This is a genomic window from Burkholderia sp. JPY481, from assembly GCF_038900515.1.
Lineage (GTDB): Bacteria > Pseudomonadota > Gammaproteobacteria > Burkholderiales > Burkholderiaceae > Paraburkholderia > Paraburkholderia youngii.
In genome coordinates this window covers 345,089-460,431 of sequence record NZ_JAYMRT010000005.1, presented here as the reverse complement: position 1 = coordinate 460,431, position 115,343 = coordinate 345,089, and the positions used below count along the sequence as shown (strand labels likewise).

Here is a 115,343-nt window from a genome sequence, read left to right as displayed (position 1 = left end):
GTCCCACCCCTTCCCATCCCGAACAGGACCGTGAAACGACTCCACGCCGATGATAGTGCGGATTGCCCGTGTGAAAGTAGGTAATCGTCAGGCTCCCCCACAAGCCAGAAACCCCACCCCCAGCGGTGGGGTTTTTGCGTTTACGCGGCCGAAATCGTCAGAGATGAGGTCTCCGTGAAATTCGACCTGCTATTGGGCTCCTGCTTCGCTGTCCGTGCGCAAGCACGCGAGCTCAAACGGGAGTCGCCGTTCCCCGCCGTGGAAACGCGGCTAGCACCTGCCGGATCGCGGTATCGAAAGGTGTGCGTTGGCCGACTCCAAGTGCCTCCAGACGGCTCGATGCCAAATGGCAGTTGTGAGGGCGCGGCGTCGCATCGGTGGGCGTGTGCTGCGGCGTCAATTGCGCGCGGAGTTGCAATGCTTCTGCCAGGCGCATGGCGATCTCATATTTGTTCATGGGCTCGTCGCCCGACCATTGCACGATGCCGGAAATCGTTTCGCCGCGCGCGTGTCGCTCGAGCATCTGTCGGATCACGACCGCGACATCAGGCGTGAACGTAGGATAGCGGATCGCCCAAGCGTCCATCTTTGCAGCTTGGCTGTCCGGCGCTGCCGACGCCACGATCGCCGGCACAAGGCTGGTCACGGCCGACTCCGACCACTTCACAATCGGCCCATACAGAAGCGGCAGACGCAGCACGCATCCGTGCTCGGCCGTTTCGATTAGCGCTCGTTCACCTTCGAGCTTGCTATGTCCATACGCGTTCAGTGGCGCAGGTGTGCTGTCGTGACAATAGGGTGGTTGCTTGCCGTCGAAGACGTAGTCGGTTGAGATCGACAGCGTCCACGCGCCGCGTCGATTCGCCGCTCGGGCGATCGTGCGCACGGCATCAACGTTCAATGCATGAGCATGTACCGGATCGCGCTCGCATACGTCCGGTCGGCGCTCCGCAGCTGCGATCACGACGGCATCCGGCGCCACGTGGTCGATGAAACGCCCGACCGCAAGGCTATCGCGAACGTCCAACTCGACCATTTGCGGAGACGGCCGGCTAAATGCAGTGGAGACGATGTGCCAATCAGCCTGGCCAGCGAGTTCGTCGTTGAGCGCGCGCCCGAGCAGCCCGGAACCACCGATTACGGCAACCTTGAACATGCCCGGCACCCTCAGCGCGGAGACGTGACCGTGTATCCGGCTTCGTCAATCGCGGCCTTCAGCTCCTCGATCGGTTGTGCCGACTCCACGACCACGCGGCCGCTTGCGAGATCCACCTGAACCTGCGCAGCGGCGTCGTGCTCGCGAATCGCGTTCGTGACGGCGGCGACACAGTGCTGGCAGCTCATGCCTTCTACATGGAGTTCGATTGTCATTGCAAAGACCTCGGCGGAATCGGATCGCGAATAGCAGGATTATGCCTGCCGTTTCGTGTTTGGCTAGCTGACCTTCCCACGACGGGAAGGTGTAGGATCGATTCGAGTTCAGTCGCAACTTGGGAACAGTCATGAACATCGGCGAAGCGGCCCGCGCCTCGGGCGTTACGGCAAAGATGATCCGCTACTACGAAAGCGTCGGCCTATTGACCGCGAAGGCGCGCACCAGCGCCGGCTATCGCGTCTATGGCCCGCAGGAAGTACATTCTCTCCGTTTTATCCGCCAGGCGCGCCGGCTCGGATTTCTGGTCGAAGATATCCGGCGACTGCTTGCTCTATGGCACGACCGCTCGCGTGCAAGCGCCGAAGTAAAACGGATCGCGCTCGAACATGTCGCAGAACTCGATCGCCGAATCGCCGAGCTGACGGACATGCGCGACACCCTCGCGCATCTGGCCGATCATTGCAACGGCGATGAGCGGCCAGATTGTCCGATTATTGAGCGACTAGCGGACACCGACCTTGTTTCGGGACAAGGTTGCCACCCGCTTTAGCCGGTGGATCGAGGAGAGAGAGTTGCAACCCAGTCTGCGGATTTGACTTAGCCGCGAATTGCGCACCGAAAGTGTGCGTTGTAAATCGGGGCAATGATGTTCGCGCCGAGCGTACCGATCAATCTCAATAAAATCAGCGCTCTCAGAGCACCCGATCGGTGCGTCATTCCAAATCGGAATGCACGTCATGCGAGCATTTCACTGGTCAGGTTGCACCTTAGGACTATAATGCGGGCTAACCCTTTTAGGGGTAATCCCTGATGTCAAATCACCGGGGATTCGATCTGATCCTTGGAGAACGTCATGTTTGCATTCATTCTTGAGAAGCTGAGCACCTGGTTCGAAACCGCGGAACGTAGCCGTCGTGAGGCATATCTCGCATCGTCGTCGGATATCGTCCAGCTCGAACAGCGCATCCGTTCGCTCGAAACCAAGGGCTATTCGCGCTGAGTTTCCGCTTCGAGTTTGACCCGGCGGCGCCTGCTTTTGCGCAGCCATTGCTGTACCAATGTCGAGCCCCGTCGAAGCGGGGCTTTGTCGCATCTGGACATCGAAAACGCGTGCCTTCGGCGTTTTTCGAGCGATCGTCGCGAGAAGGCTGCTCATGGCGAATATCGACTAGCTTCGTATCGCGGGCCGCGGTAATGTAGGACGTTTTTCGCGCAAGACGGTATTCATAACCAATCGGGCCGCCCATGTCCTCCGTCCGTTCGCTGCAAACTTTCCGATCCGTGATGGCCGCGGCCGCCACGGCGACGCTCGCCACCCTCTGCGCCGCGTCGGACGCATATGCGGTGTCCGATTACGAGCGTCCTCCCGTGATTCTCGATACGCTTGGCGGCATCAATAATGGCCAGAGCGGTACCGTACTGTTGAACTCCCCGCCTGCGCCCGAGCCGATCGTCTCCGCGCCGCCGATCGCGGCACCGGTCGAGCTGCCTGTAGAATCGCCGCCGCCGTTCGTCGTCGCGCCGTATATCCAGTTGCCGGCGGGTGGTGGCGTGCCGCCGCGGCCGATGCCTCGCCCGGTGCCGTTTCCGCAATAGGCAGCGAGGGCGCGACAGATCGTCGGCGACGCTGCTAACGCGTCTCGCTTCTCCCCAATACGCCAGCTTCCTTCGCCCCCGAAAATCCCATTCGGGTTTGGGCGCATGGCGTCCATGAAACCGTCCGACGACAATCGTTGCGCGCCTCGTCGCCGTGAGCTTGGATCCCGGCTGCGCCCCGCGTCACCGCTTCGAACGGAAAACTCAAGGAGACGTCACCATGCCTAATCACTGGATGCAGCGTGCGACGCGCGCCTGCCTGATGCTGCTCGCGCTGGCTACGCTGCCGGGTGCCGGATTCGCGAAGGACGCGCCGGAAATGCCGGCACTGACGATGGCCGTCGGCGGCTTACCCGGCCTCTACTATCTACCGGTCCTCGCCGCGCAGCAGCTCGGCTACTTCAAGGACGAAGGCCTGAACGTCACGCTCGAAGATTTCGCGGGCGGCTCCAAGGCGCTCGAAGCGGTGGTGGGCGGCAGCGCCGAAGTCGGCGCGGGCGCGTTCGAGCACACGCTGTTCATGCAGGCGAAGGGGCAGCACTATCGCGCGTTCGTGTTGATGGGTCGAGCCCCGCAGATCGTGATCGGCGTGGTGAAGTCGAAGGCCGATCAGATCAAGTCGCTCGCGGACTTCAAAGGCGCGAAGGTCGGCGTGAGCGCACCGGGTTCGTCGACGGATCTCGTGCTCACCGTTGCGTTGCGCAAGGCCGGCGTGCAGCGCAGCGACATTTCGGCGATCGGCGTCGGCAGCGGCGCGACGGTGCTGGCCGCGGTGGGCAGTGGGCAGATCGACGCACTATCCAATGTCGATCCAATGATGACCAAGCTCACGCGTAGCGGCGCAATTAAGGTGCTGGTGGATACGCGTACGGTCAAAGGCACGCAGGAGGTATTCGGCGGTACGATGCCTGCGGCAACGCTTTACGCGCCCGAAAGCTTCATCCAGAAAAATCCGAAGACGACGCAGGCGCTGACCAATGCGATCGTGCGCGCCAATCATTGGCTGCAGACCGCGAGCGATGCCGATCTGTTGAAGATGGTGCCGCAAGCCTATCTGTTGGGCGACCCGACGCTTTATCTCGACGCCTTTCACAATGTGCGCGATGCGTATTCGCCGGACGGACTGATGCCCGCGGATGGGCCGGCGACGGCGCTGCGCGCGTTGTCGTCGTTCGACACCCGGCTCGATCCGAAGAAGATCGAACTGAGTGCGACCTATACGAACCAGTTCGCGAGCAAGGCAGCCGCGCAGTTGAAGTGAACCTGAGCGCAGATCGGGTTGCGCGGGCAGGCAACTGCAGACCGCACGCGCAATCCGCTCAAGCGCCGCTCGTCGCGTTCAATTGCCGCGATATTCGATCTTGAACGTCGCAGCCTTGTCCTCGCCGAGCGTCTTGACGAGCCATGGCATCTGATCCTTCAGCATCTTCGCAAGCGTATACGGCGGGTTCAGGATGAACATGCCGCTACCGAACAGCCCATAGCCGTCTTCCGGCGGATTGCTGACGGTCAGGCTGACGTGCAGCCAGTTGTCCTTCTGCAACTGCTTGAGCTGATCGGGGAAGCGCTGCGACTCGGGGCGCTTGACCTGTGGATACCAGACCGCATACGTGCCGGTCGGAAACCGCTTCAGACTTTCCTCGACGCAGCGCAGCGTGCGTCCATAATCGCGCTTGTCTTCATACGACGGGTCGAGCAGGATCAGCGCGCGACGCGGCGCCGGCGGCAACAGCGCGAGAATGCCGTCGAAGCCGTCGCCCGCGTACAGCATCGCGCGGCGACCCGCGTCGCGAAAGTTGTGGCGCAGCACATCGATTTCGGTGCTGTGCAATTCGAATAGCCGCATACGATCCTGCGCGCGCAACTGTCGCCACGCCAGATACGGCGAGCCCGGATAGAAATGCAACTGGCCATCCGCATTGAGCGCGCTGACTTCGTCGACATAGTCGGCGAACAGCGGCGGCAGATCGTTGCGGCCCCACAGTTTTGCGATACCCGTCTCGAACTCGCCGGTTTTCGTCGCGTAGCCTTCCTTCAGCGAGTAGACGCCGGCGCCCGCGTGCGTGTCGATATACCAGTAGGCCTTGTCCTTCTGGCCAAGGTAGCGCAGGAGCTGCAACACGACGGCGTGTTTCAGAACGTCGGCGTGATTGCCGGCATGAAAGGCGTGGCGGTAGCTGAGCATGATGAGAGGACGCTAAGAGAGCGCAGGCTGGCCCGAAGGAGCCGGCGACGCGCGGTCGCGTATTGTACGCGACCGCGCGTGCCCGGTTGGCCACTCAGTGCGTGGCGCTGCGCGCGCGATTACTCGTGCGCCTCGCCGATGATCTCCTCGATCCGCTGTTTGATCTCAGGCGTAATACGCTCGGCCACCTCGGCGGACTGCATGTTTTCGCCGATCTGTTCGACCCGCGAGGCGCCCGTGATCACCGTGCTGACATTCGGATTCGTCAGAATCCACGCGATCGCGAGCTGACCGACCGTGCAGCCGAGCTCGTCGGCGACCGCGCCGAGCTGGCCGACCACGTTGTTGCGCGTCGGGTCGGTGAGCTGCTGACGCAGCCAGTCATAGCCCTGCAACTGCGCGCGACTGTCGGCAGGTACGCCGTCACGGTATTTGCCGGTGAGCAGGCCCGATGCCAGGGGACTCCACGTGGTCAGGCCGAGGCCGATGTCCTCGTAAAGCCGCTTGTATTCGTGCTCGACACGTTTGCGGTGGAACAGGTTGTATTGCGGCTGCTCCATGACAGGCTTGTGCAGATGGTGCCGCTCGGCGATTTCATATGCGGCGCGAATCTCGTCGGCGCTCCATTCCGAGGTGCCCCAGTACAGCGCCTTGCCGCGCGCGATCATGTCGCTCATTGCCCAGACCGTTTCCTCGACCGGCGTGTTCGGGTCGGGACGATGACAGAACACGAGATCGACGTAATCGAGTTGCAGGCGCTTCAACGACCCGTCGATCGCGTTCATCAGGTACTTGCGGTTCAGCGTGTGGTACTGATTAGGCGCTTCGTTGAGTCCCCAGAAAAATTTCGTCGACACCACGTAGCTCACGCGCGGCCACGCGAGCTCTTTCAACGCATGGCCCATGATTTCCTCGGATTTGCCGCCCGCATAGACTTCGGCGTTGTCGAAGAAATTGACGCCCGCGTCGCGCGCCGCGGCAAGCGATTCGCGCGCGGCGCGGTGATCCACCTGGTTGCCGTACGTGACCCATGAGCCGATCGACAACTCGCTCACTTTCAGGCCAGAGCGGCCCAGACGTCGATAATTCATGCATGTCTCCTGGTTTGGTGATGCCACGGGAATGGAGCCCGGATTCAGCCGGAAAGCGTTCAGTTTAAATAGATCCGGTTCGGCGTGCGTTTTAGTGCGTTTTACCTATGTCGTTCACAGGGTTCATGCACAATAGCAAAGTCGGCCGCCGCGCTGCATCCGCCGAACGGTCTATACCGTTTGGCCGACTTCTCGCCGCGCGCGGCTTCGTGGTCTCATTGCTCAACAACTGCATGGAGGTTCTGGATGTCGTCTCTGAACTCGAATCTGAACGGCAAGGTCGCCGTCGTCACTGGCGCCGCGAGTGGTATCGGCAAGCAGATCGCGTTGACTCTGTCGGCCGCGGGTGCGGCGGTCGCGATCGCCGACCTGAACCAGGACGGCGCGAACGCCGTGGCTGAAGAAATCAGAAAGGGCGGCGGTAAGGCAATCGGCGTGGCAATGGACGTGACGAGCGAAGACGCCGTCAACCAGGGTATCGACAAGGTCGCCGAGGAATTCGGCTCGATCGACATTCTCGTTTCCAACGCCGGCATCCAGATCGTCAATCCGATCGAAAACTATTCGTTCTCGGACTGGAAGAAGATGCAGGCCATTCACGTGGACGGCGCGTTCCTGACCACCAAGGCCGCGCTCAAGCATATGTACAAGGACAATCGCGGCGGCGTCGTGATCTACATGGGTTCGGTCCACTCGCATCTCGCCTCGCCGCTGAAGTCGGCGTACGTGACCGCGAAGCACGCTCTGCTGGGTCTGTCGCGCGTGCTCGCCAAGGAGGGCGCTGCGCATAACGTGCGTTCGCACGTCGTGTGTCCGGGCTTCGTGCGCACGCCGCTGGTGGACAAGCAGATTCCCGAGCAGGCGAAGGAATTCGGCATCAGCGAAGAAGAAGTGATCAAGCGCGTGATGCTGGGCGGTACCGTCGACGGTATCTTCACGACGGTCGAAGACGTCGCTCAGACCGTGCTGTTCCTGTCGACCTTCCCGACTGCGGCGCTGACGGGCCAGTCGTTCGTCGTGAGCCACGGCTGGTATATGCACTAAGGGGCGGCCTGTGGCGCAACGCAATCTGAAGCGGGCGCGCGTGGGCGTGTCCGGCGACGGGGAGGGTGCGGGTCCGACGATTGCCGCCCGCTCGCGCCGGCACTCCCGATTGCCCAACTACGAAACCGTCGCGCTGATGCTGCAAGGCGGTGGCGCGCTCGGCGCCTACCAGGCAGGCGTCTTTCAGGGACTTTACGAAGCCGGCGTCGAACCGAACTGGATCGCGGGGATTTCGATCGGCGCGTTGAATACGGCGATCATTGCAGGTAATCCGCCGGAACGACGCGTCGAGCGTCTGCTGCAATTCTGGGAGACGATCTGCCAGCCGGCGTTCGGGCCGCCGTTGCCGGCTCCGGTCGAACACGTGCTGTTCAATTCGAGCGAAGCGGTGCGCAAGGCATTTACTGCAGCGCAGGCAATGAGCGCGATCGTCGAAGGTCAAAAGGGCTTTTTCGTGCCGCGTTTCCCGCCGCCGTTGCCCACGGTGTCCGGTCCGCCGCAATTGGCGAGCTACTACGACACCACGCCGCTGAAGGCCACGCTCGAGTCACTGTGCGATTTCGACCGGATCAATTCCGGGGAAATACGCGTGTCGGTGGGCGCGGTGAATTGCGGCACGGGCAACTTCGCGTACTTCGACAATACACACACCACGCTCAGGCCCGAGCATTTCATAGCGTCGGGCGCGTTGCCGCCGGGCTTCGCAGCCGTCGAGATAGCCGGTCAGTTCTACTGGGACGGCGGCCTGATGTCGAATACGCCGCTCTACGAGGTGCTCCAGACCACGCCGCGTCGCGATACGCTCGCGTTTCAGGTCGATTTATGGAGCGCGATCGGGCCGGTGCCGGACAACATCACCGACGTGCAGGGGCGCATGAAAGACATCCAGTATTCGAGCCGTACGCGTCTCGTGACCGACATGCTGCAGCGTTCGCAGCGTTTCCGTCACGTACTGCGCGAGGTGCTGGACCGTGTGCCTGAAGAGCAACGCGACGATCCGTGGTGCAAGCTGGCCGAAGATCTGTCGTGCTCGAAGCGCTACAACGTGATTCACCTGATCTACCGGCACAAGGAATACGAAGGACACTACAAGGACTTTCAATTCGGTCTGTCGACGATGCGCGAGCATTGGCGAAGCGGTCTCGAAGACATTGTCCGTTCGCTCGAACAGCCCAACTGGCTCGAGATGCCGGAGAACGATGCCGGTTTCGTCACGCACGACATTCATCGGGACTCGCGCTGATTCCTCGCAAAGCAACCCGACGCTGCGCCGGCAAGGCCGAACGAACAGTCAGGCAGGCATAAAAAACGGCGCCCTTTTCTGAAAAAGGGCGCCGTTTCTACAGACAGTTGCAGCGGCAAACCTGCTGCAATAGCGCGGCAAACCTCCGCGCCGTGAATTGCCCTACTTCAGCACGTGAGCAATCGCGTTGGCGACGACGTCGAGGTTGCGCGTATTGAGCGCAGCCACGCAGATACGGCCGGTGCTGACCGCATAGATGCCGAACTCTTCGCGCAGACGATCCACTTGCGGAGCCGTCAGACCCGAGTACGAGAACATCCCGCGCTGTGCGTTCACGAAGCTGAAGTCGCGATCGACGCCGCTTGCCTTCAGGCGCTCGACGAGACCATTACGCATTGCGCGGATACGGTCGCGCATTTCGCCCAGTTCGCTTTCCCACGTCGCGCGCAGTTCCGGCGACGCGAGCACGGCTGCGACCACCGAGCCGCCGTGCGTCGGCGGGTTCGAGTAGTTGGTGCGGATCACGCGCTTCAGTTGCGACAGCACGCGCGCCGCTTCTTCCTTGCTCGAGGTGATGATCGACAGCGCGCCGACACGCTCGCCGTACAGCGAGAACGACTTCGAGAACGACGACGACACGAACACGTTCAGTTCCTGCGCCGCGAACAGACGCACGGCTGCCGCGTCCGCTTCGATGTTGTCACCGAAGCCCTGGTAGGCGATATCGAGGAACGGCACCAGATTGCGCGCCTTCACGACCTCGACGACCTGCTTCCACTGTTCGACGCTCAGGTCGACGCCGGTCGGGTTGTGGCAGCACGCGTGCAGCACGACGATCGTGCCCGCTGCATAGCTGTTCAGCGCGCTCAGCATGCCGTCGAAGTTCACGCCATGCGTCTGCGCGTCATAGTACGGATACGATTCGACGACGAAACCGGCGCCTTCGAACAGCGCGCGATGGTTTTCCCAACTCGGGTCGCTGATCGCGACCTTGCTGTTGGGGTTCACGCGCTTCAGGAAGTCCGCGCCGATCTTCAGCGCGCCCGTGCCGCCCAGCGCCTGCGCCGTGACGACGCGGCCGGCCGCGATCAGCGGCGAGTCGTTGCCGAGCAGCAGCTTTTGGACGGCGGCATCGTAAGCGGCGATACCTTCGATCGGCAGATAGCCGCGCGGCAGCGCGGCATCGACGCGGGCCTTTTCCGCCTCGCGCACGGCGCGCAGCAGCGGAATCTTGCCTTCTTCATTGAAGTACACACCAACGCCGAGGTTGACCTTGGTGGCGCGCGTGTCGGCGTTGAAAGCTTCGTTCAGGCCCAGAATCGGGTCGCGGGGAGCTAGTTCGACGGCGGAGAACAGAGACATGATGGGTGGGCAGCAGTAGTGAAAAGAGGGCGGCTTCGCGCGCGGGCGGCCTCGTCTGGCGCGTCGGCGGCGTTTCGGGTGTGCGGCGTGAGATCGACGAAACGCGGAAATCGGGGACGGCCTATGGACAGCGGCGAGCGAGCGCAACTTCGCATTGTAACGAATCCGGGCGCTTTTTTCGGACGACCGGATGGCCAAACGTCAATTATTTGCTTGAAAAACAGGCATTGGGGGCCATGTGGCAATAAGCAGTTCGAGCGAACGGGGCGATTCCGACCGCGCGACCCGGCCAAGGTGCGCTGTCCTTCGCCGCGCAGAAGTCCGCAAAGGGCCATAACACGCCGCCGCCCGCACGCCCACCGCCTCCCCTACGTAACCCCGCTCGATCTTCGCTTTCCGCAACCCGTTAGAATGATTCTTTGCCCAAGGCCCGGTGCCGCCCCTCATGTCCGAACACCATCTGACTGAAGCCGACGATACGCTCGACGAATCCAAATTCATCACGTTCGACGGTTCGCCGTTCAAGCTCTACCAGCCGTATCCGCCCGCCGGCGACCAGCCCACGGCCATCGAGACGCTCGTCGAAGGCGTCGGCGATGGTCTCGCGTTCCAGACGCTGCTCGGCGTGACCGGCTCCGGCAAGACCTTCACGATGGCCAACACGATCGCGCGGCTCGGCCGGCCGGCAATCGTGTTCGCGCCGAACAAGACGCTCGCCGCGCAGCTGTACTCGGAATTCCGCGAGTTCTTTCCGCGCAACGCGGTCGAGTACTTCGTCTCGTACTACGACTACTACCAGCCGGAAGCGTATGTGCCGCAGCGCGATCTGTTCATCGAGAAAGACTCGTCGATCAACGAGCATATCGAGCAGATGCGTCTGTCGGCGACCAAGAGCCTGATGGAGCGGCGCGACGTGGTGATCGTCGCGACGGTCTCGGCGATTTACGGTATCGGCAATCCGTCCGAATACCACCAGATGATCCTCACGCTGCGCACCGGCGACCGGCTCGGCCAGCGCGATGTCATCGCGCGGCTGATCGCGATGCAGTACAGCCGCAACGAAGCCGACTTCCAGCGCGGCTCGTTCCGCGTGCGCGGCGACACGATTGATATCTTCCCGGCCGAGCACGCCGAGATGGCGGTGCGCGTCGAGCTGTTCGACGACGAAGTTGAAACGCTGCAGCTGTTCGATCCGCTCACCGGTCGCGTGCGGCAGAAGATTCCGCGCTTTACCGTGTATCCGTCGTCGCACTACGTGACACCGCGCGACACCGTGCTGCGCGCGGTCGAAACGATCAAGGCCGAACTGCGTGAGCGGCTCGAGTTCTTCTATAGCGAAGGCAAGCTCGTCGAGGCGCAGCGGCTCGAGCAGCGCACCCGCTTCGACCTCGAAATGCTGCAGGAGCTCGGATTCTGCAAGGGCATCGAGAACTATTCGCGGCACTTCTCGGGTGCGGCGCCGGGCGAGCCGCCGCCGACGCTCGTCGATTACCTGCCGCCCGACGCGATCATGATGCTCGACGAATCGCACGTGCTGATCGGCCAGCTGAACGGCATGTACAACGGCGACCGCGCGCGCAAGGAAAACCTCGTCGACTACGGCTTCCGGCTGCCGTCGGCGCTCGACAACCGGCCGCTGAAGTTCAACGAGTTCGAGCGCAAGATGCGCCAGGTCGTGTTCGTGTCGGCGACGCCCGCCGATTACGAGAAGAAGACGTCGGGGCAGGTCGCCGAACAGCTGGTGCGCCCGACCGGCCTCGTCGACCCCGAAATCGAGGTGCGGCCGGCACGCAGTCAGGTCGACGATGTGCTCGGCGAGATCAACGAGCGCATCAAGGCCGGCGACCGCGTGCTGGTCACGACGCTGACCAAGCGGATGGCCGAGCAACTCACCGAGTTTCTGGCCGACCATGGCATCAAGGTGCGCTACCTGCACAGCGACATCGACACGGTCGAGCGCGTCGAGATCATCCGCGATCTGCGTCTCGGCGCGTTCGACGTGCTGGTCGGCATCAACCTGCTGCGCGAGGGGCTCGATATTCCCGAGGTGTCGCTGGTCGCGATTCTCGACGCGGACAAGGAAGGCTTCCTGCGCGCGGAGCGTTCGCTGATCCAGACCATCGGCCGGGCGGCGCGTAACGTGAACGGCAAGGCGATCCTGTACGCGGACAACATTACCGACTCGATGCGCCGCGCGATCGATGAAACCGAGCGGCGGCGGGCCAAGCAGATCGCGTTCAATGCCGCGCACGGCATTACGCCGCGTGGGGTCGTGAAACGGATTCGCGACATCATCGACGGCGTGTACAACGTCGACGAAGCACGCGCCGAGTTGAAGGAGCAGCAGACCCGCGCGAAGTTCGAGGATATGTCCGAGAAGCAACTCGCGAAGGAAATCAAGCGCCTCGAAAAGCAGATGATGGAGCACGCGAAGAATCTCGAATTCGAGAAAGCTGCCCAGACCCGCGACCAATTGGCGCTGCTGCGTCAGCGCGTGTTCGGCGCGAACGTCGGCGATCACGTGTCCGGCGTCGACTAATTCACGTTTGCCTCCGCCGCTTTTGTCCACCGTGAAAGGGCGCGGCCGCTCGCCACGCCCTTTCTCATTGGCCAGTACTTAAGCTCCCGTTGGAGCCGTCCCAAGCGGTCACTTTGGCCGTGCCGAATTCCGTCCCACCTTCAGTGACACACAAAGATTTCCTTAAGCGAACCTTAAAACCATGCTGGCATGAGGCCGAGCGCACTAAGAGGTTTGTTCTCGTCAGCGATCGATGATAAACTCAACCAATATTGAGAATGGTTCGCATTTAAATTTACATCTGACTTGCGGCCGCTGTGTTTCAACGAAATCGATTCCAGTCTGATAAAAACGGAGCATCAATGCGGATTTCTTCCTTTGTGCGGGGTGGCGCGGCAGCGGTAGCCGCAGTCGCGGCGCTGTCGGCCTCGGCCGCCGAATATCCGATCGGCAAGCAGCAGATTCAGGGTGGCATGGAAATCGGCGTGGTCTATCTGCAGCCGATCACGATGGAGCCCGAAGGCATGATGCGCAAAGCGTCGGATTCGGACATCCATCTCGAGTCCGACATCCACGCGGTCAAAAACAATCCGACCGGATTCGCCGAAGGCGACTGGATGCCTTATCTGCAGGTGCGCTACGAACTGACGAAGGCCGGCTCGAACCAGCCGTTGAAGGGCGACCTGATGGCGATGGTCGCGAACGACGGTCCGCACTACGGCGACAACGTCAAGCTGCAAGGCCCGGGCAAGTATCACCTGAAGCTGATCGTCGAAGCGCCGATGCAGACGGGCCACATGGCGTTCGGCCGCCACGTCGACAAGGAAACCGGCGTGGGTCCGTGGTTCAAGCCCATCACGCTCGAATACGACTTCACGTTCGCTGGCATCGGCAAGAAGGGCGGTTATTGATCGGCGCGCGGCGCCAACGCGGTCGCTCAACGTATCAGTCAATGCAGCAGACGGCGCGCGGACAGTCGGTGTGATACCCGGCGTCGGGGCGTCGCGTTTTCCGGAAAGGGCAATGGGAATCAACCGAAAGATCACGATGCTTGCCGCCACGTTTTGCCTGGCGGCCACGGCTCACGCAGCCGACCTGCCGACCTTCAAGCTCGAAATGAACGACGGCAAGCTGAACCCGGCCCGTATCGAAGTGCCCGCGGGGCAGCGTATCAAGATCGAAGTGCGTAACACCGGCAAGGGCGCAGCCGAATTCGAAAGCGTGCAGTTGCGCAAAGAGAAGGTGCTGGCGCCGGGCGCCGATTCGTTCGTCGTGATCGCTCCGCTGGCGCCGGGCGAATACAAGTTTTTCGACGACTTTCACCAGCAGGCGCAGGGCGTGATCGTCGCGAAGTAAGCAGTGGTCTCGACCGGCGGCGAGCGCCGCGGCAAGCGGCCGCTGTCGTTCGCGCGAGACAACGGAAGCGGGCAGTAGAAGTATCGAAGGGAGAGCTTGAATGGGTCAGATTCTGTTCATCGTGTGGCGGGAAAGTGTCGAGGCGCTGCTGGTCGTCGGCATCCTGTACGCGTGGTTGAAAAATGGCGACGACGACGCGCGCCGCGGCCTGCCGTACCTGTGGGGCGGCCTGGCGGCCGGCGTAATCGCGGCGGTCGCGCTCGGCGCGGCGCTGGTCGGCTTCACCGAGGTGCTCTCCGGTGACGCGCAGGATTACTTCCAGACCGCGATGGTGCTCATCGCCTGCGTGCTGATCGTGCAGATGGTGCTGTGGATGAAGCAGCACGGCCGCACGCTGAAGCGCGACATGGAACAGTCGCTGCAAAAGAGCAAGCGCGATTCGAACTGGTGGGGTGTCGCGGTGCTGGTCGCACTGGCGATCGCGCGTGAGGGCAGCGAAACCGTGATCTTCCTGTACGGCCTCGGCTTCGGCCAGTCTGGTCATGTCGACGGCAGCCAGATGCTCGCCGTTGCGATCGGGCTTGCGCTCGCGTTCCTGACCTTCTACGTGTTGCAGCTCGGCGGCAAGATCATCTCGTGGCGGCTCTTTTTCCGCGTCACCGAAATCATGCTGCTGTTCCTCGGCGCGGGGCTGTTCCAGACCGGCATCGACAAACTGATCGACAAGGAAATCCTGCCCACGCTCGTCGACCAGCTGTGGAATTCTTCGGCGATCCTCGATGATTCGAGCACCTTCGGTTCGCTCGTCGCGACGCTGACCGGTTACCGTGCGCATCCGGCACTGATGAATCTGCTTGCCTATGCCGTGTACTGGGCGGTCGTTTATCTGCTGGTGCGCCGCGCCACTCGCAAGCCCGCGCAGCAAACAGCAGGGCGCGCGGCATGAGCGCCGTGATGGCTTCGCGGTCGGGCCGCCTCGCGGCGGTCGGCCAGTGGATGCAGCGCCATGGGGCGGTGATTCGTGGCATCCAATGGATCGTGGTCGCGGTATACGCGTTCCTGATCATCGTGCCCGCGCTGATGCCGCTGCCGGACGATACCGCGCACCTTTGGAGCAACCTGACGCTCGCCGCGCAGTTCGTGTTCTGGGGCATCTGGTGGCCGTTCGTGCTGCTGTCGATGGTGATGCTCGGCCGCGTCTGGTGCGGCGTGCTGTGCCCAGAGGGCGCACTTGCCGAATTCGCGAGCAAGTTCGGCCGCGGCCGCGCGATTCCGCACTGGATGCGCTGGGGCGGATGGCCCTTCGTTGCGTTCGGCATCACGACGATCTACGGTCAGATGGTGAGCGTCTACCAGTATCCGAAAGCGGTATTGCTGGTGCTCGGCGGCTCGACTTTCGCAGCCATCGTGATCGGTCTGCTGTACGGACGCGAGAAGCGCGTCTGGTGCAAATACCTGTGCCCCGTCAACGGGGTTTTTTCGCTTCTGGCGCGCCTCGCGCCATTTCACTACAAGGTCGACGAAGACGCGTGGCGCCGTTCATACACGAACGGCGAGCATGGGCACCGGGTGATTCCGATCAACTGCGCGCCGCTCGTGCCGTTGCGCAACATGAAGGGCGCGGCCGACTGCCATATGTGCGGCCGCTGCAGCGGACACCGTGATGCGATCGCGCTGACTTGGCGCAAGCCGTCGACGGAAGTCGTGCAGTTGGGCGACAAAAAGGCGAATCCATGGGACACCGCGTTGATCCTCTACGGCCTGCTCGGCATCGCGATCGGTGCGTTCCACTGGACCGCGTCGCGCTGGTTCATCGACCTGAAGATGTTCGCGGCGACCTGGCTCGTCGACCACGACATCACGTGGCCGCTTGAAACCAACGCCCCGTGGTTCCTGTTCACGCATTACCCCGATCAGAACGACGTGTTCTCGTGGCTCGATGGCTCGCTGCTGATCGGCTACATCCTCGCGACGGCGCTCGTCTATGGCACCGCGCTGCTGCTGTTGCTGGCGGGCGCCACGCGCATGCTCGGGCGCTTCAACACAACGCGGCTGCATCACTTGACGCAGGGGCTGATTCCGATCGCGGGCGCGGGCGTGTTCCTCGGTTTGTCGGCGACGACGCTGTCATTGCTGCGCGCCGAGCACGTGTCGCTGTGGTGGGCATCGGATCTGCGCATCGCGATTCTGGTGATTGCCAGCGCGTGGAGCGCATGGCTCGCGTGGCTCGTCACGCGTCGCTATAGCGAGCGCTTCGTGCAGCGGGCGCTGGCGATGCTGTGGTTCGTCGCGGCGCTGGCGGTCGTCAATAGCGCGTGGTGGCTGATGTTCTGGGGCTGGGCGTCGAAGTAAGTATCTGGCCTGCGTTCGGTGCGAACGCAGGCGCACGCGCAAAGAAAAAGCCGTGGGATGGCAACATCCCACGGCTTTTTCATTTTCATCTCCAGCGATGTGCGCCAGTGCGCGCATCCGCTTTCGAGTGAGAGCCAAAAAAAGGCCTGGCTGGCTGCGACGGCTGGCTTGGTGTCTGCACGAAGGGGTCTAGTTCTCGCGTGCAAGCCGTCGTGGCTGGCTAATGCCTAACACCTCTCGCGGAGGTGGTCCCCACAATACCCAGTACTTACTTCGTTCGCGTTGCGTTGCTACTTCGTCAGGATCAGCTTACCGAGGCGCGTCGCACGTAACCGGTACGTCTCGCCGTTGTGCACGATGCTGATGTGACTATGGCCTTGCAGCAGCGCGTCGCTGCGCACGACCCGTTCCGCCGTCTCGCCCTGGCCGGTGGTGCGTTCCGCGGTGGGCTTCGCCGCGGGCGCGGTCGTCGTCGACGGCTTCGGGCGACTGGTCAGCGCGGCCGCTGAGCGGCGCAGGCTGAGCGTGGTGGAGCGAGTCATATCGGTCATTCGTTTCAGCTTGTTCGTTGATTCGATGGGAGGATTTTAAATGATAACTATTCCTATTTACAAGCTCGTGAAATTGATCGGATTGAACTTTTGATAGCTGAATGAAATGTGCGCCTAAACGACGACCGTGGGGGGCCATCGTGGACATGGCCCCGCGACGGCGCGGGCAGGACGCCCGCGCGGTTTCTCAGTGCAACGGTCCCGGTTCCTGTTTGGTCGCGACGAACTGGCGGATCAGCCGCACCGTATCGATATCGTTCTCGCGATACGCGGACTTGACGATCTCCTGTGTCCGCACGGCGTCCTGATCGGTGGTCGAGACGGGCAGCGTGGTCGCGTACTCGAAGCGCAGGAACAGCTGTAGTTCGTCGGGTTGCTCGATCGTCATCGTCAGTGAGCCGCCGACGTGCTCGGCGGTCGGCAGGATGTCGTAGCGCACGCTGTCGCTTTCCCGCAGCGTGACGCGATCGCGCACGGTGGCCTGGCCGTAGTGCAACTCACGCTCGAGCACATTGCCGTCGCGCGACAGGATCGTGCAGCTGTCGAGACCCATCACGAACAGTTGCGGCTGCTCGGCGCGCAACACGAGACCTTCCCACAACTGCTCGCGGGTCATCGATTCGACGAGGGGATTCAACGGATCGTTGATCTGAATGAGGTGTTCGAAATTCAAGTCGACTGCGTCCTATGAAAATATTGCAATGCCCGTGGCCCGAACGGGCGACGTCCGACCGTCCTATGCATCGTCTGGTGCGCCTGTTAAGCGACGGCGAGCGCGGAGCGGATCGAGATCGTGTGCGTGAGGATCTTGTGCACCGGGCATGCATTGGCAATTTGCAAAAGCCGTTCCCGCTGCTCGTCGGACAGGTCGCCATCGAGCATGATCTGACGGTCGATCGTCGAACCCGCGTCGCCGGTTTCCATCGACAGTTTGACCCGTACGCCCGCGAGCGGCCAGCCTTTGCGCTGCGCATACATCTTCAGCGTGATCGACGTGCACGCGCCGAGGCTCGACAGCAGCAGCGAGACCGGCGTCGGGCCGCGGTCGCCGCCGCCTACCGATTCGGGCTCGTCGGCAATCCATGTGTGCTTGCCGTCGTCGAACACGACCTGAAAATTCGTCGAACCGATGTGGGCGGTGACGGTGGGCTCTGCCATGCGCGCTCCTGTGATAGGAATCATATTGGGTCGCGCGCCGCGGACTGTTGCAATCAACGCGGCCCGCGCGACATGAGCCGATATTGTGACCGAATTTACCGGTGTTCGCGCCCCGAGAGGGACGATCTGGCGGCGCGCGTTAGCCTGTCAATGCGTGATCGCGCCCATCCGCCCGGCCTGATAGTCGACCACCGCCTGACGGATCTCGTCCTCGGTATTCATCACGAACGGGCCATAGCGCACGACCGGCTCCTTCAGCGGCACGCCGCCGAGCAGCAGCACTTCGAGCGGTTCGTCGCCGGCCGTGATCGTCACCGCGTCGCCGTCGTTGGCGAACACGACCATCGTGCGCGCGTCGATGCCGGCGCGCGCCTCGCCTTCGCCATACACGCCCTTGCCGGACAGCCCATACGCGAACACGCGATAGTCGGCCGGCACCGGCTGACGGATCGTCGCGCCGGGCTGCAGCGAGAAATGCTGATACAGGATCGGCGTACGCGTTTCGATCGCGGCCTTGACGCCGAGCGCTTCGCCCGCGATGACCTTGACGCGCACCTGGCCGTCTTCCGACGTCGCGACAGGGATACGTGCCGACGGGATCTCCTGGTAGCGCGGCGCGATCATCTTGTCGCGACGCGGTAGGTTCACCCACAACTGCAAGCCGTGCACGCGGCCGCCGGTGCGCGTGAATTCCGGGTCGGGCATTTCGCTATGCACGACGCCCGCGCCCGCTGTCATCCACTGGACGTCGCCGGCGTGCAGCGTGCCCGAATGGCTCGCCGAGTCCTTGTGGCCGAACTGGCCCTCGAGCACATAGGTGACCGTCTCGAAGCCGCGATGCGGATGATCGGGCGCGCCGATGGCCTCGCCCGGCGCATAGTCGACCGGCCCCATTTCGTCGAGCAGCAGGAACGGATCGAAGTCCATCAGGAGACGCGTCGGAAACGGCCGATGAACGACGAATCCGCCGCCTTCCACCGTGCGAACCGACGGAAACGTGCGTTCGATCGTGCGTGACGTAGTCATCAATATCACCTCGAAAAATGGGGAATAGCATTATTTCTGAAACATGGAGCTATTATAGGGACCGTTTTTCGCGGTGCCAGCCACCCCTCAGCAATGGATTGTTCTGTTCATGGAACGATGAGATGAAGATCGATTCACACAACCTGAACGACCTGATGTACTTTTCGCAGGTCGTCGAACATGGCGGATTTTCGGCCGCCGAGCGGGTGTTGGGCATCTCGAAGTCGCGCCTGTCGCGCCGGCTCACGGAGCTGGAAGCGTCGCTCGGCGTTCGGCTGTTGCAGCGTTCCACTCGCAAGCTCGCGCTGACCGAAGCGGGGCAGCTGTTCTACCAGCACTGTCAGGCGATGCTCAGCGAAGCGCAGGCGGCGGTCAATGTCGTGCAGCAGCTGCGCTCGTCGCCGCGCGGCACGGTGCGCGTCAGCGTGCCGGTCACGATCTCGCAGACGATTCTGTCGACGATCCTGCCGGAATTCATGCACCGCTATCCGGAGGTGCGCGTCGTGATGCGCGTGACCAATCGCGTGGTCGATCTGTTCGAGGATTCGATCGACGTCGCGTTGCGCGTGCGTTCAGATCCGCCGGAGAACGCGAACATCGTCGTGCGGCCGCTGTGGCGCACCGAGCAGATGCTGGTCGGCGCGCCTAGCCTGCTGCAGCAGAATGCGCCGCCGCTGACGCCGGCCGACCTGAACCGCTTCGAAACACTGGACGTACCGACGAGCGACGGCCGCCACGTGTACAACCTGATCTCGCCCGACGGTACGCGCCATGCTCACGAACACGAGCCGCGCCTCGTGACCGCCGACCTGATGACGATTCGAGAGGCGGTGCTCGCCGGTGTCGGCATCGCCGCATTGCCCGAGATGATGTATGGCGCCGCGCTGAGGGCAGGGCTGTTGTCACCGGTGATGCCGGGCTGGAGTTTTCCGACGCCGCAACTTTACGCGGTGTTCGTATCGCGTCAGGGCATGGTGCCGGCGGTGCGCGCGTTCGTCGATTATCTGGTCGAGATGCTCGATCCGGATGAAGGTAAGCACATCATGGGCGAGTGTCCGGCGCACGGCAACAAAACGGTGGCGCAGGCATCGGTTGCGGCGGCGGCTCCGGTTGCGTCGACGGTGGCTTGATAAGAAGCTCGAGGAAACTCAAGAGTCGCACGGTACGCTGCGGGCGCTATCGCGCTTCGCAAATCGCTTTTAGCATTTAAGCGTGGCCTGTTATGGTTACTTTCAATGGCCGTTTGCTTGAATGCGCGCGCGCACAGGAATATAGTGAAATCCCTTTCGCTAAGGAGTCTCCTATGCGAAAACTCATGGCCGCTATCATAGCGGGCCTGATAGGGCTGACCGCGTTGTCCGTGTCGACCACGGCCCTCGCATGCGGTGATAAAAGCTATCAGTCTTCGGCCGATGGCAAATGATCCCGCCGCCCGAAGGCGCCGAGCGCGCACAAAAAAGGCCTTCATCCAACGATGAAGGCCTTTTACTTTTGGGCCGTGTTTCAACATGGTTTTCGCGTGGACGAGCGTTCTGCTTCGAGTGTCACGCTACCCGTTACTTCGCTTTGGGCTGCGTGACGAAACCGATCTTCGTCAGTCCTCCAGCCTGCGCGGCGGACATCACCTGAGCGACCTTCTCGTACGGCACCTTGCGGTCCGCATCGAGATGCAGCTCCGGCTGCGGGCTCGCCTGCGAGGCCGCGGCGATCTTCGCGGCGAGCGCCGCGTCGTCGACCTTAGTGTTGTCCCACAGCACGTTGCCGTCCGCGTCGATCGACACCGTCACCTGCGCGGGCTTCGTGTCTTCCTTCTGACTGCTCGCATGCGGCAGATCGATCTTGACCGCGTGGCGGATCACCGGAATCGTCACCATGAAGACGATCAGCAGAACCAGCATCACGTCGACGAGCGGCGTCATGTTGATTTCGTTCATCAGGCCGTCGTCATCGTCTCCGGCGAAAGGGCTCATTGCCATCGGAATGCCTCGTCGATCAGTTGGCGCGGGTCGCGAGACGCAGGCCGTCGCCGCGCTTGGTCGACGACAGACGGGCACCCGTTACGAAGAACGCATGCAGGCCGTGCGCGAAACGGCTCAGCTTCGCGACGACCGCCTTATTGGCGCGCGTCAGCGCGTTGTAGCCGAGCACCGCCGGAATCGCGACGAACAGACCGAACGCGGTCATGATCAGGGCTTCGCCGACCGGGCCGGCGACCCGGTCGATCGATGACTGGCCGCTCGCGCCGATCGCGAGCAGCGCGTGATAGATGCCCCACACGGTGCCGAACAGGCCGACGAACGGCGCGGTGCTGCCGATCGACGCGAGAATCGCGAGACCGCTCTGCATGCGCGCGACGCTTTCGTCCATCGTGTCTTTCAGGCAGCGCGTGATCCAGTCCGACACGTCCATGCGGTCATGCAGATGCGGCTGCGTCTGGTGATGATGGTCGGCCGCTTCCTGGCCCGACAGCGCGAGTGCGAGGAACGGGTTGTGATGCGGCGTCGAGGCACCGCCGCCGAGCTTCTTCACGCCGTCGGCGAGATCGTCCGAATGCCAGAATGCCTGCTCGGCGTTCTTCGTCAGGCGCTTCAGACGCACCACATTCCAGCCTTTGACGACGATCACGCTCCACGACATCACCGACATGATCAACAGTGCGAGCGCGATACCGCGCGTCACGAAATCCCCTTGCGCCCACACGTGCGCCAATCCGTAGTTTTGCATCGCAATTCCTTGTTTTTGAAAGCTTGCTTCAGTCGGTGAGATTGAAGTTGAAAGGCTGGGTGTACGCGGCCCTGACGGGCTCGCCATTCTCGAGATACGGTTTGCAGGCGCTCGCGCGCACGGCGGCGACGGCCGCGTCGTCGAGACGGCTAAAGCCGCTGCTCTTCTTCAACTCGATGCCTTCGAGCTTGCCGGTCAGGCCGACCACGAAATGGACGTACGCCGTGCCGGCCTCGCCGCGGCGCCGCGACAGCGCGGGGTAGTCCGGATGGGCGATGTTGCAATCGAGATGCGACACGTTCTTTGGCGCGCTGATGTCCATCGTCTGTTTGCCGATCGCGGGCGCTGCCGCGGCGGGCGGCGTCGCTGGTGCGGCAGGCGCGGGCGGTGTCGGATCGGGCGCCGCGACGGGCGTCGGCGACGGCGCAGCGGCCTCGGGCAACGGGGTCGGCGTCGGCTTCGGCGTGGGCGCTGGCTTCGGCTGGACTTTGGGCTTCGTATGGACGGGCGGTGTCGGCTGAGGCGGCGGCGGTGCGATCGATTGCAGCGCGACCGGCGCGGCGACTGGTGCGGGCGGCAGCAGTTCGGCGGTCATCACGCGCGATTCGAGCGCGACCTGCACAGGCTCGTGACGCAGCGTCATGATCACGGCGAGCAGCGCGACGTGAACCACGGCGACCAAGGCGGTGGCCGCCAGTGCGCGGGAATTCGGACGGGTAGACGACGCCAGCGGGGCGCCTGCGGTAACGGGGTGCGGAGCCTGCATGGTCAGTGTGGCAGCGCACCGTTCGGGCGGCGCGGCGGACAGGACATCGTCATGTTCGGAAAATCAGCAGCGAAATGAACAAAGTAGTCACGAAACCAATCAGCAATTCCATCTCGGACTCCTCTCGAAAGGGAGAGCGGGGTAGCTGGCTGGTACGAATCCTGGCTTGCTGACGGCAGTGGGATAACGCGGTACGGCGGACTGTACTGCGGTTGTGTTGCAGATATGCGGCACTCTCAATGTCGCATTAGGCGTTACATTAAACGTGCATGAAGTATAGGGGGCTTTAGGACACACCGACACGGCTTGCACCGCGCCCCGCTAGCTAACTCAAGCTGCCTTGCGCTCGTAGAACGTGACCTGCACAACCTCGGCGACGCTCTGCACCTGCTGATGACGCTCGACCACGCCGCAACGACTCGCGCACACGCCGCTTTGCAGCATCACGTCGCGCACGGATTCCTCGCACTTGCCGCAGCACGAGGCGACGCCAAGTTCAAACTGCAACTCGTCGAACGAGTCGATGCCGTCCGCAATCGAGGAGCGGATTGTGCGGTCGGAAACGGATTTGCAGACACAGACGATCATGGCAGGCGTCATAGCTAACGTTAATGCGAATTATTATCATTTTGTTTGATTCGTTTGGCAAGCGTCCCGTGCGATTTTTTGTAACAAAACCAGCCTCTTAGAATGGATTCCGTCGGAGGAACGGCAGCGGGCGCCCTGATCTAGCTCTACGCGGCGCGGGAATCCGATGCGGCCGTGCGGCGGGACGGTATCGATACCTGCTCGACCACGGCCTCGATCCGAAGCAGTGTGGCGGCCAGTTGCTGCTGATGGATGCCGTCGTCGGTGGAGTAGAAGCTTGGTGGCGGCGTGCTTGCGGCCGGCGGGGCGGCGCGCAGGCCGTGCTGCTCGAGCACGCGTTCGAGCTGGCGCGCGATCGCCACGCTCGTGTCGATCAGCGCGAGCCGCTCGCCGACGATGTCGCGGATCGCCGCGTCGAGAAACGGGTAATGGGTGCAGCCGAGCACCAGCGTATCGGCGCCGGCGTCGAGCATCGGTTGCAGGTAGCTGCGCAGCAGTGCGCGCAGCTCGGCCGAGCCGACGTCGCAGCGCTCGACCGCCTGGACGAGCCCGTGCCCGGGTTGGCACAGAAAGCGGCAATCGGCGGCGTAGCGTTCGAGCAGCCCCTGGAAGCGGGCGCTGCGCAACGTCGCCTGGGTCGCCAGCACGCCGGCGACGCGGCTTTTCGATTGCAGTGCCGCGGGCTTGACGCCCGGTTCGACGCCGATGAGAGGAATCGGCAGCTTTTCGCGCACCAGCGCGATCGACTGCGCGGTCGCCGTATTGCACGCGACCACGAGCGCCTTCGCGCCTCGTGCGGCGAGCCATTCGCCGATGGCTAGCGTGCGGTCGGTGATGAAGTCGTCGTCGCGCTCGCCATAGGGCGCGTACAGAGAATCGGCGACGTACAGCAGCGCCTCGTCAGGCAGTTGCGCGCGCACCGCACGCAGCACCGACAGTCCGCCGAGCCCCGAATCGAAAATACCGATCGGCGCCTGCGACGCGGCGCCAGCGGCAACACTGCGGACAGTCGGGGACGGCGCGGGGACGGGCATAGTGAAGAAAACGAGCGTGACGTGGCGGTCGAAGAAACGGGCGGAGCCAGCGGCGAAGCGCGAGCAGGCGCGCAAGTATATCGCCCACGCGGTACGGTCCGGCGCGAATGCCTGCTGGGCAGGCATTGGGCCGCTACCGCGCGGGATGCTTCAACGTGCCTCGCTCACGACTCGACCGAGCCCATCGCGCTTTGCTGGTAGTTCTGGATACCGACCTTGTCGATCAGATCGAGCTGGGTCTCGAGCCAGTCGATGTGCTCTTCGGTGTCGTCGAGAATCTTCGTGAAGATTTCACGCGAGATGAAATCGCGCACCGATTCGCAGTAGGCAATCGCCTCCTTGCAGGTGCTTTGCGAAACCTGTTCGAGCTTCAGATCGCATTCGAGGATCTCTTTGGTTTCCTCACCGATCAGCAGCTTGTGCAGGTCCTGTAGATTCGGCAGACCGTCGAGCATGAAGATCCGTTCGATCAGCATGTCGGCATGCTTCATTTCGCCGATCGACTCGTCGTACTCGTGCTTGCCGAGCTTGTCGAGGCCCCAGTGGCCGTACATCCGCGCATGCAGGAAGTACTGGTTGATCGCGGTCAGCTCGTTCTTCAGCTGCGCGTTCAGATATTCGATGACCTTCTTGTCGCCTTGCATGTTATTTCCTTTTTCGGGGACCTTGAATTTCCAACAACAATAAACGCCATGCCCAAAAAAGCCAAGAATCCGTCACAACTTTTGGCGCCGTTCGCGGCCTCGTACGTGCGGCGCCTTGCGCATGCATGATGCGGCAAAAAAAAGCCGGGACCGCAGCCCCGGCTTTTCGACTGATCCGAGTGGCGTTAATCGCGACTCATTAAGCCGTGGCGACCGGAATCTTGCCGATCTTGGCCTGCCATTCCTTCGGGCCGGTCTGGTGCACGGAGGTGCCGTTCGAATCGACGGCGACCGTGACCGGCATGTCTTGCACGTCGAACTCGTAGATCGCTTCCATGCCGAGGTCTTCGAACGCGAGCACCTTCGCGCTGCGGATCGCCTTCGACACGAGATACGCGGCGCCGCCGACAGCCATCAGATACGCGGCCTTGTGCTTCTTGATCGCCTCGATCGCGACCGGGCCGCGCTCGGCCTTGCCGATCATCGAAATCAGGCCCGTTTGCGCGAGCATCGTCTCGGTGAACTTGTCCATCCGCGTCGCGGTGGTGGGGCCTGCCGGGCCGACCGCTTCGTCGCGCACCGGATCGACCGGGCCGACGTAGTAGATCACGCGGTTGGTGAAATCGACCGGCAGCTTCTCGCCCTTCGCGAGCATGTCGGCAATGCGCTTGTGCGCGGCGTCGCGGCCCGTCAACATCTTGCCCGACAGCAGCAGCGTCTGGCCCGGCTTCCAGCCGGCCACTTCTTCCGGCGTCAGCGTGTTCAGATCGACGCGCTTGCTGGTTTCCGTGTTCGGTTCCCAGTGCACCTTCGGCCATGCGTCGAGCGACGGCGCTTCGAGCCTGGCGACGCCCGAACCGTCGAGCGTGAAGTGCGCGTGGCGGGTCGCCGCGCAGTTCGGGATGATCGCGATCGGCTTGGACGCGGCGTGCGTCGGCGCAGCCATGATCTTGACGTCGAGCACAGTGGAGAGGCCACCGAGACCCTGCGCGCCGATACCGAGCGCGTTGACCTTCTCGTGCAGTTCGACGCGCAGCTCTTCGATCCAGTCCTTCGGGCCGCGTGCGATCACGTCCTGGATGTCGATCGGGTCCATCAGCGATTCCTTCGCCATCACCATCGCTTTCTCAGCGGTGCCGCCGATGCCGATGCCCAGCATGCCCGGCGGGCACCAGCCGGCGCCCATCGTCGGCACGGTCTTCAGAATCCAGTCGACGATCGAGTCCGACGGGTTCAGCATCGCGAACTTCGACTTGTTCTCCGAGCCGCCGCCCTTGGCCGCCACCTGCACGTCGACGGTGTTGCCCGGCACGATCTCGTAGTGGATCACGGCCGGCGTGTTGTCCTTGGTGTTCTTGCGCGCGCCTTCGGGCGGGCTCACGATCGAGGCGCGCAGCACGTTGTCCGGGTTCAGGTAACCGCGGCGCACGCCTTCGTTGATCATGTCGGTGACGCTCATCGTGGCGCCGTCCCAGCGCACGTCCATGCCGACCTTCACGAACACCGTGACGATGCCGGTGTCCTGGCAGATCGGGCGCTTGCCTTCGGCGCACATGCGGCTGTTGGTCAGGATCTGCGCGATCGCGTCTTTCGCTGCCGGGCTCTGTTCGAGCTCGTATGCGCGGCCGAGCGCTTCGATGTAGTCGAGCGGATGGTAGTAGCTGATGTACTGCAGCGAATCAGCGATGCTCTGGATCAGATCTTCCTGTTTGATGACGGTCATGGCTAGCTCAGTGGGGAGGCGCTTGTTGTCGGATCGCAGCGCGTGCGGTCAGTCTTGCGCCTTCAGGGGAGTGGAAACCTTGATGCCGCCCACGGCGTGCAATGCCGCGGGCTCTTCGAAATGCTTGGGATGCGTGTGCGTGGTGAGGCGGTCGACGAGCGCCATCACGAGCGCGGAAACGAGGAACGTGACGTGGATTATCACCTGCCACATGATCGTGTGCGTCGTGTTCTGGTCGGGGCTGATGAAGGTCTTCAGCAGATGGATCGACGAGATGCTGATCAGCGCCATCGACAGCTTTACTTTCAGCACGCCGGCGTTCACGTGATCGAGCCATTCCGGTTCGTCCGGATGGCCGTCGAGGCCCAGGCGCGACACGAACGTTTCATACCCGCCGATGATCACCATGATCAGCAGGTTCGAGATCATCACCACGTCGATCAGGCCCAGCACGACGAGCATGATGCTGGTTTCGTCGAGCTTCATCGCGTCCGACACCAGATGCCAGACTTCCTTCAGGAACAGCACGACGTAGACTGCCTGCGCGACGATCAGCCCGAGATACAGCGGCACCTGCAGCCAACGGCTCATGAAAACGAGGTGGGGCAGCGCGCGCATAGGGCGGCGCGGACGGGCAGAGGCGGGTCGCGAAGCGGACATAGGCAACGGTCAGATGAAGCGGGGGTGATGTAACACGGGCTAGGCGCCGACGGCGGCGCGGGGCGCGGCCATCGAAGGATCGCGAGACTCGCGTCGGGCGCCGTATTGTACAGCGTCGGTCGAATCTGCTGCTCCGCGGCGGGCAGCGCGCCGGCCATACTGGAATTACGATGCGACCGGCGGCACGCTGCGCGCCTTCAGGCTCGCGAGAGCGATACCCGCGACCACGCAGGCAAGCGCGATGCCGTGCGCGAGCGTGGGCCGCTCGCCGAGGAACACGATGCCGTAGAGCGCCGCGGCGACCGGCAGCACCGCGCTGAACACGCCGGCGAGACTGCCTGGCACGTGGCGGATGCCTTTCATCCACAGCCAGAACGAGAAGATGCTCGCCGACAGCCCGTACCACAGCACTAGCATCCAGACGCTCGACGGCACCGCGCGATAGTCGAAATGCGCGAGCGCGCCGGCGCCGAGCGGCAGCATCAGCAACAGGCCGAACAGATGCGTGTACGCGCAGATGTCGATCGGCGCGAGCGTCTGCGTGAGGCGGCGCGACAGGATGACGTACAGCGATTCGCAGCACACGGCGCCGAGCACCATGAAGTTGCCCGCGAGCGAGCCGGTGCCGGCCGTCGCATACGCGCCCGCCTCGCCGTGCGCGACATTGATGACGACGACGCCGACGATCGCCAGCACGATCGATGCGATCGCGCGGCCATCCGGCCGCTCCTTCAGGATCAGCCACGACAGCAGTGCGACGACCGCCGGAATCGTGCTCGTGATCACGCCGGCCGCGACCGCGCTGGTGCGCGCGACGCCGTTGAGCATCAGCAGCGTGAAGCCGAAGGTGCCGAATAGCGCTTGCAAAAACAGGTTGATCCATTCGTCGCGTTTGACGCGGCGCAGTTTTGTCACGCGCAGGAGCGGCCATAGCACGGCCATCGCGATCACGAAACGCAGCAGCGCGAACAGCGGGACGGGAACGAAGGCGACGATCGATTTACCGATTCCGACATTGCTGCCGACCAGCAGCATCGAGGTAATGAGAAGCAGGGCGTAGCGATTCAAGCTGGAATCCGGACGGCTAGTTCAGTTAGCATTGTAAGAGGCCGTGCGACCGGGCGTAAGGGTGCGAAAGCGGGCGACCGGAGGGTGCATTTGGTTCGCATCAGCGGCATGCGATGTGCTGCGGATGAACGTAGAACGGGCGATCTTTTCCGCGCGCATCTCGTCTGATCAACGTGCAAGCACGTCGGTGGCTCGCCCGATCTAAGGGTTTTCGCTTGCAGATCAACACGATGCACGTAAGTGGCCGGTAAGTTGCGGCGCTTATGGTTGAGCCTGACGCGGGTGATGGATCGAGCAGGGCGCCCGCAAGCACGGATGTTGCGATGCCGCACGCACGCGCGTTTGACGGCATTGCGAGGTGGGAGGCAGCGCCGCTCGTGGCGGCTCGAACAGGATAAGGCGCGCGCGCGATGCGCGCCGGTACAGGTTTTTCCGTTTTTCATCTTCACCAAGGGGTTGTCGATGTCTGCGATTGAATCGGTTCTTCAGGAACGCCGCGTTTTTCCGCCCTCCGCTGACACGGCGAAGGGTGCCACGATCTCTGGCATGGACGCGTACCGGGCGCTCGCCGCCGAAGCGGAGCGCGACTACGAAGGCTTTTGGGGGCGTCTTGCGAAGGAGACGCTCAGTTGGCACAAGCCATTTACGAAGGTGCTCGACGAATCGAAGGCGCCGTTCTACACGTGGTTCGAGGACGGCCAGCTGAACGCGTCGTATAACAGCATCGACCGTCACGTCGAGGCGGGCAACGGCGGGCGCGTCGCGATCGTGTTCGAAGCCGACGACGGCACCGTCACCAACGTCACCTATCAGGATCTGCTGCAACGCGTATCGCGCTTCGCGAATGCGCTGAAAAAACGCGGCGTGAAGAAGGGCGATCCGGTCGTCATCTATATGCCGATGTCGATCGAGGCCGTCGTCGCGATGCAGGCATGCGCGCGTATCGGTGCGACGCACTCGGTCGTGTTCGGCGGCTTCTCGTCGAAGTCGCTCAACGAGCGGCTCGTCGACGTCGGCGCGGTCGCGCTGATCACGTCCGACGAACAGATGCGCGGCGGCAAGGCCTTGCCGCTGAAGAGCATCGCCGACGAAGCGCTCGCGCTCGGTGGCTGCGAGAAGGTCAAGAGCGTGATCGTGTACCAGCGCACCGGCGGCAAGGTCGCGTGGGACGCGGCGCGCGACCTGTGGATGCACGAACTCACGCAGGGCGAGTCGGACCAGTGCGCGCCCGAATGGGTCGACGCCGAGCATCCGCTCTTCATCCTCTATACGTCGGGCTCGACCGGCAAGCCGAAGGGCGTGCAGCACAGCACTGGCGGCTATCTGCTGTGGGCCGCGCAAACGCTGAAGTGGACCTTCGACTGGCGTCCCTCCGACGTGTTCTGGTGTACCGCCGACATCGGCTGGATCACCGGCCATAGCTACATCACGTACGGACCGCTGACGCTCGGCGGCACGCAGGTCATGTTCGAAGGCGTACCGACCTATCCGAACGCCGGACGCTTCTGGCAGATGATCGCGAAGCACAAGGTCACGCTGTTCTATACGGCGCCGACGGCGATCCGCTCGCTGATCAAGGCCTCCGAGGCCGACGCGAAAGTGCATCCGAAGAGCTACGACCTGTCGACGTTGCGCATCATCGGCACGGTCGGCGAGCCGATCAATCCGGAAGCGTGGGTGTGGTACTACGAGAACGTCGGCGGCGGCCGTTGTCCGGTCGTCGATACGTGGTGGCAGACCGAAACCGGCGGCCACATGATCGCGCCGATGCCCGGCGCGACGCCGCTCGTGCCGGGTTCGTGCACGCTGCCCCTGCCGGGCATCATGGCCGCGGTCGTCGACGAAACGGGCCAGGACGTGCCGAACGGGCAGGGCGGCATTCTGGTGGTCAAGCGTCCGTGGCCGGCGATGCTGCGCAACGTGTGGGGCGATCCGGACCGCTACAAGAAGAGCTACTTCCCCGAGGAACTCGGCGGCAAGCTCTACCTCGCCGGCGACGGCGCGGTGCGCGACAAGGAAACCGGCTACTTCACGATCATGGGCCGCATCGACGACGTGCTGAATGTGTCGGGCCATCGTCTCGGCACGATGGAGATCGAGTCGGCGCTGGTCGCCAATCCGCTCGTCGCGGAAGCTGCCGTGGTGGGCCGCCCCGATGCGACGACCGGTGAGGCGGTATGCGCGTTCGTCGTGCTCAAGCGTGCGCGTCCGCAAGGCGAAGAGGCCGTCAAGCTCGCGAACGAACTACGCAACTGGGTCGGCAAGGAGATCGGTCCGATCGCGAAACCGAAGGACATCCGCTTCGGCGAGAACCTGCCGAAGACGCGGTCGGGCAAGATCATGCGTCGTCTGTTGCGCTCGCTCGCGAAGGGCGAGGAGATTACGCAGGACGTGTCGACGCTGGAAAACCCGGCGATTCTCGACCAGCTCGGCGAGTCGATTTAAAGCGTTGTAAGCGGGTCCGCTGGACGGCGGCGGTGTGTCGATCGACACACCTGCCGGTGTATCGAGCAGACCCGTCGTTCGAGCGGACGGCCTGCACCATGTCATTGGGCGGACAATCCCAATTGCCTCGCCGTTGCCTTTTTGATACATAGGCGCATGGCCGCGCCGCACCTATCCTCCCATGCCACGTTGAACCCCCCGCCCGAACCGCCTCCGGTCTCGGCGGCGATGGCGCTCGCGCATCGCAAGTACTGGCGCTTCAACCTCGCGCTGATCGCGGTGCTGATGACGCTCGGTTTCTTCGTCTCCTTCGTCGTGCCGTTGCTGGCGCCCGCGCTCGCGCAGGTGCGCGTTGGCGGCTTCAGCCTGCCGTTCTACTTTGGCGCGCAGGGCGCGATCCTGATCTACCTCGCGTTGATCGTCGTCTATATCGTGCTGATGCAGCGCGCCGATCGTCAGTTGCAGCGCGCGTTCGAAGCGGATTCGCAGCGCGATGCCGCAAGCGCTCCCGCCGCGGATTCCACCCGCGGCGCGAACGATGAAGTCAACGTCGGCACGGATGCGCCGGCCGCGCGCGGACGCTGAACCGATGAAGCTCACGCATCGGCTGATCCGCTCGTACACGCTCTATACGCTCGGCTTTCTGCTGTTCGTCTATGTGATGTGGCGCATCGAGCGCAGCACCGGTCCCGGCGTGTGGATCGGCTATGTGTTCCTGTTCGTGCCGATCGCGGTGTATGCGGTGATCGGCGTGCTGTCGCGCACGTCCGATCTGGTCGAATACTACGTGGCCGGGCGGCGCGTGCCGTCGGCGTTCAATGGCATGGCGACCGCGGCCGACTGGCTGTCGGCCGCGTCGTTCATCGGTCTCGCGGGCTCGATCTACGCGACCGGCTACGATGGCCTCGCGTACCTGATGGGCTGGACCGGCGGCTATTGTCTCGTTGCGTTCCTGCTCGCGCCGTATGTGCGCAAGCTGGCGCGCTACACGATTCCCGACTTTCTCGGCACGCGCTATTCGAGCAACGCGGTGCGCGGCCTCGCGGCGCTCGCCGCGATCCTGTGCTCGTTCGTTTATCTGGTCGCCCAGATTCAGGGTGTCGGGCTGATCGCGACGCGCTTTATCGGCGTCGATTTCGCGGTCGGCATTTTCTGCGGGCTCGCGGGCATTCTGGTGTGCTCGTTTCTGGGCGGCATGCGCGCGGTGACGTGGACCCAGGTCGCGCAGTACATCATCCTGATCCTCGCGATGCTGATCCCGGTGTCGATGATCGCCCACAAGGACGGCCTCGGCTGGGTGCCGCAATTCAGCTATGGGCGCCTGATGGAGCGCATGGAAGGGCTCGAGAAACAGGTGCGCGACGCGCCGCTCGAGGAGCGCGTGCGCGACGACTATCGACGCCGTGCCGCGCTGATGCAGATGCGGCTCGATACGCTGCCGCAATCGTTCATCGACGAGAAGCAGCGGCTCACGCAGGAGGTCGGCGATCTGCGCCGCCATAACGGTCCGTTGCGCGAGATCAAGGAACGTGAGCGTGCGCTCGAACAGTTTCCGCGCGATGCCGCCGCTGCCCAGATCGTCTGGAGCCAGAAGCGCGACGACATGCTGATGCGGGCGACCGCCCCGGTGCCAATGCACGAACCGTTTCCTGCTGTCGCCGATGAAGACCGGAGCACGCATGCGCGTAACTTTTTGTCGCTGCTGCTGTGTCTGTCGCTTGGCACGGCGAGCCTGCCGCATATCCTGACGCGCTATAACACGACGACGTCGGTCGCGTCGGCGCGCCGCTCGGTGGGGTGGACGCTCTTTTTCGTCGCGCTGTTCTATCTGACCGTGCCGGTGCTGGCGGTGCTGATCAAGTACGAGATCCTGTCGAATCTGGTCGGCCATCATTTTGCCGATCTGCCGCAGTGGCTGATGCAATGGCGCAAGGTCGAACCGAGCCTGATCGGCCTTGCCGACACGAACGGCGACGGCATCGTGCGCTGGAGCGAGATCCAGATGCAGCCCGATATGGTCGTGCTCGCGGCGCCCGAGATCGCGGGGCTGCCGTATGTGATGTCGGGCTTGATCGCGGCGGGGGCGCTGGCGGCGGCGCTATCGACCGCGGATGGTCTGCTGCTGACGATCGCGAATGCGTTGTCGCACGACGTCTATTACCACATGGTCGATCCGAATGCGTCGAGCCAGCGGCGCGTGACGATCTCGAAGATTCTGCTGCTGGGTGTCGCGCTGTTCGCGTCGTATGTGGCGTCGCTGAATACGGGGAATATTCTGTTTCTGGTCGGCGCGGCGTTTTCGCTGGCGGCGTCGAGTCTGTTTCCGGCGCTGGTGCTCGGCGTGTTCTGGAAACGCACCACGCGCTTCGGCGCGGTGGCGGGGATGGTCGCGGGGCTCGTCGTGTGCATCTACTACATCGTGTCGACGTATCCGTTCTTCACGCAGATGACGGGCTTCACGGGCGCGCGCTGGTTCGGCATCGAGCCGATCAGCTCGGGCGTGTTCGGCGTGCCGGCGGGGTTTCTCGTGGCGATCGGGGTGAGTTTGATCGATCGCAAAGCGGACGCTTATACGATCGCGCTGGTCGACTATATCCGGCATCCGTAGGCGGTTTTCTCGCGGCGTTGGCGGGGGTGTGGCGCACGGCGCGAAGTTTGCTATAATTCGGCTCCCCGCCGGAGAGATGGATGAGCGGTTTAAGTCGCACGCCTGGAAAGCGTGTATAGGTTAATAGCCTATCGGGGGTTCGAATCCCCCTCTCTCCGCCAAACTGCCTTTTCTGGCAGCCCACCAGTCCAAGCCAGACACTCCGAAAGCCTTAGGGTTGGTCACAGCTTAGCCAGCCAGTGATTTCTTCCTGCAGCACGACCTCCAGCGCGTAACGATCAAGCAAAACGCCCATCGCGCTTGCGTGTTGATGCCTGCGTATCGATCATCGATTCCGGTCGGACAATCGCCCGACAAACTTCCATCCCTGATCCGCTACCCAAACATAAGTGAAGCCCGACGGACCGTCGATGAAAACGGTCATGGGCCGATCCGATCTTGCCGCCTCCTGTTGTCGCTCAGTCGACGCGGGAGTGATTCGCGCTTCGTCCTGTTTCAATGGCACGGCGCGCTCTTCAAGCCGCCAACCGTCTTCATTGACGTAAGTGAGCCGCGACGTTCCCCCTGACGGTGTTTGCAGCGTCAGTGTAAGCCGGCCTCCGTTGACGTCCGCTGGCTGGGCGCCATGGGAGTCCATGCTCGCCGTCACCGATGCATCCGCACCCGCGATGACGACACCCTCTACGGGCGTAGCAGCCAAAGCCATGCTGCACGCAGCTTCGAGGGTCATGAGTGCTGCGAAGGCGAACACCGCGCGTTTGATAAGTGGGTTTTTCATGTTAAGTACCTCCTTGCTGGCCGCGCTGTAGGGGTCGTCCATTCGTGCTGTTGAGGGTGTGTCAAACGGTACGTTCGGTCGAGGAGCGGCCGTCTCTCGATGAGCTTCACTATCGACCTAACCGTCTTCGAGCAAAACCCACACTCCGGGGGGACCGTCTCCCCCCAAGCGGAGCCGTTTCAATTGCAGGTAGGTCACGCAGAGATCGCTTGCACGCCCAATGAGTGCTCGGCCTTGGCCGTGCCCGACAGCCGCTTCCATATGAGGAAAACCAGGATCGCGGGCGATGGATGCGTCGGCATTTCCGCGCATTCCCGGCTATGTCCTCGTGTCGGCGATTTACATGATCAGTGAATAAGCCGCGGAATCGAGCGTCGAAAACGTACGCCGCCCAGCGGTCGCCGATGCGCCGATTGTTCGGGGGGAAGGCGCGACCTAGAATGATTGAGCTACCTTCATCAACGCGCCCGGCCAGCGCCGATCGCGACCAACGACGATGAACCTGTTCAGCTTGCCGCAGGCGTCTGCCTTGAAACGCCTGCAACAGCAGCCCGCGCTCGCGACATTCATCGCGCGGCTCGTCGAAACATTGTGCTGGCCCGCGCGTTTTACCGACCCCGAGGTCGAGCGCCAGTTCACCATCGAATATGGACGCGGTTTCGCCGATTTCCGCCGCGCGGCGATCATTCTCGGTACGTTGGTGTGGATGTGCTTCGGCTGGTGGGAGATCAGTCTTGCGCGTCATAGCGAGGCATTCCGGCCGTACTTCGCCGAGATCTTCTTTTTCCGCGTCGCGGGAACGCTCGCCGCAACGGCCGCAATCGTGCTGTCGTTCCGGCCGACGTTCGTGCGCGATGAGACTGCGCATCGGGTCATGCTGTCCGGGATGGCGGTCATGTTCGTCTGCCTGACCGTGCAGACTTTCCTCGCACCACGGCCCTTCAACTACACCCATTTCTTCGTCGGCTTCTACCTGATCCTGTTCTATCAATTCGGTTTTCTGCGTTTGCGTGCGAAGGCGACGTTACTGCTGACGCTCGGCGCAACCGGCGCGATCCTGCTGGCCCAGCTTGTGTCGCAAGGAATCGATCCGGACCTCTTCTGGGCGGGCATGTTCTACATCGCCAACGTCGTGGTGATCGGACATAGCGTGAACGTGAATGCGGAGCGGCATGTGCGCGATCGCTATCTCGCCGTGCAGGCGCTCGCGCACAGCAATGGCGCGTTGCAGGATGCCAATGTGGAACTCGCGCGCAAGCATCAGGATCTGGAGCAGGCGCGGCGCGAGCAGCAAACGCGCTCGGATGCGCTGATGGCGTTGCGCGAGCAGCAGAAAGAAGCCGCCGAGCAGGCGAGCCGCGCCAAATCGCGCTTTCTCGCCGCGGCGGCGCATGATCTGCGGCAGCCGATGCACGCGCTGAACATGTTCCTCGCGGCTGCCGACGAGGCGCTCGCGAAGCACGACATCGAGACTTCGACCGCACTGATCGGCGATGCACGCAAGGCGTCGGCGCTGAGCGCGCGGCTCTTCAATGCCGTGCTCGATCTGTCGAAGCTCGAGTCGGGCCACGTCAAACCGAGCTATTCGGGTGTCGATCTGGACCGCGTCGCGCAGGATGTCGTCGAGCAGCTGGCGCCGTTCGCGGCGAGTCTCGGCGTGAAGCTGCGCTACTCGCGCGGCGGCCGCAACTGCGCGATGGTCAGGACCGACGCCGACTGGATTCCGCGCGTGCTGAGCAACCTCGTTTCAAACGGCATCAAGTACGCCGATCGCGCGAAGGCCGGACGTTGCGCCGTCATCGTCGCGATCGTGCGCATGCGCAATTACGTGCGCGTCGATGTCGTCGACAACGGCATCGGTATCGCGTCGAAGCATTGGGACGCGATTTTCCAACCCTTCGTGCAGATCAGCAATCCCGAACGCGATCGGGAAAAAGGCTTGGGTCTCGGGCTATCGATCGTCAATGCCGCGGTGTCGCTGATGGAAGGTCACCGGATGGAGTTCAAGTCGATCGAGGGCAAAGGCTCGCGCTTTTCGATTCGTTTGCCGGTTGCGCAAGCCGGCACCGAAGTGGCTGTGCCGATGACGGACGTCGCGCCTTCGCGGGCTTCGTTGCGCGGCCTGTATATCCTGCTGGTCGAAGACGACAGGCTGGTGCGCGCGTCGACGGAGGCGTTGTTCGGGCAGTGGGGCGTGTTGTTCGATTCCGCGAATTCACTCGCCGAGCTGGAGACTTTGGTGCATACGATCGAACGCTTGCCCGATCTCGTGATTACCGACTATCGGCTGCCGCAGCGCCACACGGCGCACGACGTGGTCCATATGATTGCAGTGCAATTGCCGCGGCCGGTGCCATGTCTCGTCATCACCGGCGAGGCCGGCATCAATGCGCAGGGCGTTTTGCCGGAGCGTTGCATACTCAGCAAGCCGCTTTCCGCCGAAACGCTGGCGGCGCGCATGGTCGAACTGGCGAGCCGTCAACGCAGTGTCGTCTAGTACTTGCGCATGGCGTTTGCGTATAACCAGCGCCTCAGGTTGCCGATGCTTGCGCGGCGGTGGGAATCTCGATGCCACGGCGCGCCATCTCGACGATCAGGAACGTGCGCCGCGATACATTGAAACGGCTCAACAAATCGCTGATGTACTCTTTCGCCGTGTTCTCCGTAATGCACATTTTTCGCGCGATCGCCTTGTTCGATAGTCCATGCAGCACGTAGCGCAAGGTCTGCGCGAGTCGCGGCGGCAGATTCAGCGAGTCGATCGGAATGCCTTTGCTGGGCGCCGGCGCTTGTGGGGTGTGTCCGCCTTTGCCGAGCACGCTATTGGGCAGGTACACGCGTCCGTTCAGAATTGTTTGTAAGGCTTCGCGAAATACCGCGCCGCCTTCTTCGCTGGCTTTGGAAATGAAGCCACCCGCGCCATTCTTGATGCAGTCGAGCACTGTTTCGCGATCATCGCGCGCGGAGAGCATCACGACGTGTAACGACAGTTCCTGCTGCTGCACCCAATGCAACAACTCGAGCCCGGTGTGCTCGCGCCCTAGCTGATAGTCGAGAAAGATCAGGTCATAAGCGTCGCGCTGCAACCGTTCGACGGCCTCGTCATAGCTGCCGGCTTCATCGATATCGAGCGTCGGCTCCGAGCTGAGGATCAGGCTTTTCATCGCCGAGCGCGTTAGCCCCTCGTCTTCGACCAGCAAAACGCGGCGAAAAAACAGATTGTCCATGACACCTCCCCGGTCTTGACCATCGTAGCTCCATTGGGGGGATCTGGAATCCCTCCCTTTCGGGGGACGATCTGCTCATCGCACCTTTCTTCTCGCGTTTCGTTCCATCGATTTGATAGGCAAGTTACGCAGCATTCCGATAGACCTAGGACAGTCCCCTATACGACGTCCCACGCTTTGTAAGCGTCGGAGGTTTCCTCCTGCCAGCAATGGTCAGCCACAAACCCGAGCCCTTTGGCTTCAAACGAATTCCATTTGCAGTCGCGCTTTTCTGCAAGAACTACACAAAAGTCCTCTATTACCAAATGTATGGAAAAGCACCCAGAAAATGTACCTGGGTAGTGCAATTTGACGCGCTACTCTGCAACGCATGCATTAGGCACCGTTGAACGCGATCTACGCATGGTTATTCTGCGTCCTCCGCAAAATATAGCGTTTCGTTCAATTGCACGGCGCCGCAATGTTTGCTTTCGGCTCTTGCATTCGCACTTCTGCGATGAAACTGGCTCGGAGGCGGCTAAAAGGAGCGAGACACGCAAGTGACACCCTGAAAAGGTCAATACGTCACGCGCTTCGATTTTTTGAGCCTGCCAGTTGAGATGACAGAATGGCCCCAAACCTGACGTTCGCACCAGCAGACGTAGTCCCATCCCGGTCCAATCAACGCGGAAGACCTTTCCGCCGCAGCGAAATCAATCGCAGTCTCCGGGACCGATATTCTTTCGGTCCAGAATCTGTCGAAGATCTTCGGGCCGAAGCCAGAGCGCGCCGCTGAACTCGTGAAGCAAGGTCTCGGTCGGAACGAGATTTTCGAAAAGACCGGCAACATGGTTGCAGTCAATGACGTCAGTCTCACCGTCAAGGCGGGCGAGATTTTCGCGGTGGTGGGCCTGTCGGGTTCCGGTAAGTCGACGCCGGTTCGACTCCTCAATCGCCTGATTGAACCCACGTCCGGCCAGGTCGTTCTCCTGTCGTTCGCGCTTCTGCCGAATCGCACGGTACTCGACAACATCGCGTACGGACTCGAGGTCGCTGGTCTGAAGAAGGCCGCGCGGTACGATACCGCGCGTGCCGCGCTGACGCGAGTCGGTCTGGGCTCGTACGAAAAGCTGCTTCCCAGCGAATTGTCCGGCGGCATGCGGCAGCGCGTCGGCCTTGCACGCGCACTGGCCGTGAACCCTTCGGTGCTTCTGATGGACGAGGCGTTCCCGGCACTCGACCCGCTGATTCGGTTCGAAATGCAGAACGAGCTTTTGCCGCTACAGAAGGAAGAGCAGCGGACCATCGTGTTCATTTCGCACGACATCGAAGAAGCCATCAAGATCCGCGGGCGGATTGGCATCATGAAGGACGGGCGTGGAGTGCGGCTATGTATGCGACGGCGCAGGTCGATACCAGGGCTGCGTCACGCCAGCATCACTTCATAAGGCAGATACGCGTCCGGTACGTGACGCGCTGCTCCGCGATGTGAATGCGGTTTCACTCGATGCGGACTTGCACGAGCTTGCGTCCATCGCATTGAGCCAGGAACACGATGTACCCGTCACTGCGGAATTCAGGTTCCGCCGCGGACGACGTTCGGCGAGGCAAGGTCCTTCGATTACGTCGTGGTCGTCGGTGGAGTTCAGAAAGGAGTTTGCGTGACACGGAGCTTGCGCATCAACGTCAAGCGAAGCCCGACGCCCGGCACGCCTCACCCGTCATCGCTCTCGCGCGACTCCCCCGTATCCCCCCGTTTCGCACTCGCCCCCGTGGCAGGCGGCCGCCCCCGCGTCGCCTGCCACAGCGGCACCCCCTGCTGGGTCCCCGCCTTGGCCAGCATATGTGCACTGATCGGCGCGGTAAGAAACAGGAACGCAGGAATCAGTAACTCATGCAGGCTCGCGAAGTTGTTATGCGCGCTGAAATACACCACCGACGCGAGCACGATGCCGCCGACACCGAGCGTGGTCGACTTGGTCGGACCGTGCAGCCGCATGAAGAAGTCAGGCAGTCGCGCGAGCCCGACCGCCCCGATCAGCGTAAACAGACTGCCGGCGAGCAACAGCAAACAGACGATCGCTTCGACAAAGGTTTCCATCGGCATACTTCACGCTAGTTGAGTTCGATGATGTCGCCGCGCTGCAGGTACTTGGTGAGCGCGACCGTGCCCACGAAACCCATTACGGCAATCAGCAGCGCCACCTCGAAGAGAACCGTCGAGCGCAGGCTGATGCCGTACACGACGATCATCGCGATCGCATTGATGTTCAGCGTGTCGAGTGCGACGATGCGATCGGGCAGCGACGGACCGCGCACGAGGCGCCACAGCGTGAGCAGGAACGCGATGCCGAGGATCGCGAGCGAGATCGGAATCACGATGGCTAGCATGCGAAGATCTCCATCAACGGGGCTTCATAACGGGACTTGATCAGCGCGATGAGCGCCGCTTCGTCGTCGAGGTCGAGCACGTGCACGGTGAGGCGCGTGCGGTCGTCGCTGAGTTCGGCGCACAGCGTGCCGGGGCTCAGCGAGACCACGCTGATGAGCACCGTGAGCGCGATCTCGTGAGTGCTGTCGAGCGGCACTTCGATGAACGCCGGGCGCAGCCGCCTGGTCGGGCCGAGCACGAGCAGCGCGACCTCGACGTTGGCCACGATGATGTCGACCAACACATGCCAGGCAAGACGCACGAGCAGCCACGGCCGGCCGAAATGCATCGGCCGCAGCCACAAGCCTTCGGCGACGCGAAAAGAGATCACGCAGCCGAGCACGGCGCCGAGCAGTAGATTGCCCGGCGAGATGTCGTTCATCAGCAGCACCCAGCAGATGATCAGCAACGCGGTGAGCCATGGGTGGGGAAAGAGCCTTTTCAGCATCATCGGTTCCCCTGAATGTCGGCCGAGGGTGCGGCGGCCGCTGGTGGCGAAGATCGCGGCCCGGGCAGGATCGCGTGCACATACGCGGCGCGATCGAATAGCTGCGCGGCAGTATCGGCGAGATAGTGCCGTACCGCGCCCGCGCCGAGCGTGATCGCCACGACGCAGCCGAGCAGGACCGCGCAGGCGGCGAGCTTCGCGTTGCTGCCGCGCGGCGTGTGCTCCTCTTTGCCTTCGGCGGCGCGCGCGGCCGGCGCGGCCCATAACAGGCGCGTGCCCGTGCGGCTCAGCGCGACGATCGACAGCAGGCCTGATAACAGCACGGCCGGCCAAAGCACGACGGCCGCGCCGCTCGGCGTGGCGGCCAGCACCATCGCCTTGCCGAGGAAACCCGAGAGCGGCGGCAAGCCCGCGGCACCCACCGCGGCGATCAGATAGAGCAGCGCGGCAAGGTTCGACGGCCACGGTGCACGCGTGCGCGAGGTGGCGTCGACCGGAGCTTCGGCGTCGGCGCGAGCCGGTTCCGCGGCGAGCACGGCGAGCGCGCCGGCCGTCTCGACCTGCAGCGGCTGCATGCGCGCCCGCGTCGCCACCGCCTCGCCGTCGGGGTCGGGCGAGAAGACCGCCGCGGCCGCGTCGTCGAGCGCTTCGAGCGAGCCGGGCTCGACCGCATCGGCATCGGCATCGGCGGAAACGGCTGGATGGATCGCGTGTGCTGTCGATGCTTGTTCGGGTTCGAGCGTGTCGGCGAGCAGGAACAGCGCGCCTGTGCAGAGCGTCGTGCTGATCAGGTAGTAGAGCAGCGCGCTCCATGCAAGCGGCGTCTGTTGCGCGATCGCCGCGATCAGCAGCCCCACCGAAACCAGCACGAGATAGCCCGTCGTGGTCTTCAGACTCGACACCGCCAGCGCACCCAGCGCGCCGAACACGATCGTCGCGATCGCGAGCCACCATGCCCACTGATGCATGAACGCATGGAGCAAGCCGCCCGCCGCGCCGAACACGAGTGCATCGCAGCGCAGCATCGCGTAGATGCCGACCTTGGTCATGATCGCGAACAGCGCGGCCACCGGGCCGATGGCGCTGCGGTAGGCCTGCGGCAACCAGAACGACATCGGAAACACGGCGGCCTTGAGGCCGAACACCAGCATCAGCGTCGCACCCGCGAATTGCGCGAGCGGCAGCGTCTCGGGGCCGAGCCGAGCCAGACGTTCGCCCATGTCGACCATGTTCAGCGTGCCCGTGACGCCGTAGAGCACGCCGATCCCAACAAGGAAGAACGACGAACCGACGAGGTTCAGCAACAGATAGTGCAGTCCGTTGCGCACCCGTCGCGCGCCGCCACCATGCAGCAGCAGCGCGTACGACGCGATCACCAGCAGCTCGAAAAACACGAACAGATTGAAGAGACCGCCCGCGAGGAAGGCGCCGTTCAGGCCCATCAGCTCGAACTGGAACAGCGCGCGGAAATAGCGGCCGCGCCTCGCGTCCTCGCTCGACGTGCCGAGCAGGCAGCAGACCGCGAGCACGGCGGTGAGCACCAGCATCAGCGCGCCGAGCCGGTCGAGTTCGAGCACGATGCCGAACGGCGCGGGCCATGCGCCGAGCGCGTAGCTGACGATCTCGCCTTGCGCGGCGCGAGCCATCAGCAGGCACGCGACAGGCAGCAGCGCGATGATGGCGAGCGCGTTCAGCGCACGCTGCAGGCGCTTCGCGCGCAGCGGCAGCGCGACGATCACGCCCGCGCAAAAGAGCGGAATCAGGATCGGGAGCAGGAGGACGTGGTTCATTCGCCGCGCGTCTCCTCGTCATTGACGTGATCGTTGCCCGTGCTCGCGAACGAGCGCAGCGCGAGTACCACGGTGAAGGCCGTCATCGCGAAGCCGATCACGATGGCCGTCAGCACGAGCGCCTGCGGCACCGGATCGACGTATTGCGCCCCCGCCGTGATCACCGCGGGTTTGCCGATCGCGAGCCGGCCCATGCCGAGCAGGAACAGGTTGATCGCATAGGAGAACAGCGTGATGCCGAGAATCACCGGCAACACGCGCGCGCACAGCAGCAGGTAGATGCCGCACGCGCAAAGCACGCCGATCGCGACGGCAAAGGCGGCTTCCATCAGCTTTTCTCCACGGACTGCATGTCCTTGTCGCGCACGCCGAGGTGCGAGACGATCGTGAGCGTCGTGCCGACTACCGCGCCCATCACGCCGAGATCGAACAGCATCGCCGTGGACAGTTCGATTTCGCCGATCAGCGGCACGTGCAGATGCCCGAACGCGCTGGTCAAGAACGGCTGGCCGAACGCGAGGCTGCCGAGCCCCGTGGCCGCGGCGATCAGAATGCCGAGGCCCGCGAGCGCGCGGTAGTTGAGGTGGATGCGCGACTCGGTCCACAGCACCCCGCTTGCGACGTACTGCAGCAACAGCGCGATCGAGACGATCAGCGATGCGATGAAGCCGCCGCCGGGCAGGTTGTGGCCGCGCAGGAATACGAACACCGCGACGAGCACGGTGAGCGGCAGCATCAGCCGCGCGAGGATCGCCAGCATCAGCGGATGCGATTGCGACGACCACGGCCGGCCGTCCGGCCCCGCCTCGGGCGACTTCAGACGCAGCCCGCGCAGCAGCGCCTTGACGGCGAGCCCTGCGACCACCAGCACGCTGATTTCGACCATCGTGTCGAAGCCGCGGAAATCCACGAGGATCACGTTGACGACGTTATGGCCGCCGCTGCCGGGCAGCGCGTTGGCGAGGAAGTACGGTGCGATGCCAGGCAGCGGCGCGCTCGTCATGATCCGGTATGACACGGCGCCGAGCAGAGCGCCGCCCGCGAGCGCGAGCGCACCGTTGCGCAGCCGGACGGGGAGCGGCTCGACCGCGCGTTGCAGCGCGGGCAGGAAATAGACGGCCAGCACGAGCAGCAGGATCGTGACCACTTCGACGGAGATCTGCGTGAGCGCGAGATCCGGCGCGGAGAAGCGCACGAAAGCGAGCGACACGAGCAGACCGCAGGTGCTCAGCATCACGAGCGCGTAAAGCGTGCGCGCACGCACCAGCACCACGCCGATGGCGAGCAACGCCATCAGCACGAGCCCGCCAAGCGTGAACGGATCGGGCGGCAGGCGCGGGTGGCTGCCGCTCCATGTGTCGAGCGCGACGAGCGGCACGCCCGGCACGATCAGCACCGCCGCGATCAGCCATGCGAGGTAGGCCGGCAGCGAGCGCGTCTCGAACACGCGCACGATTACGCCGGCGCTCTGTTCCAGACGCTGCACGAAGCGGTCGAAGATCTCGCTCGCGTTCAACTCGGTGAGCGCCGTACGACGGTGACGGAACGTATTGCGGCGCAGGAAAAAGAGCGTCGCGCCCGCCGCGAACGACACCACGCTCATCACCAGCGGCGTGTTGACGCCGTGCCACAGGCTCAGGCTGTAGTCGGGCAGCTTGCCGCCGAGCGTGATCCACGCGGCCGACTCGAGCAGCCTGCCGATGCTTTGCTGCGGGAACAGGCCGATCAGCAGGCACAGCGCCACCAGAATCTCGACCGGCAGCCTCATGAAGCGCGGCGCCTCGTGCGGCGGATAGTGCGGCAGGTCGCGCGGCGTCTCGCCGTCGAAGAACACGCCCCAGACGAAACGCAGCGAGTACGCCACGGAGAGCGCCGCCGCGGCGATCGCGATGACCGGCACGGCGAGGTTCAGCGGCCCGAACATGTTTTGCGCGAGCGTTTCGCCGAAGAACATTTCCTTCGACAGAAAGCCATTGAGCAGCGGCACGCCGGCCATCGACAGCGACGCCACGCTCGCGAGTAAGGCCGTATGCGGCATGTACCTGCGCAGGCCGCGCAGACGGCCCAGATCGCGCGTGCCGGTTTCGTGATCGACGATGCCCGCCGCCATGAAGAGCGACGCCTTGAACACCGCGTGGTTGACCGTGTGGAACAGCGCGGCGACGGTGGACAGTTGCGTGTCGAGGCCGAACAGCAGCACGATCAGGCCGAGATGGCTGATGGTCGAATAAGCGAGCAGGCCCTTCAGATCGCGCTGGATCAACGCCATCCCCGCGCCGCCGACGAGCGTGACGAGCCCGGCCACCGTCGCCGTGTACGCCCACAGGTGGGTGCCTTCGAAGACCGGATAGAGACGCGCGAGCAGGAACACGCCGGCCTTCACCATCGTCGCCGAATGCAGATAGGCCGACACGGGCGTGGGCGCGGACATCGCGTGCGGTAGCCAGAAGTGGAAAGGAAACTGCGCGGATTTCGTGAACGCCGCGAATAGCGTGAGCAGCAGAATCGCCGGATAGAGCGGATCGTGCTGGACCTTGGCAAGCTGGGCGAGCACGTCGTTCAGCTCATAACTGCCGCATACATGGCCGAGCAGCAGCACCGCCGCAAGCAGCGCGAGTCCGCCCGCGCCGGTGATGGTGAGCGCCATGCGCGCGCCGCGCCTCGCGTCGGGCCGCGATGGCCAGAAGCCGATCAGCAGGAACGACACGAGGCTCGTCAGTTCCCAGAAGACGACGAGCAGCAGCAGGTTGTTCGACAGCACGATGCCGAGCATCGCGCCCATGAAGAGCAGAAGCTGCAGGTACAGACGCGGCAACGCATCGCTGCCGGCGAGGTAGTAGCGAGCGTAGATGAAGATCAGCAGGCCGATCGCGAGTACGAGCAACGCGAACATGAACGACAGGCCATCGAGGCGCAGCGACAGCGCGAGGCCGATGTCGGGCACCCACTGATGGCGCCATTGCAGCACGTCGTGGTCGGCCATGCCCACGCGTTCGCTCAGCAGCAGCGCGCAGCCGAACAGCGCCGTCGCGAACGCGATCCAGGTGCTGAGCGCGGCGGCTCGCTGCCTCGTGAGCGCGATGAGCGCCGCGGCCATGAATGGAAGTAGGACGAGCCACGCCAATACCATTCGATGCCCTCCGGGAGTTCGAGTGTTAGGCGGTGTCGCTGGCCGGTGGCGTAGGCGTGAATCGCACCTGACGGGCGGCTGCCCAACGCACACAATCATAGCCGCAACCGGGTCGGCTTCTCGCATCGATGCATGAGGCATCGATATATGCAGTCGAACGGGCCGAGAACCAACCGATCTCCGATCATGCCGCCAGATCATTGCGCTAAGTCTTACGACGTGAGTATAGAAACGGCCTCCCATCACGCCGCCCACGCCAGCCGCCTTCCTGCACGCCCCCAGATCTTGCTCTAAACTAGCGCCCGCCCAATCCACGCCGCGATGCACCCCGTCACGAGCAACGACCGATGCCCCCAGCCTCCACCGATCCCGCCGATTCGCCGCATTTCAGTCTGCCAAAACACCCGCCGTTCCAGCGTTTCTGGTGCACCCGCATCCTGTCGTCGCTGTCGTTCCAGATGCTCGCCGTCGCGATGGGCTGGCATGTCTACGCGCTCACGCATAGCGCGTTCGCACTTGGCCTCGTCGGTCTCGCGCAGTTTCTGCCGATGTTTCTGCTGACGCTCGTCGTCGGCCATGTCGCCGATCGTTACGATCGCCGCCGCATCGCCGCCGTCTGTCAGAGCCTCGAAAGCGTCGCTGCATTGCTGTTCGCGATCGGTGCCTTCAGCGGCTGGATCAGCGCGCCGGTGATCTACGTGCTGGCTGCCTGCGTGGGCGCATCGCGCGCGTTCGAATCGCCGGCCGTGTCGTCGCTGCTGCCGGCCGTCGTGCCGCGCGGCTATCTGCCGAAAGCGACCGCATGGTCCACGTCCGCCAATCAGACCGCGCAGATCGCCGGGCCCGCGCTCGGTGGCCTGCTGTACGGCATCGGTCCCGGTGCCGCGTATCTCGCGTGCACGCTGTCGTTCGCGGCCGCCGCCGCGTCGGTGTGGAGCATTCCGCTGCAAGTGAAGCCGGCGAGCCGCGCGCCCGTCACGCTCGAATCGATCTTTTCGGGGATCGCGTTCATTCGCCGCGAGCCGGTGATTCTCGGCGCGCTGTCGCTCGATCTGTTCGCGGTGCTGTTCGGCGGCGCGACCGCGCTGCTGCCGATCTTCGCGCGCGACGTGCTGCACGCGGGCCCGATCGGTCTCGGCCTGTTGCGCTCGGGCACGGCGATCGGCGCGCTCGCGGGCACGATCTGGCTCGCGCATTTTCCATTGCGCAACCGGCCCGGCGCTGCGATGTTCGGCGGCGTGATCGCGTTCGGCATCGCGACGATCGTGTTCGGGCTGTCGCATCAGTTCCTCCTGTCGCTGCTCGCACTGATAGTGCTCGGCGCGTCCGACACCATCAGCGTGGTGGTGCGGCTGTCGCTCGTGCAACTGCGCACGCCCGATGAAATGCTCGGCCGCGTCAGCGCGGTCAATTCGCTGTTCATCGGGACGTCGAATCAATTGGGCGAGTTCGAATCGGGCCTGACTGCCGGATGGTGGGGCGCGCAGCCGGCGGTGCTGGTCGGCGGCTGCGCGACGATCGCGATCGCGCTGTTGTGGATGCGATTCTTTCCCGAACTGCGGCACACGCGCACGCTGGAGCGAGAAGAAGAAGCGCTCGCGGCGAGCGCCTGATCGAATGCCGGGCCTTGGGCCCGATCCAATAAACGACGCGGAGACGATACCGATGAGCCAATCCGAACTGCATGCTGCCGCGCCGGTCGCGGCGACGATCTATCGCGGCGAGTCCGTCGAGAACACGCATCTGGCGCATGTCGCGGTCGTCGATGCGGACGGCCGTCTACTGTATTCGTTCGGCGACGCCGCGCGCGTGACGCTCGCGCGTTCCGCGGCGAAGCCGGCCCAGGCGCTCGCGGTGCTCGAAACCGGCGCGCTCGAACGTTGTGGTTTCGACGAAGCCGATCTCGCGCTGATGTGCGCATCGCACAGCAGCGAGCCGCGTCATATCGAACGCACGCGCGCGATGCTCGCGAAAGCGCAGGCGAGCGAGGCCGACCTGCGCTGCGGCGGTCATCCGCCGTTGTCGGATGCGGTGTACATCGACTGGATCCGGCGCGGCTTCACGCCCACCGGCGTGTGCAGCAACTGTTCGGGCAAGCATGCGGGCATGCTGGCCGGCGCGCGTTCGATCGGCGCGGCGCTGGCCGGCTATGAACTGCCCGGGCACCCGTTGCAGGTGCGCGTGAAGCAGACGGTCGCGAGCGTGTGCGATCTGCCGGACGACGGCGTGCAATGGGCGATCGACGGCTGCAATCTGCCGACCCCGGCGTTTCCGCTCGACCGGCTCGCGCGTCTGTTCGCGAAGCTCGCGGCGGCACAGGATCAGCAGGAAGCCGAAGCTGCCGCGACGCCGCCGCGCACGGCCGCGCTCGCGCGCATCTATCGCGCAATGACGTCGCACCCGGAACTGGTCGGCGGGGAAGGGCGCTTCTGCACGCTGCTGATGCAGGCTTTCGATGGCGCGCTGGTCGGCAAAGTCGGTGCGGACGGCAGCTATGCGATCGGCGTGCGCGGGTCGCGGCAAACCGCTCGCCTGGGTGCCAAGGGCGCGCTAGGCATCGCGCTGAAGATCGAGGACGGCAATGCCGCCGCGCTCTACGCGGTCACTGCGGAGTTGCTCGCGGTGCTCGACATCGGCACGCCTGAACAACGCGCGACGCTCGACGGCTTTCATGCACCGAAGCGGCTCAACACGATGGGCGTCGAGACCGGCCGGATGGATTTCTCGATCGAGCTTGCCGCGCATCGTTGAGCGCGGCGATTCGCTTCACCGCCCGGCTCGCGAGACTCAAGCCGCCGTCGCTTTCGCCGGCGCGCAGCCCAGCGCTTGACGGATCGCATCGGCGAGCTCGCTCGCCGCGAACTTCGCGACATAGCCGTTCGCGCCCGCGTTCTTCACATGCGCCTCGTTAGCCGCGCCCGTCAGCGACGAGTGGATGAGCACCGGAATATCGCGCGTGCTTGCATCGGCCTTGATCTGGCGCGTCAGCATGAAGCCGTCCATCTCCGGCATCTCCAGATCCGTCAATACCAGCGCGATGGTGTCTCTCGCGCGCATGCCTTTTTGCTGCGCTTCGCGTGCGATCTCCTGCAGCGTTTGCCACGCTTCTTCGCCGGTCTTCGTCATGATGTAGTCGGCGCCGATCGCGGTGAGCGCCTGCTCGATCAGCTTGCGCGCGAAGCCGGAGTCGTCGGCGGCGAGGATCTTCGCGCCGGGGCGGATGCCGAGCGCTTGACCGACCGAGGCCGGATCGACGCTCGGATGCTGCGACGGGAACACGTCGCGCAACACCTGCTCGACGTCGATCACCTGGGCGAGCCGCGAGTCGCCGGTATTGCCGTCGATGCGCGCGATGCTCGTGACGAGCTTGCCGCCCGCCGAGCCATCGGCCGACAGCACCTGGTTCCATTCGAGCCGCACGATCTCGTCGACTTCTTCGACCGCAAACGCCTGCGTCGAACGCGCGAATTCGGTGACCAGCAGAATGTTCAGGCCGCGTGTCGGCTCGCAGCCCATCAGCCGCGGCAGGTCGATCACGGGAATGATCTGCCCGCGAATGTCGACCGCGCCCATCACGTACGGCGACGATCCGGCGATCGGCGTGATGGTCGGCATCGTCGAGATTTCGCGCACCTTGAACACGTTGATCCCATACAGTTCGTGCGCGTCGCTGCCCGGCACGTGGCCAAGGCGGTATAGCAGCAGTTCGAACTTGTTGGAACTCGTCAGGTTGCTGCGTTCGGTGTGGCGCTCGTGATTGGCACGGTGGTCGTCTGCCATCGGAATCGTTCTCCAGAATTGCGGTGCTGAGCGGTGCTAAGCGGTGCCTGTCTCTGGTTATCGGCGCCGATGGCGAAAAATTCAGCACTGCGTCGCAGTGTCGAGCGGCGCGCGTGATTGGCGCGGATACGCAAACGTGTGCGCATTCATATGAGGGTTACCTAAGGTTACAGAAGCGACAGCAGCGTTTCACCTGCCCGATGGCATGGCTTCTAGAATCGGCAGCGATAAAAGCGTGGCGCCGCGCTGGGCTCGCAAGCAGTCCGCAGCGTTTTGCATCGCACGCTTCGTTCGCGGCGCACACGTGTCCTTCGTTTTGCTTTCAGATGCTTTCACCTCAAGGAGAACGTATGATCCGCCTGCCTTCCGTCCCTTCTGTCGCTATTGCCCGCATCGCCGCTGCTGCCTGCTTCGGCGGTCTTCTGACGGCCGCCTCGGTGGCCAGCGCGCAGAGCGCCGCGCCCGCGGACGCAGTCCGCCTGCATGCGGCCGATCAGACCTTCATCGCGGACGGCACCAAAGCCGTCGCGACGCAGCGCGATGCCGCGCGTATCGCCACCGCGCGCTCGGCCGATCGCGACGTGAAGGCGTTCGCCGAGCGCGTGTCGGATGACGACGCGAAGATCACCGACGCATTGCGCGCGGCGAGTCCGCGCGGTGTCGACGTGCCGAAGAACGATCCCGACGAGGCCGTGCTCGCCAGTATCAACAATCTGCGCGGCGCCGATTTCGACAAGAGGTATATCGAGCAGGTCGCGCTCGCGGGTGAGCAGAAAGCGTTGTCCGCGTTCCAGGCGGAAATCGCAGCGGGCCGCGACGAGAAGTTGAAGGCCGCGGCGAAGCAGGCGCTGCCCACGATCCAGCAGCACTACGCGATGGCGCAGGAACTCGCGAAGCGCAAGCATCTGTCCGTGGCCGCGCAATAAGCGGCGGCGCGACGCAACACGGCGGCGGTACTTCGAATCGAGGCTTTTCAGCGATAATCGTGCGCTTCATCCGACGATTCTTCGCGCCTTCGATTCCAGGTACCGCATGAGCAAGCAAGCCAGTCTGCCGCAACAGTTGGACCATCTGCTTCGACAAGCCGTCGCGCTTCAACAGAACGGCGCGCTCGTCGAAGCAGAGGAGATGTATCGCGAGATTCTCGAACTGAAGCCGAAGCACGGCGACGCGTTGCGCTGGCTCGGCGAACTCGCGCTGCAAACGGGCCGTTTGCAGGAAGGCGTCGATCTGCTGAAGAAGGCGCTCGCGGTGAACGCGAGACAGCCGGCCGTGCATTCGAATCTCGCCTATGCGCTGAACGCGTTGCAGCGTCATGACGAAGCGCTTGCGTGCGCCGAGCGGGCGCTTGTGATGCAGCCGAAATTCGCCGATGCATTGAACAATCGCGGCAACGCATTGGCGGCGCTGAACCGTCCGCTCGAAGCGCTCGCGAGCTACGAGCGCGCGGTGTCTATCGTGCCGGAGTTCGCGCCGGCCTGGAACAATCGCGCATGCGTGCTGCGCGATCTCGGCCGTTACGCCGATGCACTCGATAGCTGCGACCAGGCGCTCGCATTGCAGCCCGGCTATCCGGATGCGTGGAGTAATCGCGGCAACGTGCTCGGCGATCTGAACCAGCCGCACGAAGCAGAGCGCTGCTACCAGCGCGCGCTGGAACTCTCTCCTGGTTTCGTCGATGCATGGAACAACCTCGGTCTCGCGCAGATCGATCTGAATCAGCGCGAACAGGCGTTGTCGAGCTATCAGCGCGCGCTTGCGTTGAGTCCGGCGTCGGTTGAAACGCACTGGAACCAGGCGCTGTGCCTGCTGCAAATGGGCCGCTTCGAGAGCGGCTGGCGCGAATACGAATGGCGTTGGGAGCGTAGCCGCATCAAGGCCGGCCGGCGCGCGTTCGCGCAGCCGCTGTGGCTCGGCGATTTTCCGCTCGACGGCAAAACGATCCTGCTGCATGCGGAACAGGGCCTTGGCGACACGCTGCAATTCTGCCGCTATGCGACGCTCGTCGCGAAGCTCGGCGCGAAGGTCGTGCTCGAAGTTCCGGGTCCGTTGTTGCGGCTGCTGTCGACGCTCGATGGTGTCGATCAGTTGATCGAAGCGGGCCAGCCGTTGCCGCGGTTCGATTGTCATTGCCCGTTGTTGAGCTTGCCGCTTGCGTTCCGCACCGACGAAGCGAGCATTCCGGCAGCCACGCCGTATCTTTTCGCGCAGTCAGCGGCCGTCAGTGCATGGCGCGAACGTATCGAATCCGACGGCAACACCAATGCGGATCGCAACGCAATCAAACCGCTGAATGTCGGCCTCGTATGGGCCGGCGAGAACCGCGCGCATGTCGCGGAGCTGCGCAAGATCGATGCGCGTCGCTCGCTCGCGTTCGAGCAATTCGCGCCACTCCTCGACGTGCCGAACGTACGCTTCTTCAGCGTGCAGAAGGGCGCGGCCGCAGCGCAACTCGCGGAAAGCGCCTACCGTGAACGCGTCGCCGATTACACGGAGCTGCTGCACGATTTCGCCGATACCGCCGCGCTCGTCGCCAGTCTCGATCTGCTGATTTCGGTCGACACGTCCACCGCGCATCTGGCCGGCGCGGTAGACAAACCGGTCTGGATTCTGAACCGCTTCGACACCTGCTGGCGCTGGCTGCTCGAACGCAGCGACACGCCGTGGTACCCGTCCGCGCGTCTGTTCCGTCAACCGCAGCTCGGCGCCTGGGACAGCGTGATCGACGCCGTGCGTGATGCGTTGGCCGATCTGAGCGCGTCGCCTTCATGACGCGTTTGCGCCGACGCGCGTAGACTGAATCTCCGTTCATCGACGGCAATGCCACGGAGATTCTGCAATGGAATACAGACATCTGGGTGCATCGGGTTTCAAGGTGCCGGTGCTGAGTTTCGGTACTGGTACGTTCGGCGGCAAGGGTGAATTTTTCGAGGCGTGGGGCGCGACCGACGTCGCCGAAGCGCGGCGTCTGATCGACATCTGCTTCGACGCGGGCGTCACGATGTTCGACACCGCCGACATCTATTCGAAGGGCGCGTCCGAGTCGGTGCTCGGCGAGGCGCTGAAAGGCAAGCGCGACAAGGCGATCCTGTCGACCAAGGCGACCTTCCGTTTCGACGGCGATCCGAACGGCGTCGGCTCGTCACGCTTCCATCTGATCAACGCAGTCGATGCGGCGCTCAAGCGTCTGCAAACCGATTACATCGACCTGTTCCAGCTGCACGGCTTCGACGCGAAAACGCCGATCCCCGAAGTGCTGTCCACGCTCGACGACCTCGTGCGGGCGGGCAAGATCCGCTATATCGGCGTGTCGAATTTCTCGGGCTGGCATCTGATGAAGTCGCTCGATATCGCCGATCGCTACGGCTATCCGCGCTATGTCGCAAATCAGACCTACTACTCGCTGGTCGGACGCGACTACGAATGGGAGCTGATGCCGCTCGGCGTCGACCAGGGCGTGGGTGCGGTGATATGGAGTCCGCTCGGCTGGGGGCGTCTGACCGGCAAGCTCAAGCGCGGCCAGGCGCTGCCCGAGACGAGCCGTCTGCACAAGACCGCCGACATGGGGCCGCCGGTGCCGGAAGAGTATCTGTTCCGCGTGCTCGACGCGCTCGACGAAGTCGTCGCCGAAACCGGCAAGACCGTGCCGCAGATCGCGCTGAACTGGCTGCTGCAACGGCCGACCGTCGCGACGCTGCTGATCGGCGCGCGCAACGAGGAGCAACTGCGGCAGAACCTCGGCGCGGTCGGCTGGAATCTGACGGCCGAGCAGGTCGCGAAGCTCGACGCGGCAAGCGCGGTGCGCCCCGCGTATCCGTACTGGCATCAGGAAGGTTTCGCGGAACGCAATCCGAAGGCGGTTTGAGCGGCGGGTCGATCACGTTCCAGGCGCCGCAGCGGGCGCCATGCGGTGGTCCAGCGCGGCAGCACGCTGGACCACCGCATCCCATCAAGCCAGACCGCCATTGGCCCGCAACGTCTGCCCATTGACCCAGCTCGCATCCGGGCCGACCAGAAACGCGACCACGCCCGCCACGTCTTCCGGCTCGCCGAGGCGTTGCAGCGGCGGCATCTTCGCGAAGGTTTCGATCTGCTCGTCGGTCTTGCCTTCGAGGAACAGCGCGGTCGCGATCGGTCCCGGCGCGACCGCATTCACGGTGATGTTGCGCCCGCGCAGTTCCTTCGCGAACACACGCGTGAACGCTTCGACGGCCGCCTTGGTCGCCGTGTAGATGCCGTAGCCGGGCAGGTTCAGCGCAAGCACGCTGGTCGAAAAATTGACGATGCGTCCGCCGTCGTTCAGGCGCGCGGCCGCTTCGCGCAGCGTGTTGAAGGTGCCGCGCACATTGATCTCGAAGGTCTGGTCGTACAGCGCGTCGGACGTGTCGGCGAGCGGCGTGGGCTTCATCACGCCCGCATTGTTGACGAGCACGTCGACCTTGCCGAGTTCTCGTTCGGTGATCTCGAACATGCGACGCACGTCGTCGGGCTTCGACACGTCCGCTTGCACCGCGACCGCCTTGCCGCCGGCTTCGCGGATCGCGCCGACGAGCGCGTCGGCCTCGCCCGCGCTCGATGCGTAGTTGACGGCGACCGCGTAGCCGTCCTTTGCGAGCCGCTGTGCGATTGCCGTGCCGATGCCGCGCGATGCGCCGGTGACGATGGCGACTTTCGGTTGTTGGTTCGTGCTCATGATTCGTTTCCTCACAGAAGGTGGTGGATCGGTGAGGTGAATGATGAGCGCTTTCCGCGTCGTGATAATCCGGTTAGACTCGCCATCATCATTCCATTCGCTTTAATAATCCGCCGATATGGACCGTTTCGAGGAAATGCGGGTGTTCGTGCGGATCGCCGAGCGCCAGAGCTTTACGCGCGCCGCCGACGATCTGCAAATCCCGCGCGCGACCGTCACCAACCTGATGAAGCGTCTCGAGCAGCGGCTCGGCGCGCGGCTGCTCGAACGCACGACGCGCACGGTACGGCTCACGCCCGACGGCGAAGCGCACTACCAGCGCTGCGTGCGTCTGATCGCCGACATGGAGGAGGCCGAGGGGGCGTTCTCCAATGTTGCGCCGAAGGGGCTGTTACGCGTGAACGTGCAGGGCACGCTCGCGCGGCATTTCGTGGTGCCGGCGCTGCCCGCGTTTCTGGAACGCTTTCCCGACATCGAACTGATGATCGGCGAGGACGACCGGCTCGTCGACCTCGTGCGCGAGGGCATCGATTGCGTGCTGCGCGCGGGCGTGCTGCAGGATTCGTCGATGGTCGGGCGGCGCGTCGCGCAGCTGCAGCAGGTGACGGTCGCGAGTCCTTCGTATCTGGCCGCGTATGGCGAGCCGGCCGATCCTGGCGCGCTGTCGACGCATCGCGCGGTCAACTACGTGTCGAGTGCGACCGGCAAGCCGCTGCCGCTCGAATTCCGCGTCGACGGGCGGGATACCGCGCTCGTGTTGCCGTCGGCGGTGTCGGTCAGCGGCGCAGAACTGTACGCGGGCGCGGCGATTGCCGGGCTCGGCATCGTGCAGGTGCCGCGCTACCGTGTCGATGACGAACTCGCGGCGGGACGGTTGCGGATCATTCTGGCGGACTATCCGCCGCCGCCGATGCCGGTGTCGGTGCTGTATCCGCAGAACCGGCAGTTGTCGTCGCGGGTGCGGGTGTTCGCGCAGTGGCTGCGGGAGATTTTCGAGCCGGTGAGTTGAACCAGCGCAAACCCAAAGGTGCTTTGACGTGGTTAACCCCTGGACATCTGCGTCTCGCATAGTGTCATTCTCAAGCGCGCAGAAAGCCACCCGCGAGCGAGGGTGGACGCACAGAACGACCGGGGGATCTGACCATGAAGCGTTTTCGTTCGCTGGGTGTGGCGACTGGCGCGGCCCAGTTCGCCAGCGCCGACATCCTCGGCCGGCTGAGCACGGCGTCGCGCCGGCCAGGTGCCGCGCGCCCCTTCGATCTGATTCTCGAACCGCGCTCGTGGCCCGGGCTCGCCGCGCCCGATGCGACGGACGCGCGGTTCAAGATCCACGTGCTCGACACGATGCGCGCGTTCGAAAAGCGCGGTGTCGATGCGATCGTGCTGCCATGCTTTCTGAGCCACACCTTCATCGACGAACTCACGGCCAACGTCGCTGTGCCGGTCGCCAACATCATGACCGCGTTGTCCGAGCACGTGCGGCGCACCTATCCGTCGGCGCGGCGCGACGGCGCCCGGCGCATCGGCGTGCTGACGTCGGCGGCGATTCGCGCGAACGGCCTGTTCGAGCGTTACTTCGAAGCCGGCCAGTTCGACGTGTGCTATCCGCGCAACGACACTGGTTTCGACTGTGTGACGAGCGCCGTCTTCGGCGACGAGGGCATTCGCGCTGGCCGCCTGCACGGGCGGCCCGTCGAATTGCTATGCGCGGCGTGCGCGGACCTGGTCGCACAGGGCGTCGACGTGATCGTGCCGGGGCTCACGGAAATCGGCCTCGTGCTGGGCGCGCTCGGGTGCATCGAGGTGCCGCTCGTCGATTCGAACCAGGTGTACGCGCGCTATGTCGCGGCGGCGCAGTATCCGCAGCCGCAGCGGGCGTTTCGCCTCGGCGTGGTCGGCGGCATCGGGCCGGCCGCGACCGTCGATTTCATGGCCAAGGTCGTGCGCAACACGCCGGCCTCGCGCGATCAGGACCATATCCGGATCATGGTCGAGCAGAATCCGCAGATCCCGGACCGTACCGCGGCGCTGTTCGGTCGCGGCGACGATCCCACCCTCGCGCTGTACGCGGCCTGCAAGACGCTCGAGGAGGGCGGCGCGGATCTGATCGCGATTCCGTGCAATACCGCGCATGCGTTCGTCGAGCGGCTTCAGCCGGCGCTGCGCGTGCCGATCGTCAATATGCTCACCTGTACCGCCGATTATCTGCGCGAGACCTTTCCGGAGCTGCGCGAAGTGGGCGTGCTGGCCACTTCGGGCACGCTCGCGAGCCGCGTCTACGAACAGGCGCTCGACGCGCGCGGCCTCGTGCAGATCGCGCCGTCCGCGGCCGCGCAAGCGCGTCTGATGAACGCGATCTATGGGCCGCGCGGCGCGAAGGCGGGGCATACATCGGGCGAATGCTGCGACGACCTCGCGGCGGCCGTCGACGATCTGGTCGCGCGGGGCGTGCTGGTCATCGTGCTCGCTTGCACCGAGTTGCCGTTGCTGTTGCATGAGCAAGCGCTCGCGTGTGCGGGAGGGCGGGTGGTGCGGCTCGTCGATCCGACCGACGTGCTGGCGAGGCGTTGCGTCGAGTATGCGCTTGACGACAGTGCCACACGCGGGACGCGGGTGGGTAGTGCGGTGCTGGCGGTGGCAGGGTGCGCGTCGCCGAAGGAAAGCGCGGTCGGCTAACGAAGTATTGTCGTCGCCGCGCAGTGATTCGCCGCATTCCCGCAGATCGAGGCGCAAGGATACGGAATTGGTGAGGGGCTGTCGGACTCAGTACGGCCAACAGACGACCTTCGCGGGCAACGACGTTCGGACATTCAGACGTCCGTTGCGCCCTGGAGGCGGCCATTTAAATCGCGAGTACGGCCTGAGTGCCCTCTCAATGGATAGCTGGCGAGCAATGCAGCACATCGCTCCTGCAGGAAAGCATGCAACGCGTTGATCGCCGGCGACAGTTGCGCACGGTGAGCACAAATCAGGTGCAGCGGCGCAGGTTCGCAATACTCCGGGGGAAATAACTCCACCAGTCGACCTGCCTTCAGATCGTCGATGAGGTCCAGCCGCGACTTATAGACAAGTCCTTCCCCGGCTATCGCCCAGCGACGGACGACATCGGCATCGTCGCTGATGCGATTACCCGTGACTGCCACGGTGCGATCGCCACCAGGCGGGGTAAAGCACCAGCGTTCGTGTATCTGCTCGCTCCAGACATACCGAAGGCAGTTGTGTCGCCGCAGGTCCTCTACTTTGGCCGGTGCGCCATGCCGCTCGAGGTATGACGGCGCGGCACACAATGCACGTCGGTTGCTGTCGACCAGCCTCATGGCCAGAAGAGACGAATCAGCTAGCGCTCCGTAGCGCACGACGGCATCCAGAGGCTGGCGGATCAGGTCGGCCGCCCGGTCGCTCATTTTCAGGTGCAGCGACAATCCAGGATGCAGGTGCTGAAATTCATCGAGCCACGGCAATAGCAGGTTTCGACCAAAGTCAGACGGAGCGGACAGCCGCAGCGGCCCGGTCAGCGCCCCCCGGCTGTTTGCCAGGGCCTGCTCGCCTTGCTCCAGCGCACCAATCATGACCCGCGCATGCGGCAGATATCGCTCCCCGGCGTCCGACAGTTGCATGCTTCGCGTCGAACGGGTGAACAGGCGCGTGTCCAGCGCCTTTTCGAGTCGCTGCACTGACGCACTCGCATGGGCGGGCGCGATATTCAACTGGCGCGCCGCCTCCGAGAAGCTGCCGTAGTCCACCGTGTGCACGAAGATCTGGACGTCATCGAGTCGAATCATTTTCATTGAAATGCCGAAACTGTTTGAGCTTGGCGCGTATTTATCCGTATATCGACGAAAGATAACATGGTCTCATTGCCCCTTGGAGACCACGTGTATGAAAGCCATCGGCTTCTATCAGAACCATCCCATCAGCCACCCGCAGGCGCTGCAGGATATCGAGCTGCCGACACCGGAACTGCGCGACCACGATCTGCTGGTGGAGGTGAAAGCGGTATCGGTCAACCCGGTCGATACCAAGATCCGGCGCGGTGGAGATGTTCCGGAAGGCGGTGCGCGCATCGCCGGCTGGGACGCGGCGGGAATCGTCCGCGCGACCGGTCCGCTGGCCACCCGCTTCAAGCCAGGCGACCGTGTCTGGTACGCGGGGGACATCAAGCGGCCCGGCTGCAACAGCGAACTGCACGCCGTGGACGAACGCATCGTCGGACCCATGCCGACCTCACTGGATTTCGCAGAAGCCGCTTCGTTGCCGCTGACCGCGATCACCGCGTGGGAACTGCTGTTCGACCGTCTGCGTGTTCAGGCAGCGGATCCGACCGACAACAACGTGCTGCTCGTCATCGGAGCGGCGGGCGGCGTCGGCTCGATTCTGACCCAACTGGCACGTGAGCTGACTGGTATGACCGTCATCGGCACGGCCTCGCGGCCGGAAACCCGCGAGTGGGTGCTGGCCCATGGCGCACATTACGTCCTCGATCACCATCAGCCCTGGGCAGCTCAACTGGCCGCGCTCGGTATCGAGCACGTCACCCATGTTGCGGGGTTGAACAACAGCGCCGCCTACGTGCCTCAGATCGCCGCCGTGCTGCGCCCGGAAGGCCAGTTCGCCCTCATCGACGACCCGGTGGGTCTGGACATCGGCCCGTTCAAGGGAAAATCCATCTCGATTCACTGGGAGCTGATGTTCACCCGCGCGATGTTCACCACCGACACCCTCGCGCGGCAACAAGCGTTGCTGCGCCGCGCGGCGCAGCTGGTCGATCTGGGCCGCCTCAAGCACACGCTGACCCGCCGCATTGACGGCATCAACGCCGCAGGTCTGATCGAAGCGCATGCGCTGGTCGAGGCGGGCAACATGATCGGCAAGGTCGTCGTCGCCAACCACTGAACCCTTCTGAGAACGAGCATCAACATGACATCGCAAATCATCAGCACGACAACGATCAGCCTGGAAGCCGCGCAAGCACTGCTGGCCGAGGCGCGCCGCGCCTGCGCCGCGCGCGGATTCGCCGCGACAATCGCCATTACGGACGCGGGAGGTCACCTGCGCGCTTTCGAGCGCGCGGATACCGCCCCGTTCCTCACCGTTGGCGTCGCCATTGACAAGGCATGGACCGCCGCATCGTTCGGCATGGCCACGCACCAATGGAATCAGTACATGGCCGAGCCCGCCGTTGCCCCGCTGGCACACCATCCGCGGCTGACGCCGGTCGGCGGTGGCGTACCGATCTTCCACGAAGGGCATCTGGTTGGGGGCATCGGCATTTCTGGCGGCGCATCCGTTCAAGATCATGAGGCCGCTGAGGAAGCACTGCGTAACGCAGGGTTTCTGCAATAGACCGTGCGCTACCCATGAGGCGCCGGCGCGGATGACGGGATCACTTCGATAGCTGCCGCCGAAGCTGTGGTTGCTCAAGCGGCGGTTCAGGGTCGACTGCGGTAGTTCGCCCAGAGGTCATGTTGAACCATGCGGGCTGTTAGCAAACTGCCGGCGTCGGCCATGAAGCGTCATTCGCCCGCACCATTGCGCGGACGGTCAGATGTCGGATCCAACCAGCAAGCGGCCATTCAATTCGCGTGGACGAATCATGCTTAATCGCCATTGCGGTCATCCGCGTAAGCCTCAGTCCGGCATCCCGTTATGGTCGCCGAGTGGTCTAGCGGGCCAGTCCACCCAGCGGTCCTCGCGGGTAAGTTCGTACGCTTCGTTGAGCGGGTAACGAATACGGTTGTCGTCGCGCGGACGTTCGCCGATCACCATCAGCCTGACTTCGTCGTTCGTATTGTTGATGAAGGTGTGGCAGATTCCGGTGCCTGCCGGAAACGCGACGGAATCGCCTTCAGCAATGGGATGCAGCACGCCGTCGATCCAGACGTCGGGCTTGCCCTCGAGCACGTACACAAACTCCTGCTCGGTACTTTCGGCGTGCGGATATGACGTTCGCCGGCCGGGCAGAAGCCTCACATGATGAATGCCAATACGCGTAATGCCGAGTGCGGCGGAAAGCGGCGCGTCTAGCGCCATTGGCTCGGTATCGCCGCGATAGGAATGCGCATCCGGTTCTTCGAGTTCAGTCCAGTGTTTGATGAAATCTGGTCGGCTCATCGGTTGTTCTCCTTAAGGGCGAACATCGATGATAGCGGTTTAGAAACGGTTTCAAAAAGGCTTTGTAGGGGCTGTTAACCCATAGCACAACCTGTTAACCTCGATCGAGGAGTTGGGCAAACCAATCATCGACGACGAACTGTGGGTACTGATCGAGCCACTGCGACCACCAGCGAAGCCACGCCGCTTCAAGTATCCGTGCCGCAAGCCTGTCCGGATTGCGCTGCGCTGACCGGCATCCTGTTCGTGCTGAAGACCGGTATCCGGTGGCGAGATTTGCCGGCAGAGATGGGATGCGGCTCGGGCGTCAGTTGCTGGCGAAGGCTACGCGATTGGCAACAAGCCGACGTGTGGGATCGATTGCACGCAACGCTTCTGGCGAGGTTGCGAGCGATGGGTCGAACTCAGCCAAACGCAAGCGATCATACCTTTAACAGCCCGGCCCAAGGCGGGCCCCACGGTTTTCCTCAAGAATCCCAAAGCACTTGCCGATAGATGATCCTGGTTCATCCAGGAAAGGCCATGCATGTTGCAAGCATGACCATGGCCGAACACGCCCTTCGGAACACAACATGAAGAACATCGTTAGCCGGGCCGTTTTCACATTCGCTGCGTTGGGTCTGAGTGCGTGTGCGCACCCGCCCACACCGCCAGTTTCACCGCCGACCACCGGTAATGCCGCCGCAAAGGCTGCAGAGGCATGGTCCCGCTTGCCGCCCGACGTGCTGGCTGCCTGTCGTGGCGTTTTCATCTCGACGGGCGCGGGCAAATTCAACGAAGCGGTTGAACTGTCAAGACAGTGTCTTGCCTCGCAGAGCCTGACTGTCGAAATGCGGGCAACCATGCAGCAGCAACTCGCGGTGGTCGAAACGATTCTGAAGCAACCTGCCGCGGCATTGGACGCGCAAGAGGCAGGCGTCGCGTTGACGCCGGCGCCGACCGATTTGCAGCTGCTAATGCTCGCGCAACTGTATGTCGCCAATCTTCGCTACAAAGAGGCGCTCGACACGCTCGATCGTATCCAGGCGGCGCACGAGCCGAAACACAATCTGGACACAATACTCGGCACGCCGTACTACGTGGCGCTCGGTCGTGCGCTCGGGGGACTGGGGCGGCATCAGGAAGCGATCGATGCGGCCTCGAAGGGACTTGCGATCCAGTGCGCGTCCGCAGAGGCTTATCGGCTGCGCGCGGTGGAACGGGAGGCTATAGGAGATTCAGCGGGTGCGCGTGCAGATTATGTGGCGTTCGCGCGCTGGGCTATCGACCCGGCCATCGACGAGCCAACGCGGGCCAAACTGGCCGCGCTGAAGATCGATCCCGCGAGCGAGCGCCGGCATCCGTTTGGCACCGACAACCCGTTGCGCGAACTGTCAGCCCATGCGCTGAGCACGGCACAGCTGTCGCTGAAGACAGCGACAACGCAGCAGCAGAAGGCCACGGCCTATAGCGATATTTCAGCTTACCTCGACAATTCCAATCGGCATCAGGAGGCGCTCAAGGCTATCGACCAGGCTATCGCTCTGGCACCGGACGACATTGCGTTCCGGCAGTCGAGGATCACCACGCTTGTCGGGCTGAACCGGTTAGACGATGCTATCGATCAATCCGCTCCTCTGATCGCCAGGATGCGCGGCGAACTGGAGGGCGCGACGGATAAGAAGAGCGTCTACGGCAGGTATAGCGAGCTGACCATGTCGCTCGCCTGGGCGTACATCCTGAAGCATGACTGGGTCAACGGCATCGAGTTACTTGCGGACAACGCACAAGGTGCGGCGCCATTCGATCAGGACTATCTGGCCTCGACCTACCTGTATGTACGCGCGCGCAGCGGCGGCTCGGCGCCCGCGAATCCGTACTTCGATGAATACATCCGGCGCAATGCACAGCCAATACTGGGCAACTATCGTCGCTGGCTGCTGCTATATATGCAGGGACGCGCGACGATCGACATGGTGTATGCCCAAGCCGTCATGATTCCAGTGCCGGAGATGCTCGAAAACGCGCTCGCGGAGACCTGGTTCATGGCCGCCGCCTACGAACGCTTTGTGAAGCATGACGATGCTGCCGCGCGGGCCTACGTCGGCCGGATCAACGATCTTCAGCCGTATGGGACCAACGAGTGGGGAATGGCGACAAGGGGAGCCGTGTGACAGGAGCGGCTGCTAGACGATTGTTGTCGCTCGTGCTCGTCGTTGGCGCAAGCTGCCCTGCTGTTACGCAGGCGCTGCCATCGGCGCCATTGGGTTCGGCGAATCAGGTATCCGGCACGCCGGCCGCCATGTCGTTCAACGACGCGGCGTCGCCTTGCCTCTTGCTCATGACAGCGCGCAATGCGTTTTCGCTGGCACCGCTCGGCACGCCTGCACAGTTGCGCAAGACGTGCGCCGCCGAGTCGGCCCGGGGCAATCCTGCCGCACGCGTGATCTACGGTCAGATGGTCCTGTTTGGATATGCCGCGCCGCCCGACAAATCCGGGCTGGCGATTCTCACTCAAACGGCAGCCGAGGGCGATGCACGCGCCCAACGGCTTATCGGCTCCCTTTATCGCGAAGGCTACCGGGTGCCGAAGGATCCGCGCCTTGCGCGTCAGTGGCTTAGTCGCGCGGCGGAAGGCGGCGATGGAAGATCTGCCGAAACGCTCGGCCTGATGGACTACAACGGCGAAGGCGGCTCGGTCGACTTTCCCTCGGCGTATCGCCTGTTCGTCCGTGCCGCCGGATACGGCGACCCGCTTGGTGCGACCAATGCGGGGCGGATGCTGTTGGTCGGCCAACCCGGTGTGCCGCGCGACGAGGCGGGCAGTGTCGCGTGGTTCATCCAGGGTGCGCTGCAGGGTGACGCCGACGCGCAATTTCAGCTCGGCATGGCGCTGCTGCGCGGCAGCGCCGTCGTCGCGGATGCGCATGGTGCCGCTGGCTGGCTTGCCGCGGCGGCGGCGCGGAACCAGCGTGAGGCGAAGGCGATGCTGGCCGAACTGTATCTGTCGGGAAAGGGGGTTTCGCCGGATGCTCTGCGCGGCTTTTCGCTGATGACGGAAGCGGCACGCAGTGGCCTGGCCTACGCGCAACGCCGCACGGGCGATCTGTACGCGCAAGGCACAGGTGTCACACGCAACGATGTATTGGCACTTGAATGGCATCGCAAGGCCGCGCTCAACGGCGACACGAATGCCCAGTTCGCGCTGGCCGTGCAATACCGGCTGGGACAAGGTTGTCCTGTCGACTTCGACGCCGCGATTGGCTGGATGCGCGGTGCGGCGCAGGCGGGCCTCGCGGTTGCACAGAACGATCTCGGCACGATGCTGCAGGCCGGCGAAGGTACCCGCCGCGATATCGGAGAGGCACGGCTCTGGTACGAGCGGGCGTCGGAGCAGGGACTCGGCATTGCTTCGTATAACCTCGCGTCGCTGGCCCGCGCCGGGCTCGGCGAGCCGCGTGATCTCGCACGAGCTTACCGGCTCGCCCGACTTGGCGCACAGCGCGGCAACGCGCAGGCGCAAGTGATGCTGGGAGGGATGCTATTTGCGGGGGAGGGCGCGCCAGCGGATAAAGCGGCGGGATTCGCCTGGTATCGCAAGGCTGCCGATGGCGGTGATCGGGAAGCCGAACGCATTGTCGCCATGCTGTATATCAACGGCAATGGCGTGCCGCGCGATGAGAAGCTAGGTGAATCCTATCTGAAACGTGCGGCGATGCATGGTGACGCGCAGGCCCAAACGGCTTTGGCAATATTGTTGCTCAAACGGCCGTCACCGGACGAACAGTCCGCAGCACGGGAGTGGTTGATCAAGGCGGTCTCGCAGCGGTTCGGTCCGGCCTATGCTGCGATGGGCACCCTGTATGCGAAGGGCGAAGGCGCTGCGCCGGATCAGGCGACCGCGCTGCAATGGTTCACACGAGGCGCAGAGTCGAACGACGAGGTCTCGCAGCGCATTCTGTGCCTCGTCTATGCGAACGGTTCAGGTGTCGCCCCCGATGCGGTGAAGGCTCAGCGCTGGTGCACGGCGGCGGCCGGGGCAGGCGATACGCTCGCCATGCGGCAACTGGCAACCGGTTTCGCGACTGACCCGCCTCTGCCCTCGGCGACGCGCGCGTACTGGCAATGGCGGCTCGCGTCGACTGGCGACGCGGCATACGAATTGATGCTCGCAGACTCCTACGATCTGGGGCGCGGTGTCGCCGTAGATTTCGGCGCGGCACTGTACTGGTTTCGACGGGCTGCCGAGCACGGCAATGTGGACGCGCAGTCCGCCCTGGCTTCGCATCTGTTCAGTGGGCTCGGCGGGGAGTCCGACGATCTCGAGGCATTAGAGTGGGCGAGCCGCGCGGCGGCGGCCAGCGCAAGTGCGATGGACCTGACGGGCGAAGCCTACCTCTATGGAAGAGGCGTCGCAAGAAATCCGCAGATCGCCCGGCGTTGGCTGGAGAAGGCTGCGACCGCGGGCTCGGCAGACGCGGCAAATGAACTCGCCAATGTCTACCAGACTGGAAATGGCGTCGCATGCGACGACACGCTTGCCGCTCAGTGGTATCGGAAGGCAGCCGCGCTCGGGTCGCGTCAGGCGGCGATTGCAGTTGCACTGCATCAGCAGGATGACGACGGGGCGGTGGCGCTGACTGCGCGAGCCCGATACTGGCTCGCACTCGAAGGCGATCCATCGACGAAGGCTGGAGGACCAACTTCGACGCCACCTGCCGATGCGATGCAGGCAGGCGATCGTCTCGACTTCGACGCGTTGTCGGCATTGAACAAGGCACTCGCCGGAATGCCGTTCGCGCAGATCGAGATGGGTATTCTGTTCTGGCGAGGCGACGGCGTGATGCGGGACAGGGCGCTCGGCGACGCGTGGCTCAGGCGTGCGCAATCCGCCTTTGGGGCGCAACCGGGCTGGCGGTGTTTCGTGCAGCCTGCCCGGATCGTCGAGGCCCGAGTTCGTGCCGGGCTCACGGAAGCGGAGCGGGAACGCGCGGATCTTTTGACGGAAAACCTGCTGATGACCGTTCCTGCAATCAATGTCGCGACGGAGATGAAGTGAGGTCCGTCGGCATCCGGCGAGATTCATTGAGGCGTCGCTAAAGTAAATTCGTGCTCTACCGATAACCAAAGGGAACGTTTTTTATCGAAGCGAAAACCGATGAACCTGCGATTGAAATCGTGGCTGCTGGCCTTCGCATTGAGCGCCGCGTGTGCCGGTATCGTGGCCGGCCTGAATCTGACGCTCGTCGATCCGGGGCATCCTCAGCCGCCCTGGTTGACCCTTCTGCACGTAGCTTGTGCGTTCGCCGGCGCACTAGCCATTACCCGCTTTGTCCAGGGTGCACCAGCAGCACTGCAAGGCCCTACCTCCCGATCCACCATCGCACAAGGCGTCGTCGCCCACAACAGAACAGGTACCGTGAACTTCGTGGTCCCCGGAAAGAGCGCGTTTTTCTCGACGGGCCGCTGCGTCATGATCCTTTGCTTCGTGCTGTGCTTCATGGTGCAGTTCGTGACGGCCGGCAAGCCGGACGACGACACCAGCGGCTCGGACGCCGGCACCGGCCAGCATCTGCGCAAGCTGAGCACGTGAGGCCGATTGGTAGGCCGGGCCAGGAGTCGTCGGCGACAGCGCCGGTGGCAAGGCGAGACGTTCGTCGCCGATCCGCGCTTCAAACGCTCGCGGTCTCCTTGCTCGCGTTGGGCATCGTGGCGATCTGCGTCGGCCTCTATAGCTTGCTTCAAGCGTTCGACGTCTTCGATATTCCGATCGCGTTCAAGGTGTGGTTCTCGCGCGCCCTCGTCGCGCTGGTGATCGGCGTGATTGCGCTGCGTTTCGGCGGTAGGTGTGTCGAGGCGCTTTAGGGCCGAGCTAAACGCGATTCTTCCAGCCTCGAAAACCCGCGCGAGTCCCACGAATTCCGTCCCCAGGCACCACGCGCGCAGCGCAACTCCGCCCGTCATGGAAAACTGTATAAACATACAGTATAGTATCCCCCTACAGCCAGGCTTCCGGGCGCTTGTCGCGCCGTCCCGGCTGCACCGAACTTGCGCGGTCGCGAGAGCCGGCCGTGAGAGGTGAACCACTCCTTCAGACGGTCGGAAAAATTGTCCTCCAACGACGCAACCCCTGACACCCTCGCTGACACCCCCCAAGGCGGCAACCCGAGCAGCAACAAGACCCAGGGCACGATCCGCATTCGCGGCGCCCGCCAGCACAACCTGAAAAACGTCGACCTCGACGTGCGCACCGGCGAAATGACGGTCGTCACCGGGCCGTCGGGCTCGGGCAAGTCGAGCCTCGTGTTCGACACGCTGTATGCGGAAGGCCAGCGCCGCTACGTCGAAACCTTCAGTGCGTACGCACGCCAGTTTCTTGACCGGATGGATCGGCCGCAGGTCGACCGCGTCGACGGCGTACCGCCCGCCATCGCGATCGACCAGACCAACCCGGTGCGCAGCTCGCGCTCCACGGTCGGCACGATGACCGAGCTCAACGACCATCTGAAGCTGCTGTACGCGCGCGCGGCCGAGCTGTTCGACCGCCAGACCGCGCACCCGGTGCGGCACGACACGCCGGAGACGATCTACGCGGAACTGCTCGAACGCACCGCGCTGGAGGAGCCGCGGCTCGTCGTCACGTTCCCGGTCGAGCTGCCGGAGTCGGCGTCCGAGCAGGAGGTCGAGCAGTGGCTGTCGGCGAGCGGCTATACGCGCGTGCAGGCGCAACGGGAAGTCGATTCACCGACTGGCAAGCGCAAGCTGCTCGACGTCGTCGCCGACCGCTTCCGGCTGCGTTCGGTCGATAAAGCGCGCGCGATCGAGGCGATCGAGGCATCGCTGAAGCGCGGCGGCGGGCGCGTCAATATCTACGTGCTGCCGGCCACCTCGGACGAACCGCAAGCCGAAGCCGCCGAGCCGCGCATCTGGCGTTTCTCCACCGGTCTGCATAGCCCGGAAAGCGATCTGCGCTATGCCGATCCGCAGCCCGCGCTGTTCTCGTTCAACTCGGCCTATGGCGCTTGTGATGCCTGCCGCGGCTTCGGCCGCGTGATCGGCGTCGACCTCGGTCTGGTGATTCCAGATGCGCGCAAGACGCTGCGTGAAGGCGCGGTCAAGCCGATGCAGACGCCCGCGTGGAAGGAATGCCAGGACGATCTGATGCGCTACGCGGCGAAAGCCGACATCCGCCGCGACACGCCGTGGGGCGAGCTCAGCGAGCGCGAGCGCAACTGGGTCATCAACGGCTCGCCGGACTGGAACGGCAAGTGGCAGACGCATTGGTACGGCGTCAAACGCTTCTTCGATTATCTGGAATCGAAGGCGTACAAGATGCATATCCGCGTGCTGCTGTCGAAGTACCGCAGCTATACGCCATGCGAAACCTGCGGCGGCGCGCGCCTGAAAACCGAATCGCTGCTGTGGCGTCTCGGCAGCAAGGCGAACGCGAACGACGTGCTCGCGCCCGAGCAGCGCTTCATGCCGCGCGGCGTGCAGTGGTCGCGCACCCAGCTCGAAGCGTTGCCGGGTCTCACCGTGCACGATCTGATGCTGATGCCGATCGAGCGCATCCGCCGCTTCTTCGACGACATCACGCTGCCGAGCGCGTTGCTCGACGACGCGCTGAAGCTCTTGCTCGCCGAAGTGCGCACGCGCCTCAAGTATCTCTGCGACGTCGGTCTCGGCTATCTGACGCTCGATCGGCAAAGCCGCACGCTGTCGGGCGGCGAGGTGCAGCGAATCAACCTGACCACCGCGCTCGGCACGTCGCTGACCAAGACGCTGTTCGTGCTCGACGAGCCTAGCATCGGCCTGCATCCGCGCGACCTGAACCGCATCGTCGAGGCGATGCACCGGCTGCGCGACGCGGGCAATACGCTGGTCGTGGTCGAGCATGATCCATCGGTGATGCTCGCGGCGGACCGGCTCATCGATATGGGTCCGGGGCCTGGCGAGCGCGGCGGTTCGATCATTTTCGACGGCGCGCCCGACGCGATCCGCTCGACCGGCACGCTGACCGGTGAGTACCTCGGCGGCCGGCGCCATGTCGCGGATGCCGCGCACTGGTCGCGTCGCGCGGTCGACGCGAGCACGCCGCGCATCGTGCTCGAAGGCGCGAGCGAGCACAACCTGCGTGACGTCACGGTCGAAATTCCATTGCAGCGGCTCGTCTGCGTGACCGGCGTGTCCGGTTCCGGCAAATCGACGCTGCTGCAGGACGTGCTGTATCCGGCGATGGCGCGCCACTTCGGCCTCGCCACCGAAGCGCCGGGCGCGTTCAAGTCGCTTATGGGCGCGGACCAGGTCACCGACGTCGTGTTCGTCGACCAGTCGCCGATCGGCAAGACCGCGCGCTCGAATCCGGCCAGCTACGTCGGCGCGTTCGACGAAATCCGCAAGCTGTTCGCGAAGGCGCCGCTCGCGCAGCAGCGCGGCTACGGCCCAGGCATGTTCAGCTTCAACTCGGGCGACGGCCGCTGCCCGACTTGCGGCGGCTCGGGCTTCGAGCACATCGAAATGCAGTTCCTCTCCGACGTGTACCTGCGCTGCCCCGATTGCGACGGGCGTCGTTATCGCGCGGAGATTCTCGAAGTGAAGATCGAGCGAGGCGAGCCCGCGCGCGCATTGAGTATTGCCGACGTGCTCGAATTGACCGTCAGCGAGGCTGCCGCGTACTTCGCCAAGGACGCCGAAGTACTGCGCGTGCTGCAGCCGATCGTCGACGTCGGGCTCGAATACGTGAAGCTCGGCCAGCCGGTGCCGACGCTGTCGGGCGGCGAGGCGCAGCGGCTCAAGCTCGCGGGCTTTCTCGCGGAATCGGCGCAGGCGCGTAGTCCGCGTGGCGCGAAGCAGGCGGTCGCGAAGCGTCTGTTCATGTTCGACGAGCCGACCACGGGCCTGCATTTCGGCGACATCGCGAAGCTGATGCAGGCGTTCGGCAAGCTGCTCGCGAGCGGTCATTCGCTGATCGTGATTGAGCACAACCTCGACGTGATCCGCGCGGCCGACTGGATCATCGACCTCGGTCCCGAAGGCGGCGACGGCGGTGGCCGCGTGCTGTGTGCGGGCACGCCGGACGAAGTGAAAGCGTGTGCCGAGTCGCATACCGGCGAGGCGTTGCTGCGATACGACCGCGCGATGGGCCTCGCAGCCGAAGCGGAGCCGCAAGGCATCCCGCTGCAGAAGGCACTGAGCGCGGCCCGCGCGCGGCGCGCGATCGAAGGCGAGGACGTGGTGCGCATCGTCAACGCGCGCGAGCACAACCTGAAGGCGCTCGACGTGGACATCCCGCACGGCAAGTTCAACGTGATCACCGGCGTGTCGGGCTCGGGCAAATCCACGCTCGCGTTCGACATCCTGTTCCACGAAGGTCAGCGGCGCTACCTCGAATCGTTGAATGCGTACGCGCGCTCGATCGTACAGCCGGCCGGGCGACCCGAAGTGGACGCGGTGTACGGCATTCCGCCGACGGTCGCGATCGAGCAGCGGCTGTCGCGCGGCGGCCGCAAGAGTACCGTCGCGACCACCTCTGAGGTGTGGCACTTCCTGCGTCTGCTGTACGTGAAGCTTGGCTTGCAGCACTGCGTTCACGACGGCACGCCGGTCACGTCGCAAAGCGCCGAATCGATTGCGGCGCAGTTGCTGCGCGATCACAAGGGCCAGCATGTCGGCTTCCTCGCGCCACTGGTCGTGAACCGCAAGGGCGTCTATACCGACCTCGCGAAATGGGCGAAGGCGCGCGGCAATACGCATCTGCGGGTGGACGGCGAGTTCGTGCCGGTCGATCCGTGGCCGAAGCTCGACCGTTTCCGCGAGCACACGATCGAGCTGCCGGTCGCGGACCTCGTCATCTCGGCCGATCACGAAGCCGAGTTGCGCGAAGCGCTCGATCAAACGCTCGAGATCGGCAAAGGCATCATGCATCTGCTCGCGCCGCTCGACGGCCTGCACGACGCGCTCAACGGCGGCAAGTCCACCGCGAAGCTCGGCGACGTGAAGGTGCTGTCGACGAAGCGTGCGTGTCCGGTGTGCGGCACGAGCTACCCCGAGCTCGATCCGCGCATGTTCTCGTACAACAGCAAGCATGGCTGGTGCACGAGCTGCGTCGGCACAGGGTTGTCTCTGACGCGCGAGCAGCGCGCCGCGTACGACGACACGATCGTCGTCGATGACAATCGCGGCCGCGAACAGAGCTTGCCGTCGGAAGAGCAGGAACCGGAAGGGCTCGTCGACGAGCCGTGTCCGGATTGCGCGGGCACGCGTCTGAATCCGGTCGCGCGTGCCGTGACGTTCGACTCGCAGGCGATCGTCGATGTCGCGCAATGGACCGTGTCCGACACCCGCGCATGGATCGATACGCTGCAGATGACGGGCCGCGATGCCGAAATCGCGCGCGACGTGATCAGTGAAATCGGCAGCCGGCTGCAGTTCCTCGAAGAAGTCGGGCTCGGCTATCTGAGCCTCGATCGCGCGGCGCCGAGTTTGTCGGGCGGCGAAGCGCAGCGCATCCGGCTCGCCGCGCAGCTCGGCAGCAACCTGCAGGGCGTGTGCTACGTGCTCGACGAGCCGACCATCGGCCTGCATCCGCGCGACAACCAGATCCTGCTCAACGCGCTGCGCAAGCTCGGCGACAAGGGCAATACGCTCGTCGTCGTCGAGCATGACGAAGATACGATCCGGCGCGCCGATCACATCATCGATATCGGGCCGGGCGCGGGCAAGCGCGGCGGCACGCTGATCGCGCAGGGCAGCGTCGCTGACCTGTCCGCGCAGGCCGATTCGCTGACCGGGCGCTTCCTCGCGCAGCCGATCGTGCATCCGCTGCAGCCGCGTCGCGAGGTCGTCGCGCCGGGCAAGCGCGCAGCCGCGGTGCCGGAGAACTGGCTGACCGTGCATGGCGGCAAGTTGCACAACCTGCGTGACGTGACGGTCGGCATTCCGCTCGCGCGGCTCGTCGCGGTCACGGGCGTCAGCGGCTCGGGCAAGTCGACGCTCGCGCGCGACGTGCTGATGACCAATCTGCTCGATGCGGTCGGGCGCTCGGTGCTGTCGTCGCCGGCCACCCGCCGCGCGCGTGCGGCGGCCGAACAGAAACCTACCGCGAACCGGCGTTCGAGCGTGCTCGCGCGCTCGGCGCCGCGCGCGCCGCTGAACGTCACGCACACGTGGCAGGGCTGCGATTCGGTTACCGGCTGGGAAAGCATCGACCGCGTGCTCGAAGTCGATCAGACGCCGATCGGCAAGACACCGCGGTCGTGTCCCGCCACCTACATCGGCGTCTGGGATGCGATCCGAAAGCTGTTCGCGGGCACGCTGGAGGCGCGCGCGCGTGGCTATACCGCGTCGCGTTTCTCGTTCAATACCGGTGAGGGCCGCTGCCCCGCGTGCGAGGGCCAAGGCGTGCGCACGATCGGCATGAGCTTCCTGCCCGACGTGAAAGTGCCGTGCGATGTCTGTCACGGTCAACGCTTCAATCCGGAGACGCTCGCGGTCACGTGGCGTGGCAAGAACATCGGCGATGTGCTGACGATGGAAATCGACGAAGCGGTCGAGTTCTTCGCGTCGATTACGAACATCGGGCATCCGCTGCAACTGATGAAGGACGTCGGGCTCGGCTATCTGACGCTCGGCCAGCCGTCGCCTACGTTGTCGGGCGGCGAGGCGCAGCGCATCAAGCTCGTCACCGAACTGAGCAAGGTGCGCGACGACCTCACCCGGCGCGGCCAGAAGCCGCCGCATACGCTATACGTGCTCGACGAGCCGACGGTCGGCCTGCATATGGCGGACGTCGCGAAGCTGATTCGCGTGCTGCATCGGCTCGTGGATGGCGGGCATAGCGTGGTCGTCATCGAGCACGATCTCGATGTGATCGCCGAGGCGGACTGGATCATCGATCTCGGTCCGGAGGGCGGCGTGGGCGGCGGCACGATCGTCGCGGCAACCGATCCGGAAAGCCTGTCGCGCGTGGCCGCGAGTCACACCGGCGCGGCTTTGCGGCCGGTGCTTGCGCGCACGGCCGCTACGGCGACGCTGGCCGGAGAGGGGACCAATGGCTGAGGCAAGCTGACGAGCGGCGGCGCGGCCGTTGCGCGCCGCGCTTTGCGGTCCCCAACCGACTGTTTGTGCGCATTCCGGGCGCGCTCATCAGATGCGCCGTTGCAACTCGTCAGGTTGCAACGGCCCGCGCTTCGTCGCGTGTGCGCCACACGTGATTGCTGCACCGCATCCACTCACCAGAGGTGCGCCAAACGCGACGCATCCGCGCGATTAATTCATACGAAAGCGACCGGCGATGTTTCAAAATAGAAACGTTTTTAGAACCCCCGATAAATCAGCATTTGGATATTAATTTCGGACCCAGAACGAGTGCCGCACAAATACCTAATCGGCGCGTGGAATAACTTTACGCTTTGCGAATAAACTACCGAATTGCGCGGACATAATCGGGACCATAAGCAGTTCACGATTGAAACATTTTTGATCCGGCAAGAAACGTACTCGGTAAGGCGGGTTCACTGCGCTTCGCATTATCGGCAACTTTGCCCGAACGGGCGAGAGTGCCGTCCGCAAAGGCTTTGCGGTAAGATATCCCCACGCTGCGCGCTCAGCCTTGCATAGTTGCCGGCCCTGTAGGCCGCTCATATCAATCGCTCAATAACCGCTTTTCGTCAGACATGGGTAGTCGTGATGAAATCTCCTTTTCAAATTTACTATAGCGATCCATTCCGCTAACATCACGCTTAATCCTTTATGCGGCGTTAGTCCGTTTTCCCGCCGTAATAACGCATTCTCTCGTTCCGTCTGCTGACGGGGCAAATCGGGGTCCACAACGTATGCCCGTTTGGGGAAAGATCATGCCGCACATGCACCTTGATACAACGAGAATTACGTGGCTTCACACGCCTGCGTTGAACGTCCGTACTGCAGCGCGGCGAATCGGCATACTGCTGTTCGACGGCTTCTGGCTGCTCGGCCCCGGTACCGTCGTGGAAATGTTCCAGACCGCCAACGAGTTCGCGGGCACGCGTGCAGGCGAAGATCCGCCCTACGAAGTGCAGTTCCTGTCGATGGAAGGCGGCAATGTCGCCAGTTCGTCGTCGGCGCGCATCTGGACTGATCGCATCGACACGCGCTTTGGCGGCGGTTTCGACGTGCTGTTCATTGCGGGCGGCTACGGCGCCCACGTGGCCGCACGCGACGAACGCCTGCTGAACTGGCTGCGCGCCGTGCAATCGCGCACCCGCGCGATCGAAACGATCGGCGAGGGACGCCTCGTGCTCGAAGCGGCCGGCCCGACCGAGCATGATGGCCTGATGAGCCGCTACCCGGGCGCGAGCGCGAGCGAAGGCGCGTTCAGCGCGGCCAACGACCGTCATGACTGCGCGCGCAGCGCGCTGATGTTCATCAAGCGCGACCTGGGCGCGGAGCTCGCACGCAGCGTCGCCGATCGCGTGATGCCCGGCATGGCCTCGACGTGGGTGCCGCTGCCGGCCGAGGGCGGCACGCTGAGCGTCGCCGAAAAGATTCGCGCGGCCGCGCGCTGGATGGAGGCGAACTGCGACCGTCCGGTCTCGGTCGCCGATGCCGCGCAGGTCGCCGCAATGAGCGAGCGCAATTTCCTGCGCCGTTTCAAGCACGAGATGCAGGTGACGCCGTCGGACTACCTGCTGCAGGTGCGGCTGCGCATCGCGTGCAACTTCCTGACCGAGACCGAATTGCCGGTCGACAAGATCGCGCGTCGCAGCGGCACCGGCAACGGGGACCGTCTCGCGAAAATCTTCCGCAAGCGCATGGCTTTGTCTCCAACCGAGTATCGCGCCCGAAGCCGGGCGGCCACTGAGGCGTAGCATGTATCTATAGCGTGCGATATCGCGCCCGCGCCGCGGGCGCGCCTCGTCTGTTGGACGCGGTCGCGAAAGCGGCCGTATGTTCGCTGGCCAGCCTTTTTACGAGCACAGTGGCGATGGGCAACAGGGTCATGGCGACGGCATTGCCGGAGGTGAAACTCATCGAGCCGGAAGTGTTCATCGACGAATACGGCTTCTGCTTCGAGAGTTTCAGCGCGGACGAGTTTTCGGACGACGTCGCGCAGGGTTTCAACTTCGTGCAAGACCGCCATCTGCGCGCCGTGCATGGCGTGCTGCGCGGCTTGCACTATCAGGTGCAGCGGCCGCAGGGACGGCTGCTGCGCGTCGTGCGCGGCGAGATCTTCGACGTCGCGGTCGACGTGCGCCTGAACTCACCGAACTTCGGCAAATGGAGCGGCGAGTATCTGAGCGAAGAGAACCACCGGCAAATATGGGTGCCGCCCGGTTTCGCGCACGGCTTCGTCGTGCTGTCCGATGTCGCCGAGTGCGTGTGGAAGACCACCGAGTACTGGTTTCCCGAACTCGAACGCTGCCTGCTGTGGTCCGATCCCGACATCGGCATCGACTGGCCGATCGACTTTCAGCCCATTCTCGGCAGCAAGGATGCGGGGGGGCGCCGTCTGTACGAAGCCGAAAACATCTCGTGAACGACTTGTGATCGACCTGGGTTTTTACGACATTTTTTCTTGAGAGGCTCAAGGGCCGACCCTACACTTCGGGCATCCAGTCAGTACGAGGTGCTCAACGTGAAGCGTCGCGCAAGCCGTCCGCAATCCGTTCCGGTCCGCTATGCATGTGGTGGTGCCGGCCACGTCGAACTCAGGCGCTTCGACGCATCGTGCGATTCGTTCGTTGCGTTGACGGCTCTGCTGCATCGCGCGTTCGCGCCGCTCGGCGCGCAGGGGCTCAATTGCACGTGCGTGGATCAGACCATCGAGACAACCCGCGAACGTGTGCTGCGCGGCGATTGCCATGTCGCGGTATGTGACGGCCAGATCGTCGGCACGATGACGCTTTATGCTTCGGATGGCGAAGCATCATGCGAGCTCTACCGGCACGACGATGTCGCGAGCTTGCGCCAGTTCGCGGTCGATCCCGCGTGGCAGGGGCGAGGCATCGGCACGCTGCTGATCGCGTTCGCCGAGCACTGGGCCGCGACACGCGGCTATGCGCAACTCGCACTCGATACACCGCAACCGGCCACACAGCAGATCGCGTTCTATCGCGGGCAGGGGTTTCGCATCGTCGATTTCATGCGCTTCGCGGACAAGTGCTACGACAGCGCGATTCTGAGCAAGCCGCCGGTTGCGATGCGCACGCTCGCGAACTGGTCGCGGCGTTTGCATGCGACGCCGCGGATCGCGCATGCGGCCTGAAGCGTAGCCGCAGACGTCCGCGGCATACGGAGAAAAGCAGTGGAAAAGCAGCGCACGAGAAGCGGAAGAAAAAGCGGACTGGAAGCGCCCGATGCTTCGGCAACTATTGCAATATGCTGCGGCAAGTATTGCAACGGCGGCAACGGCGGCAACGGCGGCAACGGCGGCAGCGGCGACCGCAGCGGTGCAATCCTGAACGCGGCCCCAACGCAGCGTCGCCGGTTCGCATCGGGCGAGGGGTGAATTCACCGAACGCTGTATGCAGCCGTCAGCGTCGGATCACGCCCATCAGCAGGGTGACGAGGAAGATCACCAGGAAGATGAAGAACAACACCTTGGCGATTTCAGTTGCGCCCGCGGCAATGCCTCCAAAGCCGAACACTGCGGCGATGATGGCGATGATGAAGAAAATCACAGCGTATCGAAGCATGGTGCCTCCACCGGTGGATTGTTGAAATGACGTTTGAACGGCGCCCCGTTGCGTACGTCACGCGGCTTCACGGGTGAGATGCCGGCGAGCGGAATTCAGCAATACATGTGCCATCGTTTGATTGACGCCAACGTTTGCGTGACGAATCTTTCGCGGCGCGCGAAATTACCGTCGAGTCGGCGCTAACGTTTGCATTCCCTCCCGCCAGGCGCGCCAGGTGCCAACCATGCTGCGGACTACGTAAAGCCCGTCGCGGGTCATCCGCGCAGCCAGTGATACGCCAGCGGCCCGCACAACACGCCCCACGTCAGCACACACATCAGCAGTGCAATGGTTACGGCCGCGCTGCCGCAGTCCTTCGCGCGTTTCGACAACTCATGCCGCTCGAACGAGATCCGGTCGATGGCAGCCTCGATCGCCGAATTCAATAGCTCCACCAACAGCACGAGCAGCACTGAGCCGATCAGCAGCACGCGCGCGATGGCGTCGACCGGCATCAGGAACGCGGCCGGCACGAGGATCGCCGCGAGCGCGGCTTCCTGACGGAACGCGCTTTCCGCCCGCAATGTCGCGACGATGCCAGCGTACGAATGCCGCAACGCGAACAGCCCGCGCAGCAGACCGCTGCGCTTCGCGGGCGGCGCGATGGCGGGGTGAGCGGGGGAGTCGGCCGGATCAGACATGTTTCGGGATGATGGTTGATGTGCAGCAAATGACCGTCGATGTTACAAGATGTCGATCAGGTTGCAAATTGTGATATCTTTGCGCCGCCCAACAGCGGCAGGCACCTGGCACTTCTCGCCTGACCGACCGGCTTCGGAAAAAATGAAAGGAACGCGTAATCGGTTAGGGCTGCTGCCGATCACGCTCGAATCTCAAATGTTGGTCACTCCCGTTGCTCGTTCCGCTCAAGGTTTCGCCGGATTTTCCGTATACGAGGAATGGTGCGCCGCGTGTTTCTCCTGTGCGCGCCCGGCAGTCCGATTTCCCACTTCGCGCGTTCGCGCGGCAGACCGGATTCGCACCGTGAGCGGCTCACTCGGGCGCGCACGGTCGAGGTCCAACAAGCTGAGCTGTTCATGAAACCAGTTGTGTCGTTGTGCGTTTCGCTGACCGCCGTTGTCGGCGCGTTGTATGCCGTCGCGTCGGGCGCCGCGCCATCGGTGCCTGTCGTCGCCGCCGCGGCGAATCCGCCGGCCGCGCTCACTGTCGCGAGCGCGAGTGCCGCACAGGCCAGCCCCAGCGCCAACTACCTCGACAACGTTGCCAGCGTCCCGACACCCGCATCCGGCTCCAGCACATCGCGCGTTTCATTCGCGACCCTCGGCGCGTATCAGCCGCTGACGCTGCGCGGTGTCGAAGACGCGCGCACCGTCAATCTCGGCGTGCGGCTCGATCGCGTGGTCACGGCCGCGCGACTGCGCTTGCGCTACACGTATTCGCCATCGCTGGTGTTCGCGATGTCGCATCTGAAGGTGTCGGTCAACAGCGAAGTGATCGCGACCGTGCCATTCGATCGCGAGCACGCCGGCAAGCTCGTCACCCAGGACATCCTGCTCGATCCGCGCTTTCTGACCGACTACAACCAGATCGGTCTGCGCCTGATCGCGCATTACACGCTCGAGCATTGCGAAGACCCCGAAAACTCGGCGCTGTGGGCCGACGTGAGCCCGTCGAGCGAATTCATCGTCGATACCGCGCCGATCCATTTGCCCGACGATCTCGCGCTGCTGCCCGCGCCGTTCTTCGATCACCGTGACGCGAACCGGTTGCGTCTGCCGTTCGTGCTGCCGGCCGCCGCCGACAACGCGACGCTGCGCAGCGCGGGCGTACTCGCTTCGTGGTTCGGTGCGCAGGCCGATTACCGGCAGGCGCGCTTTCCGGCGCTGTCGACGTTGCCCACGGACTCGCACGCGGTCGTCGTCGCGCGCAGCGAGCAGTTGCCCGCCGGCCTCACGCTGCCGCCGATCAACGGTCCGATGCTGATCGTCGCCGACAATCCCGTCGCGCCCAACCGCAAGCTGCTGATCGTGACCGGCCGCAGCGCCGCCGAAGTCGATGAAGCGAGCACCGCGCTGGTGCTCGGCACGACCGCGCTCGCGGGTCCCGCGGTCCGCATCACGCAGCTCGCCGCTGGCGCACCGAGGAAGCCCTACGACGCGCCGCGCTGGCTGCCGGTCGACCGGCCCGTCTCGTTCAAGGAACTGATCGACGATCCGTCGCAACTGCAGGTGCGCGGCAGCACGCCCGACGCGATCCGCTTGAACCTGCGCGTGCCCGCCGATTTGTACTCGTGGAACGGGGCGGGCGTGCCGCTGAATCTGAAGTACCGCTACACGGCGCCGACCGTGCAGAACAACTCGGCGCTCGCGGTGCAGATCAACGATCAGCTGGTCAAGTCGTACCGGCTCGCGCTCGCGACCGCCGACGACGCGCAAGGCCGCCTGCAATTGCCGGTGCTGTCGAACAACGCCAACCGTGCGACGAGCGCGCTCGACATTCCGGCATTCCGGGTCGGCAGCTCGAACCAGTTGCAGCTGCGCTTCAATCTCGATTCGCAGAAGACGGGGCTCTGTCAGGGCGTCGCGACGAACCCGGTGCAGGCCGCGGTCGATCCCGACTCGACGATCGACTTCTCGGATTTCGTCCACTACGCACGGATGCCGAACCTCGCGTTCTTCGCGAACAGCGGCTTTCCGTTCACGCGCTACGCGGACCTGTCGCAAACGGCCGTCGTGATTCCCGAGCATCCCGCGCCGCAGGAACTGGAAAGCCTGCTGACGATGCTCGGCCACATGGGGCAATGGACCGGCTATCCGGCGCTGCGCGTGCAGGTCGCGCGGCCGCGCGAGCTCGCGCAGCTGAGCGGCAAGGATCTGCTGGTGATCGGCGGCAACGGTTCGGCGCCGTGGCTCGCGCGCTGGCCGAATGCGTTGCCGCTGACGATCGGCGCCCAGCCGGTCGACGCCGCTGCGTCGGGCGCCGCTGCGTCGAGCCCGCTCGCCCGCGCCTCGTTCGCGGTCGACGAGCAGTGGCACAGCACCGCCCGGCGCGACGGCGCCGCGCACAGCGACGTGCACAGCGACGTGCATCGGCCGGACGGTGGCGCGCGCATCGAACGCGACGGACCGCTGGCCGCGCTGATGGGCTTCGAATTGCCGGGCAGCCACGGACGCAGCGTCGTCGCACTGAGCGCCACCGATCAGCAGCAGTTGTCGCAAATGCTCGACATGCTCGAAAAGCCGGACCGCGTCGCGCAATTGCAGGGCGACGTCGCTTTGCTGCGCGATGGCAAGGTGGACAGCATGCGCGTCGGCGACACCTATCTGGTCGGCTATGTGCCCTGGTATGCGCGGCTGTGGAGCAAGGCGATCCAGCATCCGGTGCTGCTCGGCGTGCTCGGCGCGTTCGCCGGTTTGCTGCTCGCGATCGGCGCGTTCACCGCGTTGCAGGAACTGGCGGCGCGGCGCCGGGGAGTCTGATCGATGAGTCAGTCGAAGGGCGGGGCGCTGTGGCGGGCAGCGCGCGACGGGGTGGGCGTTGAAACTGGCGCGGGCCTGCCCGCGAAGTCTACGAGCAGGCCCGTACGAACAACGGCGGCCGTTTCAGCAACGGTGCTGGCCACGATGCTGACGCTCGCGAGCAGCCCCAACGCGTTCGCCACGCAAGCGCCGCAGCCCAGCGGCACCGACATCACCGCATGCACCGCAGCGCCCTGGCCGCGCTGGCAGCAATTCAAGCGCGATTTCCTTTCCGCCGATGGCCGCGTGATCGACGTCGGTTCGTCCGACGAGCGCACGGTGTCGGAGGGCCAATCTTATGCACTGTTTTTCGCGCTGGTCGCGAACGACCGCGCTGCCTTCGACACGATCCTGCGCTGGACCGAGCAGCATCTCGCGCAAGGCGATCTGACCGCGCGTCTGCCTGCATGGCTGTGGGGCCGCTCGTCCGACGGCAACTGGGCCGTGCTCGACGCGAATGCGTCGTCGGATGCCGACCTGTGGATCGCCTATGCGCTGCTCGAAGCGGGCGACGCGTGGCGCGAGCGCAGCTACACGGCGCGCGGCGCGGTGCTCGCCCGCCGCGTGCTCGACGAGGAAACGGCCAACGCGCCGGGGCTCGGCTTGACCTTGCTGCCGGGCCCGGTCGGCTTTCATCCGGAACCGGACGTGTGGCGCGTCAATCCGAGCTACATGCCGCCGCAGCTGCTGCGCGGCCTCGCTACGCGGCTGCCCGACGATCCGCGCTGGCCGCGTTTGCTCGCGAGCACGCGCCGCATCCTGATCGATACCGCGCCGCAGGGCTTCTCGCCGGATTGGGCGTTGTACCGCGCGAACCGCGGCTTCGCACCCGACGCCGAGACCCACGCCGAGAGCGCCTATAACGCGATTCGCGTGTACCTGTGGGCCGGCATGCTCGACCGGCGCGATCCGCTCGCGCCGGCGCTGCTCGCGCGCTTCGCGCCGTTCGCGGACTTCATCGCCGCGCACGGCGCGCCGCCCGAGAAAGTCGACGCGACCAGTGGCCGTGCCGGCATCAACATGGGCAACGCCGGTTTTTCGGCAGCGGCCGTGCCGTTTCTCGATGCGCGCGGCCAGCGCGCGCTTGCCGATGCGCAGATCGCACGCGTCGCCGCGCTCGATCGCGAGTCGGCCGCCGGTTACTACACGAGCGTGCTGAGCCTGTTCGCGCTCGGCTGGCGCGAAGGCCGCTATCGCTTCGCCGCCGACGGCACTCTCGATCCGCACTGGAGCACGTCGTGCAGCGCCGCAGCGCAGTAACGCGCGTGGCGCGCTTCGGCGTGCTCGCGTGCGCATGCGCCGCGGCGATCACGGGTCACGCATACGGCGACACGGGCCAAGCCGAAGCGATGCGCACGACGGCCGCGCGCACGGCTGCCATCGGATCACTGGCGGCGCCCGTTGCTCCGCCAACCATAGCGCCGCCACAAAGCCCCGCCGCGCAACGCCTGCTCGCGACCGCGCGCATGTGGTCGACCAAACATCGCGACGACCTTGCGTTGCAGGCAATCAACAAGGCGCTGCTCGCCGCGCCCGGCGATCCATTGTTGCTCGCCGAGCAGGTGCGCATCGAATTGCGCCTCGGCAAAGCGCAAGCCGCGCAGGCGACGCTCGCACGCTTGCGCGCCGAAGCGCCAGGCAGCGCAGTGATCCAGCAGCTCGACGACGAATTCCGCGTCGCCACCAACGGCCGCGAGGAATTCGCGACCGTGCGTTTGCTCGCGCGCAGCGGCCAGTCCGCCGAAGCGGCGCGGCGTTTGCAACTGCTGTTTCCGCACGGCGCACCGTCGGGCTCGCTCGGGGCCGAGTACTACCAGATTCTCGCGGGTACGCCCGAGGGCCGCGAGCAGGCGCTGGTCGCGCTGCATCGGCGGATCGCCGCCGATCCGTCCGACGTCGGCGCCGCGCTGGTGCTCGCGAATCTGCTGAACACGCGCGGCGATACGCGCGCGGAGGCCAACCGCATCGCGTGGAATCTCGCGACGCGGCCCGACTCCGATCGCACGGCCTCGCTCGACACGTGGCGTCACGTGCTGCAATCGGCGGGTGCGGACCTCGCGTATCTGCCGGCGTTGCGCGCCTATCTGCAACTCGTGCCCGACGACACCGAATTCCGCGAGCGGGTCGCGACGCTCGAAGCGCGCCTCGACGCGCAACGGCAACTCGGACGCAACCCTGACTACATCGCCCAGCAGCGCGGTCTGCAGGCGCTCGAGCGCAACGATCTCGCAGCCGCCGAGCCGCTGCTCGCGCGCGCCGCGAGCGCGCGTCCCGACGATGCCGACGCGGTCGGCGGTCTCGGCATCGCGCGCATGCGGGCCGGGCGGCACGACGAAGCGCGCACGCTGTTTCTGCGCGCGGCCGCGCTCGCGCCCGACAATCGCGCGAAATGGCAGAGCCTCGCGCGCACCGCGCAATTCTGGGGCACGCTCGCGCAAGGCCGCGCGGCCGCCGCGGCGGGCCACGCACAGGAGTCGGAGCGGGCGGCGCGCGCGGCGCTCGCGATGGAGCCGGACAACGCGGACGCGAAGCTGATGCTCGCCGACGCGCTGCTCGCGCAGCACGACTGGCGCGCGGCCGAGCCGCTGCTGCGCGATATGCTGAGCGGCCATGCGCCGAGCGTGGCGGCGCTGCGCAGCACGCAGACACTCTACGAAAACACCGGCCGCGCGGCGCAGGTCGAGCCGCTGATCGACGCGTTGCAAAGCCGCTTCGCCGCCGCCGACGATCGCCAGAGCCTCGCTCGTCTGCGCGCCAATCTGCTTGCCAAACAGGCGGACCAGTTGCTCGCCGACGGCGAGCGCGGTCCCGCCGCGCAACGCTATGAAGCCGCCTTGCGCAGCGAGCCCGACGCAGCGTGGACACGTTTCGCGCTCGCGCGTCTGTACCGCGATCTCGGCCTGCCGCAACTCGGCCGCAACGTGATGGACGAGGGTCTCGCGTTCGCGCCATCGGCCGAGATGCGCTATGCGAGCGCGCTTTACCGCAATTCGCTCGATGACCTGAGCGGCGCGCAAGCGGCGCTCGCGCTGATCCCGGAGCAGGAGCGCACCGATGGTATGCGGGCGCTCGATCGCAATCTGCAAACGCAACGAAAGCTTGCCGACGCGCGCGCCGCGTTCGCCAGCGACGATCGCGCAAGCGCGCTCCGCCTGCTCGACGACGCACGCGCTTTGGCCGGCGACGATCCGAATCTGCTCGCGTCGGTCGGCGCGCAGTGGATCGACGCGGGCGACGCCGGACGCGGCCTCGCGTTGCTGCGCGACTGGATCGATGCGCATCCGGGCGAGGCCGATGCGGACGTGCGGCTGCGTTACGGCGATCTGCTCGGCAGCGCGCGACGCGACACAGAGCTGTCCGCATGGCTACAACAGTTGCGCGACGATCCGCGGCTGAAGCTGGACGCCGCTCAACGCGCGCGCCTCGAGGATCAGGCGCTGCGTGCGGCCTTACGGCAAACCGACGAAGCGATCGATCATGGGGATTACGAAGCGGCCGAGCAGCGACTCGCGGCGGTGAGCTCCGCCGGTCGGCGCGACAAGCGCTACACGCTCGAACTCGCCGATCTGCAGCGCGTGCAGGGCCACTACGCGGCCGCGCGGGCGACGTTGGCGCCACTGCTCGCCGCACAGCCCAACGATGCGCAAGCACAGCTCGCGCTGGCCCGCGTGCTGGAGCAAAGCGGCCAGCGCGGCGCTGCGCTGCGCGTGGTGCACGACGTGCTCGACGGCGCCGCACCCGACGACGTCGACACGCGGCTCTCGGCCGCGCGCCGCCTCGCCGCGTTGAACGAAGCGCGCGACGCGCAGCAGATCACGACGGCACTGCGCGTCGCGTATCCGACGCGGCCGGACGTGACGGTGCAAAGCGGCCGCATCGCCGAAGATCTCGGGCAGTACGAAGATGCCGCTTCGCTGTACCGTTTGTCGCTCGCGCAGGAACGCTCGGCGGGCGTGCGCGCGGGACCCGATGGCACCCCCGCGCGAGCCGCGCTCGACGATCTCGAACAGCGCCGCAATCCGTCGATCGAGACCGGCTGGCTGCCCGCCTATAAGTCCGGCGACGCGGGCATCTCGCAGCTGCGCGCGTGGCAGGTGCCGGTGTACGTGCAGATCCCGTATCGCTACGACGGCCATTTCTTCGCGCACATCGATACCGTGCATCTCGACGCGGGCACGCTGGATGTCAGCGAAGGCAACGCGTTTACGCGCGATACCTTCGGCAGCTTCGGCGCGGCCGACAAGCTCGGCACGTCGCTCGGCCTGTCGCCGCAGCAACTCGCCGCGCTGGCCGCGGGCTTGCCGTATCTGCATCAGTCGGCCACCGGCGTCGCGCTCGGCGCGGGCTACACGTCCGACGCGTGGCGCTTCGACTTCGGCACGACGCCGCTCGGTTTCCCCGTGTCTTATCTCGTCGGCGGCGTGCGCTATCGGTTCGACGCGGGACCGGCGAGCTTTTCGGTCAGCGGCTCGCGCCGTCCGGAAACCGGTAGCCAGTTGTCGTATGCCGGTATGCACGATCCGGTGACCGGCACGGTGTGGGGCGGCGTGCGCCGCGATGGCATCGATCTGCATGCATCGTTCGATCTCGGCACAGCGAACCTGTTCGCCGATCTCGGCGCCGGTGAACTGACGGGGCGCAACGTCGCGAGCAATCAGGAATTCACGCTGCGCACAGGCTTCACGATGCCGGTCTATCGGCGCGCGAATTCACTGGTGAGCACCGGCCTCGTCGGCAATGCGTGGCACTACACGAACAACCTGCGCTTCTATTCGTTCGGGCAGGGCGGCTACTACAGTCCGCAGCGCTATCTTTCGCTCGGCGTGCCGCTCGAATGGCTGGGGCGGCATGGCGCGCTGAAGTGGGATCTGAGCGCGACCGTCGGCGTGTCGAATTCGTACGAGCGGGATTCGCCGTACTACCCGAACGGTCTGCCTGCCGGTCTCGGTGCGGCGCCGGGGCTCGAGAGTCTCGTCAATACGGGCAGCTCGACACGCGGCGTCGCGTTTTCGTACGGGCTCGCGGGCGTGGTCGAGTATCGCGCCGATCCGCATCTGGTGTTGGGCGCGCAGTTGAGCATCGATCGCTCGCACGACTACGCGCCGAGCGCCGCGCTCGTCTATCTGCGCTATACGTTCGATGCGCGCAGGCAGGACAACCGTCTGTCGCCGCAGCCGGTACGACTCTATTCGAGCTATTGAACGGCGATGCAACGAGACCTGGGACAGCAGACGTGAACACCGTTTCGAATCCAACTCAAACTCCCGCGCGCGCTTTCCTGCGACGCTGGCTGCGCAGGTTCGGCGGCACCGGCGCGCAGCGTCGCGCACAGCCGGTCGGCCTTCTCGCGATCGAGGCCTTGCCGGGCGAATGGGCGGCGCTCGAAGCGGGCAAGCTGTATGCGATCTATGCAGCGCCGCGCACGCCGGGCGTCGACACGCTGATCCGGGAAAGCGCGCGTACCGCGCTCACACGCGACGTGACGGTCGTGCTCGCGCGTGAACGCGCGGCCGTTGCCGAGCGTTTGCGCGAGTTGGGCTTCAGCGCCAACGCGCCGGCCGCGGGCTGGCCGCGCAATCTGAACGTGCTCGCGATGCCTGCCGTCGATGGTGCGCAAGAGTCGGAGCAGCCCGCCGACAGCGCCGCGACGCACGGCAAACTGTTCGGCGGGCTGCGCGCGCTGAAGCGCTTCGGTTTTCGTGCGGGCTCGCTGTATTTCATCGAAGGCGCCGAGCGCTGGTTCAACTGGCACGACGCCGCCGCGCTCGCGCGCGAAGGCCGCATGCTCGCGAACTGGTGCGCGGCACGGCGTATCACGCTGGTGCTGCTGCTCGGCGTCGATGCAAATGGCGACGACGATTCACTCGACATGCGCGGCGCGCCGGATGGCGTCGTCGATGCGTCACGCCGCAACGCGTTCCATGCGGCATGCGCGGGCGTCGCACGGATGGAGCGCACGCACGGCGAGCTGCTGTGGCATGCCGACTTCTGGCGCGCGGATCGCACGCTGGTGACGGGCGAAGTCCGCTCGCTGCGGTTTACCGAGAGTGGCCATCTCAGCGTCGCGCCCGATGCGCTGGCCAGCAGCGTCGCGCGCGGCGAACGCCTGCTCGCGCGCGACGAACAGCGTGTCGTCGTGAGCCGCGCGGTGGTGCGCGGTCACGAGGCGTGGCTGCCGCCGCATTGGGAAGTGTGCGCCGATCAGGCCGCGGTGCTGAGCGCGTGCGCCGATGCGCAGGCCGCGACCGTGGTGCTCGATTACGCGGGCGGCGCGCAGCTCGACGCGTTGTGCGCGACGGTTCATACGCTGCGCCGCCAGGCCGGGCGCGCGCTGAAGATCGTCGTCGTCGAGCGGGGCGAAGTGCTGCGCCATCAATACGAGCTGCTCGTGTTGACGCTCGGTGCGAACCTCGTGCTCGGCCGCGACCTGCCGTTCTCGCGCATGCAGTCGCTGCTGCAGTCGTTGCAGGGGCAACTCCACACGCGGCCGGTCGCCGCCGACTATCGCAGCGCATTGAGTGCCGCGTTGAGCGACGACGTGCGCGGCTATCTGCCGGCCGGAGCGTTCTGCGAGCGCGTGCGCCTCGTGCTCGCACGCAGCGCCGTGCTGCACCTGCCGCATGTGCTCGTGAAGCTGACACTGCTGCCGCAATGCGCGCACGTCGATGCGCTGAAGCACTGCGTGCCGCGCCGCGCGGGCGACGTGCTGACCGTCGACGCATCGCATCTGTACGTGTTCCTGTTCGCCTGCCGGCTTGCCGATGCGGACGCCGCGCTGGCGCGGATCATCGATGTGCCGGTCGAACAGCTCGCCGATTCGCTCGTGCATCTGGCGGAGCAGAGCATCGGCGCCGAACTCGACGCGCTGGACGCAGCCAACCGGCGCAATCGGATTGCCGATTACAGCGATATGTTCGCGGCGTCGATGCGTGATGGCGCGCCTTTGAGCTCGCCGCTCGCCGCAGCCGCAGGCGAAGCCGCACACGTGGCCGCTGTGCAACTTGCGCAGGTGGAAGAGGCGTTGGTTCATGCGCGTGCCGAGTGCGAAGCCGACGCCGCGCCAACGTCTGCGCCAACCCGGCCGAGCGAATCAGCCGAAGCGAAGCCGCTCGCTACTGAGCGCCGCCGAACCCAATCCGTGCCAGCGCGCCGTCGCGCGGAACCGAGCGCGATGCCGGTGCGCGCGAGGAGCATCGAATGATCGAACTGGTTCTGCTGTGTTTCGTGGCCGGCATGGTCGTCGCGCTGCCGGTGTGGATCGTCTGGCAGCGCGTCGGCGCACGGCGCGGTCTTGCGGCCATGCGCGACTTCGATCCGCGCGACGCGGTGCCGTGCGAGATCGAGCCGGTCGCGCTGCGCGCGCGTCTGCTGCCGGCGCTCGACACGACCCCGGACGAGGTGACGCGATGAAAACGATCGCCATCGTCTCGACCGCGGGCGGCACCGGCCGCACCACCTTGACCGCCGTGCTCGCGGTATTGCTCGCGCGCCGCGGCCGCCAGGTCGTCGCGCTCGACTTCGATCCGCAGAACATGCTCGGCGCGCAGCTCGGCATCGACGGTCTCGCGGCGACCGGTCTGTCGCAGGCGCTGCTCGATGCGGACACCGCATGGCATGCCCACACGTGGCGCAACGCGGACGGCGTGCTGTTCGTGCCGTACGGCGCGGTGTCCACCGCGCAAAGCACGCAGTGCGACGCACGCCTCGCCGCCGAGCCGCGCTGGCTCGCCCACGCGCTCGCCGAGCTCGATCTGCCGCGCGATGGCGTCGTGCTGATCGACACCGCGCGCTATCCGTCGCAGCAGGCCGAGCACGCGCTGCGTTGCGCGGACCTCGCGCTGTGCGTGACCCCGCCCGAACCGGCCGCGTGCGCGACGCTGGTCGCGCGGCTCGGAGCGCTGCGCGACGCGTGCGCGCAACTGCGCATCATCGTGAACCGGCTGAACCCCGCGCGCGACATGCAGCGCGACGTGCTGGCGATGCTCGGCGCGGCGCTCGGCGACAAGCTGCCGCTCGCGCAGCGCGTGCATCTCGATGTCGCGTTGCCCGAGTCGTTCGCGCGCGGCACATGGCTGTTCGACGACGCCCCGCATTCGCAGGCGTCGCACGATCTGCAGGGGCTCGCGAATTGGCTCGACGCGTGGCTCACCGACGCCACGGCGCCGCTCGATCGGCGGGACGGCGGGTCATGAGCGAACGGGAAACGCGTTCGTTGCGCACGCGTGCGCTCGACTGGGTCGCGCGTGGCCTTGGCGTGCCCGCCACGCGCACGCCGCTCGACTGGTTCGTGCGGCTGTTCTTCCAGCCGTCCGCGCCGGGCAAGCCCGATTACGCGCGCCGCTGGATGCGCGCGGCCGTGCTGCATTTCGCGCTGCAATGGGGCGTGCTCGAACCGCATCGACTGCGTGCGTGGCTGTGGCGCGCGTTCGTGCGTGCGCCGCGTTCGTCATCGAGAAGCGCGGCGGCGACTGTACGCGCGCTGGCCGCCTGGATCGACCGTTGGCTCGTGCCGCTCTGGTTGCTCGGGCGGCGCGGGCGCGAGCGCGTCGACGCGCTGCTGGCGAGCCTGCCGTGGCAGCGCTGGGGCACGCGGCTCGAAGACGCGACGCAGCGCGTCGGTCATATTCGCTGGCTGCTGCCGTTGATGGTTGTCGCGGGCATCGGTTTGTGGGCGGTGATCGGTACGTCGCCGCTACAGTCCGACGGTCAGTTCGAGTTCTTCGCCGTGCTAGTGATCATCGCGCTGATCGTGCGACGCTTTCCGGGCCGCATGCCGGTGCTGATCCTGACCACGCTCGCGATGCTGGCGATGGTGCGCTACGTGTGGTGGCGCGTCACCCAGACGCTGTCGTTCCAGACGCCGGGGGAGGCGATACTCGGTTATCTGCTGTTCGGCGCGGAAGCATACACATGGGTGATTCTGCTGCTCGGTTTCGTGCAGACCGCGTGGCCGCTGAAGCGCGCGGTCGCGAAGCTGCCCGCCGACACATCGAGCTGGCCGAGCGTCGACATCTATATCCCCACCTACAACGAACCCCTGGCAGTCGTGCGGTCCACCGTGTTCGCCGCGCAAGGCATCGACTGGCCCGCCGACAAGCTGCGCGTCTATCTGCTCGACGATGGCCGCCGCGACGAATTCAGAGCCTTCGCGCAAGCCTGCGGCATCGGCTATCTGACGCGCGACGACAACCGTCACGCGAAAGCCGGCAACATCAATAGCGCGCTCGGCCGCACACAGGGCGAGTACGTCGCGATCTTCGATTGCGATCACGTGCCGACGCGCTCGTTCCTGCAAACGACGATGGGCACGTTCCTGCGCGACGCGCGCTGCGCGATGGTGCAGACGCCGCATCACTTCTTTTCGCCGGACCCGTTCGAGCGCAACCTCGGCACGTTCCGGCGCGTGCCGAACGAGGGCAATCTGTTCTACGGGCTCGTGCAGTCGGGCAACGATCTGTGGAACGCGTCGTTCTTCTGCGGCTCGTGCGCGATCCTCAAACGCGAAGCGCTCGAAGAAGTGGGCGGCATCGCGGTGGAGACCGTCACCGAAGACGCGCACACCGCGCTGAAGCTGCACCGGCGCGGCTATACGACCGCCTATCTGCCGACCGTGCAGGCCGCCGGTCTCGCGACCGAAAGCCTCGCGGGCCACATCCAGCAGCGCACGCGCTGGGCGCGCGGCATGGCGCAGATCTTTCGCATCGACAATCCGTTCATCGGCCGCGGGCTGGGCTTTTTCCAGCGGCTCTGCTACGGCAACGCGATGCTGCATTTCTTCTACGGCGTGCCGCGGCTCGTATTCCTGACGATGCCGATGGCGTACCTGTTCTTCCAGATGTACTTCATCAACGCATCGGCGACGACGATCGCCGGATTCGTGCTGCCGTACATCGTGCTCGCGAACATCGCGAACTCGCGCATGCAAGGCAAGTACCGTCACTCGTTCTGGGCCGAGGTCTACGAGTCGGTGCTTGCGTGGTACATCGTGCTGCCGACCACGATCGCGTTCTTCAGCCCGAAGCACGGCAAGTTCAACGTGACCGACAAGGGCGGGCGCATCGGCGAGGGCTACTTCGACTGGTCGACGTCGAAGCCGTATCTGGTGCTGCTCGCACTGAACAGCGGCGCGCTCGCAGCCGGCGTGTACCGGCTGATGTTCGGGCAAAGCGGCGAAACGGCGACGATCCTGATGAACGTGTTCTGGACGCTCTACAACCTCGTGATGCTCGGCGCGGCCTCGAGCGTTGCGCGCGAGGCGAAGCAGGTGCGCGTCACACATCGCATCGCGATGCGCGCGGCGGCGACGCTGCTGCTCGCGGACGGCACGACGCTCGCCTGCACGACCAGCGACTATTCGACCGGCGGCCTCGGTCTCGATATCGAGCCGGGATTGAATCTGGCGCCGGGCGACAGTCTCGGCGTGTGCCTGAGCCGCGGCGATCGCCAGTTCCATTTTCCGGTGTACGTGAGCCGCTGCGTCGGCCGGCACCTCGGCGTGCGCTTCGACGGTCTCACGCTCGAACAGGAACGGCAACTCGTGCAATGCACGTTCGGCCGCGCCGACGCGTGGCTCGACTGGCATGAGCAAACCAGCGAGGACGCGCCGCTGCGCGGTTTGAAGGAAGTGCTCGCGATGGGCGTCGAAGGCTATTCGCGACTGTGGGGCGGGCTCGCGCGTGCCTGCGAGACGCTGCTCGCGCTCGACCGCACCCGCTATTGATACAGCCTGCGCGCATCGTGTCGTGCGCAGGCCAATGAGAGAACCTGTCGATGACTTTGTGGAACCTGTACTTCATCCTCAAGCTGTACCTGTTCGCGGGCGGCCATCTGCAGCCGCTATGGCTCGCGAATCTCGGCTTCGCGCTCGCGCTCGTCGTGACTTCGACGCTGCGCCGGCGCGCGCTGCGCATCGTGCGCAACCTGGCCGGTCTCGCGCTCGGCATACCGCTGATGTACCACGAGGCGAACGTGCCGCCGTTCTCGCGTCTGACCGAGGAGTTCGGCAATCTGACCACGTTCAGCTACGGCTACTGGCTGGAACTGGCGCAGCGCTTCCTGCCACCGATGCTGCTGCTCGCCGCGCTCGGCGCGCTCGTCGGCTATCTGATCGTGAATCGCTGGGTGCGCGTCGCGACCTTCGTGCTGATCGCGCTGGTCGCGATTCCGCTGTGGCACGAGGGCGGGGTGGTGCTGGCGCAATTGCGTGGAGCGTCGGCGAGCGCAGCGGCGAATGCCGGCGCGAATGGAGCGAACAACCCGCTCGCCGCGCAGCCGCTCGACCATAACGCTGCGCTTGCCGCGTTCCGCACGCAGGAGTCGCAACGGCAGGTCAGCTTCGGCCATCTGGCCGCCGATCCGAACGCGCAGTTCGACGTGATCGTGCTGCACATCTGCTCGCTGTCGTGGGACGACCTCGATGTCGCGAAGGCGCGCAATCATCCGCTGCTGTCCCACTTCGACTATCTGTTCACGAACTTCAGCACCGCGGCGAGCTATAGCGGGCCGGCCGCGATTCGTGTGCTGCGCGCAAGCTGCGGCCAGCAGGCGCACGCGGACCTGTACAAGAACGCGCCGCAGCAGTGTTATCTGCTCGCCGATCTCGCGCAGGCCGGCTACACGCCGCAGACGATGCTGAACCACGACGGCCACTTCGACAACTTCCTGGAACTGATCCACGACAACGCCGGCATGCCGAACGTACCGCTGATTCCGAACACGAGCGTGCCGGTCGCGATGCATGCGTTCGACGGCTCGCCGATCCGCGACGACTACGAGACGCTCGCCGCGTGGTACGCGCAGCGCGCGAGCATCGCGGGGCCGGTCGCGCTGTACTACAACACGATCAGCCTGCACGACGGCAACCGGCTGCCGAATAGCAGCCTGACGAGTATCGATTCGTATCCGCTGCGCGTGAACAAGCTGATGAGCGACTTCGACCGCTTCGCCGATTTGATCGCATCGTCCGGGCGGCGCGCGGTGATCGTGTTCGTGCCCGAGCACGGCGCGGCGCTGCGCGGCGACACGAACCAGGTCGCGGGCCTGCGCGAGATTCCGACGCCGCGCATCGTGCACGGGCCGGTCGGCGTGCGCGTGGTCGGCTTCCAGGGCAGTCATGGGCCGACCACGGTGATCGACGATCCGTCGAGCTTCCTCGCGCTCGCCCAGTTGCTCTCGAATCTCGTGTCGAACAGCCCGTTCAAGCCGGGTGTGAGCCTGTCGCAGTACGCTACGAATCTGCCGCAAACGCAGATGGTCGGCGAAAACGAGGGGACGGTGACGATGAAGACCGCGTCCGGCTATGTGGTGAAGACGCCGGACGGCGTGTGGGTGGACGGCAAATGACGAACGCGCGCAATACGTCGAAAAACACTACGCGCGGCTGGCCTTTCGACGATATCAGCGGCCTCGCGCTGCGTCTGCCGGAGCTCGAGGCGGGCCGCTATTTCGATGCCCAGGCGAAGGAAGCTTACGAGCAGTCGCTGCTGAAGTGGCCGGTGCTCGCGCGGCTGATGAATCTCGTGCCGCGCGACGAAGCCGAAGCGCAGGCCGCGCAACATGCGCGGCAAGAATCGGGCGTGGAATAAGGCCCGCGTCGAACGCTCAACGCAACTGCGTGACCGCCAGCAGCAACACCATGCTGCCGATCGCGCCATCCAGCACACGCCATGCAGTCGCGCGGCGAAACAGCGGCGCAAGCATGCGCGCGCCATAGCCGAGCGCAACGAACCACACCGCGCTGACGGTCATCGCGCCGAGCGCGAAGGCGACCCGCGCGCCTTGCGGTTCACGCGCGCCGGCCGTGCCGATCAACAGGAACGTGTCCAGATAGACGTGCGGATTGAGCCACGTGAACGCGAGCGTCATCAGGATGATCGGCAGCGCGCGTTGCGTGGCAGGGGCTTGATCGGCGGATGCGCCGCCCGAACCGTCGAGCACTGCGTGTCCCGGCCGTACCGCGCGGCGCAGCGCGCTGATGCCGAACCAGGCGAGATACGCGAGCCCGACGTAGAGCATCGCGTGCACGAAGCGCGGGTAGCGCTCCATCAGCGCCGCGGCGCCGCCGACGCCCGCGCCGATCAGAATGAAATCCGACAACGTGCACAACAGCACGATCTTGCCGACGTGCGAGCGCATGATGCCCTGCCGCAGCACGAACGCATTCTGCGCGCCGATCGTCACGATCAGTGATGCGCACAGCGCCGCGCCGTGGGAGAAAGACAGCCAGTTCATAAATGGTCCGAAAAATGGAAGCAATGGGGATAGACGGAATATTCCAGCCGCGCTAGTCTGCGTGATTGCGACACATAAGAGAACCTAATTTATTTAATGCCGATTAAGGAACGCTAATGCTCGACTACGCCTTGCTCGATGCGCTGGCCGCCGTGGTCCGCCACGGCTCGTTCGACCGTGCTGCAAGCGAGCTGAATATCACTGCGTCCGCGGTGTCGCAGCGGGTCAAGCTGCTCGAGGAGCGCGTCGGCAGCGTGCTGGTGAAGCGCGGTCAGCCGTGCGTCGCGACGACCTCGGGCGCGCTGCTGTGCCGCCATACCGAGCGCGTGCAGTTGCTCGAAGCGGAGCTGAACGGCCGCCTGCCGACACTGCCCGGCGCGCTCGTCGAGCAGTGGCCGGCGCTGCGCGTCGCCGTCAACGACGACAGCGTCGGCACCTGGTTCATCGACGCGGTCGCGCCGTTCTGCGTCGAACGCGAGATGCTGCTCGACCTCGTGATCGACGACCAGGATTACACCGCGCAGCGCATCCGCGACGGCAGCGTGCAGGGCGCGATCACGACGCAGGCCGAACCGGTGCAGGGCTGCCGCTCGACGCGGCTTGGCCGCATGCGATATCTGGCGGTGTGCTCACCGGCGTTTTTCGCGCGCTATTTCGCCGACGGCGTCACGCGCGACAGCCTGCGGCGCACGCCGTGCGTCGACTTCAATCCGAAAGATCAGCTGCAAAAGCGCTTCATGCGGCGCATCACGCGCGCGGAGATCGATCCGCCGCTGCACTGGATTCCGCACGTGGCCGGCTTTATGCGCGCGTGCGTGATGAGCCTCGGCTGGGGTATGTGCCCCGAGCGGATGGTCGCCGGGCATCTGCAGCGCGGCGAACTGGTCGAAGTCGCGCCGGGCAAGCATATCGACGTCGATCTGTACTGGCAGAGCTGGCGGCTGTCGATCGGCTGGCTCGACGATTTCAGCGCGATGCTCAGGAAGCGGGCGGGCGAGTTTCTCGATTGACTACGCGGCGGTGCCGCATGCAGAAATGCGGGAGCCGCTATAGCATCAGCTCGATCGAATGAAACAGCCGGCGCTGTTCGGGGTCCGGCGAGCGCGCGCTTTCGTCGATCGTCTCGCGCAGGCAGTCGAGAAAGCAGGCGGCCGCCGGGCTCGTCGGCGCCCCGCGCCGCGACGTGATGCTGATGATGGTTTCGTCGAGCGTTTCGCGCAGCGGCAGCGCCCACAGGTTCTCCTTCGCGCGTATCGCCTCGACGAGCGGCCACGGAAAAATGCTGACCATGTCCGTGTGCGCGAGCAGTCCCAGCACGATCGCGAGCGAATGCGCTAGCACGATCGTTTGTGGCACCCGCATGCGGCGCTTGACGAACAGATTGTTCGACATCGACTCGCGGCTCGCCGGGTCCCAGTTGAGGATCCATTCCTCGTTCTGAAGGTCGAGCAGCGTGCGGCATCCGGCCTTCGGATGGTCGCGCCGCGCGACCACCGCCGCGTGCGTCGAAAAGAGCGGCGCGTTCTGAAACTCCGACTGCGGCGACGCGGGCGGCGGCCGACCGATCGAAAAATCGAGGCTGCCGTCGCGCAGACGCGGCTGCACGACCGCGAGCAGGCCTTCGAAAAACTCCAGCTGCACGTCCGGCATCCGCTCGCGAAATCGCCGCACGGCGGGCGGCAGAAATGTCAGCGCGACCCACGGCGTGACGCCGATCGACAGCTTGCCGGCCGCGGCTCCGCGCAATGCCTCGATCTCGGCTTGCGCGCGCTGCAACTGGCCGAGCACGAGCCGCGCATGCACGACGAGCGCGCGGCCGAACTCGGTGAATGCGACGCCGCTCGCGCTGCGCACGATCAGCGGCGCGTGCAGATCGGCTTCGAGTTCGCGCATCGCCTTGGTCACGGCGGCCGGCGACAGCCGCAGCGAGCGGGCGGCGGCCCGTATACTTCCGGTATCCGCGATCGCGGCCAAAGTACTGAGTTGATGCAGTTTCATGCGAATCAGGAGTATGAAAGGGGCAACCGGTGGTTGGCACCCGCAACGATTCTACGCCTGCCTCTCGAAATTCGGCGCGGCTATGCTCGGTTCACGCTGACATGGAGACAGACGGCATGAACACGATGGTCATTCCGGCGGGCATCGCCGAAATCGAAGAAGAAATGATCGCGCTGCGACACAGCATCCACGCGCACCCGGAGCTCGCCTACGAGGAGTTCGCGACCAGCGATCTGGTCGCCGAGCGTCTGCGGGAGTGGGGCTACAGCTTGCATCGCGGCATGGGGCAAACCGGCGTGGTCGGTCAACTAAAGCTCGGCCACGGCACGCGCCGGCTCGGCCTGCGCGCCGACATGGACGCGCTGCCGATTCAGGAAACCACCGGCCTGCCGTACGCGAGCAAGCTGCCCGGCAAGATGCACGCATGCGGTCACGACGGCCACACGGCGATGCTGCTCGCCGCCGCCAGGCATCTGGCGCATGAAAAGAGTTTCGACGGCACGCTGAATCTGATCTTCCAGCCGGCCGAGGAAGGGCTTGCCGGCGCGAAGAAAATGCTCGACGACGGCCTGTTCGAGCAGTTCCCCTGCGACGCCGTGTTCGCGATGCACAACATGCCGGGCTTTCCTACGGCCAAACTGGGCTTCATGCCGGGTTCGTTCATGGCGTCGTCGGATACGGTGATCATCAAGGTGATCGGCCGCGGCGGTCATGGCGCGGTGCCGCACAAGGCGGTCGATCCGGTCGTCGTGTGCGCGCAGATCGTGCTCGCGCTGCAGTCCATCGTGTCGCGCAATATCGCGCCGCTCGATATGTCGATCATCACGGTCGGCGCGATTCATGCTGGCGAAGCGCCGAACGTGATTCCCGAGACCGCCGAGATGCGCCTGTCGGTGCGCGCGCTGCGGACCGAGGTCCGCGACCATCTGCAGCAGCGCATCATCGAGGTCGCGACCGGCCAGGCGGCCGTGTTCGGCGCGCGCGCCGAGGTCGACTATCAGCGCCGCTACCCGGTGCTCGTCAACGATGCGGCCATGACCGCGCTCGCGCGCCAGGTTGCGCTCGATTGGCTCGGCGAAGACGGTCTGATTCGCGACATGCAGCCGCTGACCGGCAGCGAGGACTTCGCGTTCCTGCTCGAACGCTGCGCGGGCAGCTATCTGATCATCGGCAATGGTGACGGCGAGGGCGGCTGCATGGTCCATAACCCCGGCTACGACTTCAACGACGCTTGCCTCGCGACCGGCGCGGCCTACTGGGTCAAGCTCGCGCAGACGTTCCTCGTTTGACGCGGCGGCGCGCGAGCGCGTTGCCCTGGCAGTACAAAGACAATGATGGAGACACAGATGGACTATTCCGCCACACCGCGGCCCGCGAGCGCCAACGGACTCGATGCGCCCGATGCGCAGCGCGTAGCCGATCAACCTCGAAAACGCGTCGGCCACGCAAAGGCGATCGCCGCGATCACGCTCGGCAACGGCCTCGAGTTTTTCGACTTCACGATCTACAGCTTCTTCGCGACGATCATCGGCAAGCTGTATTTCCCGGTCGAAGGGCAACTCGTGCAACTGATGCTCGCGGTCGGCACATTCGGCGTCGGCTTCATCATGCGGCCGGTGGGCGGCATCGTGCTGGGCGGCTACGCGGACCGCGCGGGACGCAAGGCCGCGATGAGCCTGACGCTGTGGCTGATGACGCTCGGTTCCGGGATCATCGCGTTCGCGCCGACCTATGCGGCGATCGGCGTCGCGGCGCCGCTGCTCGTGATCCTCGCGCGGCTGATCCAGGGCTTTGCGCTGGGCGGCGAGGTGGGCGCATCGACGGCGCTGCTGCTCGAATATGGCAGCGATCGCACGCGTGGCTTCTACGGCAGCTGGCAGTTCGTGAGCCAGGGGATGAACACGGTGGTGGGGTCGCTGCTCGGCGTCGCGTTGGCCGCGACGCTGTCGCCGGCCGCGCTCGAAAGCTGGGGCTGGCGCGTGCCGTTCGTGATCGGCATGGCGATGGGGCCGATCGGCATCTATATCCGGCGGCATCTCGACGAGACGCTGCCGGGCGTCGAAGCTTCACAGCCCGCTTCACAGTCCGCTTCACAGCCCGCTTCACAAACTCCGTCGCTGCCGGTCCGCAACCTGTTCCGCGACCACGCACGCTCGATCACGACCGGCGTGCTGACGACGATCGGCGGCACCGCGGCGAACTACATCGTGCTGTTCTATCTGTCGACGTACGCGATCCGCATCCTGCATCTGCCGATGGCGACCGCGCTGTGGGCCGCGTGGACTGGCGCGGTCGTCACGGTGATCTGCTCGCCGTTCGCGGGCGCGCTGTCCGATCGTGTCGGCCGCAAACGCGTGCTGTGGGTATCGCGCGTGTTGCTGATTCTCGCCGTCTATCCGGCGTTCATGACGATCAATGCGTCGCCGACGGTGCCGGTGCTGCTCGCGGCGGTCGCGGGCCTCGCGCTGCTCGTCACGTTCAGCGCGGTGCCGAACATCGTGATGCTGCCCGAGCTGTTTCCGCGCGCGATTCGCGCGACCGGCATGTCGATTGTGTACTGCCTCGGCGTGTCGATTTTCGGTGGCTTCGCGCAGTTCTTCGCGACCTGGCTGATCCAGGTTTCGGGCAGCAATCTCGCGCCGGCGTGGTATCTGATCGGCTGCGGTGTCGTGTCGTTGCTGCCGTTGCCGTTCATGCGCGAGACCGCGGGCAGGGCGATCGATTGACGTGACGGGGACTGCGGTCGGCTGTAAAAAAAGAGGCGTGATGATTTCGATCGCGCCTCTTTTGTCATTTGCACCGCGGTGTCAATACGAACGCCGCGCATCACCGGTGAATTCGTGACCTGCTCGTTTGATTACGACCGGACTACGACGGGCCGCCCGCGTCCGCCCTGACCCTGTTGCGCTCCAGTCTCATGTACAGGTTCGCGACGCAGATACCGAAGACGATGTGAACGAACAGGCTGGCGCCGTTGCGCGCTTCTGCAAACCACGGAAAAAACTGTGTCATGCCGTAGAAATTGATCAGGTAAACGACTACAGCGAAAGCGCCGCCCGCCAGTGAAGCCATTCCCATGCTCGAGTCAAGCTTGAATGACGTCATGATCAGACCGAGGATAAGCGCCAATACGATGGCAAGGCCAAAATGCACGACAAAGGCCGCGAGCACGATGCCAATTGAGAATGATTGCGGCGATTGCAATGCGCCTCGTCCCAGCATGATCGCAGCGACCATGCGTGGGGGCTCCAGCAGACTTCCGCCCGTCATCACTGCCATCAGGACAACTCCTAACGCCAGGAACACAGCCCCCGCGATGACGCCTGCCAGCACGGCTGCCCGCCAGTCGGGCAGGCCGTGTGTGAATTGATGGGAACCCATGTGAAGTTGCACGATTTTTCTCCCGATTGATTCGGATAATTCATTCTAGTTCTCCGTGTCGCGAGATTGATAGCGCCGCGTGACTATCGTCAGCCCGAGGAATGATCTTCGTGCTGGCGACCACGTGGCGTGCAGTCGTGTCAGCGGATCGATAATTAATCTTTTAACCCGCAGTGGAGGATCAAATGCCTGTGAAATCGAAAGCACAACAGCTGGCTGCCGGGATCGCGCTATGGCGCTGGAATCCGCCTTGATGTCTGCTTTCGGCAACGGCCGCAAGCGTATCCGTTCGGTGTGCGCGAAAGTGATCAACCAGAACGGCGGCAAAGGCGTAGTGTTACATAGCGGACTGCTCAGAGTGGACGGAATGGAACCCGATCGCGGCACCATGGCTAGTCCCAGTGCGTGCCACCGCGTGCACCTTTGCCTCGGCACGGGTGAGGTGGGGCGGCATAGTCTGCTACCGCTAGTCAATGATGGAAGGAGGCCACATGTCACTCATCGTCGCAGCACGCTTTACGACATTCCCCGCCGCTGAAGACGCGGTGCAACGGCTCTTCAATGCCGGTTTCGTCGAGGAGGACGTCACCCTGTTTTTCGTCAATCCGCCCGGCCAGCACGCACGTTTTCAGCCCGGCGGTGGTACCAGCACCGACGCAAACGCGAGAGAGGCGCCGAAGGGTGCCGAGATAGGCGTCACGATTGGCGCAGCGGTTGGCGCCGTGCTCGGCGTCGGGATCTTCGCGGTGTTTTCGGCGCCGCTCATCGTGTCGCTGATCGCAGCCGGGGTGAGTGCGTATGTCGGTGCATTGGTCGGCGCGATGATGCGCACGCAGGAAGCCAGCGACGAAGAAATCCGTGGTTCCGGTGTGCTGGTGGCCGTACACGTGTCGCCGGACAACCAGTTGGACGCCGCACGGGTGCTGCGCGATGCGGGAGGCGCGGCGATCGAACGCGCGACCGGCAACTGGCAACAAGGGCGGTGGGCCGACTTCGATCCGCTCAAGCAGCCTGTGCCGCTCAGCGAATTTAGTGAGAAGCACGCCTGATTCGAAGGTGTTTTTCGCCGAAATTTTCAGCGAGCCAGGAAACATGAACGGCCCGGCAATTTGTCGGGCCGTTTTGTATTTCGAGCGGTGCGTTCCAGGCACGCGCCTGTGCTGAATTAACCCCGCTGATGCGTGCAAGTATCCGGCGGCGAATTCCATGCTTGACGAAACCAATGGAAGTATTGAATGGTTTCGAACATTGTTTCCGTGCTGAACGACTTGATCGAAAAATCTCATGTCGGACTGACTCAGCAGTCGACAAAGCATCGCCGTCGGCGCCAAGACCGTGGCGCTGCGCGCGGAACGCATCGGCAGCAATGCGCTCGCGCTGGCGGCGCACCCCACGGTGGCGCGCGTCTGCTACCCGGGCGCTGGACGCAACGCCTGCCACCTGAGGAACGGTCGGCGAAGAGATCAATGAAAGAAGAGTTCGCGCATGCCGAAGGTGTGATGCGCTTCGGCAGCCATCAGCACCAGCAGCACCAGCAGGCACAGGGGCGGTATCAGGATCGCGTACACCAGCGCCAGCCGCTCCCACATCATGTGCATGAAAATCGACACGATCAGCCCAGCCTTGGCGATCATCAGCACAATGATCAGCGTCCAGCGCAGCAGGCCCTGCACGTGGAAGTAATCCACCATGTACGACAACGTGCTCAGTACGAACAGCAGGCCCCAGATCTTCAGGTAAATGCCGATCGGATGCTGCTGGCCGTGCGCGGCGTCGGGTCGATGGGCGAGATCGGTGTGGTCCATGGTCTGCCTCACCACAAATAGAACAGCGCAAAGATGAACACCCACACCAGGTCGACGAAGTGCCAGTACAAGCCGGCAATCTCCACGATCTGGAAGTTGCCGTGCTCGGTGAACCCCGGCTGCAGGATCTTGCGTCTTATCAGCAGCAGGTAGATCACGCCGCAACTCACGTGAAAGCCGTGGAACCCGGTGATCATGAAAAAGCACGCGCCAAACTGCGCCGCGCCCAGCGGGTTACCCCAGGGGCGGATACCTTCATGGACGATCAGCTTGGTCCATTCGAAGGCCTGCATCGACACGAAGGTCGCGCCCAGCAGCGCGGTCGCCAGCAACAGTTGGGCGGCGCGCCTGGCGTTGCGCCGGTAGCCAAAGTTGACAGCCATCGCCATGGTGCCGCTGCTGCTGATCAGGACGAACGTCATGATGGCGATCAGCAGCAAGGGCACATCCACGCCGAAGACAGTGAGCCCGAACACCTTGGAAGGGTCGGGCCACGGCACGGTGGTCGACATGCGCACCGTCATGTAGCCGATCAGGAAACTGCTGAAGATGAAGGTGTCCGACAGCAGGAAGATCCACATCATCGCCTTGCCCCACGGCACCTTGAAGGCCTGGCGGTCGGCCGACCAGTCGGTGACGATGCCGCGCCAGCCGTCAGGCCCGGCGTCGGTGGGCGGGGTGACAGCGGATTCGGTCGGGAGCGTGGGCGTGGTCATGGCGCAGCTCCATACAGCGGCCCGCAGATGGCGGCGACGAACCCAGGGGTGATCCACCACATCGCCGCCAGCAGCACGAGCCAGACAGCCAGCAGGAAATGCCAGTAGATGGCGCACAGCGCGATGGCACGCTGGGTCCGGAACGGGTTCCCACGCTGCAGACGCGCGATCGTCACGGCCCAGGCCACCAGCCCGCCCAGCACATGCAACCCGTGCAGGCCGGTGAGCAGGTAGAGGAAGCTATTGGAAGGATTGACGGCGACAGTCTGCCCCGCCGCCGACAGCATGCGCCACGCGGTCAGTTGTCCGATCACGAACACGGCCGCGAGCACACCGCCGAACAGCAGCCATGCCGCGCGGTGCATGGTAATCCGCCGGGCGCGCTGCATGGCGATGCTTGCCAGCACCAGCGCGCCGGTGTTCCACCACAGCAGAGCCGGATGCGGGATCGGCTGCCAGTCGGGCTCGCGCATGCGCATCGCATAGGCGAGCAGCAGCAGTGAAAACAATGTCGTTGCCACCGCCATGAAGATGATCAGGCCGATGCGGCTCGCATTCGGCAACACAGGTGGCGTGTCAGGAACGAAGGAGCGGCGCAGTGTAGTCATTCGCTTGCCTCGCCGGGTTGCAGCGTCGGGTGGGCCGGTGCCGGTTCAGGCGCCGTCTCAGGCGGCTGGTTTTGCGGGACGAAGTCTTCCTCGTGCCCCGGCGGGCTGTATTCGTACGCCCAGCGGTAGACGACGGGCAGCGCGGCGCCCCAGTTGCCGTGCACGGGCGGCGTTTGCGGCGTCTGCCATTCCAGCGTGGTGGCCCGCCACGGGTTGCCGTCGGCACGCTTGCCGCGCGCGAGACTCCACGCCAGGTTGTACAGGAACAGCAACTGCGCCGCCGCAACGATCAGCGCAACGACGGTGATGAACGTGTTGAGCGTCTGCGCCGAATGTGGAATGAAGCTGTAGCCCTCATACTGGTAATACCGCCGCGGCATGCCGAGGATGCCGAGATAGTGCATTGGGAAGTAGATCGCATAGGTGCCGACGAAGGTAACCCAGAAGTGCACGCGCCCGATCGTGTCGTTGAGCATGCGGCCCGTCACCTTCGGATACCAATGGTAAATGCCGCCAAACACCACCAGGATCGGCGACACGGCCATCACCATATGGAAGTGCGCCACCACGAAGTACGTGTTCGACAGCGGAATGTCCACGCTCACGTTGCCGAGATAGAGCCCGGTTAGCCCGCCCAGGACGAAGGTGCTGATGAAGCCGATGGCAAACAGCATCGGCACGGTCAGGTGGATATCGCCGCGCCACAGCGTCAGCACCCAGTTATAGACTTTGAGAGCGGTCGGAACGGCGATGATGAGCGTGGTCGTGGCAAAGAAGAAGCCGAAGTACGGATTCATGCCGGCGATGAACATGTGGTGCGCCCAGACCACGAAGCTCAGCGCACCGATGGCGACGATCGCCCACACCATCATCTTGTAGCCGAAGATGCTCTTGCGCGCGTGCGTGCTGATCAGGTCCGATGCGATGCCAAAGGCTGGCAGCGCGACGATGTAGACCTCCGGATGCCCGAAGAACCAGAACAGGTGCTGGAACAGCAGCGGGCTGCCGCCGGCATGCTTGAGCGTCTGCCCCATCGACACCACGGCCGGCACAAAGAAGCTGGTGCCGAGTGTTCTGTCGAGCAGCATCATCACCGCCGACACGAACAGCGCCGGAAACGCCAGCAGCGCCAGAATGGTCGCCGTGAAGATGCCCCACACCGTGAGCGGCATGCGCATGAGCGTCATGCCGCGCGTGCGCGCCTGCAGCGTGGTGGTGACGTAATTCAAGCCGCCCATCGTTGCCGCGACGATGAAGATCGCCAGCGACACCAGCATCAACACGATGCCCCATTCCACGCCCGGCGTGCCCGGCAGGATCGCCTGGGGTGGATACAGCGTCCAGCCCGCGCCGGTCGGCCCGCCTGGCACGAAGAAGCTCGACACCAGCACCAGCACGGCCAGCAGGTAGACCCAGTAGCTCAGCATGTTGAGAAACGGGAACACCATGTCGCGCGCGCCCAGCATCAGCGGAATCAGGTAGTTGCCGAAGCCGCCCAGAAACAGCGCCGTCAGCAGGTAGATCACCATGATCATCCCGTGCATGGTGACGAACTGGTAGTAGTGGTTGGCGTCGATGAAGCTGAACTTGCCCGGAAAGCCGAGCTGCAAGCGCATCAGGTTCGACAGGACAAGGCCGACCAGGCCGATGGCGATGGCCGTCAGCGAGTACTGCACGGCGATGACCTTGTGGTCCTGGCTCCAGACATACCGGGTCCAGAAGCTTTGCGGGCCGTGTTCGGGGTGCGCGTAGGTCATTGCGTCTGCTCCGCTAGGGTTGGGCTGCGCTGGTGGCGGCCGAGCCGCCTAGCGATTGGATGTAGGTCACCAGCGTGGTCAGCTCCTGCTCGCTCAGGTCGAACTTCGGCATGATGGGTGCGAAGCCCTTCACGACGCGGGCCGTCGGGTTGCGGATGAAGGCGCGCAGATACGCTTCGTCCACCTTCGCGGTGCTGCCGTCGGCCATCGTTTCGGTCTTGCCGTACAGGCCCTTCCAGGTGGGGCCCACGCGCGGACTGCCGTCCACGGTATGGCAGGCGAAGCAGCCCTTGGCCTCCGCGAGCGTCTTGCCCTGGTTAGCGAGCGCCTGGGCGCCGCCGCCTGCAGCGGCGGTTGCGGCCTGCACCCTGGCCTGCTGCTGCGCGAACGTGCTCTGCTGCGCCAGCCAACGCGAGAACGATGCTTCGTCTTCTACCACCACCACGCCGCGCATGTTGGCGTGCCCGAGACCGCAAAGCTGCGCGCACAGGATGTCATAACGCCCGGCCCTGGTCGGCGTGAACCAGAAGGTGGTCACCATGCCGGGCACTATGTTCATGCGCGCGCGGAACGGCGGTACGTAGAAGTCATGCAGCACGTCGCGCGACCGTGTCAGGACCTGGATCGGCCGGTTCAACGGCAGGTGCACCTCGGGTGTCTCGATCAGGTAGTTGTCACGGCCGTTGGGGTCGCCGGGGTTCATGCCGAAGGGGTTGTCGTTGCTGATGTAGCGCACGTCCGTCGTGCCCAGCTTGCCGCCGGGGCCGGCAAAGCGGAAGCGCCATTGCCATTGCTGGGCGAACACTTCCATCTGCAGCACGTTGCGCGGCGGCCGTACGTAGTCCGCGTAGACGAAGAGTCCCGGTGCCAGCAACGCTGCCACGCCTACCGAGGTCAGGCCGATCAGCCACCATTCCAGGCGCCTGTTGTGCGGCTCGTAAACAGCGCGATGACCCCTGCGGTGGCGGTAGCGCAGCAATGCGATCACGATGAACAGGTTGATCGCGATGAAGAACACGCCGGTAATGACGAGCGTGATCGTCAGCATGTCGTCCATGCGCACCCAGTTCGAAGCGATCGGCGTGGTCCACCACGGGCTGGCAAAGTGAAACCCCACCGCCAATACGATGATCAGGAACAGGGCAATCGCAAGCGACATAGGTCACCTCGCTGCGCGTCACTCGCTGGGAGCCGCTAACAAAAGGCTCCAGGCGTCGGCGCCGCCTTGCCGTACTTCGGTACTGTCCGCGCCGGCACGTCTTTAGACCAAAGGTAGTCCTCTCCTTTGCATCGTGCAAGGCTGCGCAAGGGGGAAGCGCGCCCCATGTATGAGCGGATGAATGGAGGAGTCGCTTGCTGCGATGCAGTGCAAAACGGCCGCCTCCTGCATCGATTTCCCAGGCCACCTACGCCTCCTGATGGCACGCGGCAGGGGTACGATAAACAGCATGACCCGTTGAGGGACTCCTTGATCGATGGAGAGCCGACATGAGACGTCTTTATTTCCTCGTACCTGACACGACGACGGCGAAGGCGATCGTAGACGACTTGCTGCGGGCGCGGATCACATGGCGACATATCCATGTCCTCGCGAATCACAGTGTCGCACTCGAACAGTTACCCGAGGCATCCTTACTGCAAAGCAGCGACGTCGTGCACTCGCTCGAACGCGGCGTGGCGCTCGGCGGTGCGACCGGCGCGCTTCTCGGCCTCGTGGCACTGGTGTTTCCTCCCGCGGGGCTCACCATTGCGGGCGGAGCCGTCGTCGCATTGACGTTGACAGGTGCCGGCTTCGGGGCCTGGACGGCCACGATGATCGGCGTCGACGAACCGAACGCACGACTCGAGCGCTTTCGCGGCGCCATACGTGACGGCCAGATCCTGATCATGGCCGACGTGCCTGGATCGCGCGAACAGGAGATCGAGCAGATGGTCGCGCATCATTTTCCGAAGGCCGATCTCGAAGGTGCGGAGCCGACGACCCCGATCTTCCCCTGAGAAGCAGTCGAGACGAGCCCATCGGTGCCCCTTGCAGTGAAGCCTTCAGAGGGGAACCGTGAGGTTTGCAAGAAGGGGAGCCGCAGCCTTGTTTCGTCACGTTCCGGACAGCCATGAACCTTGCCGCCCAGGTTGGGTTCAATCACGATTGCCTGCTTGCGGCGTGAACTGACTGTGACCGTCAGTTCACGCCCCGACTGATACACCTGACGCGACTCACCGCGCCGCCGACTTCCCCCGCCCAGGCACCGCCGCGCCATTGCCATCGCCGTTGCTGGTCGCCGCCACGCGCGTCTCGGGCATCGCCGCCCACACCAGCAGCACCGCGAGCGCACCGGCCGCCGCGAGGCAGAAGAAGCTCACCATGTTGCCGAAACGATCGGCGACGAAGCCCGCCGCGGTCGTGCTCAGCGTCGCGCCGATGCCGGCCGCGAGTCCGAACAGGCCGATACACAGGTTGTAGCGGCCCTTGTCGCCGGCGACGTCGGCGGCGATCAGCGGCAGCATCACGCCAAACACCGCGGCGCTCAAGCCGTCGAGCATCTGCACCGGCACGAGCAGATAAGGGCTGCTGATGCCCGCGAACAGCAGCGCGCGCAGCGGCAGTGCGGAGAAGCCGAGCAGCAGGATCGGCCGGCGGCCCCAGCGTTCGGCCGAGCGCCCGACCCACGGCGACATCATCGCGACGATCGCCTGCGGCACGATGATGCACGCCGCGATCACGAGCTGCACGTTGTCGCCCATGCCGGCCGTCACTTCGCCGGCTGCGAGGTTCAGCATCGCCGCGTTCGACAGATGGAACAGCACGATGCACGCGGCGAACAGCAGCATGCGCCGGTCGCGCAGCAGCTCGCGCAGGCTTTCGCGCCGCTCGAGCTGCTCAGGGGTGGGCAGCGCTTGCGGCAGCTCGATCGTGTCGGTGCGCTGGATCATCGATAGCGCGATCAGCGCGGGAACCGCGAGACCGGCGGTCAGAAAGAACACCGCGCGCGGCGAGTAGTACTCGCCGAACAGACCCATCAGACCGGCCGCTACCGCACTGCCGATCGACGCCCAGCGCGCATTGCGGCCGAGCCGGTCGCCGAGATTCGCGCGACCCACCAGCGCGAACGAGATCGCCGCGAGCGCCGGCGTCAGCATGCAGCTCGCGAAGCCGTGGAACACCTCGGCGGCGATCACCGGCAGCACGGTCGGGCTCATCGCGAGCAGCATCGCGCTCAGGATGATCGCGGTGATCGCCCACGCGGCCGCCGCTTTCTTGTTGCGCAGTGCGTCGACCGCGGCGCCGCCGGGCACCTGGCTGACCATCGCGCTGATCGTGCCGACCGAGAGCACCATGCCGATCTCGCCCTGGGTCCACTTGTGCGACGCGAGATACGACGCGATGAACGGCCCGAAGCCCGTCTGCACATTGGCGACGAAGAAGTTGAGCCAATCGAGCGCGCGCAGACTTCGCGCCGTGACCTGAGTGCGGACCGTCATCGCACCGCCCGTGCGTTGGAAACCGCGACGGCCGACGCCGCCGGCGGCGCCGAGCTCGCCGGCGCGGCGCTCGCGGCAGGCTGCGCCGGCGGACCGGGGGGCGGCGCGGGCGACACCGCGCGGATCGGCTTGTCGGCCACATAGGGCGGCGTCGCGTTGATCTGCGCGTCGCTCAGATCGAGCTGCGGATGCAGCTCCTTGTCGCGCGTGACGAAGCGCAGCGCCGACCAGTTCGCGGCGATCGTGCGCCGGTCGGTGCTGACGGTGCCGCTCACGTCGAGCACGACCGCCTGCGGCTGCGCGTTGCCGTCGATCAGCACGTCGACCACGCGGCCCACCTTCGCGCCGTTCGCGCGCTCGACGGTCGCATCGAGCAGCGCCAGCTCCAGCGCGTTCGTCTTGTTCGCGGCGGCCGGCACCGCCGTCGCCGTCAGCGTGATCGGCGCGCCCTTCGCGGTCGGCGTGAAGTGGAACGTGCCCCACGGGAAGTTCACCTTGCGATCGCCGACGCCGAGAAAGCCCTGCAGATTGACGACCATCTCGCGCGGCTTGCCGGCCGCGTCGGTGGTCATGTCGACCGCGCGGCCGACCACCTTGCCGTCGGGCTTCTGCACCTGGCTGTCGAGCAGCGTGCGCGCGTCGCTGCGCTCGATCGTGCGCAGCACGATCAGCGGCGGCGGTGGCGGGGGCGGCGGCGGCGGAGCCGGCGCGACGACGGGCGGCGGCGGCTCGACCTTGTGCGGCTTGACGACCGGCTTCTTCGGCTTCTTCGGCTCCTCGGGCCCTTCGTTCGTCTCGGTCTCGACCGGCTCGGGCGCGGAAGCGGCGACCGGCGCGCTGGCCGGCTCGACCGGCATCACCCGCGCGTCGACGATCGGCGCCTGCTGCGTACCCCACAGCAGGCTGCTGCAACCGGACAGCGCGGCGAGCGCGAACAGCGCGGCCACGGTGCATAGCCAGCGGAAAAGTCGAAGCATCTCTAGCGAATCAGGCGAATCGAGCGGGCGAAGCGATCCAAGCGGTCCAATCGGGACAATCGGCAGGCGCCCGGCGGGGCGCGGAAAACCGCCAGTCATCAGGAAAAACTCCACGGGCAGGTGCGGACGGGCGCGATGAGCCGCCGCGGTTGGAATGGGGTACGGCCCAGAGTTTAACCTGCGCTGCCGCGCGGACAGGCTTTCGCGGACAGGCTTGCAGGCGTTTCGCCGATGCTCTGCCGATATTGCGCTGCACGGCGCGTGCCTGCAACGCGATCACCGAAGCGGGTGCGGCGCGTTTCGCGGCCGCTCGAATGCCGTAGGTGTAAACGCGCGCAGCGCTAGCGCGAGCGACCGTCACGCAAAAGTTATAAGTCGCGCGACATGCCCGGCATGCCATACATGCGATTGGACGCATAGTTCTCTTCACCTACATTTCGACTCAGAAAAGCGTTACCCACACCAACAAATCCACGAGACGAACCTGATGACGGCCGCGCTGGCGGCCGTTTCAGCGCGCTGATAAAGGAGGCACTCATCATGATGGAACCCCAGGCCCTCGCGAATTCCGACGTCGCGAGCGAATCCTTCGACACCGGATCATTGCGCGGTAAGGGCTTGCTCGACCGCTACTTCGACATTTCCGCGCGCGGCAGCACGCAGCGCCAGGAGATCGTCGCGGGCATCACGACCTTCCTAGCGATGGTTTATTCGGTATTCGTCGTGCCGGGCATGTTCGGCAAGGCGGGCTTCGACACCAGCGCGGTGTTCGTCGCCGTGTGTCTGACCACGGCGTTCGGCTCGCTGCTGATGGGCGTGTGGGCGCGTCTGCCGATCGCGATCGGCTGCGCGATCTCGCTGACCGCATTCACCGCGTTCGGCCTCGTGCTCGGCAAGGGCCTGCATCCGAACGTCGCGCTCGGCGCGGTGTTCCTGATGGGCGTCGTGTTCACGACGATTTCGGTGACCGGCGTGCGCTCGTGGATTCTGCGCAATCTGCCGACCGGCATCGCGCACGGCACCGGCATCGGCATCGGCCTGTTCCTGCTGCTGATCGCCGCGAACGACGTCGGCCTCGTCGTCAAGAATCCGGGCGCGGGGCTGCCGGTGTCGCTCGGCAATATCACGGCGTTGCCGGCGCTGATGTCGGTCGCCGGACTCGCCGCGATCTTCGGGCTGGTGCGGCGGCGCGTGCCGGGCTCGATCCTGATCGTGATCGTCGCGATCTCGGCGATCGGGCTCGCGATCGATCCGGCCGTCGCGTTCCACGGCGTCTTCGCGGTGCCGTCGTTGAGCGCGCCGGGTCATGCGTCGCTGATCGGCGCGATGGACGTGAAAGGCGCGCTGTCGATGGCGGTGCTGCCGAGCGTGCTCGCACTCGTGATGACCGCCGTGTTCGACGCGACCGGCACGATCCGCGCGGTCGCCGGTCAGGCGGGACAACTCGACGAGAACGGCCGCATCATCAACGGCGGCCGCGCGCTGACCGCCGATTCGCTGAGCTCGATCTTCTCGGGCCTGCTCGGCGGCGCGCCGGCGGCCGCGTATATCGAATCGACGGTCGGGGTCGCGGCGGGCGCGAAGACCGGGATGGCGGCGGCGGTCGTCGGTCTGCTGTTCCTGGTCGTGATGTTCTTCTCGCCGCTCGCCGCGCTGGTGCCTTCGTACGCGACCGCGCCCGCGCTGATGTACGTCGGGCTGCTGATGCTGTCGAACGTCAGCAAGCTGCATATGGACGACATGGTCGACGCGATGGCGGGGCTCGTGTGCGCGGTGTTCATCGTGCTGACCGCGAACATCGTGACCGGCATCATGCTCGGCTTCGCGACGCTCGTGATCGGACGCGTCGTCAGCGGCGAGTATCGCAAGCTCAATGTCGGCACCGTGGCGATCGCGGTGGTGCTGGTCGGGTTCTATCTCGGCGGCTGGGCGATCTGAGTTTCGTTGCAGGTAGTCGTGGTTCTCCACCTTGACGCGGTGCGTTGCGGTTCGGTCCGCGGCGTGCCGCGTATCTTTTTGTCCGGTCCTGGGTGCCCACCTGTCCTTGACTTCCGCGCCGGCGCTTCTAAACCATAACCTTATGGTCAAGTCCTGCATGCGCAGGAAAGGAGACGCAGATGGAACCGCAACATCGCATCGGCAGCCGGGAAGAGTGGCTGGCCGCGAGCCGCGCGCTTCTCGCCGACGAAAAAGCGCATATGCGCGCCGGCGACGAACTCGCGCGCAAGCGCCGCGAATTGCCCTGGGTCAAGGTCGACAAGCTTTATACGTTCGATACGCCTGACGGCCGCAAGACGCTCGCCGAACTGTTCGACGGCCGCAGCCAGCTGATCGTTTATCACTTCATGCTGGGCCCGGACTGGGAGGAGGGCTGCGTCGGCTGCTCGTTCCTGTCGGACCATATGACCGGCATTCTCACGCATCTGGTCCATCACGACGTCAGCTATGTGACGGTATCGCACGCGCCGCTCGAGAAGATCGACGCGTTCAAGCGGCGCATGGGATGGACGTTTCCGTGGGTGTCGTCGAGCGGCAGCGATTTCAATTTCGACTACCACGTGTCGTTCACGCCCGAGCAGCTGGCGAGCAAAAAGGCGTTCTACAACTTCACCGAGCAGGACGTCGGCATCGACGAACAGCATGGCCACAGCGTGTTCTACAAGGACGAAAACGGTGACGTGTACCACACGTACTCGTGCTACGCGCGCGGCGACGAGCGCTTCGTGAACACCTACGCGCTGCTGGACATCGCGCCGAAGGGCCGCAACGAGCAGAGCAATCTGACCGACTGGGTCAGGCATCACGACCGCTACGACGATCACGCGCGCGCGGCGTGCCCGGCCTGCGGATCGTACACGGTGTGAAGCGGTGAAGCGGGTCGACGCGGAGGGTGAGGGGCGCGCGCCGCGCTAAGCAGGCGCGCTGCCTCGCGCTGTATCAGCGTTGCAAAGCTCGTTACAGCGCCATGTCGAAGGCGGGTTTGAGGAATATTTCCATCGCCATCACGATGAGGCTCATCGCCGCGGCGGCCAGCGTCAGAACGCCGTATTCGTCGTAGCGCGTGTCGTACAGACACGCGACGACGAACAGAATCGCCATCAGGTTGGTCAGCCAGTCGAAGTTCAGCGCGAAGCTCATCGGTCGAATCGGAGCGGGGATGCGACGGTGCAATCGCACCGTCAGGTGCCCGCGATTCTAGCGAAATGAGCTTACGGATTCGCAACGGCCGCGCTTACACAGTTTACGGTGCGTGAAGCGCGCAAAGCCCCGTCAGACGGCGCTTTGCGGCACCATCATGTCGCGTTCGATCCATTCGATCACCGACGTGCGCCGCGGCTGCCAGCCAAGCAGCTTGCGCGCGCGTTCGCCGCGCACTCGGCTATTCGAGCCGAGACCGTACGAGGCCATTTCGTAGCCCCATTCCTGTTTCGCGGCCTCGAGCGGCCAGTTTTGCGGCGCGCCGAGCTTCATCGCGCGCGCGATCGCGGCGCTCATGTCGCTGAACGACGCTTCGCCGCTTTCGACGAAATAGAACGTGCCGGCAGGGGTTTTATCGAGCGCGAGACGATACAGCTCGGCGACGTCGTCGATATGCACGTTCGACCAGATGTTGCCGCCGCTGCCCACATGACGCACGACGCCGCTCTTTTGCGCCTGGCGCACGAGCCGCGGCAACTGCACGCTCGCGCTGCCGGCCACCGCGCCGTGACCGTAGATCAGCGTATTGCACAGCACGGCCGAGCGCACGTTGCGTTGCGCGGCGTCGAGCACCAGCTGATCGATCGCGACGCGCGCGGCTTTGTCGGCGGTCGGGGTGGGCAGCGCGTCCTCGTGATAGATGCGCGCTTCACCGGCTTCGCCGCCCGACGCATCGCCGACGATGCTCGAACCGCTCGTGTGCAGGAACACCTTGCCCGAACCCGCGAGTCCGTCGATCAGCGCGCGCACCGCGCCTTCGTGATCGCTGCTCGCGGCGTTGATCACCGCGTCGGCCGCTTGCGCTTCGGCGATCAGCAACGCGCGGTCGTCGAGCGTGCCGATGACCGGCTCGATGCCGAGCCGTTGCAACTCGGCGCTGTGTTCGGGCTTGCGGATCAGACCGCGCACCTGATGGCCGGCGCGCGCCAGATGCGCCGCGATCGAGCCGCCGATAAAACCGCTTGCGCCAGTAACGAAAATCTTCAAGACGTTCTCCTGAGGGAAATGCTGGGACAGGTGCGCAGTATCGCTCGCGCGGATTCTCGCAAAAAGCGTGTTAGTCTCAAATCAATCTTGATTTGAAATCAATAATGAAAACCTCCACGGACGAATTGCTCGTATTCGTCACCGTGATCGACAGCGGTTCGATCACGGCGGCGGCCGAGAAGCTGGGTCAGACCGTCTCAGGCGTGAGCCGCGCGCTAACGCGCCTCGAACAGAAGCTCGACACCGCGCTGGTGCGGCGTACGACGCGGCGTCTGCATCTGACCGAGGAAGGCGACGCGTTCCTGCGTCGCGCCCGCGCGATTCTCGACGCGCTCGAAGAGGCCGAGGAGTCGGTCGCGCGCGGCCGCGAACGGCCGTCGGGGCGCTTGCGCGTCGATGCGGCGTCGCCGTTCATGCTGCATTGCGTGGCGCCGCATATGACCGCGTTTTCGGCGCTGTATCCGGAGATCCGGCTCGAACTGACCAGCAACGAGCGGATCGTCGATCTGCTCGAACAGAAGGTCGACATCGCGATTCGGATCGGCGCGCTGCAGGATTCGACGCTGCATGCGCGCGCGCTCGGCGAGAGCAGGCTGCGCGTGCTCGCGAGCCCGGCGTATCTGGCCGAGCATGGCGAGCCGACCACGCTCGATGCATTGCGCGCGCATCGGCTGATCGGCTTTACGGCGCCGGAGCATCTGAATCGCTGGCCGTTGAGGGAAGGGGGCCGCGGAACGAAGCGCGTCAAGGGACCGCGGGACGAAGCCGCGCTGCTGAAGATCGAACCGTCGATCACCGCATCGAGCGGCGAAACCTTGCGGCAACTGGCGCTGAGCGGCTGGGGCATCGCCTGTCTGGCCGACTTCATGACTGCCGCCGACGTGCGCGACAACCGCCTCGTACCGATTCTCGGTAACCTGCTCGTCGACGAACGGCAGCCGGTGCATGCGGTGTACTACCAGAGCGCATCGCTCGCGGGGCGTGTGCAGTGCTTCCTCGATTTCATCGCGGCGCGGGTCAAGCTCTGATCCGCGTCGCGGCGCCTTCTCTCCTATAACTCAGATATCGGCCGAGCCGCGCCGCGAAGGTGTATATACAACTGTGGGTTCGGCCGCCGAGCCCACGCCGACCCATGCGCCCCGCCTCCGCCGCATGCGACCCACGGCCAAACTTGCCGATTCCGCACCGAACCACGCCGCAAATAATGGAAATCCCCAGGCAGGAAATCTCGAAAAAGAAGTTGTATATACAAGACTCGCCGGCTAGACTTATTTGAACTTGTATAGACAGGACGACAACCATGATTCTGAAGCCCGGCTACCTGACCCTCCCGCAACTGCGCCAGATCGCACGCGAGCAGGTCACCCTGCAACTCGATCCCGCGAGCCACGCCGCCATCGACGCGTGCGCGCAGGCAGTCGCCGACATCACCGCCAAGGGCGAGCCGGCTTATGGCATCAACACCGGCTTTGGCCGCCTTGCCAGCACGCACATCCCGCGCGATCAGCTCGAACTGCTGCAGCGCAATCTGGTGCTGTCGCACGCGGTCGGCGTCGGCGAGCCGATGTCGCGCCCGGTCGTGCGTTTGCTGATCGCGCTTAAGCTGTCGAGCCTCGGCCGCGGCCACTCGGGCATCCGCCGCGAAGTGATGGAAGCGCTGATCGCGCTGTTCAACGCCGACGTGCTGCCGGTGATTCCGGTCAAGGGCTCGGTTGGCGCCTCGGGCGACCTCGCGCCGCTCGCGCATATGTCGGCGATCCTGCTCGGCGTCGGCGAAGTGTTCGCGAAGGGCGAGCGCATGCCGGCCACCGAAGGTCTCGCGCTCGTCGGCCTGAAGCCGATGACGCTGCAGGCGAAGGAAGGTCTCGCGCTGCTGAACGGCACGCAGGCGTCGACCGCGCTCGCGCTCTACAACATGTTCGCGATCGAAGACCTGTTCCGCACGGCGCTCGTCGCCGGCGCGCTGTCGGTCGATGCGGCGATGGGCTCGGTCAAGCCGTTCGATGCGCGCATCCACGAACTGCGCGGCCATCAAGGCCAGATCGACGCGGCCGCGGCTTATCGCTCGCTGCTGCAAGGCTCGGCGATCAACGTGTCGCACGCCGATTGCGACAAGGTGCAGGACCCGTACAGCCTGCGCTGCCAGCCGCAGGTGATGGGCGCGTGTCTCGACCAGATGCGTCAGGCCGCCGAAACGCTGCTGACAGAAGCGAACGCGGTTTCCGACAATCCGCTGATTTTCCCGGACACCGGCGAAGTGCTGTCGGGCGGCAACTTCCATGCCGAGCCGGTCGCGTTCGCGGCGGACAACCTTGCGCTCGCCGCGTCGGAAATCGGCGCGCTCGCCGAGCGCCGCATCGCGCTCCTGATCGACGCGACGCTGTCGGGCCTGCCGCCGTTCCTCGTCAAGGATGGCGGCGTGAACTCGGGCTTCATGATCGCGCACGTGACGGCTGCCGCGCTCGCGTCGGAGAACAAGACGCTCGCGCATCCGGCCTCGGTGGATTCGCTGCCCACTTCGGCGAACCAGGAAGACCACGTGTCGATGGCGACGTTCGCCGCGCGCAAGCTCGGCGATATCGCCGACAACACCGCGAACATCCTGTCGATCGAACTGCTCGCCGCCGCTCAGGGCGTCGATCTGCGCGCACCGCACAAGACCGGCCCGAGCTTGCAGAAGGTGATGGACCTCGTGCGCAAGGACGTCGCGCACTACGAGCTCGACCACTACTTCGCACCGGATATCGCGGCGGTCACGAAGCTCGTGCAGGCAGGCGCGGTCGCGAAGCTGAGCCCGTTCTCGTTCGTGTCGGAACAATGAGTCGTCGAGAGCGCGGATCGAAACAATGAACGCACCCGCTTATCAGGGCATCAAGGACTTCATCCTCGCGCGCATCCACGCGGGCGAATGGGCCGAAGGCGATCAGGTGCCCTCCGAAAACGAGCTTGCGCGCGAGTTCAGCGTTGCGCGCATGACGGTCAACCGCGCGTTGCGCGAGCTGACCTCGGAGCAGGTGCTGACACGCGTACAAGGCTCGGGCACGTTCGTCGCCCGGCCCAAGTACGAGTCCACCCTGGTGGCGATCCGCAGCATCTCCGATGAAATCGTCGCGCGCGGTCACCGCTATCAGGCGAAGGTGCTGAACATCGGCGCCAGCATCGCCGACGCGGCGCTCGCCGAAGAGATCCAGGTGAGCGCGGGCAGCCCCGTGTTTCATTCGCGTCTGCTGCATTTCGAAAACGACGAGCCGGTGCAGCTCGAAGAACGCTGGGTCAATCCGGCCGTCGCGCCCGAATACGGGCTGCAGGACTTCACGAACACCACGCCGAACCAGTACCTCATGCGCGTCGCGCCGCTGCAGCGCGTCGAGTACCGCATCGAGGCGCTCGCCGCCGACGACATCACGCGCGAGCTGTTGAACATGAGCGAACGCGAGCCGTGTCTGGTGCTGCACCGGCGCACGTGGTCGCAAGGCGCGGTCGCTTCGATCGCGAACCTGTGGCACCCGGGCACCCGTTACCGCTTCACTGGGCATTTCTGAATTCGCTTTTTCGCGCTTTTTCGCGCTTTTTCGTCTTCGCCGAATCTTTATCGAACATCGTCACGCATTCCGAGGGACACCATGAACAATCCGAAACACATCGATCCGCGTCTTGATCCGACTCGCACGATCCGCGCACCGCGCGGCGCGGAAAAGACCTGCAAGACCTGGATCGCGGAAGCCGCGTACCGGATGATCCAGAACAATCTGGACCCCGAAGTCGCCGAGCATCCGCACGCGCTCGTCGTGTACGGCGGCATCGGCCGTGCCGCGCGCAACTGGGATTGCTTCGACCAGATCCTCGCGTCGCTGAAGGATTTGAACGAAGACGAAACGCTGCTGATTCAATCGGGCAAGCCGGTCGGCGTGTTTCGCACGCATGCGGACGCGCCGCGCGTGCTGCTCGCGAATTCGAACCTCGTGCCGCATTGGGCGACCTGGGAACACTTCCATGAACTCGATCGCAAGGGCCTGATGATGTACGGCCAGATGACCGCGGGCAGCTGGATCTACATCGGCAGCCAAGGCATCGTGCAGGGCACCTACGAGACCTTCTTCGCGGTCGCGAACGAGCACTTCAACGGGGAGCCTGCGGGCCGCTGGATTTTGACCGGCGGCCTCGGCGGCATGGGCGGCGCGCAGCCGCTCGCGGCGACGATGGCGGGCTTCTCGATGATCGCGGTCGAATGCGACGAGACGCGCATCGACTTCCGTCTGAAGACGCGCTACGTCGACAGGAAAGCGAAGACGCTCGATGAAGCGCTCGCGATGATCGACGAAGCGAAGAAGGCCGGCAAGCCGATCTCGGTCGGCCTGCTCGGCAACGCCGCGGATGTGTTCGCCGAGTGCGTCGCGCGCGGCATCACGCCGGACTGCGTGACCGACCAGACCAGCGCGCACGATCCGATCCATGGCTACCTGCCGCAGGGCTGGACGGTGGAAGACTGGCGCGAGCGTCAGAAGACCGCGCCGGACAGCATCGTCACGCCGGCCAAGCAGTCGATGG

At 64.7% G+C, this 115,343-nt stretch carries 98 protein-coding genes, 1 tRNA gene, 1 rRNA gene and 2 pseudogenes (2 of these 102 running past the window's edge); 58 read left to right on the top strand and 44 right to left on the bottom strand.

Features of this window, described 5'->3' with window-relative positions:
- Positions 1-93, top strand: a 5S ribosomal RNA gene (gene rrf / locus VSR82_RS16445) (it extends 21 nt beyond the left edge of the window).
- A 139-nt stretch (positions 94-232) separates the two neighbouring features.
- Here the strand turns inward: rrf and VSR82_RS16440 are convergent.
- Both VSR82_RS16440 and VSR82_RS16435 read right to left on the bottom strand, forming a co-directional pair.
- Positions 233-1,156: a dTDP-4-dehydrorhamnose reductase family protein gene (locus tag VSR82_RS16440; RefSeq protein WP_410851667.1), complete on the bottom strand. Its 924-nt coding sequence runs from the start codon at positions 1,154-1,156 to the stop codon at positions 233-235.
- Positions 1,157-1,167: 11 nt separating this feature from the next.
- Positions 1,168-1,371 (bottom strand): heavy-metal-associated domain-containing protein, encoded by a 204-nt coding sequence (locus tag VSR82_RS16435; protein WP_429460356.1) that lies wholly within the window; start codon positions 1,369-1,371, stop codon positions 1,168-1,170.
- Between the two features lie 131 nt (positions 1,372-1,502).
- Here VSR82_RS16435 and cueR point away from each other — a divergent pair, with 131 nt between their 5' ends.
- From cueR to VSR82_RS16415, 4 genes are all read left to right on the top strand, one after another.
- Positions 1,503-1,925, top strand: coding sequence for a Cu(I)-responsive transcriptional regulator (gene cueR / locus VSR82_RS16430; protein ID WP_368586686.1), 423 nt, complete (start codon positions 1,503-1,505; stop codon positions 1,923-1,925).
- 303 nt (positions 1,926-2,228) lie between these two features.
- The gene (locus tag VSR82_RS16425; RefSeq protein WP_429460354.1) at positions 2,229-2,375 is read left to right on the top strand and encodes a DUF3563 family protein; all 147 of its coding nucleotides are present in this window, start codon (positions 2,229-2,231) and stop codon (positions 2,373-2,375) included.
- 245 nt (positions 2,376-2,620) lie between these two features.
- Complete coding sequence (locus tag VSR82_RS16420) at positions 2,621-2,971, top strand: hypothetical protein (RefSeq protein ID WP_429460352.1); 351 nt, start codon at positions 2,621-2,623, stop codon at positions 2,969-2,971.
- Between the two features lie 220 nt (positions 2,972-3,191).
- Positions 3,192-4,232 (top strand): ABC transporter substrate-binding protein, encoded by a 1,041-nt coding sequence (locus VSR82_RS16415; protein WP_429460350.1) that lies wholly within the window; start codon positions 3,192-3,194, stop codon positions 4,230-4,232.
- Between the two features lie 78 nt (positions 4,233-4,310).
- Here VSR82_RS16415 and VSR82_RS16410 read toward each other — a convergent pair whose 3' ends face one another.
- Both VSR82_RS16410 and VSR82_RS16405 read right to left on the bottom strand, forming a co-directional pair.
- The gene (locus VSR82_RS16410) at positions 4,311-5,156 is read right to left on the bottom strand and encodes a 23S rRNA (adenine(2030)-N(6))-methyltransferase RlmJ (protein ID WP_368586689.1); all 846 of its coding nucleotides are present in this window, start codon (positions 5,154-5,156) and stop codon (positions 4,311-4,313) included.
- Between the two features lie 119 nt (positions 5,157-5,275).
- Positions 5,276-6,247 carry a potassium channel beta subunit family protein gene (locus VSR82_RS16405; RefSeq protein ID WP_429460347.1) on the bottom strand — a complete coding sequence of 324 codons (972 nt, stop codon included), beginning with the start codon at positions 6,245-6,247 and terminating at the stop codon, positions 5,276-5,278.
- 246 nt (positions 6,248-6,493) lie between these two features.
- Between VSR82_RS16405 and VSR82_RS16400 the strand changes: the two genes are divergently transcribed.
- Together VSR82_RS16400 and VSR82_RS16395 are read left to right on the top strand one after the other, a co-directional pair.
- Complete coding sequence (locus tag VSR82_RS16400; RefSeq protein WP_429460345.1) at positions 6,494-7,291, top strand: 3-hydroxybutyrate dehydrogenase; 798 nt, start codon at positions 6,494-6,496, stop codon at positions 7,289-7,291.
- A gap of 10 nt (positions 7,292-7,301) precedes the next feature.
- A complete protein-coding gene (locus VSR82_RS16395; RefSeq protein ID WP_498857913.1) occupies positions 7,302-8,534 on the top strand; it encodes a DUF3734 domain-containing protein in 1,233 nt (410 codons plus the stop codon).
- A gap of 162 nt (positions 8,535-8,696) precedes the next feature.
- Here VSR82_RS16395 and VSR82_RS16390 read toward each other — a convergent pair whose 3' ends face one another.
- Positions 8,697-9,896, bottom strand: coding sequence for an amino acid aminotransferase (locus tag VSR82_RS16390; RefSeq protein ID WP_368586692.1), 1,200 nt, complete (start codon positions 9,894-9,896; stop codon positions 8,697-8,699).
- A gap of 445 nt (positions 9,897-10,341) precedes the next feature.
- On the opposite strand from VSR82_RS16390, the gene uvrB reads away from it, so the two are divergent.
- The 5 genes from uvrB to VSR82_RS16365 all read left to right on the top strand — a co-directional run bounded on the left by uvrB (position 10,342) and on the right by VSR82_RS16365 (position 16,122).
- A complete protein-coding gene (gene uvrB, locus VSR82_RS16385) occupies positions 10,342-12,435 on the top strand; it encodes an excinuclease ABC subunit UvrB (protein ID WP_368586693.1) in 2,094 nt (697 codons plus the stop codon).
- 341 nt (positions 12,436-12,776) lie between these two features.
- Positions 12,777-13,325 (top strand): iron transporter, encoded by a 549-nt coding sequence (locus VSR82_RS16380; protein ID WP_410851660.1) that lies wholly within the window; start codon positions 12,777-12,779, stop codon positions 13,323-13,325.
- A 112-nt stretch (positions 13,326-13,437) separates the two neighbouring features.
- Positions 13,438-13,770: a cupredoxin domain-containing protein gene (locus tag VSR82_RS16375; protein WP_429460340.1), complete on the top strand. Its 333-nt coding sequence runs from the start codon at positions 13,438-13,440 to the stop codon at positions 13,768-13,770.
- 100 nt (positions 13,771-13,870) lie between these two features.
- Positions 13,871-14,716, top strand: a complete 846-nt coding sequence (locus VSR82_RS16370) for an FTR1 family iron permease (protein WP_368586695.1) — start codon at positions 13,871-13,873, stop codon at positions 14,714-14,716.
- Positions 14,713-16,122 (top strand): 4Fe-4S binding protein, encoded by a 1,410-nt coding sequence (locus VSR82_RS16365; RefSeq protein ID WP_429460338.1) that lies wholly within the window; start codon positions 14,713-14,715, stop codon positions 16,120-16,122. Before VSR82_RS16370 ends, VSR82_RS16365 begins: the two co-directional genes overlap by 4 nt.
- Before the next feature lie 290 nt (positions 16,123-16,412).
- Here VSR82_RS16365 and hemP read toward each other — a convergent pair whose 3' ends face one another.
- The 4 genes from hemP to VSR82_RS16345 all read right to left on the bottom strand — a co-directional run bounded on the left by hemP (position 16,413) and on the right by VSR82_RS16345 (position 18,857).
- The gene (gene hemP, locus VSR82_RS16360; RefSeq protein ID WP_368586697.1) at positions 16,413-16,673 is read right to left on the bottom strand and encodes a hemin uptake protein HemP; all 261 of its coding nucleotides are present in this window, start codon (positions 16,671-16,673) and stop codon (positions 16,413-16,415) included.
- A gap of 187 nt (positions 16,674-16,860) precedes the next feature.
- Positions 16,861-17,346 carry an SRPBCC family protein gene (locus VSR82_RS16355; RefSeq protein WP_368586698.1) on the bottom strand — a complete coding sequence of 162 codons (486 nt, stop codon included), beginning with the start codon at positions 17,344-17,346 and terminating at the stop codon, positions 16,861-16,863.
- A gap of 86 nt (positions 17,347-17,432) precedes the next feature.
- A complete protein-coding gene (locus VSR82_RS16350) occupies positions 17,433-17,831 on the bottom strand; it encodes an OsmC family protein (RefSeq protein ID WP_429460335.1) in 399 nt (132 codons plus the stop codon).
- Between the two features lie 147 nt (positions 17,832-17,978).
- Positions 17,979-18,857, bottom strand: coding sequence for a pirin family protein (locus VSR82_RS16345; RefSeq protein ID WP_498857912.1), 879 nt, complete (start codon positions 18,855-18,857; stop codon positions 17,979-17,981).
- Positions 18,858-18,979: 122 nt separating this feature from the next.
- Here VSR82_RS16345 and VSR82_RS16340 point away from each other — a divergent pair, with 122 nt between their 5' ends.
- On the top strand, positions 18,980-19,987 hold the full coding sequence (locus VSR82_RS16340) for a LysR family transcriptional regulator (protein ID WP_176123511.1): 1,008 nt from the start codon (positions 18,980-18,982) through the stop codon (positions 19,985-19,987).
- A 426-nt stretch (positions 19,988-20,413) separates the two neighbouring features.
- Here the strand turns inward: VSR82_RS16340 and VSR82_RS16335 are convergent, their stop codons facing one another.
- The 9 genes from VSR82_RS16335 to VSR82_RS16295 all read right to left on the bottom strand — a co-directional run bounded on the left by VSR82_RS16335 (position 20,414) and on the right by VSR82_RS16295 (position 28,064).
- Positions 20,414-20,833, bottom strand: coding sequence for an ExbD/TolR family protein (locus VSR82_RS16335; RefSeq protein ID WP_368586700.1), 420 nt, complete (start codon positions 20,831-20,833; stop codon positions 20,414-20,416).
- A 16-nt stretch (positions 20,834-20,849) separates the two neighbouring features.
- A complete protein-coding gene (locus tag VSR82_RS16330; protein WP_498857911.1) occupies positions 20,850-21,581 on the bottom strand; it encodes a MotA/TolQ/ExbB proton channel family protein in 732 nt (243 codons plus the stop codon).
- Positions 21,582-21,609: 28 nt separating this feature from the next.
- Positions 21,610-22,347 carry an energy transducer TonB gene (locus VSR82_RS16325; RefSeq protein ID WP_498857910.1) on the bottom strand — a complete coding sequence of 246 codons (738 nt, stop codon included), beginning with the start codon at positions 22,345-22,347 and terminating at the stop codon, positions 21,610-21,612.
- 330 nt (positions 22,348-22,677) lie between these two features.
- Entirely contained in the window at positions 22,678-22,935 is a 258-nt protein-coding gene (locus VSR82_RS16320; protein ID WP_026228088.1) for a (2Fe-2S)-binding protein, read from the bottom strand.
- 146 nt (positions 22,936-23,081) lie between these two features.
- Positions 23,082-23,969 carry a glutamate racemase gene (gene murI, locus VSR82_RS16315; protein ID WP_429460326.1) on the bottom strand — a complete coding sequence of 296 codons (888 nt, stop codon included), beginning with the start codon at positions 23,967-23,969 and terminating at the stop codon, positions 23,082-23,084.
- A 164-nt stretch (positions 23,970-24,133) separates the two neighbouring features.
- Positions 24,134-24,613 (bottom strand): bacterioferritin, encoded by a 480-nt coding sequence (bfr, locus tag VSR82_RS16310; RefSeq protein ID WP_013089002.1) that lies wholly within the window; start codon positions 24,611-24,613, stop codon positions 24,134-24,136.
- A gap of 199 nt (positions 24,614-24,812) precedes the next feature.
- Positions 24,813-26,336: a fumarate hydratase gene (locus VSR82_RS16305; protein ID WP_184138591.1), complete on the bottom strand. Its 1,524-nt coding sequence runs from the start codon at positions 26,334-26,336 to the stop codon at positions 24,813-24,815.
- A 48-nt stretch (positions 26,337-26,384) separates the two neighbouring features.
- A complete protein-coding gene (locus tag VSR82_RS16300) occupies positions 26,385-26,954 on the bottom strand; it encodes a TIGR00645 family protein (RefSeq protein ID WP_217709947.1) in 570 nt (189 codons plus the stop codon).
- A 207-nt stretch (positions 26,955-27,161) separates the two neighbouring features.
- A complete protein-coding gene (locus VSR82_RS16295) occupies positions 27,162-28,064 on the bottom strand; it encodes a DMT family transporter (protein WP_410851652.1) in 903 nt (300 codons plus the stop codon).
- Between the two features lie 462 nt (positions 28,065-28,526).
- Here VSR82_RS16295 and acs point away from each other — a divergent pair, with 462 nt between their 5' ends.
- From acs to VSR82_RS16275, 4 genes are all read left to right on the top strand, one after another.
- Complete coding sequence (acs, locus tag VSR82_RS16290; RefSeq protein ID WP_429460323.1) at positions 28,527-30,509, top strand: acetate--CoA ligase; 1,983 nt, start codon at positions 28,527-28,529, stop codon at positions 30,507-30,509.
- Positions 30,510-30,665: 156 nt separating this feature from the next.
- Positions 30,666-31,094, top strand: a complete 429-nt coding sequence (locus VSR82_RS16285; RefSeq protein WP_368586706.1) for a DUF4212 domain-containing protein — start codon at positions 30,666-30,668, stop codon at positions 31,092-31,094.
- 4 nt (positions 31,095-31,098) lie between these two features.
- On the top strand, positions 31,099-33,117 hold the full coding sequence (locus VSR82_RS16280) for a sodium:solute symporter family protein (protein WP_498857909.1): 2,019 nt from the start codon (positions 31,099-31,101) through the stop codon (positions 33,115-33,117).
- A gap of 70 nt (positions 33,118-33,187) precedes the next feature.
- Positions 33,188-33,278: transfer RNA gene (locus VSR82_RS16275), tRNA-Ser, on the top strand.
- A gap of 164 nt (positions 33,279-33,442) precedes the next feature.
- On the opposite strand, the gene VSR82_RS16270 is transcribed toward VSR82_RS16275, so the two are convergent.
- On the bottom strand, positions 33,443-33,895 hold the full coding sequence (locus VSR82_RS16270) for a hypothetical protein (protein WP_498857908.1): 453 nt from the start codon (positions 33,893-33,895) through the stop codon (positions 33,443-33,445).
- A 529-nt stretch (positions 33,896-34,424) separates the two neighbouring features.
- Here VSR82_RS16270 and VSR82_RS16265 point away from each other — a divergent pair.
- Positions 34,425-36,392, top strand: a complete 1,968-nt coding sequence (locus VSR82_RS16265) for an ATP-binding response regulator (protein ID WP_498857907.1) — start codon at positions 34,425-34,427, stop codon at positions 36,390-36,392.
- 34 nt (positions 36,393-36,426) lie between these two features.
- On the opposite strand, the gene VSR82_RS16260 is transcribed toward VSR82_RS16265, so the two are convergent.
- Complete coding sequence (locus tag VSR82_RS16260) at positions 36,427-37,122, bottom strand: response regulator (protein WP_368586710.1); 696 nt, start codon at positions 37,120-37,122, stop codon at positions 36,427-36,429.
- A 607-nt stretch (positions 37,123-37,729) separates the two neighbouring features.
- Here VSR82_RS16260 and VSR82_RS16255 point away from each other — a divergent pair.
- A pseudogene (locus tag VSR82_RS16255) lies at positions 37,730-38,670 on the top strand (ATP-binding cassette domain-containing protein); the annotation flags it as partial.
- A 145-nt stretch (positions 38,671-38,815) separates the two neighbouring features.
- Here the strand turns inward: VSR82_RS16255 and VSR82_RS16250 are convergent.
- The 6 genes from VSR82_RS16250 to VSR82_RS16225 are packed head-to-tail and all read right to left on the bottom strand — an operon-like array spanning position 38,816 to position 44,900.
- Complete coding sequence (locus VSR82_RS16250) at positions 38,816-39,208, bottom strand: Na+/H+ antiporter subunit G (RefSeq protein WP_429460243.1); 393 nt, start codon at positions 39,206-39,208, stop codon at positions 38,816-38,818.
- Positions 39,209-39,216: 8 nt separating this feature from the next.
- Positions 39,217-39,492, bottom strand: a complete 276-nt coding sequence (locus tag VSR82_RS16245; RefSeq protein ID WP_368586712.1) for a K+/H+ antiporter subunit F — start codon at positions 39,490-39,492, stop codon at positions 39,217-39,219.
- On the bottom strand, positions 39,486-39,980 hold the full coding sequence (locus tag VSR82_RS16240; RefSeq protein ID WP_410851669.1) for a Na+/H+ antiporter subunit E: 495 nt from the start codon (positions 39,978-39,980) through the stop codon (positions 39,486-39,488). Before VSR82_RS16240 ends, VSR82_RS16245 begins: the two co-directional genes overlap by 7 nt.
- The gene (locus VSR82_RS16235; protein ID WP_498857906.1) at positions 39,980-41,770 is read right to left on the bottom strand and encodes a monovalent cation/H+ antiporter subunit D; all 1,791 of its coding nucleotides are present in this window, start codon (positions 41,768-41,770) and stop codon (positions 39,980-39,982) included. Before VSR82_RS16235 ends, VSR82_RS16240 begins: the two co-directional genes overlap by 1 nt.
- Positions 41,767-42,099 carry a Na+/H+ antiporter subunit C gene (locus VSR82_RS16230; protein ID WP_429460240.1) on the bottom strand — a complete coding sequence of 111 codons (333 nt, stop codon included), beginning with the start codon at positions 42,097-42,099 and terminating at the stop codon, positions 41,767-41,769. The genes VSR82_RS16235 and VSR82_RS16230 overlap by 4 nt, the downstream gene beginning before the upstream one ends.
- The gene (locus tag VSR82_RS16225) at positions 42,099-44,900 is read right to left on the bottom strand and encodes a monovalent cation/H+ antiporter subunit A (protein WP_429460239.1); all 2,802 of its coding nucleotides are present in this window, start codon (positions 44,898-44,900) and stop codon (positions 42,099-42,101) included. Before VSR82_RS16225 ends, VSR82_RS16230 begins: the two co-directional genes overlap by 1 nt.
- Before the next feature lie 347 nt (positions 44,901-45,247).
- On the opposite strand from VSR82_RS16225, the gene VSR82_RS16220 reads away from it, so the two are divergent.
- The gene (locus VSR82_RS16220) at positions 45,248-46,513 is read left to right on the top strand and encodes an MFS transporter (protein ID WP_429460237.1); all 1,266 of its coding nucleotides are present in this window, start codon (positions 45,248-45,250) and stop codon (positions 46,511-46,513) included.
- A 52-nt stretch (positions 46,514-46,565) separates the two neighbouring features.
- Complete coding sequence (locus tag VSR82_RS16215; RefSeq protein ID WP_429460235.1) at positions 46,566-47,651, top strand: asparaginase; 1,086 nt, start codon at positions 46,566-46,568, stop codon at positions 47,649-47,651.
- Positions 47,652-47,687: 36 nt separating this feature from the next.
- On the opposite strand, the gene VSR82_RS16210 is transcribed toward VSR82_RS16215, so the two are convergent.
- On the bottom strand, positions 47,688-48,680 hold the full coding sequence (locus VSR82_RS16210; protein WP_410851619.1) for a chemotaxis protein CheV: 993 nt from the start codon (positions 48,678-48,680) through the stop codon (positions 47,688-47,690).
- A gap of 350 nt (positions 48,681-49,030) precedes the next feature.
- On the opposite strand from VSR82_RS16210, the gene VSR82_RS16205 reads away from it, so the two are divergent.
- The 3 genes from VSR82_RS16205 (at position 49,031) to VSR82_RS16195 (ending at position 52,545) form a co-directional block, all read left to right on the top strand.
- Positions 49,031-49,606, top strand: a complete 576-nt coding sequence (locus VSR82_RS16205; RefSeq protein ID WP_410851618.1) for a DUF4142 domain-containing protein — start codon at positions 49,031-49,033, stop codon at positions 49,604-49,606.
- Positions 49,607-49,712: 106 nt separating this feature from the next.
- The gene (locus tag VSR82_RS16200) at positions 49,713-51,452 is read left to right on the top strand and encodes a tetratricopeptide repeat protein (protein WP_429460232.1); all 1,740 of its coding nucleotides are present in this window, start codon (positions 49,713-49,715) and stop codon (positions 51,450-51,452) included.
- Between the two features lie 67 nt (positions 51,453-51,519).
- Positions 51,520-52,545 carry an aldo/keto reductase gene (locus VSR82_RS16195; protein ID WP_429460230.1) on the top strand — a complete coding sequence of 342 codons (1,026 nt, stop codon included), beginning with the start codon at positions 51,520-51,522 and terminating at the stop codon, positions 52,543-52,545.
- 84 nt (positions 52,546-52,629) lie between these two features.
- On the opposite strand, the gene VSR82_RS16190 is transcribed toward VSR82_RS16195, so the two are convergent.
- Positions 52,630-53,373, bottom strand: a complete 744-nt coding sequence (locus VSR82_RS16190) for an SDR family oxidoreductase (RefSeq protein WP_368586722.1) — start codon at positions 53,371-53,373, stop codon at positions 52,630-52,632.
- A 118-nt stretch (positions 53,374-53,491) separates the two neighbouring features.
- On the opposite strand from VSR82_RS16190, the gene VSR82_RS16185 reads away from it, so the two are divergent.
- Positions 53,492-54,382, top strand: coding sequence for a LysR family transcriptional regulator (locus tag VSR82_RS16185; protein ID WP_368586723.1), 891 nt, complete (start codon positions 53,492-53,494; stop codon positions 54,380-54,382).
- A 134-nt stretch (positions 54,383-54,516) separates the two neighbouring features.
- Positions 54,517-56,049: a cysteate racemase gene (gene cuyB, locus VSR82_RS16180; RefSeq protein ID WP_498857905.1), complete on the top strand. Its 1,533-nt coding sequence runs from the start codon at positions 54,517-54,519 to the stop codon at positions 56,047-56,049.
- Between the two features lie 134 nt (positions 56,050-56,183).
- Here the strand turns inward: cuyB and VSR82_RS16175 are convergent, their stop codons facing one another.
- Positions 56,184-57,155: a LysR family transcriptional regulator gene (locus tag VSR82_RS16175; RefSeq protein WP_429461911.1), complete on the bottom strand. Its 972-nt coding sequence runs from the start codon at positions 57,153-57,155 to the stop codon at positions 56,184-56,186.
- Between the two features lie 97 nt (positions 57,156-57,252).
- On the opposite strand from VSR82_RS16175, the gene VSR82_RS16170 reads away from it, so the two are divergent.
- Together VSR82_RS16170 and VSR82_RS16165 are read left to right on the top strand one after the other, a co-directional pair.
- Positions 57,253-58,266 (top strand): zinc-binding alcohol dehydrogenase family protein, encoded by a 1,014-nt coding sequence (locus tag VSR82_RS16170; RefSeq protein WP_429460223.1) that lies wholly within the window; start codon positions 57,253-57,255, stop codon positions 58,264-58,266.
- A 24-nt stretch (positions 58,267-58,290) separates the two neighbouring features.
- Positions 58,291-58,716 (top strand): GlcG/HbpS family heme-binding protein, encoded by a 426-nt coding sequence (locus tag VSR82_RS16165; protein ID WP_368624164.1) that lies wholly within the window; start codon positions 58,291-58,293, stop codon positions 58,714-58,716.
- Positions 58,717-59,001: 285 nt separating this feature from the next.
- On the opposite strand, the gene VSR82_RS16160 is transcribed toward VSR82_RS16165, so the two are convergent.
- Positions 59,002-59,484, bottom strand: a complete 483-nt coding sequence (locus tag VSR82_RS16160) for a cupin domain-containing protein (protein ID WP_368587572.1) — start codon at positions 59,482-59,484, stop codon at positions 59,002-59,004.
- 112 nt (positions 59,485-59,596) lie between these two features.
- On the opposite strand from VSR82_RS16160, the pseudogene VSR82_RS16155 reads away from it, so the two are divergent.
- The 10 genes and pseudogenes from VSR82_RS16155 to VSR82_RS16110 all read left to right on the top strand — a co-directional run.
- Positions 59,597-59,883: pseudogene (locus tag VSR82_RS16155) on the top strand (transposase); the annotation flags it as partial.
- A gap of 557 nt (positions 59,884-60,440) precedes the next feature.
- Positions 60,441-61,637, top strand: coding sequence for a hypothetical protein (locus VSR82_RS16150; RefSeq protein WP_498857904.1), 1,197 nt, complete (start codon positions 60,441-60,443; stop codon positions 61,635-61,637).
- Positions 61,638-61,657: 20 nt separating this feature from the next.
- Positions 61,658-64,522, top strand: a complete 2,865-nt coding sequence (locus VSR82_RS16145) for a tetratricopeptide repeat protein (protein ID WP_498857903.1) — start codon at positions 61,658-61,660, stop codon at positions 64,520-64,522.
- Positions 64,523-64,621: 99 nt separating this feature from the next.
- A complete protein-coding gene (locus VSR82_RS16140) occupies positions 64,622-65,056 on the top strand; it encodes a hypothetical protein (protein ID WP_429460218.1) in 435 nt (144 codons plus the stop codon).
- Between the two features lie 44 nt (positions 65,057-65,100).
- A complete protein-coding gene (locus VSR82_RS16135) occupies positions 65,101-65,328 on the top strand; it encodes a hypothetical protein (RefSeq protein WP_429460216.1) in 228 nt (75 codons plus the stop codon).
- A 327-nt stretch (positions 65,329-65,655) separates the two neighbouring features.
- Complete coding sequence (gene uvrA, locus VSR82_RS16130; RefSeq protein WP_498857922.1) at positions 65,656-71,520, top strand: excinuclease ABC subunit UvrA; 5,865 nt, start codon at positions 65,656-65,658, stop codon at positions 71,518-71,520.
- 797 nt (positions 71,521-72,317) lie between these two features.
- Positions 72,318-73,310 (top strand): GlxA family transcriptional regulator, encoded by a 993-nt coding sequence (locus tag VSR82_RS16125; protein WP_176123405.1) that lies wholly within the window; start codon positions 72,318-72,320, stop codon positions 73,308-73,310.
- Positions 73,311-73,426: 116 nt separating this feature from the next.
- Complete coding sequence (gene rfbC, locus VSR82_RS16120; RefSeq protein ID WP_429460214.1) at positions 73,427-73,978, top strand: dTDP-4-dehydrorhamnose 3,5-epimerase; 552 nt, start codon at positions 73,427-73,429, stop codon at positions 73,976-73,978.
- A gap of 99 nt (positions 73,979-74,077) precedes the next feature.
- The gene (locus VSR82_RS16115) at positions 74,078-74,707 is read left to right on the top strand and encodes a GNAT family N-acetyltransferase (protein WP_429460212.1); all 630 of its coding nucleotides are present in this window, start codon (positions 74,078-74,080) and stop codon (positions 74,705-74,707) included.
- Positions 74,708-74,746: 39 nt separating this feature from the next.
- Positions 74,747-74,950: a hypothetical protein gene (locus VSR82_RS16110; RefSeq protein ID WP_498857902.1), complete on the top strand. Its 204-nt coding sequence runs from the start codon at positions 74,747-74,749 to the stop codon at positions 74,948-74,950.
- 25 nt (positions 74,951-74,975) lie between these two features.
- On the opposite strand, the gene VSR82_RS16105 is transcribed toward VSR82_RS16110, so the two are convergent.
- Both VSR82_RS16105 and VSR82_RS16100 read right to left on the bottom strand, forming a co-directional pair.
- Entirely contained in the window at positions 74,976-75,137 is a 162-nt protein-coding gene (locus VSR82_RS16105) for a DUF1328 domain-containing protein (protein ID WP_013089029.1), read from the bottom strand.
- A 257-nt stretch (positions 75,138-75,394) separates the two neighbouring features.
- The gene (locus VSR82_RS16100; protein WP_429460208.1) at positions 75,395-75,820 is read right to left on the bottom strand and encodes a diacylglycerol kinase; all 426 of its coding nucleotides are present in this window, start codon (positions 75,818-75,820) and stop codon (positions 75,395-75,397) included.
- Positions 75,821-76,216: 396 nt separating this feature from the next.
- Between VSR82_RS16100 and bcsB the strand changes: the two genes are divergently transcribed.
- The 9 genes from bcsB to VSR82_RS16055 are packed head-to-tail and all read left to right on the top strand — an operon-like array spanning position 76,217 to position 91,242.
- Positions 76,217-78,619 carry a cellulose biosynthesis cyclic di-GMP-binding regulatory protein BcsB gene (gene bcsB / locus VSR82_RS16095; protein WP_429460206.1) on the top strand — a complete coding sequence of 801 codons (2,403 nt, stop codon included), beginning with the start codon at positions 76,217-76,219 and terminating at the stop codon, positions 78,617-78,619.
- 3 nt (positions 78,620-78,622) lie between these two features.
- Complete coding sequence (bcsZ, locus tag VSR82_RS16090; protein ID WP_429460204.1) at positions 78,623-79,918, top strand: cellulose synthase complex periplasmic endoglucanase BcsZ; 1,296 nt, start codon at positions 78,623-78,625, stop codon at positions 79,916-79,918.
- Positions 79,897-83,859 carry a cellulose synthase subunit BcsC-related outer membrane protein gene (locus tag VSR82_RS16085; RefSeq protein WP_429460202.1) on the top strand — a complete coding sequence of 1,321 codons (3,963 nt, stop codon included), beginning with the start codon at positions 79,897-79,899 and terminating at the stop codon, positions 83,857-83,859. The genes bcsZ and VSR82_RS16085 overlap by 22 nt, the downstream gene beginning before the upstream one ends.
- 32 nt (positions 83,860-83,891) lie before the next feature.
- On the top strand, positions 83,892-85,859 hold the full coding sequence (gene bcsE / locus VSR82_RS16080; RefSeq protein WP_498857901.1) for a cellulose biosynthesis protein BcsE: 1,968 nt from the start codon (positions 83,892-83,894) through the stop codon (positions 85,857-85,859).
- Entirely contained in the window at positions 85,856-86,068 is a 213-nt protein-coding gene (locus VSR82_RS16075; RefSeq protein WP_410851885.1) for a hypothetical protein, read from the top strand. Before bcsE ends, VSR82_RS16075 begins: the two co-directional genes overlap by 4 nt.
- A complete protein-coding gene (bcsQ, locus tag VSR82_RS16070) occupies positions 86,065-86,850 on the top strand; it encodes a cellulose biosynthesis protein BcsQ (RefSeq protein WP_368587500.1) in 786 nt (261 codons plus the stop codon). The genes VSR82_RS16075 and bcsQ overlap by 4 nt, the downstream gene beginning before the upstream one ends.
- Entirely contained in the window at positions 86,847-89,378 is a 2,532-nt protein-coding gene (bcsA, locus tag VSR82_RS16065; RefSeq protein WP_429460195.1) for a UDP-forming cellulose synthase catalytic subunit, read from the top strand. The genes bcsQ and bcsA overlap by 4 nt, the downstream gene beginning before the upstream one ends.
- Positions 89,379-89,428: 50 nt before the next feature.
- Positions 89,429-91,000: a cellulose biosynthesis protein BcsG gene (gene bcsG / locus VSR82_RS16060; RefSeq protein WP_429460193.1), complete on the top strand. Its 1,572-nt coding sequence runs from the start codon at positions 89,429-89,431 to the stop codon at positions 90,998-91,000.
- Complete coding sequence (locus VSR82_RS16055; protein WP_368587497.1) at positions 90,997-91,242, top strand: hypothetical protein; 246 nt, start codon at positions 90,997-90,999, stop codon at positions 91,240-91,242. The genes bcsG and VSR82_RS16055 overlap by 4 nt, the downstream gene beginning before the upstream one ends.
- Positions 91,243-91,258: 16 nt before the next feature.
- Here VSR82_RS16055 and VSR82_RS16050 read toward each other — a convergent pair whose 3' ends face one another.
- Positions 91,259-91,888: a LysE/ArgO family amino acid transporter gene (locus tag VSR82_RS16050; RefSeq protein WP_429460191.1), complete on the bottom strand. Its 630-nt coding sequence runs from the start codon at positions 91,886-91,888 to the stop codon at positions 91,259-91,261.
- 116 nt (positions 91,889-92,004) lie between these two features.
- Between VSR82_RS16050 and VSR82_RS16045 the strand changes: the two genes are divergently transcribed.
- Positions 92,005-92,898: a LysR family transcriptional regulator ArgP gene (locus VSR82_RS16045; RefSeq protein ID WP_176109003.1), complete on the top strand. Its 894-nt coding sequence runs from the start codon at positions 92,005-92,007 to the stop codon at positions 92,896-92,898.
- A gap of 37 nt (positions 92,899-92,935) precedes the next feature.
- Here VSR82_RS16045 and VSR82_RS16040 read toward each other — a convergent pair whose 3' ends face one another.
- A complete protein-coding gene (locus VSR82_RS16040) occupies positions 92,936-93,886 on the bottom strand; it encodes a LysR substrate-binding domain-containing protein (protein WP_498857900.1) in 951 nt (316 codons plus the stop codon).
- A 116-nt stretch (positions 93,887-94,002) separates the two neighbouring features.
- On the opposite strand from VSR82_RS16040, the gene VSR82_RS16035 reads away from it, so the two are divergent.
- Together VSR82_RS16035 and VSR82_RS16030 are read left to right on the top strand one after the other, a co-directional pair.
- Complete coding sequence (locus VSR82_RS16035) at positions 94,003-95,175, top strand: M20 aminoacylase family protein (protein ID WP_429460187.1); 1,173 nt, start codon at positions 94,003-94,005, stop codon at positions 95,173-95,175.
- Between the two features lie 57 nt (positions 95,176-95,232).
- Positions 95,233-96,612 (top strand): MFS transporter, encoded by a 1,380-nt coding sequence (locus tag VSR82_RS16030; RefSeq protein ID WP_498857899.1) that lies wholly within the window; start codon positions 95,233-95,235, stop codon positions 96,610-96,612.
- A 142-nt stretch (positions 96,613-96,754) separates the two neighbouring features.
- Here the strand turns inward: VSR82_RS16030 and VSR82_RS16025 are convergent, their stop codons facing one another.
- Positions 96,755-97,267 (bottom strand): hypothetical protein, encoded by a 513-nt coding sequence (locus tag VSR82_RS16025; protein ID WP_152852245.1) that lies wholly within the window; start codon positions 97,265-97,267, stop codon positions 96,755-96,757.
- Positions 97,268-97,758: 491 nt separating this feature from the next.
- On the opposite strand from VSR82_RS16025, the gene VSR82_RS16020 reads away from it, so the two are divergent.
- Complete coding sequence (locus VSR82_RS16020; RefSeq protein WP_176378067.1) at positions 97,759-98,316, top strand: glycine zipper domain-containing protein; 558 nt, start codon at positions 97,759-97,761, stop codon at positions 98,314-98,316.
- A 414-nt stretch (positions 98,317-98,730) separates the two neighbouring features.
- Here VSR82_RS16020 and VSR82_RS16015 read toward each other — a convergent pair whose 3' ends face one another.
- Genes VSR82_RS16015 through VSR82_RS15995 form a run of 5 tightly spaced genes read right to left on the bottom strand, consistent with a single transcriptional unit; the run spans position 98,731 to position 103,312 of the window.
- Entirely contained in the window at positions 98,731-99,072 is a 342-nt protein-coding gene (locus tag VSR82_RS16015) for a cytochrome C oxidase subunit IV family protein (RefSeq protein ID WP_013089047.1), read from the bottom strand.
- 8 nt (positions 99,073-99,080) lie between these two features.
- A complete protein-coding gene (locus tag VSR82_RS16010) occupies positions 99,081-99,788 on the bottom strand; it encodes a heme-copper oxidase subunit III family protein (RefSeq protein WP_176378066.1) in 708 nt (235 codons plus the stop codon).
- Positions 99,785-100,396 (bottom strand): cytochrome c oxidase subunit 3, encoded by a 612-nt coding sequence (locus VSR82_RS16005; RefSeq protein ID WP_429460182.1) that lies wholly within the window; start codon positions 100,394-100,396, stop codon positions 99,785-99,787. The genes VSR82_RS16010 and VSR82_RS16005 overlap by 4 nt, the downstream gene beginning before the upstream one ends.
- Entirely contained in the window at positions 100,393-102,153 is a 1,761-nt protein-coding gene (gene ctaD / locus VSR82_RS16000; RefSeq protein WP_429460180.1) for a cytochrome c oxidase subunit I, read from the bottom strand. Before ctaD ends, VSR82_RS16005 begins: the two co-directional genes overlap by 4 nt.
- A gap of 13 nt (positions 102,154-102,166) precedes the next feature.
- The gene (locus VSR82_RS15995; protein ID WP_429460178.1) at positions 102,167-103,312 is read right to left on the bottom strand and encodes a c-type cytochrome; all 1,146 of its coding nucleotides are present in this window, start codon (positions 103,310-103,312) and stop codon (positions 102,167-102,169) included.
- Positions 103,313-103,641: 329 nt separating this feature from the next.
- Here VSR82_RS15995 and VSR82_RS15990 point away from each other — a divergent pair, with 329 nt between their 5' ends.
- Complete coding sequence (locus tag VSR82_RS15990) at positions 103,642-104,151, top strand: hypothetical protein (RefSeq protein ID WP_013089052.1); 510 nt, start codon at positions 103,642-103,644, stop codon at positions 104,149-104,151.
- 216 nt (positions 104,152-104,367) lie between these two features.
- Here VSR82_RS15990 and VSR82_RS15985 read toward each other — a convergent pair whose 3' ends face one another.
- Together VSR82_RS15985 and VSR82_RS15980 are read right to left on the bottom strand one after the other, a co-directional pair.
- Positions 104,368-105,633, bottom strand: coding sequence for an MFS transporter (locus tag VSR82_RS15985; protein WP_368624167.1), 1,266 nt, complete (start codon positions 105,631-105,633; stop codon positions 104,368-104,370).
- The gene (locus VSR82_RS15980) at positions 105,630-106,610 is read right to left on the bottom strand and encodes a PRC-barrel domain containing protein (protein WP_498857898.1); all 981 of its coding nucleotides are present in this window, start codon (positions 106,608-106,610) and stop codon (positions 105,630-105,632) included. The genes VSR82_RS15985 and VSR82_RS15980 overlap by 4 nt, the downstream gene beginning before the upstream one ends.
- Positions 106,611-107,150: 540 nt before the next feature.
- Between VSR82_RS15980 and VSR82_RS15975 the strand changes: the two genes are divergently transcribed.
- The gene (locus tag VSR82_RS15975) at positions 107,151-108,548 is read left to right on the top strand and encodes an NCS2 family permease (protein WP_368585540.1); all 1,398 of its coding nucleotides are present in this window, start codon (positions 107,151-107,153) and stop codon (positions 108,546-108,548) included.
- 179 nt (positions 108,549-108,727) lie between these two features.
- Complete coding sequence (locus tag VSR82_RS15970) at positions 108,728-109,474, top strand: DUF899 domain-containing protein (RefSeq protein ID WP_498857897.1); 747 nt, start codon at positions 108,728-108,730, stop codon at positions 109,472-109,474.
- Between the two features lie 91 nt (positions 109,475-109,565).
- Here the strand turns inward: VSR82_RS15970 and VSR82_RS15965 are convergent, their stop codons facing one another.
- Positions 109,566-109,748, bottom strand: a complete 183-nt coding sequence (locus tag VSR82_RS15965; protein ID WP_368585542.1) for a hypothetical protein — start codon at positions 109,746-109,748, stop codon at positions 109,566-109,568.
- A 132-nt stretch (positions 109,749-109,880) separates the two neighbouring features.
- Entirely contained in the window at positions 109,881-110,795 is a 915-nt protein-coding gene (locus tag VSR82_RS15960; protein ID WP_429460171.1) for an NAD-dependent epimerase/dehydratase family protein, read from the bottom strand.
- Between the two features lie 104 nt (positions 110,796-110,899).
- Here VSR82_RS15960 and VSR82_RS15955 point away from each other — a divergent pair, with 104 nt between their 5' ends.
- The 4 genes from VSR82_RS15955 to hutU all read left to right on the top strand — a co-directional run.
- Positions 110,900-111,823 carry a LysR substrate-binding domain-containing protein gene (locus VSR82_RS15955; RefSeq protein ID WP_368585544.1) on the top strand — a complete coding sequence of 308 codons (924 nt, stop codon included), beginning with the start codon at positions 110,900-110,902 and terminating at the stop codon, positions 111,821-111,823.
- A gap of 272 nt (positions 111,824-112,095) precedes the next feature.
- The gene (gene hutH / locus VSR82_RS15950; protein WP_429460169.1) at positions 112,096-113,616 is read left to right on the top strand and encodes a histidine ammonia-lyase; all 1,521 of its coding nucleotides are present in this window, start codon (positions 112,096-112,098) and stop codon (positions 113,614-113,616) included.
- A gap of 25 nt (positions 113,617-113,641) precedes the next feature.
- The gene (hutC, locus tag VSR82_RS15945) at positions 113,642-114,337 is read left to right on the top strand and encodes a histidine utilization transcriptional repressor HutC (protein ID WP_368585546.1); all 696 of its coding nucleotides are present in this window, start codon (positions 113,642-113,644) and stop codon (positions 114,335-114,337) included.
- An 81-nt stretch (positions 114,338-114,418) separates the two neighbouring features.
- Positions 114,419-115,343, top strand: the 5' portion of a protein-coding gene (gene hutU / locus VSR82_RS15940; RefSeq protein ID WP_368585547.1) for a urocanate hydratase. It continues 764 nt past the right edge of the window; 925 of the gene's 1,689 nt are visible here — the first part of the coding sequence; its start codon is at positions 114,419-114,421; the stop codon falls past the right edge of the window.

Coding starts and splice junctions, on each gene's coding strand:
- VSR82_RS16105 (WP_013089029.1), bottom strand. CDS start 75,137: ATGCTTCGATACGCTGTGATTTTCTTCATCATCGCCATCATCGCCGCA.
- VSR82_RS16055 (WP_368587497.1), top strand. CDS start 90,997: ATGACGAACGCGCGCAATACGTCGAAAAACACTACGCGCGGCTGGCCT.
- VSR82_RS15990 (WP_013089052.1), top strand. CDS start 103,642: ATGAGACGTCTTTATTTCCTCGTACCTGACACGACGACGGCGAAGGCG.
- VSR82_RS16220 (WP_429460237.1), top strand. CDS start 45,248: ATGCCCCCAGCCTCCACCGATCCCGCCGATTCGCCGCATTTCAGTCTG.
- bcsA (WP_429460195.1), top strand. CDS start 86,847: ATGAGCGAACGGGAAACGCGTTCGTTGCGCACGCGTGCGCTCGACTGG.
- cuyB (WP_498857905.1), top strand. CDS start 54,517: ATGAAGCGTTTTCGTTCGCTGGGTGTGGCGACTGGCGCGGCCCAGTTC.
- VSR82_RS16125 (WP_176123405.1), top strand. CDS start 72,318: ATGCCGCACATGCACCTTGATACAACGAGAATTACGTGGCTTCACACG.
- VSR82_RS16165 (WP_368624164.1), top strand. CDS start 58,291: ATGACATCGCAAATCATCAGCACGACAACGATCAGCCTGGAAGCCGCG.
- ctaD (WP_429460180.1), bottom strand. CDS start 102,153: ATGACCTACGCGCACCCCGAACACGGCCCGCAAAGCTTCTGGACCCGG.
- VSR82_RS16005 (WP_429460182.1), bottom strand. CDS start 100,396: ATGACTACACTGCGCCGCTCCTTCGTTCCTGACACGCCACCTGTGTTG.
- rfbC (WP_429460214.1), top strand. CDS start 73,427: ATGGGCAACAGGGTCATGGCGACGGCATTGCCGGAGGTGAAACTCATC.
- VSR82_RS16325 (WP_498857910.1), bottom strand. CDS start 22,347: ATGCAGGCTCCGCACCCCGTTACCGCAGGCGCCCCGCTGGCGTCGTCT.
- VSR82_RS16420 (WP_429460352.1), top strand. CDS start 2,621: ATGTCCTCCGTCCGTTCGCTGCAAACTTTCCGATCCGTGATGGCCGCG.
- VSR82_RS16305 (WP_184138591.1), bottom strand. CDS start 26,336: ATGACCGTCATCAAACAGGAAGATCTGATCCAGAGCATCGCTGATTCG.
- VSR82_RS16240 (WP_410851669.1), bottom strand. CDS start 39,980: ATGCTGAAAAGGCTCTTTCCCCACCCATGGCTCACCGCGTTGCTGATC.
- VSR82_RS16230 (WP_429460240.1), bottom strand. CDS start 42,099: ATGGAAGCCGCCTTTGCCGTCGCGATCGGCGTGCTTTGCGCGTGCGGC.
- VSR82_RS16045 (WP_176109003.1), top strand. CDS start 92,005: ATGCTCGACTACGCCTTGCTCGATGCGCTGGCCGCCGTGGTCCGCCAC.
- VSR82_RS16020 (WP_176378067.1), top strand. CDS start 97,759: ATGTCACTCATCGTCGCAGCACGCTTTACGACATTCCCCGCCGCTGAA.
- VSR82_RS15995 (WP_429460178.1), bottom strand. CDS start 103,312: ATGTCGCTTGCGATTGCCCTGTTCCTGATCATCGTATTGGCGGTGGGG.
- VSR82_RS16140 (WP_429460218.1), top strand. CDS start 64,622: ATGAACCTGCGATTGAAATCGTGGCTGCTGGCCTTCGCATTGAGCGCC.
- VSR82_RS16185 (WP_368586723.1), top strand. CDS start 53,492: ATGGACCGTTTCGAGGAAATGCGGGTGTTCGTGCGGATCGCCGAGCGC.
- VSR82_RS16375 (WP_429460340.1), top strand. CDS start 13,438: ATGGGAATCAACCGAAAGATCACGATGCTTGCCGCCACGTTTTGCCTG.
- bfr (WP_013089002.1), bottom strand. CDS start 24,613: ATGCAAGGCGACAAGAAGGTCATCGAATATCTGAACGCGCAGCTGAAG.
- VSR82_RS16010 (WP_176378066.1), bottom strand. CDS start 99,788: ATGACCACGCCCACGCTCCCGACCGAATCCGCTGTCACCCCGCCCACC.
- VSR82_RS16410 (WP_368586689.1), bottom strand. CDS start 5,156: ATGCTCAGCTACCGCCACGCCTTTCATGCCGGCAATCACGCCGACGTT.
- VSR82_RS16015 (WP_013089047.1), bottom strand. CDS start 99,072: ATGGACCACACCGATCTCGCCCATCGACCCGACGCCGCGCACGGCCAG.
- VSR82_RS16025 (WP_152852245.1), bottom strand. CDS start 97,267: ATGGGTTCCCATCAATTCACACACGGCCTGCCCGACTGGCGGGCAGCC.
- bcsZ (WP_429460204.1), top strand. CDS start 78,623: ATGAGTCAGTCGAAGGGCGGGGCGCTGTGGCGGGCAGCGCGCGACGGG.
- hemP (WP_368586697.1), bottom strand. CDS start 16,673: ATGACCGATATGACTCGCTCCACCACGCTCAGCCTGCGCCGCTCAGCG.
- VSR82_RS16380 (WP_410851660.1), top strand. CDS start 12,777: ATGCGGATTTCTTCCTTTGTGCGGGGTGGCGCGGCAGCGGTAGCCGCA.
- VSR82_RS16040 (WP_498857900.1), bottom strand. CDS start 93,886: ATGAAACTGCATCAACTCAGTACTTTGGCCGCGATCGCGGATACCGGA.
- VSR82_RS16030 (WP_498857899.1), top strand. CDS start 95,233: ATGGACTATTCCGCCACACCGCGGCCCGCGAGCGCCAACGGACTCGAT.
- VSR82_RS16245 (WP_368586712.1), bottom strand. CDS start 39,492: ATGCTAGCCATCGTGATTCCGATCTCGCTCGCGATCCTCGGCATCGCG.
- VSR82_RS16250 (WP_429460243.1), bottom strand. CDS start 39,208: ATGCCGATGGAAACCTTTGTCGAAGCGATCGTCTGTTTGCTGTTGCTC.
- VSR82_RS16200 (WP_429460232.1), top strand. CDS start 49,713: ATGAGCAAGCAAGCCAGTCTGCCGCAACAGTTGGACCATCTGCTTCGA.
- VSR82_RS16225 (WP_429460239.1), bottom strand. CDS start 44,900: ATGGTATTGGCGTGGCTCGTCCTACTTCCATTCATGGCCGCGGCGCTC.
- hutC (WP_368585546.1), top strand. CDS start 113,642: ATGAACGCACCCGCTTATCAGGGCATCAAGGACTTCATCCTCGCGCGC.
- VSR82_RS16170 (WP_429460223.1), top strand. CDS start 57,253: ATGAAAGCCATCGGCTTCTATCAGAACCATCCCATCAGCCACCCGCAG.
- VSR82_RS16370 (WP_368586695.1), top strand. CDS start 13,871: ATGGGTCAGATTCTGTTCATCGTGTGGCGGGAAAGTGTCGAGGCGCTG.
- VSR82_RS15975 (WP_368585540.1), top strand. CDS start 107,151: ATGATGGAACCCCAGGCCCTCGCGAATTCCGACGTCGCGAGCGAATCC.
- VSR82_RS16075 (WP_410851885.1), top strand. CDS start 85,856: ATGATCGAACTGGTTCTGCTGTGTTTCGTGGCCGGCATGGTCGTCGCG.
- VSR82_RS16320 (WP_026228088.1), bottom strand. CDS start 22,935: ATGATCGTCTGTGTCTGCAAATCCGTTTCCGACCGCACAATCCGCTCC.
- VSR82_RS16400 (WP_429460345.1), top strand. CDS start 6,494: ATGTCGTCTCTGAACTCGAATCTGAACGGCAAGGTCGCCGTCGTCACT.
- VSR82_RS16365 (WP_429460338.1), top strand. CDS start 14,713: ATGAGCGCCGTGATGGCTTCGCGGTCGGGCCGCCTCGCGGCGGTCGGC.
- VSR82_RS16210 (WP_410851619.1), bottom strand. CDS start 48,680: ATGGCAGACGACCACCGTGCCAATCACGAGCGCCACACCGAACGCAGC.
- uvrB (WP_368586693.1), top strand. CDS start 10,342: ATGTCCGAACACCATCTGACTGAAGCCGACGATACGCTCGACGAATCC.
- VSR82_RS16405 (WP_429460347.1), bottom strand. CDS start 6,247: ATGAATTATCGACGTCTGGGCCGCTCTGGCCTGAAAGTGAGCGAGTTG.
- VSR82_RS16425 (WP_429460354.1), top strand. CDS start 2,229: ATGTTTGCATTCATTCTTGAGAAGCTGAGCACCTGGTTCGAAACCGCG.
- VSR82_RS16150 (WP_498857904.1), top strand. CDS start 60,441: ATGCTCGCGCAACTGTATGTCGCCAATCTTCGCTACAAAGAGGCGCTC.
- VSR82_RS16190 (WP_368586722.1), bottom strand. CDS start 53,373: ATGAGCACGAACCAACAACCGAAAGTCGCCATCGTCACCGGCGCATCG.
- VSR82_RS15980 (WP_498857898.1), bottom strand. CDS start 106,610: ATGCTTCGACTTTTCCGCTGGCTATGCACCGTGGCCGCGCTGTTCGCG.
- VSR82_RS16235 (WP_498857906.1), bottom strand. CDS start 41,770: ATGAACCACGTCCTCCTGCTCCCGATCCTGATTCCGCTCTTTTGCGCG.
- VSR82_RS16335 (WP_368586700.1), bottom strand. CDS start 20,833: ATGGCAATGAGCCCTTTCGCCGGAGACGATGACGACGGCCTGATGAAC.
- VSR82_RS16160 (WP_368587572.1), bottom strand. CDS start 59,484: ATGAGCCGACCAGATTTCATCAAACACTGGACTGAACTCGAAGAACCG.
- VSR82_RS15970 (WP_498857897.1), top strand. CDS start 108,728: ATGGAACCGCAACATCGCATCGGCAGCCGGGAAGAGTGGCTGGCCGCG.
- VSR82_RS16175 (WP_429461911.1), bottom strand. CDS start 57,155: ATGATTCGACTCGATGACGTCCAGATCTTCGTGCACACGGTGGACTAC.
- VSR82_RS15955 (WP_368585544.1), top strand. CDS start 110,900: ATGAAAACCTCCACGGACGAATTGCTCGTATTCGTCACCGTGATCGAC.
- VSR82_RS16035 (WP_429460187.1), top strand. CDS start 94,003: ATGAACACGATGGTCATTCCGGCGGGCATCGCCGAAATCGAAGAAGAA.
- VSR82_RS16415 (WP_429460350.1), top strand. CDS start 3,192: ATGCCTAATCACTGGATGCAGCGTGCGACGCGCGCCTGCCTGATGCTG.
- VSR82_RS16350 (WP_429460335.1), bottom strand. CDS start 17,831: ATGGCAGAGCCCACCGTCACCGCCCACATCGGTTCGACGAATTTTCAG.
- VSR82_RS16440 (WP_410851667.1), bottom strand. CDS start 1,156: ATGTTCAAGGTTGCCGTAATCGGTGGTTCCGGGCTGCTCGGGCGCGCG.
- VSR82_RS16435 (WP_429460356.1), bottom strand. CDS start 1,371: ATGACAATCGAACTCCATGTAGAAGGCATGAGCTGCCAGCACTGTGTC.
- VSR82_RS16195 (WP_429460230.1), top strand. CDS start 51,520: ATGGAATACAGACATCTGGGTGCATCGGGTTTCAAGGTGCCGGTGCTG.
- hutH (WP_429460169.1), top strand. CDS start 112,096: ATGATTCTGAAGCCCGGCTACCTGACCCTCCCGCAACTGCGCCAGATC.
- VSR82_RS15965 (WP_368585542.1), bottom strand. CDS start 109,748: ATGAGCTTCGCGCTGAACTTCGACTGGCTGACCAACCTGATGGCGATT.
- VSR82_RS16280 (WP_498857909.1), top strand. CDS start 31,099: ATGAAGCTCACGCATCGGCTGATCCGCTCGTACACGCTCTATACGCTC.
- VSR82_RS16285 (WP_368586706.1), top strand. CDS start 30,666: ATGGCCGCGCCGCACCTATCCTCCCATGCCACGTTGAACCCCCCGCCC.
- bcsG (WP_429460193.1), top strand. CDS start 89,429: ATGACTTTGTGGAACCTGTACTTCATCCTCAAGCTGTACCTGTTCGCG.
- VSR82_RS16300 (WP_217709947.1), bottom strand. CDS start 26,954: ATGCGCGCGCTGCCCCACCTCGTTTTCATGAGCCGTTGGCTGCAGGTG.
- VSR82_RS16390 (WP_368586692.1), bottom strand. CDS start 9,896: ATGTCTCTGTTCTCCGCCGTCGAACTAGCTCCCCGCGACCCGATTCTG.
- cueR (WP_368586686.1), top strand. CDS start 1,503: ATGAACATCGGCGAAGCGGCCCGCGCCTCGGGCGTTACGGCAAAGATG.
- VSR82_RS16340 (WP_176123511.1), top strand. CDS start 18,980: ATGAAGATCGATTCACACAACCTGAACGACCTGATGTACTTTTCGCAG.
- VSR82_RS16260 (WP_368586710.1), bottom strand. CDS start 37,122: ATGGACAATCTGTTTTTTCGCCGCGTTTTGCTGGTCGAAGACGAGGGG.
- VSR82_RS16100 (WP_429460208.1), bottom strand. CDS start 75,820: ATGTCTGATCCGGCCGACTCCCCCGCTCACCCCGCCATCGCGCCGCCC.
- acs (WP_429460323.1), top strand. CDS start 28,527: ATGTCTGCGATTGAATCGGTTCTTCAGGAACGCCGCGTTTTTCCGCCC.
- VSR82_RS15985 (WP_368624167.1), bottom strand. CDS start 105,633: ATGACGGTCCGCACTCAGGTCACGGCGCGAAGTCTGCGCGCGCTCGAT.
- VSR82_RS16050 (WP_429460191.1), bottom strand. CDS start 91,888: ATGAACTGGCTGTCTTTCTCCCACGGCGCGGCGCTGTGCGCATCACTG.
- VSR82_RS16270 (WP_498857908.1), bottom strand. CDS start 33,895: ATGAAAAACCCACTTATCAAACGCGCGGTGTTCGCCTTCGCAGCACTC.
- murI (WP_429460326.1), bottom strand. CDS start 23,969: ATGCCCGTCCCCGCGCCGTCCCCGACTGTCCGCAGTGTTGCCGCTGGC.
- bcsQ (WP_368587500.1), top strand. CDS start 86,065: ATGAAAACGATCGCCATCGTCTCGACCGCGGGCGGCACCGGCCGCACC.
- VSR82_RS16205 (WP_410851618.1), top strand. CDS start 49,031: ATGATCCGCCTGCCTTCCGTCCCTTCTGTCGCTATTGCCCGCATCGCC.
- bcsB (WP_429460206.1), top strand. CDS start 76,217: ATGAAACCAGTTGTGTCGTTGTGCGTTTCGCTGACCGCCGTTGTCGGC.
- VSR82_RS16215 (WP_429460235.1), top strand. CDS start 46,566: ATGAGCCAATCCGAACTGCATGCTGCCGCGCCGGTCGCGGCGACGATC.
- VSR82_RS16330 (WP_498857911.1), bottom strand. CDS start 21,581: ATGCAAAACTACGGATTGGCGCACGTGTGGGCGCAAGGGGATTTCGTG.
- VSR82_RS16345 (WP_498857912.1), bottom strand. CDS start 18,857: ATGACTACGTCACGCACGATCGAACGCACGTTTCCGTCGGTTCGCACG.